Below are 108,372 nucleotides of genomic sequence, written 5' to 3' on the forward strand. Positions count from 1 at the left end.
CGAACCGCATCCCCCATGAATCGATGTGCACCACGCGATTCCCGCGTCTGCGGTCCAGCATCCCAGCATCCGGACGGCGGCGGGCCGGCCTGTGGATAACTCGCCGGCCGGTGGCCGTCGGGCAGGGATCCGGGTGGGATTCCGGGCGGGGATGGGGGAGGGGATGCGGCCCGGCCGCTGGGCCGGGGTGCGGGTGGCGGGCGGAGGCGCCGGGGGTCAGCCCCGCCAGGGCAGCTCGGCGGTTATCGACGTCGGGCCGCCTTCCGGAGAACGCACGGCGAGGATGCCGTCCACCGCGTCCAGCCGCTCGGTCAGCCCGGCCAGGCCGCCGCCCCTGGTGATGTCCGCGCCGCCACGGCCGTCGTCCGTCACCTGCAGCATCAGCCTGTCGTCCACTCGCCATACGTCGACCGTCGCACGGGTCGCTCGGGAGTGCCTCGAGACGTTCTGGAGCAGCTCCGAGACGGTGAAGTAGGCGATGCCCTCGATCGCCGGAGCCGGCCGAGCCGGCAGATCCACCTCCACTCTGACGGGCACGGTGCAGCGGGAGGCGACCGCGGACAGGGCGGCGTCCAGGCCCCGGTCGGTGAGGACGGCGGGGTGGATGCCGCGCGCCAGGTCCCGCAGCTCCTGGAGGGCGAGTTTCACTTCGCCGTGGGCCTCGTCGACCATGGCTGCGGCCGCCTCCGGGTCCTCCAGCAGCTTCTCCTTCGCCAGCCCCAGGTCCATGGCGAGGGCGACCAGCCGGGCCTGGGCGCCGTCGTGCAGGTCGCGTTCGATGCGGCGCAGGTCGGCGGCGGCGGTGTCGACGACCACGCCGCGGTCCGACTCCAGCTCCGAGACGCGGCTCGCCAGCCGTGACGGGCTGAGCAGGCCGGTTATCAGCAGCCGGTCCACCGTCGTCAGCGCCCGGATCACCCACGGGGTGACCAGCACGAAGAACAGGCCGAACAGGCTGGTGACGGCCATCTCCACCGGCGAGTCCAGGTAGAAGCTGTGCGTACCGTCCCCGTACAACTGCAGCCCGTCCACCCCCGCGTACACCGGGAAGACCCACCGCCACAGCGGGTACGTCAGCAGCCCCCAGCCGTACGTCCAGAAGACCACCGCGACGGTGAAGGCGAAGATCGCCCACGGCATGTGCACCAACGAGTAGAGGAAGTGCCGCCAGGACTCGCCGCTCTTGAGCACGCCGCCCACCCAGCCCATCAGCCCGCCCCCGGACCGGCTCCGCACCGGCGACGGATCGGCCACGTCCACCCCCAGCAGGCCCCGCGCCCGCACCCGCTCCACCGTGCCGAAACCGCGGCACATGGCGAGGGCGGCGGCGAGCACCGGAATGCCGAGGAAGGTCACGACCAGGCCGGCGCCGAGCGACACCATGGCTATGGACAGGCCGAAGTAGAGGATGCTCAGCGGCAGACCGATCAGCAGGTAGCCGAACTCGCGCCAGGTGCGGGCCTCGAACGGCGCCCGCAGCGCCACGGGAAGGCGGGGGTGCCGGATCTCCGGTCCATGAGCCAGGGCCATCGGTTCGTCCGTCCGTTTCTCGTCGTCGCTGCGAGGCGGCTGTCGGGTGCGTCACGACGTGGTCTGTCACGACGCGGTGCGTCACAACGCGGTCCGTCATGACTCGGTACGTCACGACGTCGTACATCAAGACTGCTGGTCCGGGCGGGCGCGCACCATGAGGCTCGTATCCGTCTTGAGCGGGGGGTTATCCCCACCCCAGGGGCTCTACCGGGAAGGGTCCCGGCGGCGCCAGGGCAGCTCGGCGGTGACCGTCGTCGGCCCGCCGGCCGGCGACTCCAGGAGGAACAGGCCGTCCACCGCCCCCAGCCGCTCGGCCAGGCCGGCCATGCCCGTGCCCCCGTCGAGCCGGGCGCCCCCGCAGCCGTCGTCGGTGACCTGGATCAGCATCCGGTCGTCCGCCCGCCACACCTCCACCGCCGCGTTGCGCGCCCGGGAGTGCTTCGAAACGTTCTGGAGCAGCTCCGAGACGGTGAAGTAGGCGATGCCCTCGATCGCCTCGGCCGGCCGCTCCGCCAGGTCGACGGTCACCTTGACCGGGACGGTGCACCGGGCGGCGACGGCGGACAGGGCGGCGTCCAGGCCCCGGTCGGTGAGGACGGCGGGGTGGATGCCGCGCGCCAGGTCCCGCAGCTCTTGCAGGGCGAGTTTCACTTCGCCGTGGGCCTCGTCGACCATGGCTGCGGCCGCCTCCGGGTCCTCCAGCAGCTTCTCCTTCGCCAGGCCGAGGCCCATGGCGAGGGCGACCAGCCGGGCCTGGGCGCCGTCGTGCAGGTCGCGTTCGATGCGGCGCAGGTCGGCGGCGGCGGTGTCGACGACCACGCCCCGGTCCGACTCCAGCTCCGCGATCCGCCGCTCCAGCTCGTCGGACGGCGGCAGCAGACCGCGCACCATCGCCCGGTCGGCGTTGGCCAGCCCCCGCACCAGGTACGGCAGCACCGGCCACAGCACGATCAGGCCCACCAGGGTCACGGTGAACGTCAGCACGCCCCACGGCAGCCGTATGAACCCGTACAGCGCCGTCCGCCAGGCCACCGGGTCCTTCAGCACCGCCCACAGCCAGGGGAGGAGACCGTCGCCCGGCCGCTGCGGCAGCGGGCTCGGCTCCTCGATGCGTATGCCGAGCAGCAGCCTCGCCCTTGCCCGCTCCGCCCGGCCCAGCAGCCGCGTCCCCACCAGGCCGGCCGCCAGCAGCGGAAGACCGACGACGGTCACCGACAGTCCCGCACCGACGGCCACCATGAACACCACGTAAACAAAGCTGATCAGGGCGATAGGAAGGTTTGCCAGAAGGTGGGCGATTTCCTTCCAGACGAGCCGGTCGAATGCGATGCGTGCGGTCATGCGGCCCAGCCTGCCGGGCCCGACCGGCGCACGCCATGGGGTTCGTGGGTGCAGGAGAAGTAGGGATAACCCCACCTGAAGTGCGGCACGGCTGATTACCGGCGCTATGCCAGGGCCTAGACTCCCGTGCGTACAGATCGCATAAGTATCGCCGCGAGGGCAGGGAGCGAGGGACACGGACGTGCCGGAACCGACCGTATGGACCGCACCGACCGTACTCGCCGTCGACTATTTCCAGAGCTATTCGGTCGTCGGCCTACTCGCCGTGATCGGCGTGCTGTTCGTCGCGGTCGCCTTCGCGGCCGGGCGGCTGCTGCGGCCCGTCGTGCCGACGCCGGAGAAGCTGCTGACGTACGAATGCGGCGTCGACCCGGTGGGGGAGGGCTGGGCCCACACCCAGGTCCGCTACTACGTCTACGCTTTTCTGTACGTCATCTTCGCGGTGGACTCGATCTTCCTGTTCCCCTGGGCGACCGTCTTCGCCGCACCCGGTTACGGCGCCACGACGCTGGTTGAGATGTTCATCTTCCTCGGCTTCCTGGCCGTAGGACTGCTCTACGCGTACAAGAAGGGCGTCCTGACATGGACGTGACCCCTGTCGATCTTCCCGAGCCGAAGCGGCTCGGAGCCCTCGCCCGGCTCGCGCCCGAGCCGATGAAGGTGGTCCTGAACTGGGGCCGCCGCTACAGCCTGTGGGTCTTCAACTTCGGGCTCGCCTGCTGTGCGATCGAGTTCATCGCCGCGTCGATGGCCCGCCACGACTTCATCCGGCTCGGCGTGATCCCGTTCGCGCCCGGGCCGCGCCAGGCGGACCTCATGGTCGTGTCCGGCACGGTCACGGACAAGATGGCGCCCGCGGTGAAGCGGCTGTACGAGCAGATGCCCGAGCCCAAGTACGTCATCTCCTTCGGCGCCTGCTCCAACTGCGGCGGCCCGTACTGGGACTCGTACTCCGTGACCAAGGGCGTCGACCAGATCATCCCGGTCGACGTGTACGTACCCGGCTGCCCGCCCCGTCCCGAAGCGCTTCTCCAGGGCATCCTCAAGCTTCAGGAGAAGATCGCCCGAGAGTCGCTGGGCGAGCGCTACGGCCACGGGCGCACGTCGTCGGTCGGCCAGCTCCGCAGCGGCCTGGTGCCCCCTCCGGGAGGTACGGCGTGAACGCATACGACCGACTCCCCGAAGCCGTCACCGAGATCTTCGGCGAGGGCGCCTCGGCCGACCAGGCGTACGAACTGCTCACGGTCGACGTCCCCGCCGAGTCCTGGATCACCGCACTGGAGACAGCCCGCGACGAGCTGGGCTGCACCTACTTCGACTGGCTGAGCGCGGTCGACGAGCCCGGCACCGGCTTCCGCGTCTGCGCCCACGTCGTCGCCCTGGACGGCGGCCGGGTGCGGCGGCTCCTGCTGCGCACGACCGTGCCGCACGACGCCCCCGTCCTGCCCAGCGCCGTCGGCGTCTACGCGGGCGCCGGCTGGCACGAGCGCGAGACGTACGAGATGTTCGGCGTCCGCTTCGAGGACCACCCGAACCTGGTCCACCTCCTGCTCCCCGAGAACTTCGAGGGCAACCCGCTGCGCAAGGACTTCGTGCTGGCCGCCCGCGTCGCCAAGGCGTGGCCGGGCGCCAAGGAGCCGGGCGAGTCCGAGCACGGCGGGCCCAAGCGGCGTCAGATGCTGCCTCCGGGCGTCCCCGACCCGAACGACTGGGGCCCGCTGAAGGGCCAGCTCCCGCCTGCCCCGGCCCGCCCGGCCCGCGCCGCGCGCCCCGCCGGCGACCGCCCGGTCCGCCGTACGCGCACGGCGGGCGAGGGCTCGGCCGGCCAGGCGGCACCGGAGGCGCCGGCGGCACCGGAAGCGCCGGAGCGCCGTACCCGCAGCGCCTCGGAGGGCTCGGCGAGCCAGCCGGCCGCCCCCGCGGGCCCCCGCCGCACGCGCAGCGCGAGCGCGGGCTCGGCCAGCCAGCGCACGGAACCCGCCACGGAGACGTCCCCGACGCCACCGCCCCGCACGCGCAGCACGGACGCCCCCTGGAACAACCCGCGCCCGGCCTTCGACGACGACTCCGCCCCGGCCCCCGAGGCGCCCCAGGCCCCGGCCCCCGAACCCCAGGCGGCTCCCGCACCCGGGCCGAAGGCGGTACCGGAACCGGACGCGGCCCCCGCACCCGGGCCGAAGGCCGTACCCGGACCCGAGGCCGCTCCCGCACCCGGGACGGAAGACGTACCCGAGCCGCAGGCGGCCCCCGGGCCGGCGCCCGAAGCCGTACCGGAACCGGACGCCGGCCCTCACGGGGGCGGAGGCGAAGGTGAAGACGGTGCCGCCGCCTCCGGGACCGACGACAGCGCAACACGACGAACGAATGAAGGAGACGCGTGAACGACGTACTCGACGTCGCCTTCCGGCTGCTCGTCGTCTTCGCGGTATTCATGGTCCTGCCCCTGGTGATCGGTCAGACCGAGCACAAGGTCATGGCGCACATGCAGGGCCGGCTCGGCCCCATGTACGCCGGTGGGTTCCACGGCTGGGCCCAGCTCGTCGCCGACGGCGTGAAGTTCGCGCAGAAGGAGGACGTGGTCCCGGCCAACGCCGACCGCCGCATCTTCCAGCTCGCCCCCGCCGTCGCCCTCCTGCCGTACCTCCTCGTCCTGGTCGCCATCCCGATCGGCCCCAGCGAAGGAGCCGTCGGCGAGGTCGTCGACGCGGGCATCTTCTTCGTGCTCGCCGTCATGGGCGTCGGCGTACTCGGCTCGCTCATGGCCGGCTGGGCGTCCGCCAACAAGTTCTCCCTCCTCGGCGGCCTGCGCACCGCCGCCCAGCTCCTCGCGTACGAACTGCCCATGCTGCTTACCGCCGCCTCCGTGGCGATGGCGGCGGGCACGGTCTCCCTCCCCGGCATCGTCAACGCCTTCGAGTGGTGGTGGGTGCCCTGGCAGATCGTCGGCGCGCTGGTCTTCTTCGTCGCCGGCCTCGCCGAGCTCCAGCGGCCGCCGTTCGACATGCCGGTCGCCGACTCCGAGATCATCTTCGGTGCGTACACCGAGTACACCGGGCTGCGCTTCGCACTGTTTCTGCTCGCCGAGTACGCCGGCATCGTCGTCCTGTGCGGTCTGACCACCGTCCTCTTCCTCGGCGGCTGGCACGGCCCGTTCGGGGCCGAGGGCCTCGGCTGGGTGTGGACCCTGCTCAAGACGGCCGTGCTCGCCTTCATCGTGATCTGGCTGCGCGTGAGCTACCCGCGGCTGCGCGAGGACCAGCTCCAGAAGCTCGCCTGGACCACGCTCGTCCCGCTCGCCCTCGCCCAGATCGCCCTCACCGGCATCGTCAAGGTGGTGATCCAGTAACCATGGGCTCCTTCCCCGGCTCCGGCCTTGCCAAGGGCCTGGCCGTCACCCTCCGCACGATGACCAAGAAGAGCCACACCGCGCAGTACCCCGACGCCCAGCCCGAACTCCCGCCCCGCACCCGTGGCGTGATCGGCCTGTTCGAGGAGAACTGCACGGTCTGCATGCTCTGCGCGCGCGAGTGCCCCGACTGGTGCATCTACATCGACTCCCACAAGGAGACGATCCCCGCGGCCACCCCCGGCGGCCGTGAGCGCAGCCGCAATGTCCTCGACCGGTTCGCCATCGACTTCGCCCTGTGCATGTACTGCGGTATCTGCATCGAGGTCTGTCCTTTCGACGCGCTGTTCTGGTCGCCGGAGTTCGAATACGCGGAGACGGACATCCACGACCTCACCCACGAGCGGGACAAGCTCCGCGAGTGGATGTGGACCGTCCCCGAACCGCCCGCCTTCGACCCCGGTGCCGAGGAGCCCAAGGAGATCTCCGCGGCCCGCAAGGCCGCCGAGAAGCTCGCCACCGCCCAAGCGACCGAAGCGGCCGAAGCTGGCCCGGCCACCGAGACGGGACCGCACACGCCGGACGCGGCCGGTACCGACCAGCCGCAGCGCCCGGCCGAGGGAGGCACGGCGTGAGCCTGGCCGCCGCCCACGGTTTCCTGTCACCCACCGGCGTCGAGATCGCCTTCCTCCTCGTCGGCATCGTCACGCTCGGCGCCGCCGTCATAACGGTCACCACCAAGCAGCTCGTGCACGCCGCCCTGTGGCTGGTCGTGGCGCTCGGCGGGCTGGCCGTCGAGTACCTCCTCCTCACCGCGGAGTTCGTCGCCTGGGTCCAGGTGCTGATCTACGTCGGTTCCGTCGTCGTCCTCCTCCTCTTCGGTCTGATGCTCACCAAGGCACCCATCGGCCGCTCGCCCGACGCGGACTCGGGCAACCGCCCGGCCGCCCTCGCGGTCGCCGTCGCCGCCGCGGCCGCCCTGATCTGGGTGGTCGTGGACGCGTTCCGCGCCACCTGGATCGACCTCGACGGACCCGCCCAGGGCTCCACCAAGGTGTCGGGCGCGATCCTCTTCCGGCACTGGGTGCTGCCCTTCGAGGCGCTCTCCGTCCTCCTCCTGGCCGCGCTCGTCGGCGCGATCGTCCTGTCCCGCCGCGACCGGGAGGGCGACAACTGATGCACCTCGCCTATCCGGCGGTCCTCGCCGTCCTGCTGTTCTGCACCGGCCTGTACGGGGTGCTCGCCCGCCGCAACGCGATCCTGGTCCTGATGTCCGTCGAGCTGATGCTCAACGCCGTCAACCTCAACCTCGTGGCCTTCGACGTCTGGCTCCGCGACACCCTGCACGCCGGCCAGGCGCTGACCCTCTTCACCATCGCCATCGCCGCCGCCGAGATCGGCATCGGCCTGGCGATCGTCCTGATGGTCTACCGCAACCGCGGCACCTCGGACATCGACAAGCTCCGCGACAACGCCGAGACCGCGGGCGCCGACGAAGCCGTCGGTGCCGACGAGACCGCGGGCCCCGACGAGAAGGCAGAGGCCACCGCGTGACCACCACGACCCTCGCCGTCCTCGTCCCCCTCCTTCCGTTCCTCGGCGCCGCCGCCGGGCTGCTGCTGGGCCGCACCGCTCCCGGGTTCGTGCGCCCCCTGGCCGTCCTGCCGACGCTCGCCGCCCTCGTACTCGCCGTCCTCGTCGCCGTACGCCAGGGGGGCGGCAAGGCCATCGACGCGGCGACGCAGCTCACCCCGACCGGCTCGGTGGCGATCGACCTCGCCCTGCACCTGGACGGCTTCGCCGTGCTGACCGCCGTCCTCGTGGGCGTGGTCGCCACCTGCGTGCAGCTCTATTCGACGGGCTACCTCCGCGACGATCCGCGCTACCCCTCCTACGCCGCGCTCGTCTCCCTGTTCACCTCCGCCATGCTGCTCGTCGTCTACTCAGGCGACCTGATGGTGCTGCTGGTCGGCTGGGAGATCATGGGCATCTGCTCGTACTTCCTCGTCGGCCACTACTGGGAGACGCCCGAGGCACGGGCCGCCTCCCTCAAGGCCTTCCTGGTCACCAAGCTCGGCGACGTCCCCTTCCTGATCGGTCTGTTCGCGCTGGCCGCCGACGCCGGCACGTTCCGGATCACCGGGATCCTCGGCGCCGTCACCGCCGGAGGCATCGACCACCCCACCCTGGTGGCGCTGCTCCTGCTCGCGGGCGTCGCGGGCAAGTCCGCGCAGTTCCCGCTGCACACCTGGCTCCCGGACGCCATGGCGGGCCCCACGCCGGTCTCCGCGCTGATCCACGCCGCGACGATGGTCGCCGCCGGTGTGTACTTCGTGGCCCGGCTCCTTCCCGTCTTCGCGGCGTCCGCCGCCGCCATGACCGTGCTCGCCGTGATGGCCGCGGTCACGATGGTCGGCTCCGGACTCGCCGCCCTCGCGCAGGACGACATCAAGCGCGTCCTCGCCTACTCGACCATCGGCCAGCTCGGCTACATGTCGGGCGCTCTGGCCGTCGGTGACCGTGGTGCCGCCGTCTTCCACCTCCTGTCGCACGGCGCCTTCAAGGCGCTGCTGTTCCTGGCCGCCGGCGTGATCATCCACGCCGCCGGAACGAACTCGCTGGCCGCCATGTCCCGCATGCGGGGCCTCACCGCCCGCATCCCCGACGCGTACTGGACGATGACGGTCGCCCTGCTCGCGCTGGCCGCGATCCCGCCGTTCGCCGGCTTCTTCTCCAAGGAAGCCGTCCTCGTGGCCGCCGAGCACACCGCCCTGGGCGACCGGGCGGTCGCCCCGGCCGGGGCGGGCTGGATCGTCCTGGTCTCGGGCCTGCTCACCGCCCTCCTCACCGCCGCCTACGCGATGCGTCTGTGGCTGCTGGCCTTCCGTGGCCGGGGCGCCGAAGCCCCCGCCCACGGACGACAGCCGATCGCCATGAACGCCGTCCTGTGGGTGCTCGCCGTCCCCTCCCTCGCTTTCGGCCTGACCGCCGGCGTACTCGGCGACTGGTTCGACGGCCCCGCGCTGACGCCGACCCTCACCACGGCGGTCCTCGGCACGGGCATCGCCCTCGTCGGCGGGCTCGTCACCTACGGCGCCTGGCGGCACACCACCGCCATCGCCGCCCGCCACCCGATCGGTGCGGTCGCCGCCCACCCCGAGGCCGAACCCGCCGTGTCCGAGGCGGAGGCGATCGCCACGCACACCCCCGCCTACGGCGACATCGCGGCGGCCCCGGACCCCGCCGACCCCGGACGCCTGCTGCTCGGCCCGCTGCACCGCCACGCCGCCGCCGGCTTCCACCTCGACGCCGTCTACTCAGCCCTCTTCGTACGCCCCGTCAGGGCGGCGGCCCAACTGGTCAGCTTCCTCGACCGCGAGGTCGTCGAGACGTACGTACGCGGAGCGGGCAGCGGCACGAACCTGCTCGGCTGGGCCGTCCGGCGCGCCCAGACGGGGAACGTGCAGACCTACCTCAGTGCCCTGCTCGCCGGCTCCGTCGTCCTGGCGATCGCCGCCGTCCTCGTCGCCGCCGGAGCGTGAGCCGTGATCGATATCAGCGAATCCGTGATGCAGTTCCTCCTCGCGTTCATCGTCGTCGGCCCGCTCATCGGTGCCGCGGCCGCCCTCCTCCCGGCCCCGCCCGGGCTGAAGGGGAAGTCCCGGGACCAGGCCGTGCTCCGCCACGGAGTGACCGTCACCGGCGCGATCCTCGCCGCCGCGATCGTCCTCGCGCTCGGCTTCGACCACGACCAGCCGTCGAAGATGCAGGCCGGCACGGACATCAGTTGGATCCCCGCACTCGACGTGCGGATCCACCTCGGCGTCGACGGCATTTCCCTCCCCCTCCTGGTCATGACCGCGCTGCTGACCTTCCTGTGCGCGCTCTACACCTACTTCAAGATGCCCGCGGGCCCGTCCCCCCGGGCGTTCGTCGCCCTGCTGCTCGTCCTCGAGTCCGGCATGCTGGCGACCTTCGCCGTCCTCGACCTGCTGCTGTTCTTCCTGGCCTTCGAGATGGTCCTCATCCCGATGTACTTCCTCATCGCCCGCTGGGGCGGCGAGGGACGCCAGCCGGCCGCCTGGCGGTTCATCCTCTACACGCTGCTCGGTTCGGTCGTCATGCTGCTCGGCCTGCTCCTCGTCGGGCTGAAGGCCGGCACCTTCGACATGGTGGCACTCGCCACTGACAACGGCCGCGACATCACCACATCCGTGCAGGTCATCGCCGTTCTGGCGATCGGGATCGGCCTCGCGGTGAAGACTCCGATGTGGCCGCTGCACAGTTGGCTGCCGGACGCCCACACCGCCGCGCCGACCGTCGGCTCGGTCCTCCTCGCCGGTGTCCTGCTGAAGATGGGTACGTACGGATTCGTCCGGATCGCCCTGCCGATCACCCCCGACGGCATGCACATCCTCGCGCCCTACCTCGCCGCGTTCGCCGCCGCCGGCATCATCTACGGATCGCTCGCCTGCCTCTCCCTCGCCCGCACCGGCGCCAAGGGCGACCTCAAGCGCCTGATCGCGTACTCCTCCGTGGGCCACATGGGCTTCGTCCTCCTCGGCATCGCGACCATGACGCCCACCGGCGTCAACGGCGCGCTCTTCGCCAACATCGCCCACGGCCTCATCACCGGCCTGCTGTTCTTCCTGGTCGGCGCCATCAAGGACCGTTACGGCACGGCCGACCTCGACACCCTCGCCGGGGCCACCGGTGCCGCGCTCTACGGCCGTGCGCCCCGCCTCGGCGGCCTGCTGGCGTTCGCCGCCGTCGCCTCGCTCGGACTGCCCGGCCTCGCCGGATTCTGGGGCGAGATGCTCGCGCTGTTCGGCGCGTTCCAGCCGGCCGAGGGCCTCAGCCGCCCCGCGTTCCTCACCTTCATGGCCATCGGCGCGTTCGGCACGCTGCTCACCGCCGCGTACCTCCTCGTCGTCGTCCGGCGCGTCTGCATGGGCGCCCGGCCCGCCGCCGAGCAGCCGCCGCTCGACGACATCCAGACGTACGAATTCGCCGCCTGGTCACCACTGGTCGTCCTCACCGTCGTCGCCGGCCTCTGGCCCGCGGTCCTCCTCGGCCTGACCGACCCGGCCGTGCAGAAGCTCCTCGCAGGAGGCAAGTCGTGACCCTCGCCGCCACGAGCGCTCCGAACGCTCCGAGCGCGGGCGACCTCGTCCAGTCCGTCGACTGGGCCGCCATCGCGCCGCCGACGATCGCCGCCGTGGTCGGCATGATCGTGCTCGTCGCCGACCTGTTCGTACCGAAGGAACGCAAGCAGCTCCTCGGCTGGGGCGCCATCGCCGGACTCGTCGCCGCGATCGTCACCCTCCTGCCGCTGCGCAAGGGCGACCGGACCACCTTCTGCCTGACCACCGACGCCGACGCGTGCAGCTACACCGCCGACCACTTCACGCTGGTCATCCAGTTCCTGGTGCTGGGAGGGGCCCTCCTGACGGCCCTGCTGTCGCTGCACGACACCAAGGAGAAGCTCCCGGCGGGAGAGTTCTGGTTCCTGCTGCTCTCCTCGGCCGCCGGTGCCGCTCTGCTGCCCGCCTCCCGGGACATGGCGACCCTCATCGTGGCCCTGGAGGTCGCCTCGCTGCCCGCCTTCGCGCTCGTCGGCCTCAAGCGCGGCGACCGCATGTCCGGCGAGGCGGCGCTGAAGTTCTTCCTCTCCTCCGTCACGGCCACCGCCGTGACGCTGCTCGGCGTCAGCTTCCTGTACGCCGCGACCGGCAGCCTCCACCTCACGGAGATCGCCCAGGGACTGGACGACGTCCCGGCGCAGATGGAGACCCTCGCCAAGGCGGGTGTCGCGCTCACCCTCGTCGGCTTCGCGTTCAAGACCGCCGCCGTGCCGTTCCACTTCTGGGTGCCCGACACCTACGTCGGGGCGCCGCTGCCCGTCGCCGCCTACCTCTCGGTCGTCGGCAAGGCGGTCGGCTTCACCGGCCTTGTCCTGGTGACCGTCATCGCCTTCCCGACCTACGCGGACGTCTGGGGCCCGGCCCTGTCGGTGCTCGCCGCGCTCACCATGACCGTCGGCAACGTGGCCGCCCTCCGGCAGGTCGCCACGCGCGCGTGGAGCGCGGTACGGCTGCTGGCCTGGTCCTCGGTGGCGCAGGCGGGCTACCTGCTGGTGCCGATCGCGGCGGCCGCTTACTCCGGCGACGACCAGATCGGCGCCACCGTCGCGTACGCCCTGATGTACGCCGTCGTGAACCTCGGCGCCTTCGCGGTCGCCGCCCTGGTCGCCCGTACGCATCCGCTGAACCGGATCTCGGACTACCGGGGCCTGTACGCGACCCGGCCCGGCGCCGCGCTCGTCATGGGGTTCTTCCTGCTGTGCCTGGCCGGTCTGCCGCCGGGCATCATCGGCCTCTTCGCCAAGGTCACGGTCTTCTCCGCGGCCGTCGACGCGGGCCTGGGCTGGCTCGCCGTCGTCATGGGCGTCAACGTCGTCATCGCCCTCTACTACTACCTGCAGTGGACGGCGGTACTGTTCCGCGCGCCCGAAGGTGCCCCCGTGAGGCACACCGCGCCCGCGCCCGTCACCGTGGCCATCGCCGTGACGGCCGTCGCCGGCGTGGTGCTGTCGGGCTATCCCGAGCTGGTGCTGCGCTTCGCCACGGACAGCCTCTTCTGACTCTTCTGATCCCCTCGCTCTTCTGACCCCCTTGCACACAGCCCCACGCACTACCTAGGAGCACGGCCGTGCTGAACGGTTTCAAGGACTTCCTCCTCCGTGGAAACGTCATCTCCATGGCGATCGGCCTGGCCGTCGGCGCGGCCTTCACCGCCGTCGTCACCGCGTTCAGCAATGCCTTCATCACCCCGCTCATCGGTCTGGCGACGGGCACCGTCGGAGACTTCAGCCACTCCTACTTCACGGTCAGGGACGCCAAGTTCCCCTACGGCCTGTTCATCAGCGCCGCCCTGGCTTTCATGATCACCGCTGCCGTGCTCTACTTCTGCGTCGTCCTGCCGATGATGAAGATCCAGACCCGCTTCAAGCGCGACGAGCCCTTCAACATCAAGGCGGCGGTGCGCGACTGCCCGCGCTGCTTCACCGAGATCCCCGCCGTCGCCAGCCGCTGCGCCCACTGCACCAGCGAGGTCGAGCCGGTGGCGGAGGCCCTCCAGAAGGCCGGGCTGCCCGCCCCGCGCTGAGTCACCCGGACGGCCCACACGCCGCCCCCGGCGCACAAGGGAACCCGCCATGCCCGCCTGGCGTTGACCAGTACGGGAGGGTCCACTGATGAGTGGACCAGCACCAGGCAAAGGGTTCCCCTGCCGCACCATTTGGAGGGCGTACCGTGCACCGCCGGCACAACGGGCTGAAGACCGCCGTACTCCTCGGGGGACTGTCCGCACTCATCATCCTGATCGGCAGCTTCTTCGGCCGTACAGGTCTCGTCGTCGCGCTCCTCGTAGCCCTCGGCACCAACGCGTACGCGTACTGGAACAGCGACAAGCTCGCGCTGCGCGCCATGCGGGCCCGCCCGGTGAGCGAATTCCAGGCGCCCCAGCTCTACCGGATGGTCCGGGAGCTCTCCACCCAGGCCCGTCAGCCGATGCCCCGCCTGTACATCTCGCCGACCCAGGCCCCCAACGCCTTCGCGACCGGCCGCAACCCGCGCAATGCGGCGGTCTGCTGTACCGAGGGGATCCTCCAGATCCTCGACGAGCGTGAGCTGCGCGGGGTCATCGGTCACGAGCTGAGCCACGTCTACAACCGGGACATCCTGATCTCGTCGGTCGCCGGCGCCCTCGCCTCGGTGATCATGTTCCTGGTGAACTTCGCCTGGCTGATCCCGATCGGCCGCTCCGATGACGACGAAGGTCCCGGGCTGGTCGGCATGCTGCTGATCATGCTGCTGGGTCCGCTCGCCGCGTCGGTGATCCAGCTCGCCATCAGCCGCTCCCGGGAGTACGAGGCTGACGCCTCCGGCGCCCAGCTCACCGGGGACCCGCTCGCCCTGGCCAGCGCCCTGCGGAAGCTGGAGGCGGGCACCAAGAGGCTCCCGCTGCCGCCGGAGCCCAGGATCGAGACCGCGAGCCACATGATGATCGCGAACCCGTTCCGTCCCGGTCAGGGGTTCGCCAAGATGTTCTCGACACACCCGCCGATGGCGGAACGCATCGCCCGACTCGAACAGATGGCAGGTCGCCGCCCATGAAGGCAATCCTCAACGTCATATGGCTGATCTTCGGCGGCTTCTGGCTGTTCGTCGGCTACATGGTCGCCGGCCTGCTGCTCTGCATCACGGTCATCGGCATCCCCTTCGGCCTGGCCGCCTTCCGCATCGGCCTCTACGCGCTGTGGCCCTTCGGCCAGACCGTCGTGGACCGCCGTGACGCGGGCGCCGCGTCCTGCATCGGCAACGTGCTGTGGCTGGTCCTCGCCGGCTGGTGGCTGGCGCTCGGACACGTGCTCACGGGCATCGCGCTGTGCGTCACCATCATCGGCATCCCGCTGGGCATCGCGAACTTCAAGCTCCTCCCCGTCTCCCTGCTGCCGCTGGGCAAGGAGATCGTCCCGAGCGACCGCCCCTTCGCCACCCGCTGAGGCAGGGCGCGAGGACCGGCACGTCGCCGACGCGGCGCGGCGAGGGCGTCCACGTCGTCCTCGCGTGATTGTCAGTGGCGTGGTGCACCATGAACACATGACCGAGGACGAGCAGTTGCCGGCCCGGGGCGTGGCCGAGGCGCGCGCCCGAATATGAGGCGTGCGGTGGGTCAGCTCCGCCGCACCGCGTACATCACCGCGCCCGCCGCCAGGACCGCCGTGCCCGCCAGGACGGATGACAGGGGCAGGGCGAACGCGAGCGCCAGGCAGCCCGCCAGCCCGGCGACCGCGAGGACGCGCCCCGAACCGAGCGTCCACGCCGAGGCGTTGGCGATCGCGTAGTACACCAGCACCCCGAACGACGAGAAGCCGATCGCCCCGCGCACGTCCGCCGTCGCCGCCACCACTGCGACGACCAGCCCCACCGCGAGTTCCGCGTGGTGCGGCACCTGGAAGCGAGGGTGCACGGCGGCGAGCGTGCGCGGCAGGTGACCGTCGCGCGCCATCGCCAGCGTCGTACGGGACACCCCGAGGATCAGCGCCAGCAGCGAACCCAGCGCGGCCACCGCGGCGCCCACGCTCACCACCGGTACCAGCCAGTCCGCACCCGCCGCCCGGGCCGCGTCCGCGAGCGGCGCCACCGAGTCGCCCAACTCCCGCGCGCCCAGCACCGACAGGACGGAGACCGCCACGCCCACGTACAGGACCAGCGCGATCCCCAGCGCCAGCGGGACCGCCCGCGGAATGGTCCGTGCCGGATCCCGCACCTCCTCGCCGAGCGTGGCGATCCGCGCGTACCCGGCGAACGCGAAGAACAGCAGGCCCGCCGCCTGGAGTACCCCGCCCGCCGACGCGTCCCCACCCGGCTCCAGTCGCCCGAAGTCCGCCTCACCCGACCCGAGACAGGAGACGACCACCGCCACCAGGACCGCCAGCACACCCGCCACGATGGCTCGCGTGAGGAGCGCCGACTTCTGAACGCCCCCGTAGTTCACGGCGGTCAGCGCCACGACCGCCGCCACCGCCACCGCGTGCGTCTGCTCAGGCCACACGTACGACCCGACCGCGAGCGCCATCGCCGCACACGAGGCGGTCTTGCCGACCACGAAGCCCCAGCCGGCTAGGTAACCCCAGAAAGGACCCAGCCGTTCACGCCCGTACACATACGTCCCGCCGGACGCCGGATAGCGGGCGGCCAGCCGCGCCGACGCCATCGCGTTGCAGTACGCGACGGCCCCCGCCAGCGCGAGCCCCAGCAACAGCCCGCTGCCCGCAGCCCCGGCCGCCGGACCGAGCGCCACGAAGATCCCGGCCCCGACCATCGAACCCAGCCCGATGACGACCGCGTCGAAGACGCCCAGCGACCGGCGTAGCTCCTGTGTCATGGGCCGCACCCTACTGATCTCCGCAACCACCCTCCGCACCCCCGGCGTCCTCCCGGACAACACCGCACGAAAGGCAGGTTCACGGCATGGACATCCTGAGCTGGATCATCCTGGGGCTGCTGGCCGGCGTCATAGCCAAGGTGCTCCTCCCCGGCCGTGACCCCGGCGGGCTGATCGGTACGACGCTCATCGGCATCGCGGGCGCCTTCGTGGGCGGCTGGATATCGGCACGCTTCCTGGACCGGCCGATCAGTAACCAGTTCTACGACGGGCCCACCTGGCTCGCGGCCATCGGCGGCTCGCTGGTGCTGCTGATCGCGTACCGGATCCTGTTCGGCCACTCGCGCTCGCGCTGACGGGGCCTAGCCGGTCAGCCCGGTCTCCCGCAGCGTGATGTTCAGCCGGCCCGAGTCCAGCCCTACGGCCGGGTCGGCCGTGCCGGGGCAGACCTTCGGCACCCCGTGGTACGCGAACCGCGACGGGCCGCCGAAGACGAACAGGTCGCCGGATTCCAGCTCCACGTCCGTGTACGGGCGGCCCCGCGTCTCGGTGTTCCCGAACCGGAAGACGCAGCGGTCGCCGATGCTCAGTGACACCACCGGGGCACCGGACCGCTCCTCCTTGTCCTGGTGCATGCCCATCCGGGCGCCGGGCCCGTAGAAGTTGATCAGCGCCGTGTCCGGGGCGTAAGCCGTGGCGTGCTCGTCGCCGTACGCCGCCGCCAGTGCCGCCCGGCCCAGGTCCGCCAGCCAGCCGGGGAAGGGGGCCACCCGGGCACCGTTCACGTCGCCGGCCGTCCGGGTGTACCGGTACGGCTGCCAGTGCCAGCCCAGGCACACCGTCCGCACCGACATCACGCCACCGCCCGGCAGCACCGTGTGGCGCATCGGCACCGGCCCCCGCGCCCACTCCCGGCACGCCGCGACCAGCTCCCGCTGCCGCTCCACCGGCAGCCACCCGGGGACGTGCACCGCGCCGGGGGCGATCTCCGCCCGCTCGCGCGGCAGCGCGAACAACCCGTCCCCGCCGGTCAACCCGTCTGTCACCGTACGAGCGCGCCTTCCAGCCCCAGCAGCCGCTCCTTGCGCTCCAGCCCGCCCGCGTACCCCCGCAGCGCCCCGTCGGCCCCGATCACCCGGTGGCAGGGCCGCACCACCAGCAGCGGGTTGCGCCCGATGGCGGTCCCCACCGCCCGTACCCCGGCACCCGGCGTGCCGACCCGTGCCGCGATCTCTCCGTACGTCACGGTCGTGCCGTACGGGATGTCCTCCAGCGCCCGCCACACCCGCCGCTGGAAGTCGGTGCCGCCGTCGGCGTACCCGATGTCGAAGCGCGTCAGCCGGCCCGCGAAGTAGGCCCGCAACTGTGCCGCGATGCCCTCGAACGCCTCCGGGGCGTGCCGCCACCCGTCCTGGACGACCGCCCCGCCCTTCTGGCCCGGCAGGGAGAGCGAGGCGAGCGCGGTGCGGCCGTCCGCGGACTCCTCGCCGACCAGCAGCATCTCGCCCAGCGGGCCGTCGACGTGCGCGTACACCGTCATGATCCGTTCCCTTCCTCGGTCCCCACCAGTCTGTGCCCGCCCCACCCCCGGGGCTGGCGGTTTTCGGACACGACGGTCACCGGGCGCAGGGCAGGGTGCAGGGCGCAGGGCCGGGGGCACAGGGCGGGGGCGGACCGGCCAAGCCGTGTCCGCCCCCGATCCGCCCGGTGCACCGGCGGGTGCCGGTGCGCGGTCTGCCGGCCTACCGGCCCACCGGTCTACCGGTAGTTCACGAACTGAAGGGCGAAGTCGAAGTCCTGCCCCTTCAGCAGCGCGATCACGGCCTGGAGGTCGTCGCGGCTCTTCGAGCTGACCCGCAGCTCGTCGCCCTGCACCTGCGCCTTGACGCCCTTGGGGCCCTGGTCGCGGATGATCTTCGCCACCTTCTTGGCGTTCTCCTGGGAGATGCCCTCCTCGATGGAGGCGAAGATCTTGTACTCCTTGCCGGAGAGCTGCGGCTCACCCGCGTCGAGCGACTTCAGCGAGATGCCGCGCTTGATCAGCTTGGACTCGAACACGTCGAGGATGGCCTTGACCCGTTCCTCGGAGTTCGCCTGCATCAGGATCTTCTCGCCGGACCAGGCGATGGAGGCCCCGACGTTCTTGAAGTCGTAGCGCTGCGAGATCTCCTTCGCCGCCTGGTTGAGGGCGTTGTCGACCTCCTGCCGCTCGACCTTCGAGACGATGTCGAAACTGGAGTCGGCCATGTCCTGTGGCTCCTTGGGTCGCGTGCGTAGAGGTTGCCTAGAGGTACGGCCGGGCTCCCCCGGCCGCCACGGCAAAGCCTAGCCATCCCACCCGCCACGAGCGCTGATCAATCCGGTGGCGAAGCACCCCCGGACATCAGGTATCGTTTACGTCGTTGCCGGGGAGCACCGCCGAAAAGCGGTCACCCTCTCGGCGACATCCCATGGCGGTGTGCCCGAGTGGCCAATGGGAGCGGACTGTAAATCCGTCGGCTTAGCCTACCCAGGTTCGAATCCTGGCGCCGCCACGCGATGAACGGCCCCTGATCTGCGGAAACGCGGATCAGGGGCCGTTTTCGTCGCGCCACGGACGCCACGGAAAGGGCCGCTCAGTCGGCCAGGCGGAAGGCCAGTTCCGTCTCCCACCGGGACGGGTCCGGCTCCACGCGGGGGTCCGTGCGGTACGACTCGATGCGGCAGCCCCACCGCTCGACACCGTCCACCTCCCGCATGTCCCACTCCAGGCCGCGCTCGTCCGCCCACTTCCGCAGCTCGGCGGCCGCCGCGAGCAGCCGGTCGGGGTGGCCGACATGGGTGAGCGTGGCGTAGCGGCCGGCCGGCAGCAGCGCCACACCGATGTCGCCCTCCGGCTCCGGGAGCGGCGAGGACGACGACGCGGACGACGCGGACGACGCGGACGGCCCGCGTGGCGAGGCGATCGGAACGCCCGCCTCCACCTCCGACTCGCCCTTCATGTCCACGGTGTTGAACCGGAAGAACGGCGCGTCCGCCATCTCGATGCCCCGCGCCGCCAGCCACCCCACCAGCTCGGGCAGCCGGTCGGCGATCTCCGCGAAACGGTCCATCGTCACGGAGCGGCGCATGAAGACGTAGGGCTGCTCCGCGCGTTCCACCACCACCGGTTCGGGGAAGGAGGGCATCACTCGCCCGCCACGGCCTTCACCGCGACCGCCACCGGCACAGAGCCGCTGATCAGCTCCAGCGTCAGCCCCGCCGTCGCCGGCGTCTCCACCAACTCGGCCAGCACCGCCGCCACGTCGTCGCGCGGCACCGGCCCGCGCCCGGTCGACACCTCCAGCCGTACGAGCCCGGTCCCGGCGTCGTTCGTCAGCATGCCGGGCTTGAGGATCGTCCAGTCCAGGCCGGGCTTGGCCCGTACGTAGTCGTCCGCCGCGCCCTTCGCCCGCAGGTACGCGTCGAACACCTCGTTCCCCGGGCGGTCCGCATCGGCGCCCATCGACGACACGACGATGTAGCGCCGCACACCCGCCCGCTCCGCCGCGTCCGCGCAGAGCACCGCCGCGCCCCGGTCCACGGTGGCCTTGCGCTCGGCGCCGCTGCCCGGGCCGGCGCCCGCCGCGAAGACCACCACGTCCGCCCCCGTCAGCGCGGCCGCGACCATCTCCACGGTCGCCGACTCCAGGTCCATCACGACCGGTTCGGCACCCGCCTCGCGCAGGGCGTCCGCCTGTTCCGGATTGCGGATGATGCCCGCGACCTCATGCCCGCCCGCCGAGAGCAGCCGCTCCAGCCGCAGGGCGATCTGACCGTGTCCTCCAGCGATGACAATGCGCATGCTCTCGACCGTACGGCCCAAACGGCGAAAGCGCTCACGGACGCGCGTCCGGCCGCCCCTGGCGCGGCAGTTCGAGCGCCGCCGCCGAGTCGCAGTACTCCCGCACCGCGCTCGTCCGCGCCACCACCCGACCGCGGTGCACCACGATTCTGCTGTACGCCAGTGACAACACGCCCGACAGCCGCTCCCCGCGCACCGCCAGCAGCTCCGCCGGGAACCCCGCCTCCACCCGCACGGCGGGCAGCCCCATCGCCTCCCGCGCCGCCCCGCTCACCGCCCCGTACGCCTCCACCGGCCGCAGCCCGCCCTGGGAGGCCAGCAGGTACGCCGCCTCCAGCGGATCGCCCCGCCCCACCGGGTTGGCCACGTCCCGCAGCGCCCCGCTCCCGGCCGCGACCCGCACCCCCGCCGCCCGCAGCAGCCGCACGGGCGCGACGTCCCGCACCTCCGTGCCGCCACAACTGCCCTGCGGCAGGCACACGACCGTCACCCCGGCCGCCGCGAGCTGGTCGGCCGCCCGCCCCGCCACGTCCTCCGGGAGCCGCCCCAGCGCCCCGCACGGCCCGATGGTGACCCCCGGCCGCAGCCCGCCCGCCATGGCCGCCAGCCGGGCGAGCCGCGCCGGGTCGTCACCGTCGGTGTGCAGGTCCACGGGGCAGCCGTGCTCGGCGGCCACCTCCAGCACGGCCTCGGCGTACCCGGCCGGGTCCGGGTCCAGGTCCGGGCAGCCGCCCACCACACCGGCGCCCATCTTGACCGCGTCGCGCAGCATCGCGAGGCCGTCCGCGCCGGCCACGCCGGTCAGGAGGCGCGGCACGGCGACCGTCGTCAGGTCGGCCAGCCCGCGCAGCGAGCGCCGGGCCTGGAGGACCGCCTCCAGGGGGCCCAGTCCTTGGACGTCGCCGATGCGGACGTGGGCGCGCAGCGCGGTGGCGCCGTGTCCGAGCTGGAGCAGGGCGGCCTCGGTGGCGCGGCGCTGGACCTCCTCGGTGGCGTACGAGACCGGGCCGGGGCAGTCGGAGCTGAGCGCGGTGTCGGCGTGGCCGTGCGGTTCGGCGGGGGCGGGCAGCAAAAGGTAGCCGGCGAGGTCGACGCGGGCGCCGTGGGTGGGCAGGCTGCCCGCGGTGCCCACGGCTTCGATGCGCCCGCCGCTGAGCCGTACGTCGACGGTCCGGCCGTCGGTGAGGCGGGCGCCGCACAGCAGCAGCGTCGTGGTGTCGGCGGTGGCGCCCTCGGGTGGCTGCGGCTGCTGGCTGTCGGAGGACATCGGGCTCCTGGCGGCTCGGGGGCTCGGTGGCTCGGGGCGTGGCGTGATCCGTGGCGGGGGTTGTCGTGCGTACGGGCGGCCATACGCACGGGCGGGCCGTGCGTCGGGCTGCCGCGCGTACGGACGTACGGACGTACGGGCAAGATCACGCAGCGTGAGGCGAGCCTAGGGGCCGTCCGACCGGCCTTCGAGGAGGTGCGCAATAGTCGTACTGGCGTGGGACACGAGTGGCCTACGGGGCGCGGGAGTCGGTGCCGGATCAGGGGTCCGGGGAGTGGCCGGCCCGTGGCGGGGTAGCCGCCGGGAATCGGATTTGGGCGAACGGCGGCCGACCGTGTAATGTCTTCATCGCTCGCCCCAATAGCTCAGTCGGCAGAGCGTCTCCATGGTAAGGAGAAGGTCTACGGTTCGATTCCGTATTGGGGCTCTGGTGTTCGGTGATCCTCGCCTTCGGGCGAGGGGATCCAGCATCGCAGCGGTGTAGCTCAGTCGGTAGAGCAAGCGGCTCATAATCGCTGTGTCACCGGTTCAAGTCCGGTCACCGCTACTTACTGACAGTAGCCGATTGCAGGGTCGGTCCTTCGATCGGCTACTCTTTCTTGCGTTCATCCGTCCATCCGTCCGTCATAGGAGCACTCACGTGGCTGCCACCGACGTCCGCCCGAAGATCACGCTGGCCTGCGTGGAGTGCAAGGAGCGGAACTACATCACCAAGAAGAACCGGCGTAACAACCCGGACCGTCTTGAGATGAAGAAGCACTGCCCGCGCTGCAACGCGCACACTGCGCACCGCGAAACGCGCTGAATCAGGCTCGTACACGAGGCCGTCCCCTGTCGGGGGCGGCCTCGTGTCGTTTGTTCGACGACAGACCCAGGAGGTAGCGAGTTCATGGCGCTCGATCAGTCCTTCGTGGGGCGGACCTATCCGCCCACCGCGCCGTACGAGGTCGGCCGGGAAAAGATCCGCGAATTCGCCGAGGCGGTCGGGGACACGAATCCGGCCTACACCGACACCGAGGCCGCCAAGGCGCTCGGCCACTCGGATGTGATCGCGCCGCCGACCTTCGTGTTCGCCATCACGTTCAAGGCCGCGGGTGACGTGATCGCCGATCCGCAGCTCGGGCTCGACTACAGCCGCGTGGTGCACGGTGACCAGAAATTCGCGTACACCCGGCCGGTACGGGCGGGGGACCGGCTGACGGTCACCTCGACCATCGAGGCGATCAAGTCGCTCGCCGGGAACGACATTCTCGACATCCGCGGTGAGGTCCACGACGAGGCCGGTGAGCACGTGGTGACGGCGTGGACGAAGCTCGTGGCCCGTGCGGCGGCAGAGGAGGCGTGAGGCGATGACCGCGAAGATCGCATTCGACGAGGTCGAGGTCGGCACCGAGCTGCCGGCGCAGAGCTTTCCCGTGACGCGCGCCACGCTGGTGCGGTACGCGGGCGCCTCGGGGGACTTCAACCCGATCCACTGGAACGAGAAGTTCGCCAAGGAGGTCGGACTGCCGGACGTCATCGCGCACGGCATGTTCACGATGGCCGAGGCGATCCGCGTGGTGACCGACTGGGCCGGCGACCCCGGCGCGGTCGTCGAGTACGGGGTGCGGTTCACCAAGCCTGTCGTCGTGCCGAACGACGAGACGGGCGCCCTGATCGAGGTCAGCGGCAAGGTCGCCGCGAAGCTGGACGACAACCGCGTACGCGTGGACCTGACCGCCATGAGCGGCGGCCAGAAGGTCCTGGGCATGTCCCGCGCCGTGGTGCGGCTCGCGTAACGCCGAGGGGGTGCCGTGGGGGCCGGGACCACCCGCTCTCGCGGCGCCCTGTTCGCGCCCCGCACGGGCGCGCTGCCCGGGCCGGGGCGCCGTCCCCGGGCCGCCACGTGAACCCCGTGGGTGGGGGGCGTGGCCCCTCCGGGCTCGACTCCTCGAGGCCGGCGGCCTTGGGTTTCCGGCAAGGGGAGCCCTTGCGTCGCCGCCAACCTCTGCGGGGACGACCCTGCACGGCCCCATCCCGGCCGTCGTTCCTCTGCGGGCGTTGGTCCTGACGGGGGCGTCAGAGCGGCACCGTAGTCTTGGGCGCGTGCAGGAAATCCATGACGCTCCCCTCGCCCCGCTGACCACCTTCCGGCTCGGTGGTCCCGCCACCCGGCTCGTCACGGCCACGACCGACGACGAGGTCGTCGCCGCCGTGCGGGAGGCGGACGAGACCGGGACGCCGCTGCTGGTCATCGGTGGTGGGTCCAACCTGGTGATCGGGGACAAGGGGTTCGACGGCACCGCCCTGCGCATCGCCACCCGGGGCTTCGCCCTGGAGGGCACCCGGCTGGAGCTGGCGGCGGGCGAGGTGTGGACGGACGCCGTGGCCCGCACGGTCGAGGCGGGCCTCGCGGGCATCGAGTGCCTGGCCGGTATCCCCGGTTCGGCGGGCGCCACGCCGATCCAGAACGTGGGGGCGTACGGCCAGGAGGTCTCGGCCACCATCACGGAGGTCGTGGCGTACGACCGCCGCGCGGGCGAGACGGTGACGATCCCGAACGCCGAGTGCGACTTCTCGTACCGCCACAGCCGCTTCAAGGCCGACCCCGACCGGTTCGTCGTGCTGCGCGTCCGCTTCGAGCTGGAGGACGCGGGGGGCCTGAGCGCGCCCATCAGGTACGCCGAGACGGCCCGCGTGCTCGGCGTCGAGCCCGGCGACCGGGTTCCGGCCGCCACCGCGCGCGAGACGGTGCTCAAGCTCAGGGCGGGCAAGGGCATGGTCCTGGACCCGGAGGACCACGACACCTGGTCGGCCGGCTCGTTCTTCACCAACCCGATCCTGGAGCGGGAGCAGTACGAGGAGTTCCTCGGCCGCGTCCGTGACCGCCTCGGGCCGGACGTCACCCCGCCCGCCTTCCCGGCCGGCGACGACGGCCGGGTGAAGACCTCGGCGGCCTGGCTGATCGACAAGGCGGGCTTCACCAAGGGGTACGGCACCGGCCCCGCCCGTATCTCCACCAAGCACACCCTCGCCCTCACCAACCGGGGCGAGGCCACCACCGAGGACCTCCTGGCCCTCGCCCGTGAGGTCGTCGCGGGCGTACGGGACGCCTTCGGCGTCACGCTGGTCAACGAGCCCGTGACGGTCGGCGTCAGCCTCTGACCCGGCCGGGCGGTCAGTACGCGACCGCCACCGGCTGCTTCACGGTCGCCGGGTCATCGATCATCGCCAGCATCGCGTGCGCCACGTCCGCCCGGGCGATCCTGGCGCCGCCCCGCAGCCCGGTGCCGACCGCCGTGCGGTACCGGCCGGTCACCGGCTTGTCGAGGAGCTGCGGCGGCCGCACCGACGTCCAGTCCGTCGCGCTGCGGCGCATCTCGTACTCCATGACCCGCAGGTCGTCGTAGTGGGCGCGCAGCACGCGCGAGACGATCGGGGTGGCGATGCGCAGGAAGAGCGTCTCGTTCGCCGGTACGGTGCCCAGCGGCGCCGCGCTCACCGCGAGGAACCGCCGCGTGCCCTCCGCCTCCAGCGCCCTCAGGATCGGGCGCGTCAGGGCCGAGGCGATACCGACGTGCTTGCGGGTGCGCGGGCCCAGGCCGGACAGCACCGCGTCCCGCCCCGAGACCGCCGGCCGCAGTGACTCCGGGTCGTCGAAGCGGGCAGCCGTGACCACCTCCAGGCGCTCGCCCGTCACCGCGAGCCGCGCCGGGTCGCGCACCACCGCCGTGACGTGATGACCCGCCGCCAGGCCCTGCCTGACGATCTCCTGTCCGATACCGCCGGTCGCCCCGAACACGGTCAGCTTCATGACGCCCCTCCAAGGTGGGTGAGTGCTCACTCACCACTAGAGTGGGTGGGTGACCACTCACCCGTCAAGCGCCAAGCCCGCCCGGGAACGCATCCTCGACGCCGCCCACGAGCTGTGGCTCAGCGTCGGCCTGGCCCGTACCACCACCAAGGAGATCGCCAAGGCGGCCCAGTGCTCCGAGGCGGCGCTGTACAAGTACTACGGCAGCAAGGAAGAGCTGTTCATCGGCGTCCTGCGCGAGCGCCTGCCCCGCCTCGCCCCGCTGCTGCACAGCCTCACCGCCGACCCCGGCGAGCACACCGTCGAGGAGAACCTCACCGAGATCGCCCGCCGGGCCGCGTACTTCTACGCCGAGAGCTTCCCGATCGCCGCCTCCCTGTACGCCGAGACCCGGCTCAAGGCCCGCCACGACGCCGCCATGCGCGACCTCGGCACCGGACCCCACATGCCCATCGAGGCCCTGGACGCCTACCTGCGGGCCGAACGCGACGCCGGCCGCATCCGCCCCGACGCCGACACCTTCGCGGCGGCCTCCCTGCTCCTCGGCGCCTGCGCACAGCGCGCCTTCGCCTACGACGCGGTGGTCGGCAAGAAGCCCCCGCAGGACGTGGACGCCTTCGCCGCCGCCCTCGCCCGCACGCTGCTCGCCGGGATCGGCCCGGCCTAACCGGCCAGCCAGTCGTCCACGCCCGCCAGGAGCTTCGCCCTGACGTCCTCGGGCGCCGCCGAGCCGCGTACCGACTGGCGGGCCAGCTCCGCCAGCTCCTCGTCGGTGAAACCGTGGTGCACGCGCGCGATCTCGTACTGGGCCGCCAGCCGCGACCCGAACAGCAGCGGGTCGTCCGCGCCGAGCGCCATCGGCACACCGGCCTCGTACAGCGTCCGCAGCGGAACGTCCTCCGGCTTCTCGTACACGCCCAGCGCCACGTTCGACGCCGGGCACACCTCGCACGTCACGCCCTTCTCGGCCAGCCGCCGCAGCAGCCGCGGGTCCTCCGCCGCCCGCACCCCGTGCCCGATGCGCGCCGCCCGCAGGTCGTCCAGGCAGTCCCGAACGGACGCGGGGCCGGTCAGCTCGCCCCCGTGCGGCGCCGCCAGCAGCCCGCCCTCCCGCGCGATCGCGAACGCCCGGTCGAAGTCACGCGCCATGCCGCGCCGCTCGTCGTTCGACAGCCCGAACCCCACCACGCCCCGGTCCGCGTACCGGACCGCGAGCCGGGCGAGCGTACGGGCGTCCAGGGGGTGCTTCATGCGGTTCGCCGCCACCAGCACCCGCATCCCGAGCCCGGTCTCCCGCGAGGCGCTCTCCACCGCGTCCAGGATGATCTCCAGCGCCGGGATCAGCCCGCCCAGCCGGGGCGCGTACGACGTCGGGTCGACCTGGATCTCCAGCCACCCCGACCCGTCGCGCACGTCCTCCTCCGCCGTCTCGCGCACCAGCCGCTGGATGTCCTCCGGCTCACGCAGACAGGACCGGGCGATGTCGTACAGCCGCTGGAAGCGGAACCAGCCCCGCTCGTCGGTCGCCCGCAGCTTCGGAGGCTCACCCCCGGTCAGCGCCTCGGGCAGATGGACGCCGTACTTGTCGGCGAGCTCCAGCAAGGTCGCGGGCCGCATCGACCCGGTGAAGTGCAGGTGCAGATGGGCCTTGGGCAGCAACCGCAGATCTCGTACGTGCTCCATCCCGGGATCTTGCCAAAACCCCCGGCCGCGCGGCAGCCCCTTTCACCGATCGGGTGTTTGCGGGAACGGAAAAGCGGGCCCCCAACCGGGGACCCGCTCACCTACGAAAACCGGCAGGAGCTCAGTCGCGCGCTTCCGCCAGCAGCTTCTGCATCCGCGACACGCCCTCGACCAGGTCCTCGTCGCCCAGCGCGTACGACAACCGCAGGTAGCCCGGCGTACCGAACGCCTCGCCCGGAACGACCGCCACCTCGGCCTCGTCCAGGATCAGCGCCGCAAGCTCCACGGAGGTCTGCGGGCGCTTGCCGCGGATCTCCTTGCCCAGCAGACCCTTCACCGACGGGTACGCGTAGAAGGCGCCCTCGGGCGTCGGGCAGTACACGCCCTCGATCTCGTTGAGCATCCGCACGATCGTCTGGCGGCGGCGGTCGAAGGCGCTGCGCATCTCCGCGACCGCGTCCAGACTGCCGGAGACGGCGGCCAGCGCCGCGACCTGTGCGACGTTCGACACGTTCGACGTGGCGTGCGACTGGAGGTTCGTCGCGGCCTTCACCACGTCCTTGGGGCCCACGATCCACCCCACGCGCCAGCCGGTCATGGCGTACGTCTTGGCCACGCCGTTGACGACGATGCACTTGTCGCGCAGCTCGGGCACGATCGCCGGGAGCGAGGTGAACTTCGCGTCGCCGTAGACGAGGTGCTCGTAGATCTCGTCCGTCAGCACCCACAGGCCGTGCTCGACGGCCCAGCGGCCGATCGCCTCGGCGTCGGCCTCGCTGTAGACGGCGCCGGTCGGGTTCGACGGGGAGACGAAGAGGACCACCTTGGTCCGCTCCGTCCGGGCCGCCTCGAGCTGCTCGACGGAGACCCGGTAGCCGGTGGTCTCGTCGGCGACGACCTCCACCGGCACACCGCCGGCGAGCCGGATCGACTCCGGGTACGTCGTCCAGTACGGGGCCGGGACGATGACCTCGTCGCCCGGGTCCAGGATCGCGGCGAACGCCTCGTAGATCGCCTGCTTGCCGCCGTTGGTCACCAGGACCTGGGAGGCGTCGACCTCGTAACCGGAGTCCCGCAGCGTCTTCGCGGCGATGGCGGCCTTCAGCTCGGGCAGGCCGCCGGCCGGCGTGTAGCGGTGGTACTTCGGGTTGCGGCAGGCCTCGATCGCGGCCTCGACGATGTAGTCGGGGGTCGGGAAGTCCGGCTCACCCGCGCCGAAGCCGATCACCGGACGCCCGGCGGCCTTGAGAGCCTTGGCCTTGGCGTCGACGGCGAGGGTCGCGGACTCGGAGATCGCGCCGATTCGGGCGGAGACCCGGCGCTCGGTGGGAGGGGTTGCAGCGCTCATGCGGCCCATCGTCCCAGACCCCGAAAGGGCGCGGCACACAGGTTTCGCTGTACGGACAGCGGGGCGGAGGGCGGAGGGACGGCGGACGGACGGCGGGGTGCGCGGGCCGTGTCAGGAGCTATCTGTTCGACGCGGCGCCGCTGACCACGTACACTCTCTGCTCGTTGGCCCTCACCGACCACCTCCATGGATGCGGTAGGTTGGGGGAGAACCACAAAGGGTCGTAGCTCAATTGGTAGAGCACCGGTCTCCAAAACCGGCGGTTGGGGGTTCAAGTCCCTCCGGCCCTGCTACACACACCGCCAGGTTGTGTGCGCAGGTATGTACTTCATTGCACCGCCGTGCGGCTCCACCCGGGCGCGGCACGGCCGACCCGGAATCAGGTGAGAGACGTGACGGACGCCGTAGGCTCCATCGACATGCCTGATGCCGAGGACGCGCAGGAGTCGAAGAAGAAGGGCCGTAAGGGCGGCAAGCGCGGAAAGAAGGGCCCGCTGGGCCGTCTCGCGCTCTTCTACCGTCAGATCGTCGCCGAGCTGCGCAAGGTCGTCTGGCCTACCCGCAGCCAGCTCACGACGTACACGACGGTCGTTATCGTCTTCGTCGTCATCATGATCGGTCTGGTGACCGTGATTGATCTCGGCTTCCAGGAAGCAGTCAAGTACGTCTTCGGCTGATTCCCGCGGAGGGCGCCCACCCCGGCGCCCCTTTTCGCATGTTCCACCCCATCTGTATCCAGGAAGAAGCAGCCACCGTGTCTGACCCGAACCTGAACGAGTCCGCCCAGGACGAGCTCGACGTCGTCGAGGCGGCCGACGAGGACCAGGCGGAAGCTGCGGACGCCGCTGTCGGCGAGGCCGCCGAAGAGGACGCGCTCCACGTCGAGGACGAGGCCGCGGACGACGAGGCCGCAGAGGCCGGGGCCGAGGTCGAGGGCGCCGACGAGGAGACCGTCGAGGCCGAGGCCGGCGCTGACGAGGCCGAGGCCGAGGCCGAGGAGGAGCCCGAGGCTCCGGTCGACCCGATCGCCGCGCTCCGTGACGAGCTGCGCGGTCTGCCCGGCGAGTGGTACGTCATCCACACCTACGCGGGCTACGAGAAGCGCGTGAAGGCCAACCTGGAGCAGCGTGCCGTCTCGCTGAACGTCGAGGACTTCATCTACCAGGCCGAGGTGCCCGAGGAAGAGATCGTCCAGATCAAGAACGGCGAGCGCAAGAACGTCCGGCAGAACAAGCTGCCCGGTTACGTTCTGGTCCGCATGGATCTGACGAACGAGTCCTGGGGCGTCGTCCGCAACACCCCCGGCGTCACCGGCTTCGTGGGCAACGCCTACGACCCGTACCCGCTGACCCTGGACGAGATCGTCAAGATGCTCGCCCCGGAGGCCGAAGAGAAGGCCGCCCGCGAGGCCGCCGAGGCCGAGGGCAAGCCGGCTCCGGCCCGCAAGGTCGAGGTCCAGGTGCTGGACTTCGAGGTCGGCGACTCGGTCACCGTCACCGACGGCCCGTTCGCCACGCTCCAGGCCACGATCAACGAGATCAACGCCGACTCGAAGAAGGTCAAGGGCCTCGTCGAGATCTTCGGCCGCGAGACCCCGGTCGAGCTGAGCTTCGACCAGATCCAGAAGAACTGATCGCATTCACGCTTCCGAACAGGTCAGACCGGGTTTCGCGCCCGTTCTGACCTGCTCGGTTTTTGGCCGCGCGGCGATACCCGTTATCGTTGTGCGGTATGCCTCCATCCGGATGATGTCGGATGGCGGCTGAAAACTCTCACTAGGACCCGGAGAGAGCAATGCCTCCCAAGAAGAAGAAGGTCACGGGGCTTATCAAGCTCCAGATCCAGGCCGGTGCGGCCAACCCGGCTCCGCCGGTCGGCCCCGCCCTGGGTCAGCACGGCGTCAACATCATGGAGTTCTGCAAGGCCTACAACGCCGCGACCGAGTCGCAGCGTGGCATGGTCGTGCCGGTGGAGATCACGGTCTACGAGGACCGTTCCTTCACCTTCATCACGAAGACTCCGCCGGCCGCCAAGCTGATCCTCAAGGCCGCGGGTGTGGACAAGGGCTCCGGCGAGCCGCACAAGACCAAGGTCGCCAAGCTCACGAGCGCCCAGGTCCGCGAGATCGCCTCGGTCAAGCTGCCCGACCTGAACGCCAACGACCTGGACGCCGCCGAGAAGATCATCGCCGGCACCGCCCGTTCCATGGGCATCACGGTCGAGGGCTGAGCAGCCCCGTCTGACCTGTGGGAGGGCCACGCGCTGGCCCGGACCACAACTCCACACCTGAACCACACCAGGAGAAGCAGTGAAGCGCAGCAAGGCACTCCGCGGCGCGGACGCCAAGGTCGACCGGGAGCGTAACTACGCCCCCCTCGAGGCCGTCCGTCTCGCCAAGGACACCGCCACCACCAAGTTCGACGGCACCGTCGAGGTCGCCTTCCGCCTGGGCGTTGACCCTCGCAAGGCCGACCAGATGGTCCGTGGCACCGTGAACCTTCCGCACGGCACCGGTAAGACCGCCCGGGTCCTGGTCTTCGCGACCGGTGACCGTGCTGCGGCCGCGGAAGCCGCGGGCGCCGACATCGTCGGCTCCGACGAACTGATCGACGAGATCTCCAAGGGCAACCGCCTGAACGAGTTCGACGCGGTCGTCGCCACCCCGGACCTCATGGGCAAGGTCGGCCGCCTCGGCCGCGTCCTCGGCCCGCGTGGTCTGATGCCGAACCCGAAGACCGGCACGGTCACCATGGATGTCGCCAAGGCTGTCAACGACATCAAGGGCGGCAAGATCGAGTTCCGCGTCGACAAGCACTCGAACCTCCACTTCATCATCGGCAAGGTTTCCTTCGACGAGACGAAGCTGGTCGAGAACTACGCGGCGGCGCTGGAGGAGATCCTCCGTCTGAAGCCGTCCGCCGCGAAGGGCCGCTACATCAAGAAGGCGACCCTCACCACCACGATGGGCCCCGGCATCCCGCTGGACGCCAACCGCACCCGCAACCTCCTCGTCGAGGAGGACCCGGCCGCCGTCTGAACCTGACGGCAGTCGCGGTCGCGTAGCGCGTACTGAAGCGGCCCTCGCAGCTCTCCGGAGCGGCGGGGGCCGCTTTTTCGCGTGCCCGGCCCGCTACTTCCCAGTAGGGTCACGTCGACTGGATCGTGTGTTCTTTTTGGGGGGAACGTGAAGGCGAAGTGTCGCGGTGCCGCCGGGGTCGTCCTGGCCGGTGCCCTGCTGTGCGGAACGACCGCCTGCCAGAGCGACGGGGGCGGCGACGGGCGGCCGGAGGCCCGCAGCACCCCGTCCCGCTCCGCGTCCGCGGACGCGGGGCCGGACCACGCGGCGCAGACGGCCGTCAACAAGGCCGTCGAGCGCAGCGAGGAGATCAACTCCGTCACGTACCGCATGACGGGGGAGATGCCCGGCCGGCAGCGCATCGAGATGGACGCGAAGTTCAGCAGGAAGCCGCTCGCCATGTCGATGATCCAGCGCTTCCCGGACCAGCCCGGTCAGCGGATGGAGGTGCGGCTCACCGGCGGCGTCATGTACATCGGTGGCGCGTTCGCCGAAGCCGCCGGCAAGGGCAAGAAGTGGATCAAGCTCGACATGTCGAAGCCGGCCGAAAAGGGTGGCGGCTTCGAGGGCCTGTCCGGCCAGGGCGGCGACAGCGACCCGTCGGACCAGATCAACTTCCTGAGCGGCTCCAAGGACCTGAAGCGGCTCGGCGAGGAGACGGTCGACGGCCGGCGGACCGCCCACTACGCCGGCACGATCACGCTGCGGCAGATGCGCGACAGCCTCAAGGGCAAGGACCCGGCGGTCAAGGCGCGCAAGCTGAAGAGCCTGGAGCGCTTCGAGAAGCTCGGTATCGACCGGATGACCATGGACATCTGGATCGGCGAGGACGACCGCACGACGCAGTTCCGGGCCCGGGCCGACACCGACTCCGGGAAGATGGACATGCTGACCAAGTTCCTGGAGGTCAACAAGGCCGTCACGGTCGAGGCGCCGCCCGCGTCCGACGTGTACGACCCGGCGACGGAGGCCGGCAGGGGCGCCTGAGGCCCCCCGCTTGGTCCCGATTTGCTTGACGTCGGGGCGGTCCCGTACTCTTCCACAGAAGCCAAAGACCGCTGGTCGTTGCTGCGCTCGTCAGAGTCGCGGCGGCCGAAGGATCCGCTAGCTGCGGACGACCCGCGTAGGTGACAGTGGATGTACTCCCGGATTCCGGTCCGGTTGAGTCACGCCCCGTGCGCCTGCGCCGGGGCGTTTCGTTTTGCCCAGTCTCCTTCCTTCAGCCCACGCGGTCCGAATCACCCGGAAGGAGGCCGAGGCTCATGGCGAGGCCCGACAAGTCTGCTGCGGTTGCCGAGCTGACGGACAAGTTCCGCAGCTCGAACGCCGCCGTGCTGACCGAGTACCGCGGTCTCACCGTGGCACAGCTCAAGACGCTGCGCCGTTCGCTCGGTGAGAACGCCCAGTACGCCGTGGTGAAGAACACGCTGACCAAGATTGCGGCCAACGAGGCCGGGATCACCTCGCTCGACGACCAGTTCGCTGGTCCGACGGCGGTTGCCTTCATCACCGGTGACCCGGTGGAGTCGGCGAAGGGTCTTCGTGACTTCGCCAAGGAGAACCCGAACCTGATCATCAAGGGCGGTGTCCTTGACGGCAAGGCGCTGTCCGCCGATGACATCAAGAAGCTTGCGGACCTCGAGTCCCGCGAGGTTCTGCTCGCCAAGCTGGCGGGCGCCATGAAGGGCAAGCAGTCCCAGGCTGCCGCGCTCTTCCAGGCGCTTCCCTCGAAGCTCGTCCGCACCGTGGACGCGCTTCGTGCCAAGCAGGCCGAGCAGGGCGGTGCCGAGTAATTCGGCTCGCGCATTGATCGTGGCCCCCTGGGGCGACGGTCGCAGCGGGCCCAACGTACGCCCGCCTCACATGTACACCCGGCACCAGCCGATTTAGTGGAAGGACCGCCATCATGGCGAAGCTGTCTCAGGAAGACCTGCTCGCGCAGTTCGAGGAGATGACCCTCATCGAGCTCGCCGCGTTCGTTTCGGCGTTCGAGGAGAAGTTCGACGTCACCGCCGCCGCCCCGGTCGCCGTTGCCGCCGCCGGTGGCGCCGGTGCCGCTGCCGCCGAGGCCGTCGAGGAGAAGGACGAGTTCGACGTCATCCTCACCGGCGCCGGTGACAAGAAGATCCAGGTCATCAAGGTCGTGCGCGAGCTGACCTCCCTGGGTCTGAAGGAGGCCAAGGACCTCGTCGACGGCACCCCGAAGCCGGTCCTCGAGAAGGTCGCCAAGGACGCCGCGGAGAAGGCCGCCGAGGCCCTCAAGGGCGCCGGCGCCTCCGTCGAGGTCAAGTAAGACCTTGCGAGTCTCCTGACTCACGTATGACGCCCTCACAGGGCGTTTCGAAGGGCGATCACCCATCCGGGTGGTCGCCCTTCGGCGTTGCCGTGACGCCTGCCTTGCGCTGAGCCCAGCGCGGAGTATGGTGATCTTCGCCGTGCGCCCCACATGGCCCCACACGGCTGGGGGCCTTGACGAACCGCACGCCGCGCGCAATTCTCAGGACGCGCCGTCACAACGATCCGGATCCGAGGCATGGATCGACGGCCGAACGGGCAGTATCGATGTGCGCCAACGGCGCGAGGTGCCGCGGAGTTGAGAACAACGAGGGTCGCGATTTACTCGCCCTGGACATCAGTGGGCCAAGTGGCTACACTGACCCTTTGCGCTGCCTGTTAGCTGCCCCCTGCCCGTCACCAGGGGCATCCCCTCGCAAGAGCACAGTTGACCGAATGCCCTGACCAGGCCTTTTGGCTGAAATCAGGAAGTCTGTCTCCGTGTCCGGCGTGGGACCGGTACGCGCGTAGTGAGTCCGAGCCCTCGGAAGGACCCCCTCTTGGCCGCCTCGCGCAACGCCTCGACCGCGAATACGAACAACGGCGCAAGCACCGCCCCGCTGCGCATCTCCTTTGCAAAGATCAAGGAGCCCCTCGAGGTTCCGAACCTCCTCGCGCTGCAGACCGAGAGCTTTGACTGGCTGCTCGGCAATGCCGCGTGGAAGGCTCGTGTCGAGGCGGCTCTGGAGTCCGGACAGGACGTCCCCACCAAGTCCGGTCTGGAGGAGATCTTCGAGGAGATCTCTCCGATCGAGGACTTCTCCGGGTCGATGTCGCTGACCTTCCGCGACCACCGCTTCGAGCCCCCGAAGAACTCGATCGACGAGTGCAAGGAGCGCGACTTCACGTACGCCGCGCCGCTCTTCGTCACGGCCGAGTTCACCAACAACGAGACCGGCGAGATCAAGTCCCAGACGGTCTTCATGGGCGACTTCCCGCTCATGACCAACAAGGGAACGTTCGTCATCAACGGCACCGAGCGTGTCGTGGTGTCGCAGCTCGTCCGCTCGCCGGGTGTGTACTTCGACTCCTCCATCGACAAGACGTCCGACAAGGACATCTTCTCCGCCAAGATCATCCCGTCCCGGGGTGCCTGGCTGGAGATGGAGATCGACAAGCGCGACATGGTCGGTGTCCGCATCGACCGCAAGCGCAAGCAGTCCGTGACCGTCCTCCTCAAGGCGCTCGGCTGGACCACCGAGCAGATCCTCCAGGAGTTCGGCGAGTACGAGTCCATGCGCGCCACCCTGGAGAAGGACCACACCCAGGGCCAGGACGACGCGCTGCTCGACATCTACCGCAAGCTGCGCCCGGGCGAGCCGCCGACGCGCGAGGCCGCTCAGACGCTGCTCGAGAACCTCTACTTCAACCCCAAGCGCTACGACCTCGCCAAGGTCGGCCGCTACAAGGTGAACAAGAAGCTCGGCGCCGACGAGCCGCTGGACGCCGGTGTGCTCACCACCGACGACATCATCGCCACGATCAAGTACCTGGTGAAGCTCCACGCGGGCGAGACCGAGACGATCGGCGAGAACGGCACGCAGATCGTCGTCGAGACCGACGACATCGACCACTTCGGCAACCGTCGTCTGCGCAACGTCGGCGAGCTCATCCAGAACCAGGTCCGTACGGGTCTGGCTCGTATGGAGCGCGTCGTGCGCGAGCGCATGACGACCCAGGACGTCGAGGCGATCACGCCGCAGACCCTGATCAACATCCGGCCGGTCGTCGCCTCCATCAAGGAGTTCTTCGGCACCAGCCAGCTCTCGCAGTTCATGGACCAGAACAACCCGCTGTCGGGTCTCACCCACAAGCGCCGTCTGTCGGCGCTTGGCCCGGGTGGTCTCTCCCGTGAGCGGGCCGGCTTCGAGGTCCGTGACGTGCACCCGTCTCACTACGGCCGTATGTGCCCGATCGAGACCCCCGAAGGCCCGAACATCGGTCTGATCGGTTCGCTCGCCTCGTACGGACGCGTCAACGCGTTCGGTTTCGTCGAGACGCCGTACCGCAAGGTCGTCGACGGCCAGGTCACCGACGAGGTCGACTACCTGACCGCCGACGAGGAGGACCGCTTCGTCATCGCCCAGGCCAACGCGCCGCTGACCGAGGAGCTCCGGTTCGCCGAGAACCGCGTCCTGGTCCGCCGCCGCGGTGGTGAGGTCGACTACGTCGCGCCCGACGACGTGGACTACATGGACGTCTCGCCGCGCCAGATGGTGTCGGTCGCGACCGCCATGATCCCGTTCCTCGAGCACGACGACGCCAACCGTGCCCTCATGGGCGCGAACATGATGCGCCAGGCCGTTCCGCTCATCAAGGCGGAGGCGCCGCTGGTCGGTACCGGCATGGAGTACCGCTGTGCCACCGACGCCGGCGACGTCATCAAGGCCGAGAAGGACGGTGTGATCCAGGAGGTTTCGGCCGACTACATCACCGTCGCCAACGACGACGGCACGTACACCACGTACCGCGTCGCCAAGTTCTCCCGCTCCAACCAGGGCACCTCGGTCAACCAGAAGGTCATCGTCTCCGAGGGTGACCGCGTGATCGAGGGCCAGGTCCTCGCCGACGGCCCCGCCACCGAGAACGGTGAGATGGCGCTCGGCAAGAACCTGCTGGTCGCGTTCATGCCGTGGGAGGGTCACAACTACGAGGACGCGATCATCCTGTCGCAGCGCCTCGTGCAGGACGACGTCCTCTCCTCGATCCACATCGAGGAGCACGAGGTCGACGCCCGTGACACCAAGCTCGGCCCCGAGGAGATCACCCGGGACATCCCGAACGTCTCCGAGGAGGTCCTCGCCGACCTCGACGAGCGCGGCATCATCCGGATCGGTGCCGAGGTCGTCGCCGGCGACATCCTCGTCGGCAAGGTCACGCCCAAGGGTGAGACCGAGCTGACCCCGGAGGAGCGCCTGCTCCGCGCGATCTTCGGTGAGAAGGCCCGTGAGGTCCGTGACACCTCGCTGAAGGTGCCGCACGGCGAGACCGGCAAGGTCATCGGCGTCCGCGTCTTCGACCGCGAGGAGGGCGACGAGCTTCCCCCCGGTGTGAACCAGCTCGTGCGCGTGTACGTCGCGCAGAAGCGCAAGATCACCGACGGTGACAAGCTCGCCGGCCGTCACGGCAACAAGGGTGTCATCTCCAAGATCCTGCCGATCGAGGACATGCCGTTCCTGGAGGACGGCACCCCGGTCGACATCATCCTCAACCCGCTGGGTGTCCCGTCCCGAATGAACCCGGGACAGGTCCTGGAGATCCACCTCGGCTGGCTCGCCAGCCGCGGCTGGGACGTCTCCGGCCTCGCGGACGAGTGGGCGCAGCGCCTCCAGGCCATCGGCGCCGACCAGGTCGAGCCCGGCACCAACGTCGCCACCCCCGTCTTCGACGGTGCGCGTGAGGACGAGCTGGCCGGTCTGCTGCAGCACACCATCCCGAACCGCGACGGCGAGCGCATGGTGCTCCCGTCCGGCAAGGCCCGGCTGTTCGACGGCCGCTCCGGCGAGCCGTTCCCGGACCCGATCTCGGTCGGGTACATGTACATCCTCAAGCTCCACCACCTGGTCGACGACAAGCTGCACGCCCGGTCGACCGGTCCGTACTCGATGATCACCCAGCAGCCGCTGGGTGGTAAGGCTCAGTTCGGTGGCCAGCGCTTCGGTGAGATGGAGGTGTGGGCGCTGGAGGCTTACGGCGCCGCGTACGCCCTCCAGGAGCTGCTGACCATCAAGTCCGACGACGTCACCGGCCGCGTGAAGGTCTACGAGGCCATCGTCAAGGGCGAGAACATCCCCGAGCCCGGCATCCCCGAGTCCTTCAAGGTGCTCATCAAGGAGATGCAGTCCCTGTGCCTCAACGTGGAGGTGCTGTCCTCGGACGGCATGTCCATCGAGATGCGCGACACCGACGAGGACGTCTTCCGCGCTGCGGAGGAGCTCGGCATCGACCTGTCCCGGCGCGAGCCGAGCAGCGTCGAAGAGGTCTGACGGGCTGGCCGGGGCTCGGTAACCCTGAGCCCCGGCCCCTCCCCGGACCCCGTACAGACCATGATTGAGACACGACCCTGAGAGGGATTGACGCATAGTGCTCGACGTCAACTTCTTCGACGAGCTGCGGATCGGCCTGGCCACCGCTGACGACATCCGTCAGTGGTCCCACGGCGAGGTCAAGAAGCCCGAGACCATCAACTACCGGACCCTCAAGCCCGAGAAGGACGGACTCTTCTGCGAGAAGATCTTCGGTCCGACCCGGGACTGGGAGTGCTACTGCGGCAAGTACAAGCGCGTCCGCTTCAAGGGCATCATCTGTGAGCGGTGTGGCGTCGAGGTCACCCGCGCCAAGGTGCGCCGTGAGCGGATGGGCCACATCGAGCTGGCCGCTCCCGTCACCCACATCTGGTACTTCAAGGGCGTCCCGTCCCGGCTGGGCTACCTGCTGGACCTCGCCCCGAAGGACCTGGAGAAGGTCATCTACTTCGCGGCGTACATGATCACGTACGTCGACGAGGAGCGCCGCACCCGCGACCTGCCGTCGCTGGAGGCCCACGTCTCCGTCGAGCGCCAGCAGATCGAGAACCGCCGCGACGCCGACCTCGAGGCCCGCGCCAAGAAGCTCGAGACCGACCTGGCCGAGCTCGAGGCCGAGGGCGCCAAGGCCGACGTGCGCCGCAAGGTGCGCGAGGGCGCCGAGCGCGAGATGAAGCAGCTCCGCGACCGCGCCCAGCGCGAGATCGACCGTCTCGACGAGGTGTGGAACCGCTTCAAGAACCTCAAGGTCCAGGACCTGGAGGGCGACGAGCTGCTCTACCGCGAGCTGCGTGACCGCTTCGGCACGTACTTCGACGGTTCGATGGGTGCCGCGGCGCTGCAGAAGCGCCTGGAGTCCTTCGACCTGGAGGAGGAGGCCGAGAAGCTCCGCGAGATCATCCGTACCGGCAAGGGCCAGAAGAAGACCCGTGCGCTCAAGCGCCTGAAGGTCGTCTCCGCGTTCCTCCAGACCAGCAACAGCCCCAAGGGCATGGTGCTGGACTGCGTCCCGGTGATCCCGCCGGACCTGCGTCCGATGGTGCAGCTCGACGGTGGCCGCTTCGCGACCTCCGACCTGAACGACCTGTACCGCCGTGTGATCAACCGCAACAACCGCCTCAAGCGTCTCCTTGACCTCGGTGCCCCCGAGATCATCGTGAACAACGAGAAGCGGATGCTCCAGGAGGCCGTCGACGCGCTGTTCGACAACGGCCGCCGCGGTCGCCCGGTCACCGGTCCCGGTAACCGCCCGCTGAAGTCCCTCAGCGACATGCTGAAGGGTAAGCAGGGCCGCTTCCGTCAGAACCTGCTCGGTAAGCGAGTCGACTACTCGGCGCGTTCCGTCATCGTCGTCGGCCCGCAGCTCAAGCTGCACCAGTGCGGTCTGCCCAAGGCCATGGCGCTGGAGCTCTTCAAGCCGTTCGTGATGAAGCGCCTGGTCGACCTGAACCACGCGCAGAACATCAAGTCGGCCAAGCGCATGGTCGAGCGTGGCCGCACCGTGGTGTACGACGTCCTCGAAGAGGTCATCGCCGAGCACCCGGTGCTGCTGAACCGTGCGCCCACGCTGCACCGCCTCGGCATCCAGGCCTTCGAGCCGCAGCTCGTCGAGGGCAAGGCCATCCAGATCCACCCGCTCGTCTGCACCGCGTTCAACGCGGACTTCGACGGTGACCAGATGGCCGTGCACCTGCCGCTGTCCGCGGAGGCGCAGGCCGAGGCCCGCATCCTGATGCTGTCCTCGAACAACATCCTCAAGCCGGCCGACGGCCGTCCCGTCACCATGCCCACCCAGGACATGGTGCTGGGCCTCTTCTTCCTCACCACGGACGAGGAGGAGCGCGAGGTGCGCGGCGAGGGCCGTGCGTTCAACTCCACCGCCGAGGCGATCATGGCCTTCGACGCCCGGGAGCTCTCGCTCCAGGCGAAGGTCGACATCCGCTTCCCGATCGGCACCGTCCCGCCGCGTGGCTGGACCCCGCCGGTCGCGGAGGAGGGCGAGCCGGAGTGGCAGCAGGGTGACTCGTTCCGTCTGCGGACGACCCTGGGCCGTGCGCTCTTCAACGAGCTGCTGCCCGAGGACTACCCGTTCGTCGACTACTCGGTCGGCAAGAAGCAGCTCTCCGAGATCGTCAACGACCTCGCCGAGCGCTACCCCAAGGTCATCGTGGCGGCGACGCTCGACAACCTGAAGGCGGCCGGCTTCTACTGGGCGACCCGTTCCGGTGTCACCGTCGCCATCTCCGACGTCGTCGTTCCCGAGGCGAAGAAGGAGATCGTCCGTTCGTACGAGGCTCAGGACGAGAAGGTCCAGAAGCAGTACGAGCGCGGTCTGATCACCAAGGACGAGCGCACGCAGGAGCTCATCGCGATCTGGACCAAGGCGACCAACGAGGTCGCCGAGGCGATGAACGACAACTTCCCGAAGACCAACCCCATCTTCATGATGGTGAACTCTGGTGCTCGAGGAAACATGATGCAGATGCGCCAGATCGCGGGTATGCGTGGTCTGGTGTCGAACGCCAAGAACGAGACGATCCCGCGTCCCATCAAGGCGTCCTTCCGTGAGGGCCTGTCCGTGCTGGAGTACTTCATCTCCACGCACGGTGCCCGTAAGGGTCTGGCGGACACCGCCCTGCGTACCGCCGACTCGGGTTACCTGACCCGTCGTCTGGTGGACGTCTCGCAGGACGTGATCATCCGCGAGGAGGACTGCGGCACCGAGCGCGGTCTGAAGCTGCGGATCGCGGTCAAGGACGAGGCGGGCGTGCTCCGCAAGGCGGACGACGTCGAGACGTCCGTGTACGCGCGGATGCTCGCCGAGGACGTCGTCGTCGACGGCAAGGTCATCGCGCCGGCCAACGTCGACCTGGGTGACGTGCTCATCGACGCCCTCGTCGCCGCGGGCGTCGAGGAGGTCAAGACCCGTTCGGTCCTGACCTGTGAGTCCGCGGTCGGCACGTGTGCGTACTGCTACGGCCGTTCGCTCGCCACCGGCAAGCTGGTCGACATCGGTGAGGCGGTCGGCATCATCGCCGCCCAGTCCATCGGTGAGCCCGGTACGCAGCTCACCATGCGTACCTTCCACACCGGTGGTGTGGCCGGTGACGACATCACCCAGGGTCTGCCCCGTGTCGTCGAGCTCTTCGAGGCTCGTACGCCGAAGGGTGTCGCCCCGATCTCCGAGGCCTCCGGCCGCGTGCGGATCGAGGAGACCGAGAAGACCAAGAAGATCGTCGTCACCCCGGACGACGGCAGCGACGAGACGGCCTACCCGATCTCGAAGCGCGCCAAGGTCCTGGTGCACGAGGGCGACCACGTCGAGGTGGGCCAGAAGCTCACCGCGGGTGCCACCAACCCGCACGACGTGCTGCGCATCCTCGGCCAGCGTGCCGTCCAGGTCCACCTGGTCGGCGAGGTCCAGAAGGTCTACAACTCGCAGGGCGTGTCGATCCACGACAAGCACATCGAGATCATCATCCGGCAGATGCTGCGCCGTGTGACGATCATCGAGTCCGGCGACGCGGAGCTCCTGCCGGGCGAGCTGGTCGAGCGGTCGAAGTTCGAGTCCGAGAACCGTCGTGTGGTCACCGAGGGCGGTCACCCCGCCTCCGGCCGTCCGCAGCTCATGGGTATCACCAAGGCGTCGCTGGCGACGGAGTCGTGGCTGTCCGCGGCCTCCTTCCAGGAGACGACCAGGGTCCTGACGGACGCGGCGATCAACGCCAAGTCCGACTCCCTGATCGGCCTCAAGGAGAACGTCATCATCGGTAAGCTCATCCCGGCCGGTACGGGCCTGTCCCGCTACCGCAACATCCGGGTCGAGCCGACCGAGGAGGCCAAGGCCGCGATGTACTCGGCCGTCGGCTACGACGACATCGACTACTCGCCGTTCGGCACCGGCTCCGGCCAGGCCGTTCCGCTGGAGGACTACGACTACGGTCCGTACAACCAGTAAGCGAGTCGCTTGATCGACCGGAGGGCGGCCACCCCGTTTCGTACGGGGTGGCCGCCCTCCGGCGTTTCACCGGCCGGCCGCCTGCCAGAGGGCGAGCGTGAAGGCCGCGCACGCGGTCAGCGCCGTGACGCTGGCGAGCGGCCAGCGGGTGCGCTCCAGCGCGTCGAGCCGGGTCTCATGGTCGGCGAGCTGTTTGTCGGTCTGGTCGCTGCGCTGGACGAGCAGGGCGAGGGAGCCGTCGACCCGGGCGAAGCCGGCCTCCAGGGTGCCCCGCAGCCGTTCCAGTTCAAGGGCGACCGCGACCGGGTCGTTCCGGTCAGTGTCGTTCATCGGCGGCTCCCGGCGATCCGCTGCTGAGCCAGGAGGGCAGCAGCCTCTGTACGGCGTCCAGGGCCATGATCCGCGTCAGGGCGCCGGCGACGGCCAGTGCCCCGGCGACCCAGGGGAGGGTCGCCGGGACACCGGACGCGTCGACGATCGCGGGGAGCACGACGGCGATACCCACGGCGGACTGGAGGACGGTGCGCGCGGTGCGCTTGGCGGCGTCGGACATGGGTGGGATCTCCTCATCCGGTGTGGGGCACTTATGGGGTGTACGGGACCTTCAGGGCGTTCCAGGATGTGCGGCCCGGTACGCCGTCCGCGTCGGCGCCGGAGAAGCCGAGCTTCCGCTGCCACCGCGCGTAGCTGCGCCGGTCGGCCTCCGACCAGCGGGGGCCCGGGCCGACCGCGTACTCCGAGCAGCCCTCGGCGACCAGGCGGCGGCCCATGGCGGTGATCACCGGGGAGCTGGTCTTCGCGGTGAAGAACGCCGAGCCGGGGAACGGCTGGTAGCGGGGGGTGGCGGGCCGGTCCGGCCGGGCCGGTGCCGTGGTGGTCTTCAGACGGGCGGCGACGCGGGCGCGCATCGTCCGCATCTCGAAGCCGCGCGGGTCGCTCTTGCTGGAGGTCCACTCCTTGTGGCCGATCACGGAGGCCGCCGACCAGCCGTGCGCCCGGCAGATCGCGGCGCTCGCCCGCTCGATGGCGTCCATCTGGGCGGCCGGCCACGGGTCCTTGCCGTCTCCGAGGTTGACGCACTCGAAGCCGTAGAAGTGGGCGTTGCCGTCGGTGTCCTGCTCGTTCGGCGAGGGCGGGGCGGTCTGCGCCCGGACCGCGCGCAGTACGTCTCCGTCGCCCGCCCCGGCGTGGTTGGCCCGGCCGTTGGCGATCAGGTGGACCGTGCCCTCCTTGTCGATGACGGCCTGGCACAGGGGGCCCGGCAGGGCGGCGTACCCGTCGCGGCACAGGGCGACGGAGGCGGCGGAGCCGCTGGAGACGGTGTGGTGGACGATCACACCGTGCACCGGACCCCAGGCACCCTTGTGGTTGCGGTTGCGTGTGCGCCAGCCGGGGTGTTCGACGACGCGCACGCCTTCGGCGCGCAGAGCGGCGAGGAGCCGGTCGGGGGAGAGGGGAGCTGCCATCGGTGAGTCTCCTCGTCTGGGGATGTCGGGGGCGGGGGGGCCGGAGGATGCCGGGGATGTCGGGGGACGGGAAAAGCCCGGCCCGCCGCGCGGCGGGGGTCGCGGGGCGGGCCGGGCCAGGGGCGTGCGGGGGGTCTCACATCGCGGGGGCGGGTCTCACATCACGGGGTCGATGCGGATGAACCGGGTGTCGAAGTTCCCGGTGCTGGTGGTCGCCGCGGTGCGGTACGCGGGCGTGGCGGTGTGCGTGGTCCCGACGGCGAGGCCGCTGACCAGGAACTGTGTCGACACGGACGACCGGTTCGGGGTGTTGACCAGCGCCGCCCGGTCGTCGGAGGCGCCGAGCACCACGGCCCCGGCGGAGTTGCGTACGTTCGCCGACATGTAGGTGCCGACGCCCGTGGCGGTGCTGTGCATGTAGCAGCCCACGGTGATGATGACCTGGCCGGAGGCGGGCACGGTGAACGAGGCGCTCATCGGGTCGCCCACGGCGTCGGTCAGGGTTTCCGACCATGCGGTGCTGGTGGTGCTGCCGCCGTCCAGGTTGACCCGGAAGACCGGCACCGGGCCGACCGGCGCCCAGGCCGAGCCGGTGTAGTACATCAGGCGTCCGGGAGAGGCGATCCACGCCACCATCCCGGCCACCGGTGCCGTGATCTTGGCGTCCCGCTCGGAGGCGGTGCCGAAGCGCATCACCGTGCGCCCGTCCAGGGACTGGGCGAGCGACTGGAGGTGCGAGGGCAGGTCGGCGGGGTCGCTCGGCTGCGGGTAGGGAAGGCCGCTGAGAGGCGTGTACTGGGTGGTCATGCGATCTCCTCCTGTCCTCCGCCGGAGACGGGGGCGACGGGGGCGGTCTCGGGGGCCGGTGTGTCGGGAGCCGGCGGTTCGGGGGCCGGCGCGTCGGGGACGGATGTGACGGGGTGCTCCTCCAGGAGCACCTCGACCGGTTGCGTCGGGTCGCCCGGGGCTTCGGTGATGTCCACGGGCGGCGGGTTCTCGGTCACAGGGCGCTCTCCTTGACCTGCCGCCAGGTCAGCCCGCTGCCCGAGAGGTCTCCGAGAGTCGGGTACGCGGCGGCGACGGCCGTGTAGGTGGTGCCGGCCGCGAGCGGGGTGCGGTCGGAGGGGGTGTCCGGGGTCAGACCGGCGTCCGCGGGGAGGCCGTTGGTCCTGGTCCCACGGAGGGCCAGGGTCTGCTGCACGGCCCCGGGCGCCGTCGAGGCCGTCTTGATCCCGACGACCCAGGCGTACGTGTCCAGCGCGGCGCCGCTGGAGTCGACGACCCGGACGACGTCGCCGAGCTGGATGCGGGGGTCGTACAGCACCTCCACCTCACCGAGGACCGGCACGGGGTACTGGCCGGCCGCCCGCATCGCGTCGGCGAGTTCCTGCGCGGCGCGGTAGTCCTGGACCCAGTCGCTCGCCTCGGCGCAGAACTCCTGGCGCCCGTAGTACTTCTCGCTGGTGCTGCCGGAGACCCACGAGGTCGCCTTCCGCTCGACCGCCTCGGTGGACGGCTTCAGCGTCTGGACCCGGATCGAGGGCTTGCCGTCCTCGGTGACCGTGTAGAGGCGCCGGGCGGTGCGGTTGGTGAGCCGCAGCACCAGGTGCCCCTCCTCCCGGCGCGCGAGGATGTCCACGGCGCCCTTGACGGCGTCCGCGCCCGCCGCGTTGGCGGCCGCGAAGCGCACCGAGAAGCCCGGTGCGACGCTCTGGTCGTCGTCGACGTTCGGCGGACCGATGTCGAACTCCTCTTCGGCGAGTACGTACTTGAGGGTCACCGAGCTGTTGCCCGGCACCTCCCGCACCACCGTGTCGTTGTACGTCGTTCCGCTCGACACCTGCACGGACGTCCAGTCCTTGTAGGGCTGGACGCAGTAGTTGCGGCAGGCGTCGATCTCCTCGGTGACGGTGAGCGCCGCGATGTCCCGTACCGACGTCAGGGTCAGGTCGGGAGCCGTCGGCGGCTTCGCGAAGCGCGTGTGGTTGCGCCAGTGGAAGACACCCCGTTCGTCGAACTCGGCCGTCGACATGCTCGCCTTGGCGATCTGGGTGATCACCTCCCACTGCGAGCCGGACACGCGCGGCACCGCGTACAGCGGCAGGACGGCGTCGTCGAGCTCCGCCTCCTTGGCCCAGGCTCCCGTCTGGGCGAACTCCGTGGCCGTGGGCGCGGCGGCCAGCCCGCTGGTGAGCTGGACGGCCTCGGCGGAGAGCTGGCTGACCAGCCGCAGTTGGTACAGCTCGGCGGCCGGCTGTTCGGCCGAGGGGTCGGTGAAGGTCGCCGGGCCGCACGGGTAGTGCTTCCCGTCGGGGCCGGTGAGGAAGGGCTGCACGGTCGGCAGGACGGAGGAACCGGTCGACGTGGTGTCGAACAGCCCCCCGATGTGCCAGACGCCGGGCTTGTCCTTGAGCGCCGAGACGCCCCACGAGAAGTACCAGCCGTTGCCCTCGCGGGTGCCGGAGTGCATGAACACCTTGCCCGCCGCGAAATCGACGGCCAGCCGCAGCCGCCCGGTCGCCGTGCCGGTGCGGTTGAGGTCCAGCTCCAGGGCGACGGTGCCGCCGAAGCCGACGGCGCTGTTCACCCACGCCTCGGCGAACAGCCGGCTGCCCGGCACGGTGACGCGGCTGCGCGGGAACCACGAGGCGGTCATCGCACCGCTGTCCGGTGCGCCGGCGTGCGGCACGAGCGCCATCTCGTGCGGGGCGCCCTCGCGGCTCCAACTGTAGTGGCGGGGGTCGGGAACGATCTCCGGCTGCCCGTAGGTGGCGGCGAACCCGCCGTGCAGCGAGGCGTACACCAGGGTGAGCGGCGAGGCCGGGTCGAACTCCGGATGCCGCGGTGGCGGGCAGGAGTGGACGCCCGCCTGCCGCAGCAGTTCGTCCACGCACCAGGTGGCGGTGGCCACCGGGCGCCTCCAGTAGAAACCGGCGTACGGCTTGGGCAGTTCCGCGGGGCCGTGCAGCCGCTCGGCCCCGTCCAGCGCGGTGAGCTGCACCGTGTCGGTGCCCGACGCGGCGGAACGGTTGCGGAGGGTGCCCCGGAAGGCCGGCAGGATGCCCGCGTCGGTGCCGTACCCGTGGACCACGGACTGGCCCGGGCGGGCGATGTCACCGCTGGAGCGCGGCGCCCACGGCGAGTAGAGAGCCGGTGCCGAGGTGCCGCCGGTGCCGGAGAGCTGGAGCTGCAACTGCGCCGACGAGCTGCCGGAGAAGGCGCGCATGGCGTCCGGCAGGTCGGTGCTGTAGCTGCGCTCCAGTTGCCAGGACTGGACCTGTTCGGAGACGTCCTGGCCGCCGAGGCGGGTGGTGTGGTCGGCGACGCGCGACCCGGACTGGAGTGTTCCGGTCAGCTCCTCGTCAGTTGCTCGCACTGGTCACCTCCGCCAGTTCGATCGAGACGTTGCGGTACGGCAGCGGCCGGGCGGGGGAGTCGGTGTAGGCCGTGACGGCCATGACCGGGCACCCGTCACCGGGCAACTGGGGCACCGTGGGGTCCAGGTGGAGCAGCTTCGCCGGGCCGATCCGCGACTGGAACGCGGTGGCGGCGGAGGCGAACGACACCGTGGCCGAGACCTGGGCGGCACCGGCCGGCACGGTCACCGGGGCCCACCCGGTGGTGGTGGTGAGCGTCGCGCCGGCGCCGTCGTAGAAGGTCAGCGTGCCGTTCTGGGCCCGCGTGCGGACGGCGGCGGGCAGCACGAGGCCGACCAGCCCGGCGCCGGGCGGCAGCGCGTGGCCCTTCTGCGTGCCGTTGACGAAGGTCAGCGTTCCGGCGGTGGACGCGGCCAGGGACGCGACCGCGTATCCCGACGCGTCCGTCGAGAGGGTGATGCCGGTCGCCGACCACTGGGTGAGCGCGCCCTTGCCGGCGGCCTGGTCGGCGAGGAGCAGGTTCGCCGGGGCGGTGGGCACGTGGTCGTCCTCGATGGTCAGCACGGCGCCGTCGAGACCGTACGTCCCGATCTCGCCGGTGACGCCCGAGGGGGTGACCAGAGCGGCGCCCGCGGGGACGGTCGCGACGAGGGTGTGCCCGGTGTCGGCCGCCGACGACAGGTAGGTGCCCGCCGCGTCGCGCCAGTGCAGGCGCGTCGCGCAGGGGCCGACCCGCCATGACTTCGGCAGCGTGAACCGCACCCGCATGCCGGGTGCGACGGGGAAGCCTGCCCGCGGCCGGCGGTGCCAACTGAGCTGGGCCGTGGTCGTTTCCGGCTTCCAGACGTACGTCTGGGGCAGCGCGCCGGCGGCTGTGGACTGCTCTAGCTTGCCGCTGCCGCTGACGGAGGTGTACCAGACGTTGTACGCCGTGCTGGACGCGATGCGGCCCTCGGCCTGGAGCGGATCGAGCAGGTTGCGGGCCACCGGGTCGATGACCTCGATCGGACCGGGGCCGTCGATGCGCCGGGCCAGCCGGTCCAGATGCGCCGCGTCGTCCTGCGAGAGCCGGTCGAAGCCGAGCTTGATCCGGCGGGGGGCGCGGCGGGGCGCGATGGTGGTGACCTGGCCGCTCAGCGAGGTGAACTGGGAGACGCCGAGGTCCGCGCCGCGTTCGAAGGCGGTGGCCGCCTGACTGATCTCCCGGAGCTGTCCGGGCAGGCCGACCCAGAGATTCCTTGGCATGGGACGTGCCTCCTTCCTTGGTCGTGGCTACCGGGGCCGTGGCCGTCGGCGCCGTGGCTACCGGGGCCCGGGCTACCGGCGGGCGAGCTGCCGGTGCCCGGCGATCACGGCGCGGGCGATGGTCTGGCCGTCGACCTGGACGTGGACGGGCCGGTCGGCGAGCCGCTCGACGGCCTCGGCGAGCCGGGCGATCTGGGCGCGGTTCGCTCCGGGGCCGATCATGCGCTCCAGCTTGCTGAGCGGGATGACGGCCTCGTGCTCGCCCGCCTCACCGATGAGCGCGAGCGTGCCGCCGTTGCGGGGCTGGACGATGCCGCCCTTGGCGAGGTGGGGGATGGGGATCTTCGGCAGGTTGATGGAGAAGCTCTTGCCGCCGAAGACCGGCACCCAGCCCGGGATCGAGACCTTGAAGCCGTTGAGGGCGCCGATGATGGTGTTGACGGCGGTGGCGAAGGCCCGGAAGGGCGCCAGCATGACGTTGCCGATGCCCTTGAGGATCGGGGTGATCACCCCGATCGCCGTCGACACGGCGCCCTGGATCGCCTTCATGCCGGACTTGAAGCCCTTGGTCACCACGGCGACGATCTTGTCGACGTTCACGAACTTGGCGATGAGGGGCGCGAGCAGCGTCATGATGAGGCCGAACGGGCTGGCCGCCATGGCCAGGTTGAGCCCCTTCTGCGCCAGGCTCGCCCCCTTGAGTCCCTTGGTGAGCCCGCCGCCCATGGTCTTGCCGGTCTTGTCGGCGTTCTTGCCGGCCTTCCCGACCGACTTCTCGACCGCGTCCGCCTGACGCTTGACGTCACGCAGGGCGTTCTTGGCCTTGTCGGCGGAGCCCTTGAGCTTGTCGAGGGAGGTCTTGAACTTGTCGGTGCCGCCCTTGGCCCTGCCGAGCGAGGTGTTGGCGTTGTTGAGGCCGGTGCGCAGCTTTCCGACGGCGCTGTTGCCGTTGTTGGCGGAGGTGCGCATCTTGCCGAGGGATGAGCCGGCCTTGTCGGCGCCGCCGCGCAGCTTCGTCATGGCAGCGGTGCCCTGGGTGGCCGCGGTCTTCATACCGGAGACGGCTCGGCCGCCCTGTGCCAGCACCTGGGACAACCGCTGGGTCGCCGAAGCCGCGCTTCGGAGCTTGGTCGTCAAAGACACTTTGGTGCCACCTTTCCTGATCAGAGGGAGCTGGACAAGTTGCGCAGCCCGTTCTGTACCGTGCGCATCTCGCGTACCAGGCCGTTCATTTCCGTCCGGGTCTTGCGGGCGTCCGCAGCCAGGTTCTTACGGGCCTTTTCCGCCTCCTTCTCCATTTCCTTGATCCGGTTGAGCTTCGTCTGCAGGGCATTTGTCTTGCTGAGCTCGGCCACCTTGTCGCGTATGCGCTTTTCGGTTCGTTCCGCGTCGCGCATCAGCTTGCTCAGCTCGGCTCGCGTCTCGTAGACGACGGACTTGTCCTTCGATGCCCGCGCCTCGGTGTTCTTCTCGTCCACGCGCTGGCGGATCGCCTTGAGCTTCTCCACCTCCTTGTTCAGGGCTTCGAGTTTTCTCTTTTCCGTTCTCTCCGCTTGCTCGATGCGGTTTTCGAGATGCTTTTTCTGGTCGGCCCAGGGGAAGGTGGCGATCTGCTTTCCGCGGAAGGTCATGCCCTTCTCGTCCACCTTGAAGAGCGTGAAATCCGCCTTCACCACGGTGAGCCCCAGAGCGATCGCCGTGACGTCGAATTTGAGGCCGGCCAGACTCGTGGCCACGGCGTTGACGCTGTGGCTGAGGTCGCGGTACATCTCCTTGTAGCGCAGCGCCTCTTTGGGATCGATCCACGGCGGGGCGCCGATCAAAGGTTCATTCGTTGCTGGTTGAGGCATTTTTCCTCTATTTCCGTTGCGAGAGTTTTATGCCCGCCCTTTTACTCCCTGGAGAGACCATGTCCGTCGGACCGTGGATCGCGTGGCTTCTACTGCTCTCGCCCGCCGCGGTCGTCATTCCCGTGGCCGCGGCTTCGCTCTATGTGCATCTGCGCTTGCGCCACAAGGGGGTGCCGGTGGAAGCGACGTGCGACCGCGCCCGCCGGAACAACGGGCTATGGGCGTGCGCGTACCGCTATGTCGACACTGCCGGGACGTCGCACTACGAGTACCGCCAGAAGCCCTATCCGCTGCCGGTCCCGGAGCCGGGCCGGCCGGTGTCCGTGGTCTACGACCCGAGACGCCCGAAGCGCTCGCGCACTCAGTACGAGTTGAGGCGCGCGGTCCCGTGGGCGGGAGTGAACATCGGCACCTACCTCTTCGTGCAACTCGTCCTGGGCATTCTCGGCGCCGCCTTCCTGGCCGTCGGGATGTTCGAGAGCTGACGCGCGCCGGATGTCCGGTAACTGAGGTCCGCATCGGGCCGGGGGTCAGGCGAAGAAGCGGCTGATCTCCTCCGGGGTCGGGCCGGCGACCTCCGGCGGGGCGGAGGCATCCGTGTCCCCGCCGTCGCCGTCGGGCCGCGGCACCGGCGTCGGGTACTCCAGCGCCTCCGCGTCCTCGTCCTGGTTGACCGTCGCGAACATCCAGTTGGACTCGGCGAGATGGTCCACCGCGGCGGCGAGCAGGTAGTCCGACACCGCCCACTCCGCCGCCTCACCGTGCACCGCGCGCGCGAGCGCGCTGTCGCGGGGCATGTGCCGGACGAGCACCGCGAGCCGGCGCGAGGAGAGCCGGCCGCGGTGCCAGTCGAGCAGGTCCACGCCGTAGTGGCGCAGCAGGTCGGCCTCCAGGGCCTCGGCGTGCTCCTCGACGAGCACGCCGAGGCTCAGCCTTCCCCCAGGCCGAGCCCCGTCTCCTTGCCGTAGGCCTCCAGGATCGCCGCGATGTCCTGCATCGTGACCTCCAGGCGGTCGAAGCGCGCGTACTGCTGCTCGCCCAGGAGCAGCCGCAGCAGCCCGTCGACGTCGTTGTCGTCGAGGTCGCGCAGTTGGCGGGCGGTGGCGCGGGTCAGCTCGGTCGGGAGCTGGAAGGTCTGGTCGTCGAGCTCGAACGACCAGGCGCGGCCGAGCGCTTCGAGGCGCTGGGCACGGGCCGCGTTGACGTTGAAGGAGGACATGCGTGGGCTCCTTTGCGGAGGAGGGGGAAAGGGGGAAAAGCGCCGGTGCCCGGCGCGTGGCCACAGGGGACCGCGCGCCGGGCACCGGCGTGGAGGGGCGGGCGCCGGGGGAGCGCCGTGCCCTTACGCGTACGACTTGTCCTTCATGATCCAGGTCGCCAGCGTGGAGCTGCCCTCGGCGGCGAGCGCGGTGAAGGTGACACCCAGCTTCAGCGCCCCGGTGCGGGTCAGGGAGATCTCCTCCGTCTCCGTCACCTGGCCGCGCGGGATGATGAAGCGGTACGTGATGTCCGAGCCGTCCTTGAACTCGATGCCGAGCTGACGCTCGTCCTTCTGCGGCTCGGCGCCCATCGCGTACGTGTAGGTGTCGGTGACACCGGTGGCGGTCACCGGGGCGACCGCGCCGCCGCCCATGAAGAACGGCAGCGTGTCCTTGTTGAACTGCAGGAGCTGGAACTTCACGGTCAGGTCGCGGTCGGAGTAGATGAACCGGGCCGGGCTCACCGACTGCCAGGTGTCGACCGGGTCGATCTTGTCCTTCTTGTTGAACTTGATGCCGTCGGTGCTGGTGTAGCCGAGCTCGGTCCAGCCGGTCGCCCACTCCTCGGTGGTGTTCTTCGGTGCGGCGGGGGCGGTGGCGCCGGTGGCGGCGACCAGGATGCGACCGGTACCGGCGACGCGGATCTGGTTTCCGTTGTTGGGCATGGGTGACTCCTCTGGTGAAGGGTGCTGCGGATATGGCGAAGGCCCTGTCGCGGGCGCGGCAGGGCCTGTTCATGGGGCGCGCTGGGTGCGCGGCCGGGGTGGTGCGGCTCGTGGCGTGTTACGCGGGCCGGATGGAGAGCCGGACGGTCGAGAGGTAGCGGTTGCCGTTCGGCCGGTTGTAGTCGGGCAGCCAGCGCGGTCCGTCCGCCTCGGCCACCTCGGTGACGGCAGCGCCGCCGTACACCGTGCCGGTGGCGTCGAGCAGCGCGGCGCGCGCGGTCAGCGCGACCGTATGGGCGGCGGTCTTGTCCGGCCCGAAGACCTCCAGGTCGATCAGAGGCTGGTCGAGGTGGAGGTCGTCCACCCAGGCGCCGCCGACGCGGGAGACCAGGACGGCCTTCTGGGTGCCGTCGAATCCGGCGGGTGGCCGGTTGTCGACCACGACCCCGGCCAGCTCCGCCCGGTTCTTGAGGTGGTCGACCACGAGTCGTTCCGCGTCGGGGAAGGCGAGAGGGCTCACATGGACGCTCCCTTCGGGAGAGGTGCGGGAGAGGTGCGAGAGGCATGCGGAAAACACGAAGCGGCAGGACCGCCGCCCTGGTGGAGGGCGCAGCTCTGCCGCTGCTCCAAGTGTGATCGACGCCGGAGCGGCCCGCAACCAACTTCCGCCACCGGCCGCCTCATCTGCGCTACGCTCGCTAGCCCGAACACTAGTTCGAGAAAGGGCTCGAACACTCAGCGGGCGTAAGGAGTGGTGGGCGTGGACACGAAGACGAGGAGCGGGCGGACCGCCGGCGGTGAGGGTCGATGACGATCAGCCCGCAGGAACGACTGGCCGACGTCGCGGCCGCCGCCGTCGAGGTCGCGGCGGAGAGCGCCGCGGCCGGCACGTACACGAAAGGCGTGGGGCGCGCCCTCAGCGCCGTGGTGGCCAAGGTCGGCGCGCGCATCACCGTCGACGCCGAGCTGCGCGGGTTCTCCAGCGGCTGGCAGGAGGCCGTGGCCGCGCTGACCGCCGAACCGCCCGCGCCGGCGGCGCACGCCCCGGTGTTCCGCATGCCCGCCCGGCCGGCAGCACGAACGCCGGGGCGGCCGCTCCCGTGAGGAAGCGGCCGCCCCGGCGTCCGTCATGAATGCGTGTGCTGTACGCGGGCCTCAGCCCCCGTTCGGCCGTGGCTTCCGGCGCGTCGAGCGCTCGGCGGCGAACACGTCCTCCAGCCGGTAGAGCTGGGCCCGGCCCTGCCGCCCCACGGGCGCCAGGTGCCCGAGCTGCACCCACTTGCGGATGGTGGTGGGCATGACGCCCGCCTCCTGTGCGGCCAGGTGCCCGGTGACGAGTGCCGGCCCGGCCGGGACCGTACGGCTCATCGGCCGGCTCCCTCGAACGTCGCGCCCTCGTCCATCCGCGCGGTGATCTGCGCCAGGCCGCCCTCCGCGGCGTCCGCCAGCTCCTGCCAGGCGTCCTCCGCCCACAGATGCCGGAACGCCGGGTCGCTCAGGCAGTCACAGTCCGGCACCCCGCACCGGCACCCGGGGTTGACGCACACCACGGCCCGGCTCGTCGGGAACGCCCGCAGGGACACCGAGTCGCACCACGGGCAGCGCCCGGGCACCCGCACCATCGGCTCCGCCTCGCCGAGTGCCCGCGCGCAGCGCCTCGCCATCCGGCGCACCTCGTCCCGTACGTGCGTGGCGAGCGTCGGGTCCTCGGCGACCCGGCCGAGCAGCGCGGTGATGCGCTCCAGCCGCTGCGGGACGTCGGCCCGGCGCGGCCGGCCGAGACCGAACCGGTCGTACACCGCCTCCTCCAGCTCGACCACGCCGTCGGTGATGTCCCGGATCGCGTCCGACACGTGCAGGCGGATGGGGGACGCGGTGTGACCCGGTACGGAGAGGCCGTGCCGCTGTTCGTTGAGCAGCGCCTCCTGCCGCTCGGCGCGCAGCCGCGCGGACCGGGCGGCGAGCTGGGCGGCCCCGGGCGCCGGCCGGTCGGCGGCCGCGCTGCCGCGCCCCGGGGCGGGGGCCAGCTCGGTGAGCAGTTCGGGGAACTGCCGGATCAGCATGGCGGTCCACAGAGCGGCGTCGCGTGCGACGCCGGCGTACGCGCTCGGGTGCGCGGGGGCGGTGGTCGGCTGGGTGGCGGACATGGAGTGCTCCCTCCTGTGCGATGGGCATGGGCGCCCGCCCTTCGACGGCGGGTGGTGCGCCGGCCCCTGGGTGCGGCCGGGGCGACGGGCCGGGCCAGGGGCCGGTTGGCGCGTGTTCTTTCGCGAACTCCGGGGCGGCGGCCGGGAGCCGGGGCGGGTTGGCCGGGCGGGTCGGGGCCGGATGCGAAGGCGGTGCGGGGTTGATGGCCTGGGAGTTGGGCGGGTTGGGAGCCGGATGGCCTGGGAGTTGGGCGGGTTGAGGGACCCCGACGGCCTGGAGCCGGGCTGGGCCCGGGAACTGGGCGGCTCTGGAGCCGGACGGTCCGGGTGGCCGGGCGGGCCGGGGGCTGGACGGGCCGGGTGGCCGTCGGCCTGGAGCCGGGCGGACTGAGAGCCGGACGGGACGGGACCTGGGCGGCTCGGGACGTCGGGTGGTCCGGGACCCGGGCGGCTCGGGACCCGGGTGGCCCCGGAGTTGGACGGTCCGGGAGTCGGGCGGGCCAAGGGCCGGGTGGCCGGGGGCCGGGCGCCCTGAGGAGCCTGGGAGTTGGGATGGGCTGGGGCGGACGGTTCGTCAGGCCGCCTGGTGGGGCACGGGTGGCCGGTGGGCGCCGGGCGGCTGAACGCCCGCGCCGCCGTCCTCTCCGCCGCGCGCGTGGGTCCGGCTCCGGCGGTTCAGGTCCACCGGCCGCCCGTTGTGCCACAGCCGCCCGGCGCTGACGCCGTCGAACCATGTGCGCGCGGGGTCCACGGTCTCCTCGCACTGCCGCGTCACCGGGCAGCGGGCGCACGCCCGCAGGGCGGGAGCGGCGTCGGCGGGCCGCCGCGCGAACACGACGTGAGGCGGCATTCCCGCGCAGGCGGCGTCCGCCCGCCACCCGAAGAACTCCCGCATCTCTGCGGCGGACGAGGATTGACCGGTGCGGACTGGCGGTACGGACATGACGGAACCCCCTGGTGCACGTACGAACGGACGAGCGAAAAGCGTGTTGCGAGCACGCACACTGGCATGTTGCGAGCGAGCACGCAACTGGAAACGGACTGCGGCATATCCGGTTCTCGACGCAACCTTCACAATTGCGCGCGCGAAAGCGCGCAATCCGTGCGTGCAAGCGCGATACTCTGGTCGCCGCCTCGAAGGGAGGTTGTTGCCCATGTCCGCCAGCGAACTGGAAGAGTTCACCGCCTGGATCGAAGGGGTGATCCGCCGGCAGGGGTATGACATCGACAGCCCGCGCGGCGGCGGCAAGTCGCGCCTGGCCGACGAGGCCGGGGTGCACCGGGCGGCCATCACCCGGCTCCTCCAGGGGCAGAGCATGCCGGACCTCGAAACCATGCGCCGGCTCGCCCACGTCCTGCGCATCCCGGTGCGCGACATGCTCATCAAGTCGGGCAGGCTCACCGAGGAAGACCTGCCCCTGCCGGGCCTGCCGGACGACGTGCCGCCCGCCGAGGAGGCCGCGCCCGCCGGTCTCACGCTGGAGCAGGCCGCGGCCGCGCTCGGCATCCCGCCCGACCAGCGCGACATGTTCATCCGGGTCGCGGGGCAGTTCCTGCCCGACTCCGCGGCGCCGAGGCCGGCGGACGCGAAGGGTGCCCGGCAGGCCTGACTCGGCCTTTCTCGTAAGCTGTTGGTGCCTGTCCCCACGATTTCGCAGGCTCAATGCCCCGGCGGCGCCTGTGTCCCCCGGGGACAGTGCCGTAGGCATGTGCGCCGGCGCGGATGTTCCGGCGTCAGCGGCGGAACCGGCGGCGACGGGTTGCGAAAGAGAGTGTCATGGTCGAGGGCGAGGGGTGCTCCCGGCCGACAGGCGATCCGCGCGACGACGAGACGGCGGGGACCAGGGCGCGAGGCCCCGTCCGCGGCCTTCCCGAACCGGCCGGCGATCTCCCGGCCCTGCTGGCCGCCCTGGGCCAGTACCTGGAGGGCCACGCGCCCGAGGACGTCGTCATCCTGCTGCGTGAGGAGCTGGCACGCCGTGAGTTCCAGGCGTACGTCAATGGCTGGCGTGACGCCGCCGACCAGTACGAACCCGTGCTGGAGGAGGCTCGGCGCATAGCCCAGACCCGCCGCCTGCGGCTGGTCGGCCGTACGCCGGGCCAGGCCGCGGTGATCCCGTTCCCCCAGGGCGACGGCGTCGCCGGCACGGACGAGCCGGGCACCGAAGCGGCCGAACGCCCTGCCCGCAGGGGGAGCACCCGTCCGGTGCCGCCGGGCGCCTCCGGCGGCGGCGAGCCCCGGGACCGCCCCGGGCCCGCCGAGCCCCCGGCCGCCCCTGGGACCCGCGGCGGCGCAGCCCCGCCGGACCGCCGGCCCGTGGACGTACCGGAGCCGAGGCGGTCCCAGGAGGAGCCGCCGCAGGACCGGCAGGCCGGCCAGGGCCACCGGCCGACCGGCGCGCCGCGCGGCGGAGAAGGCACCCCACACGGCCAAGCCGCCCCACACGGCCAACGACATCAGTCGGCAGGCGCCCCACACCGGCAGGACCAGACGCGCCAGGACCCGCCCCACCAGGACCAGACGCGCCGCGGCCCGAAGCACCAGGACCAGGCCCGAGAGGCACGCCAGGACCAGGGCCACCAGGGCCCGAAGCGGCAGGACTCCGAGGAGCAGCCCCCGGCAGGCGCCGTCAAGCCCGGACTGGTCGCCAAGTCGCCCCACTCCCGCGTCCCCACGATTCCGCGGCTCCCCGCCCGCCGCCGGCGCCCGGGTGATCAGTCCGGGTGACCAGTCCTGAGGCGGTGCACCGTGTCAGGAGGGGGCGTCCGGCGGGGCCGTCCGGTGGCGTGGTCATTTGTTTTGACCCAGCTCCGTACGGTAGGTACGCTCAGACCTTGTGCCTGGGGTGTGCCTGGGCTCCTGTGCGTGTCCTCAACCGCACGGCGAGTCGAGCATCGGCCACCGCAATCTGCGCCCACTTTCCGCCTCACGGCGGAAGATCGCAGTATTCGACACACCCGACCGCGTGGGTCGGCGACGTTCCAGGTTAGCTTTACTACACGGCACACAGAAACCGGAGAAGTAGTGCCTACGATCCAGCAGCTGGTCCGTAAGGGCCGGCAGGACAAGGTCGAGAAGAACAAGACGCCCGCACTCGAGGGTTCCCCTCAGCGCCGCGGCGTCTGCACGCGTGTGTTCACGACCACCCCGAAGAAGCCGAACTCGGCCCTCCGCAAGGTCGCGCGTGTGCGTCTGACCAGCGGGATCGAGGTCACGGCTTACATCCCGGGTGAGGGACACAACCTGCAGGAGCACTCCATCGTGCTCGTGCGTGGTGGCCGTGTGAAGGACCTGCCGGGTGTTCGCTACAAGATCATCCGCGGCTCGCTCGACACCCAGGGTGTCAAGAACCGCAAGCAGGCCCGCAGCCGCTACGGCGCCAAGAAGGAGAAGTAAGAATGCCTCGTAAGGGCCCCGCCCCGAAGCGCCCGGTCATCATCGACCCGGTTTACGGTTCTCCTCTGGTGACCTCGCTCATCAATAAGATCCTGCTGAACGGCAAGCGTTCCACCGCCGAGCGGATCGTCTACGGCGCCATGGAAGGCCTCCGCGAGAAGACCGGCAACGACCCGGTCATCACGCTGAAGCGCGCCCTCGAGAACGTCAAGCCGTCTCTCGAGGTCAAGTCCCGCCGCGTCGGTGGCGCCACCTACCAGGTGCCGATCGAGGTCAAGCCCGGTCGCGCCTCCACGCTCGCGCTGCGCTGGCTCGTGGGTTACTCCCGCGCCCGTCGCGAGAAGACCATGACCGAGCGCCTCATGAACGAGCTCCTCGACGCCTCCAACGGCCTCGGTGCTTCGGTCAAGAAGCGTGAGGACACGCACAAGATGGCCGAGTCCAACAAGGCCTTCGCGCACTACCGCTGGTAGTCGCACCCACATCGAGACCGAGAGAAGACTGAAGCCTTATGGCTACCACTTCGCTTGACCTGGCCAAGGTCCGCAACATCGGGATCATGGCCCACATCGACGCGGGCAAGACGACCACCACCGAGCGGATCCTGTTCTACACCGGTGTTTCTTACAAGATCGGTGAGGTCCACGACGGCGCTGCCACGATGGACTGGATGGAGCAGGAGCAGGAGCGCGGCATCACGATCACGTCTGCCGCGACGACCTGCCACTGGCCGCTGGAAGACGTTGACCACACCATCAACATCATCGACACCCCGGGCCACGTCGACTTCACCGTCGAGGTGGAGCGTTCGCTCCGCGTGCTCGACGGTGCGGTGACGGTGTTCGACGGCGTCGCCGGCGTTGAGCCGCAGTCCGAGACCGTGTGGCGTCAGGCGGACCGCTACGGCGTTCCGCGTATCTGCTTCGTCAACAAGCTCGACCGCACCGGCGCCGAGTTCCACCGCTGCGTCGACATGATCAGCGACCGCCTGGGCGCGCAGCCGATCGTCATGCAGCTCCCGATCGGTGCCGAGGCCGACTTCAAGGGCGTCATCGACCTGGTCCGCATGAAGGCCCTGGTCTGGTCCGCCGAGGCGGCCAAGGGCGAGATGTACGACGTCGTCGACATCCCGGACACCCACACCGAGGCTGCCGAGGAGTACCGCGGCAAGCTGCTCGAGGCCGTGGCCGAGAACGACGAAGAGATCATGGAGCTGTACCTGGAGGGCCAGGAGCCGTCCGAGGAGCAGCTTTACGCCGCGATCCGTCGTATCACCATCGCCTCCGGCAAGGGCAAGGGCACCACGGTCACCCCGGTGTTCTGTGGTACCGCGTTCAAGAACAAGGGCGTCCAGCCCCTGCTCGACGCGGTCGTGCGCTACCTGCCGTCGCCCGTCGACATCGAGGCCATTGAGGGCCACGACGTCAAGGACGCGGAGACGGTCGTCAAGCGCAAGCCGTCCGACGACGAGCCGCTGTCGGCGCTGGCGTTCAAGATCATGAGCGACCCGCACCTCGGTAAGCTCACCTTCGTCCGGATCTACTCCGGTCGCCTGGAGTCCGGCACCTCGGTGCTGAACTCGGTCAAGGGCAAGAAGGAGCGCATCGGCAAGATCTACCGCATGCACGCGAACAAGCGTGAGGAGATCGAGTCGGTGGGCGCGGGCGACATCATCGCCGTCATGGGTCTGAAGCAGACCACGACCGGTGAGACGCTGTGCGACGAGAAGAACCCGGTGATCCTGGAGTCCATGGACTTCCCGGCGCCGGTCATCGAGGTCGCCATCGAGCCCAAGTCCAAGGGTGACCAGGAGAAGCTGGGTGTCGCCATCCAGCGTCTCGCGGAGGAGGACCCCTCCTTCCAGGTGCACACCAACGAGGAGACCGGCCAGACCGTCATCGGCGGTATGGGTGAGCTTCACCTCGAGGTGCTCGTCGACCGCATGAAGCGCGAGTTCAAGGTCGAGGCCAACGTCGGTAAGCCGCAGGTCGCGTACCGTGAGACGATCCGCAAGGCCGTCGAGCGCGTGGACTACACCCACAAGAAGCAGACCGGTGGTACCGGTCAGTTCGCCAAGGTGCAGATCGCGGTCGAGCCGATCGAGGGCGGCGACGCCTCGTACGAGTTCGTCAACAAGGTCACCGGTGGCCGCATCCCGAAGGAATACATTCCTTCGGTGGACGCCGGCTGCCAGGAGGCCATGCAGTTCGGCATCCTCGCGGGCTACGAGATGACGGGCGTCCGCGTCACGCTTCTCGACGGCGCCTACCACGAGGTCGACTCCTCCGAGCTCGCCTTCAAGATCGCCGGTTCGCAGGCCTTCAAGGAGGCCGCGCGCAAGGCGTCCCCGGTGCTCCTTGAGCCGATGATGGCCGTCGAGGTCACCACGCCCGAGGACTACATGGGCGATGTCATCGGTGACATCAACTCCCGCCGTGGCCAGATCCAGGCCATGGAGGAGCGGGCTGGCGCCCGGGTCGTCAAGGGCCTGGTGCCGCTCTCGGAGATGTTCGGCTACGTCGGCGACCTCCGCAGCAAGACCTCGGGTCGCGCAAGCTACTCGATGCAGTTCGACTCCTACGCCGAGGTTCCGCGGAACGTCGCCGAGGAGATCATCGCGAAGGCCAAGGGCGAGTAACTCTTCGCAGTTCACGCTTTAGGCTTGACACCATCCGCCGGGGCTCCGCCCCGAACCCGAGACGGGGCCCCGGCGGGTGGCCACCCAGCAAAGATCACCTGGCGCCGATGAGTAAGGCGTACAGAACCACTCCACAGGAGGACCCCAGTGGCGAAGGCGAAGTTCGAGCGGACTAAGCCGCACGTCAACATCGGCACCATCGGTCACATTGACCACGGTAAGACGACCCTCACGGCCGCCATTACCAAGGTGCTGCACGACGCGTTCCCGGACCTCAACGAGGCTTCGGCGTTCGACCAGATCGACAAGGCTCCTGAGGAGCGCCAGCGCGGTATCACCATCTCCATCGCGCACGTCGAGTACCAGACCGAGTCGCGTCACTACGCCCACGTCGACTGCCCCGGTCACGCGGACTACATCAAGAACATGATCACCGGTGCTGCCCAGATGGACGGCGCCATCCTCGTGGTCGCCGCCACCGACGGCCCGATGCCGCAGACCAAGGAGCACGTGCTCCTGGCCCGCCAGGTCGGCGTTCCGTACATCGTCGTCGCCCTGAACAAGGCCGACATGGTGGACGACGAGGAGATCCTGGAGCTCGTCGAGCTCGAGGTTCGTGAGCTGCTCACCGAGTACGAGTTCCCGGGCGACGACGTTCCGGTCGTCAAGGTCTCGGCGCTCAAGGCGCTCGAGGGCGACAAGGAGTGGGGTGAGTCCGTCCTCAACCTGATGAAGGCCGTGGACGAGTCCATCCCGCAGCCCGAGCGTGACGTCGACAAGCCGTTCCTGATGCCGATCGAGGACGTCTTCACGATCACCGGTCGCGGTACGGTCGTCACCGGCCGTATCGAGCGTGGTGTCCTCAAGGTCAACGAGACCGTCGACATCATCGGCATCAAGCCGGAGAAGACCACCACCACGGTCACCGGCATCGAGATGTTCCGCAAGCTGCTCGACGAGGGCCAGGCCGGTGAGAACGTCGGTCTGCTCCTCCGTGGCATCAAGCGCGAGGACGTCGAGCGCGGCCAGTGCATCATCAAGCCGGGCTCGGTCACCCCGCACACCGAGTTCGAGGCGCAGGCCTACATCCTCTCCAAGGACGAGGGTGGCCGCCACACGCCGTTCTTCAACAACTACCGCCCGCAGTTCTACTTCCGTACCACGGACGTGACCGGCGTCGTGACCCTCCCCGAGGGTACCGAGATGGTCATGCCGGGCGACAACACCACCATGTCCGTCCAGCTCATCCAGCCGGTCGCCATGGAGGAGGGCCTCAAGTTCGCCATCCGTGAGGGTGGCCGGACCGTCGGCGCCGGCCAGGTCACCAAGATCACGAAGTAAGTTCCTGATCTGACCTGGTGGCTCGTCGCTGAGCTGCAAGAAGGGCCCCGCACCGTGAGGTGCGGGGCCCTTCGCGTTGCCTTCGGCCTTCGGCCTTCAGCCTTCGGTACGGGGTTCCGCCGTCCAGGTCCATGGATGGGCGTCCGCGCCCATGCCTATGGCGAGGGTTCCGTGCCGTCCGCTCGTGTGGAGGGTGGCCGACTCCAGCGCGACGGCTCCCTGCGTCCGGGTGGCCAGGCGGCCTTCCGGGGTGCGGATCTGGACGCGGCCGCGGAGGTCCTTGCCGAGGAGGGCCGGGCCCTTGGGGGTGGCGGTCGCGGCGACCGGGCCGTACCCGTCGAGGGCGGCCCTGGGGAGCGGGGTGCCGTCGGGGCGTACCGCCGTGAGGTCCTTGCGGGTGGGCGCGCGGTAGTAGAGCGCCAGGCCGCCGTCGGGTGCGCGGGTGACCGCCACCGGGTCGCCCGAGACGGGGAGGGCGGTACCGGCGCGGGAGGTGACCGGGCCGCCCGGGGCGTCCTGCGCCCAGTGGTGGACGCTGTCGCGGCCCGCCGCGAAGAGGTGGACGCGGCCGGTGCCGTCCACCGCCGCCGACAGCCCGTCCTGCACCTCGGCCCCGCCCAGGTCCCGCCAGGGCCCCCACGTGCCGTCCGGCTCCCGGAGCCGGGTGCTCACGCCCTTGTCCGCGTTGCGCACGAAGAGGTGGACCCGGCCGTCGGGCGCCGCCACCGCCACCGGAACTCCCAGCCGGCGTCCCCGGTCGTCACCGCGCTCCGGGTTGCCCAGGCCGGTCCAGGCGAGGAACGGTCCGCCCGCCTGCCGCTGCTCCAGCAGCACGATCTCGCGCTTGTTGGGGCCGCCGTGCCCGCCGAGCGCCGCGAACCGGAGCCCGAACAGCAGTTGCCGGCCGTCCTTCAGGGTCACCCCGCCGAGCCCGGGCGCCAGCGGCCCGCCGCCCAGGTCGCCCGGCTCGCCCCACTGCCCGCTGCCGGGTTCCGTCTCGCGCCAGCGCACGGCGCGGAGCCCCAGCACCCCGTACACGGCGAGCCGCCCGTCCGGCTCGGTGGCCACGACGGGCCCCGGAGCCGGGTAGCGGTAGTGGGTGGCCCGTACCCAGCCCTTCTTGTTGGTGAGCGGACGGACGCCGCCGACGTTGTAGTCGCCGCAGCCGCCGCTGTTGCCGCAGTCCCAGGACGGGTCGCCGCCGTACGGGACGAGGTGCGCGGCCTTCTCCTTGAGCACCGGCCCGGGGAGGTTCTTGGGCCAGTGCCGGTTGTAGTAGCCGCGGAAGGAGGTGGTGACGAACGCGGGTATCGCGCCGCCGTCCTTCGTCGCGTCGGCCACCCAGCGGACCATGGCGGCCCAGGAGAAGGACGCCACGGCGGTGTGGTCGGCGTGGTCCGAGTAGCCGCGCTGCTCCGAGTCCTTCTTCCGGGTCTGCTCGTCGCTGTGCTGGATGTCGGGGTCGGGGTCCAGCGTGTGGATCACGGTCGGCTGGTAGCGCTCCATGAGCCCGACGAGGACCTCGACGAGCGAGTCGTAGTCGTACGTGTCGGCCTTGCGGACGGGGGAGTCGTCGGCCACCACGGTGCGGAGCCCCAGCGCCCGGTCCTTCCACAGGCTCGGCAGGGCCATCCAGCGGCGCGGGGCGTGCATGGAGAGGTTGAGGAAGATCAGCTCGACCCGGCGGCTGCCGTGGGTGAGGGTGTTGATCTCGGCGCGGCGGTCACCCCGGAGGGTGATGACGCCCTTCTGCCAGGCGGCGAACTTGTCGAGCCCGAGCATCGTCGCGTACGCCTGGCGGAGGCCCTGGTGGCGGGCGGAGGAGTAGGCCGCCTTGTCGGCGGGGACGTTCTTGCGGCCGGGTATGTGGTTCTTGCCGTCGTGCTCGCCGGCGGTGACGTAGACGGAGACCAGCGGGACGCCGGCGTCCACCATCCGCTGGCTGTCCGGGTTCATGAAGTACAGGTCGTCGTCCGGGTGGGCCGCGATCTGCATCAACTGGGCCCGCCGCGAGCTGGTGATCGGTATCCCCGGCGCCGGATCCGCCGTCGGCCCTCCGCGCCGGGGCGCCGGCACCGAACACCCGGCGACGGCCGCCAGCGCCACGCCCGCGGCCGAGGCGAGGACCCCCCGCCGCCGAAAAACGGCAGGGCGCGGCCCTGCCCCCCGTATGTCGACCACGTCTCGCTTCCCCCGTTTGCGTAACCACCCGCGTTCTGCGGTCGGTTAGACGGAAAATCAGGGTTACGGGTTGCCCGGGGGCCACGCGACGTTCAGCGGCCGGCTACTTCAGCGCGTACTTGCACATGGTGGACGCGGGGTCCTTGTCGTTGGCGCTCTTGTTGTCGGCGACCTTCTTGCCGTCGACGGTGATCACACAGGGCGCTGCCTTGAGGGTGCCGTCGGCAGCCTGTACCGACCCGGGCACCACGGACACCACGGTGCCGACCTTCTTCTCGGCCTCCGTCGTGAACGTGATGGTGGCCGTCTTCTTCCAGGGCAGGGTCACCTGCTCGCCCTTGTTGGTGTCCAGGTTGTAGTACACGAGCGCCGACCCGGCGCCCTGCACTTCGAGGGTGACCTGGTGGCTCACGGGGCCGTCGCCCTTGGCGCTGTCCGACGGCTTCGACGACGGCTTCGCGGCGGGCTTCGGATCGTCCGGGTTACCTCCACACCCTGTGAGCAGGGCGGCGGTGAGGACGAGGGCGGTGGTGGTGATGGTCTTGCGCATGCGGTTTCCCCCTCATGGATGAACCCGAAGATCATATTGGCGAGTGCGACTGCTGGGAGCCCACTGGGTGCGGCCCGGCACGAGTGAGGGCCGGCCACAGAACGTGGCCGGCCCTGGGTTGCGTCCTGCGGGTCGGGCTACTTCTCGACGAAGATCTCCTCGGCGGACGGGGCAGTGACGGCACGGGCGAGCCATTGACGCAGGAGCTCCGGGTCGCCGCAGCCGGTGATGCGGTCGCGGGCCTCGCCGGGGACGTCGATGCCGCGCTGCTCCAGGACGATCAGGATGTCCTCGGCGCGACCCTGGGCGCGGCCTTCGTCCCGGATCTCTTCTGACATCGGCGACTTGTAAAACGACACGTCCACGGCCATCAGGTGCCTCCACAGATGTGCGGCTGGGCGCTTGCCCAAGCCTTGTGCGATGAGTTCGGCGAGGGGGTGGGACAGCTCTTCAGGTGTTTCGCGCAGGGCGCTGGAGACTGCCTTCAGTATGGCAGCAACATCCGGATTGTCGGCGTGCGTGATCGCGGCCAGCGTCGTCAGGGCGAGGTCTTTGCGGGCCTCGACGGTGGTGCGGATCACGGGCATGTTGTGCGGCCCCGCCACCAGTGGGCGAAGGGTGAGGGAGGCCCACTGCCTGGGGCCGATATGGACCGGCCGGGCAGCCCATTCGGCCGTGGAGCGGTCCTGGCAGATGACCAGCAACATGGGCGGCTGCTGGTACTTCGCGTAGAGGTATGACAAGTAGTACGCCCAGCTCGCGGGCTTGGAGAGGTCCTTCTTGCCTTGAGCCTCGACGGCCAGGAGGAACGAACCCTCCTCCTGGGTGTCGAAGAGCAGCAGCGTGTCTACGCGGCGTTCGAGGGGGCGGGCCTCCGTGAGGTCGGTCGGCAGGATCTGGACCGAGATGGGCGGGGGGAATGGGACGCCCAGCACCTCCGAAACGCCGGAGAAGAGCTCCGGGTACTCCTGGAAGATGCGGTGCATCGCCTCGTGCGAGGAACTGACCATGCCTTGGACGGTAGGGAGCGAGCAGGATTGGCATATGCCGAAAGCACCTGCACCACCCGAAGGGGCTATCTGAAGGTGGTCAGTTGACAGTCCCCGCACTCGCCCGGTTCCGCCGCGCGGAACGCCCGGTCGCAGCGGTCGCAGTTCTGGAGCGGGATCCGCTGGATGGCGCCCGGAACGGGGGTGGGGGAGGGACCTGGGCCGTCAGGCGGTGGGCGAGGAGGGCGGCGGGGCGGAGCTGGCCTTTGAAGACCAGCCCAGCGCCTCGCTCCGGCCCCCGCCGACCTTGATCGAGTTTTGATTATCCTGCTCAAGCAAGCATGCAAGGACCAAGGGGGAACAGGGTGAGCGACGAAACTCTGCCCAAGCCGGACAAGTTGCTGCTGACACCGGACGAGCTGAAGAAGCGCAACCTGGAGTTCGCGAGCCCTTACTACGAGGCGCCGCCCGCCGACAGCTACGCCGATCCCACGGCGCCGAAGTTGCTCGAACCGGAGTCGCCTCTCAAGCCGCGGTCCCCGTTTCCCTCGCCTCCCGCCCCCGCAGGACCCCAAGGCCAGAAGCCGGGCTAGCGACTCAAGATCGAGCCCAGCATCCTCAACAAGGCCGCTGGCAAGGCGGACGAGATATTCACCGCCTTCTCCAAGCCGGCGGCCTCGCTGGAGGGGCCGGCCCGCACGGCGATCTCGGCGCTCTCGGACTGGCAATCGGCCGCCGCCCTGCGCGAGGCCCACAGGCGCTGGGAGCAGCAAGCCGGCCTCGTGGCGGCCTGGCTCGGCCACATCGCGGAGAGCCTGCGGGCCGGCGCCGGCGACTACACCAAGACGGACGCCGCGATCGAGGAAGAGTTCCGCGGGGTGAAGGTCCGGTCCCGGATAGAGGGGCTGTGATGGTTTCCTTCTATCGGGAGATCCTGGATACCGATCTTGCCCCGCTGGAAAAGCTCGCGGATCAATGGCGTACGACGCACAAGGACATCAGCGGTCTCGGCAAACGAGTGCACGACGAGGTGCTCGTTCCGCTCCGGGACAAGGGCTATTGGGAAGGCGCTGCGGCGCCCTTCGCCTGGCGGATGATCGATGACATCCAGCGTCAGGTGGAGGCTGCCACCAAGGTGGCGGCAGCCGTGCCAGGAGTCATCGACGATGCCGTCGGCGAGCTCAAGGCTGTGAAGACCGCCCTCCGGGACGCCGTGCGGCGGGCCGGCGAGAAGGGGCTCCACATTTCTGCGAGCGGTGAGGTCTCGCCCGACATCATCGGCGGCCAGTGCAAGGTGATCGAGGAGGGTTCCCCGGACGCAAAGACCATCGAGGCCGCCACGCAGGAGATCGTCGATCTGGTCAAGCGCGGAATCGTCGCCGACCAGAACCTTGCCTTCGCTCTGATGGCGGACATCGGGTTGGGCTCGTGGTTCAACAGCAACCCCCAGCACAAGAACATCGATACGACCAACAAGATCAGTGACGGCGATTACAACGCCTTCACCCGGGTTCTGCAGGGGAAGAGCCCCTACCCCGGCTTCAAGAGTGAGGGGCCGTACGATCTCGGTCTGGACTGGGTGACGGGCAACGGCCCGCGCGAGCGGGAGTACGCGGCCGGCGACGAGATGACCGAGGCCATCCGATCCAGCGTGAGCATGCAGCAGTTGCGTCAGGACACCCTCACGGAGTGGCGCGAGCAGGGCAAGACCGATGGCACCGTCAGCCACTCGATCTCCGAGGACGGCAAGCTCGGAGCCCTGAAAAAGTTGGTCCTCACAGACATCCCTGCGATCGTCACGGCGGACGACGACCACCTGGGCGAGGCCTTCGTGGGCTCGTACTCCTTGGATTACAAGATCCAGGGCCAGGACCCCGACGGCACTCTGGTTGTCGAGTACGCCCTGGAGAACCACACCAGCAACGAATCGTTCCTCCACTACGTCGGCTACTACGACTGGCTGGAGAACTTCAATCGCGACGAGGGCGCCTTCTCCACTGTGAGCCAGACGATCAAATGGACCGAACGCATCCCGGCAGATGGGTAGCTCATGAACCGCCGGCACTCCCATGCCGTCGCCACCACGGCGGCACTCGCCGTCCTCACCGCAATGCTCAGCGCCTGTGGCTCCGACACCTTCGAACGCTGCGTCCCGAAGGAGTCGGCCGCAGCGAGCAGCGCCGATCTCTCCGGTACCTACGAAGGCCGACGGGACGCCGAGGGCGTACGCCTCACCCTGGCCACCGCCCCGAACCAGTCGGGCGGCACGCTCTCGGCGGAGAACTGGCCCACCGGGGACTACTACTGGGAGGAGCTGGGCGACACGTTCGACGGCTCCGGAACCTGGGAGATCGACCCCCCTTCGGGTCCGGACGAGTCACCCATGCTGAGGCTGCACTTCGACAAGCCGAAGGACATGCTCCGCGGCGACACCGTCGACCTTCTGACGATCGCCGCGGACTCCGAACGCACCGTCATCTACAAGAACGCCGATCCTGATACCTGCCCGTCCTTTCGATTGGACCTGAAGAAGCCATGAGGTGTAAGGGCACGGCACAGGCGGGTCTGCCATTCACACGTCCGGTGTGAGGTTGAACTCCGCCCACACCGTCTTGCGCGGCACCGGCCCCGGCGCCACGCCCCACCGGTCCGCGAGCGCCTCGACGATCACCGGTCCGAGTCCGGGCGGTCGGCTGCTCGGGAGCCGGTGGGCCCGTGTGTCGGTCACCTCCACGCGGAGCGTGCGGCCGTCGGCCGTGATCCGGAGCGCGAGGCGGAAATCCCGGCCCGGCACCCGGCCGTGAAGCAACCGAACGACTGCGTCGAGGTCGCCGCCACCCCCCGTACCGTCCACGTCCGCGACTCCAAGAACACCGCTGGCCCCCGCCTCGCCCTCACGCCCGCCGCGTGGACGGACTTCGTGGCGTACGCGTCCCGCGCCTAGGGGTGCATGCGGGCACCCTTGAACGTCTTGTCGACCGCGTTGCGCGGGCCGTACACCGCGAGGCCCACCAAGTCGAGCTGATCCCTCCGCACGGCGCGTACCGCCGCGCGGTTGTCGTGGTCGTTGCCCGTGGTGAAGAGGTCGGAGGTGAACACCGACCGGGGGAGCGAGCGGGCCAGGGCGCGCTCGTGAGCGGCGGTCAGGGTTTCCTTCGTCCCCTCGAAGACCAGTACGGGCTGGCGGAACATCGGCAGGTAGGCGGTGCCGTCGGCGTCGGCGTACGGTTCGCCGATGACCTCGGGGAGCTGGGAGCCGAGGCCGCTGACGAGGAAAGCCGTCACGTTCAGCCGCTGCCAGGACTCCAGGTCGTGGCGGAGCAGTACGGCGATCTTGGTGTCAAAACGCACGGGCGTGTTCTCGGTTGTCATGCCCCGAGGCTGCCGACCGCCGCGCGGGATCGTCTTGTACGTTCTTTGCATGGTGGCCCGGCAGGAGGTTTCCGCGTGGCGCCCGAGGGTCGCGGGCGTGGTGGAGGTCTTCCACGCCCACTTCACGGAGCACGCGTACCCGATGCACGTCCATGACTCCTGGACGCTGCTGGTCGTCGACGACGGCGCGGTCCGTTACGACTTGAACCGCCGTGAGCACGGCACCCCTCTCGACACGGTCTCCCTGCTGCCGCCGCAGGTGCCGCACAACGGCTCGCCGGCGACTTCGCGGGGCTTCCGCAAGCGGGTGCTGTACCTGGACCTGACCCAGTTGGGCGAGAGCTTCATCGGCCCCGCCGTGGACGGCCCCGACCTGGTTGACCCCGTACTGCGGCGCCGCGTCGGGCAGTTGCACACGGCCCTGGCGCACCCGGGCGACGAGTTGGAGGCGGAGAGCCGGCTCGCCCTGATCCGCGAACGTCTCCGCGGCCACCTGCGGCCCCGGCTCGTCGCCTGCCCGCCGAAGGCCGACCGCGGCGTGGCCCACCGGCTGCGGGAACTCCTCGACGACAGGCTGCACCAAGGGGTGACCCTGGAGGAGGCGGCGCGAGTGGTGCACGCCCATCCCACGCACCTTGTACGGGCGTTCGGCGCCGCCTTCGGCATCGCCCCGCACCAGTACCTGATGGCCCGCCGGGTCGACCGCGCCCGGCGGTTGCTGCTCGACGGGCGGGCACCTGCCGAGGTGGCGGCCGCGGCCGGCTTCTACGACCAGTCGCACCTCGCCCGGCACTTCAAGCGCCTCGTGGGCACCGCCCCCGGGCGTTACGCCCGCACCGCCGGGGCCCGGAGGCGCTGACCCGGGGCCCGGAGGCGGTGACTCACAGCCACCGCACCTTCCCCGTGCCCAGCGCGACCGTCGCCCGTACCCGCATCGGCTCGTCGCCCCGCCGGGAGAGGGTCACCACCTCGGTCACCCGGGCGGTCAGCGGGCCCCAGGGGGCCAGCCGCTCGGCGCACTCGGCGACGACCTCGCGGGGGTGCCGGGTCCGGCCCAGGCTCAGGTGCGGGGTGAAGCCCGGGCGGTCGCCCCGGCAGGCGGGGAAGCGGCGCACCAGGGCCTGACGCAGCTCCGCCCACGGCCGGGCGTCCGCCGCGGCCGGGTCCAGCCACACGGTGGAGCCCGCCCGGTGGCGGAAGGTGCGGATTCCGGCGAGCCGCGCCTCGAAGGGCGCGATCCGGGCCGCCGCCGACGCCAGCAGGGGTACGGCACGCCCGAAGTCCTCCTCGGGTACGAAGCCGAAGAGCAGGTTCACGTGCGGCGGCCAGCGGTGGATCTGCGGGTCGTGGTCCCGGCGGATGGCCTGGACCGGCGGCCACAGCCCACCGGGCGGGAGCCAGGCCACCGCCGTACGGGGCGTGGGCGGTGTGTCCAGGGTGTCCACCCGCCCGGCATCGGTGGCGCCGAGGCGGTCCACGCCCGTGGTGCGGTCCCAGACCACCTCCCCGTCGGCCTCGAAGAACAGCACCCGGTGCCAGGGGATGTCACCGCCCGGCTCGAAGTCGTCCAGCGGCACCCGGCCGGGCCCGCCCTCGCGGAGGCGGACGCCCACCACGAACCGGTGGGGATCGAACCGGGGGTCCCACAGGACCTGGTGGTAGATCTCCTCGCTCGTGCGCACGTCCCCACTGTGCGCCCGGTCAGCCGTCCAGCGCGATCGCGTTCTTCGCCCGGGTGAGCGACTCCTCGGACGCCGGACCACCCGGGTTCTCCGTGGCCAGGGCCTGGTTCGCGGCGACGAAGGGCCGCATGCGCGTTTCGTACGCGGCGAACGCCGCCCCGTGGTCGCCCGCCGCCCCCGCCAGCGCGTCCGCCAGGACGTACGCGCCCACCAGGGCGAGGCTGGTGCCCTGGCCGGAGAGGGGGGAGGGGCAGTAGCCGGCGTCGCCGAGCAGGACCGTACGGCCCCGGGACCAGTGGTCCATGCGGATCTGGGCCATCGCGTCGCAGTAGAAGTCCGGCGCCTCCTCGGCCGCCTTGGCCAGGCGCGGGCCCTCCCAGCGCAGCGCGGCGAGCCGCTCGACGATCAGCGACTTCAGATCGGCATCGCCGTTCAACGGCGCCGACTCGAAACCGAACGCGACCCGCAGCTCCCGGTTGTCGCGTACGGGCATGATGCCGAACCCCGCCTCGCCGTCCCGCATCCACACCTGCCAGTTGTCCAGGTCCAGGAAGTTGTCGGCGCTGAAGACCGACAGGTAGCTGCCCAGGTGCCGGGCGAACTCCTCCTCAGGGCCGAAGACGAGGCGCCGCACCGTCGAGTGCAGGCCGTCGGCGCCGACCACCAGGTCGAAGCGGCGCGACGGGGCATGGGTGAAGTCCGCCCGTATGCCGTCGGCGCTCACGGTGAGCGCGGTGACGCCGTCCCCGAAGACGTACTCGACGTCCCCGTCCTCGCGCGCCCGGTCGTACAGCAGCCGCGCCAGGTCCTCGCGGAGCACCTCGATGTCGTCCCCGTCGAGCCGGCCGCTGCTCAGCGCGTACTCCGTCGAGCGGCCGATCTCCCTGCCGTCCGCGTCCAGGACGGACATGCCCCGTATCCGCGTGCGGAGCTCGCGGGCCCGCTCCAGCACCCCGATGCGGTCGACCACGTCCAGGGCGCCCCCCCGGACGTCGATCGCCTGCCCGCCCGGCCGCAGGCAGGGTGCCCGCTCCACGACCGTCGGTGAGAAGCCCCGCCGGCGGAGCAGGTGCGCGAGCGCGGATCCGGCGATCCCGGCACCGGAGATGAGTACGGACTGCATGGCCCAACTCCCTTCAATACGGTGTACGCGCCTGAATGTACGACGTACATGCACGCCTGCCAATTGGTGTTTCGCCCCTGCTGTACTAGGTCAGAGTGCCATGGCGAACCATCGCCGCTGCTAGGATCTGCCCTAGTACAGCGACCTCATTCGGCGAAAAAGATTCGAGGCGGCCCATGGGCGACCAGCCCCCCTACCTCCGCATCGCCGCCGACATCCGGCAGCGCATCGCCGACGGCGACCTCCGCCCCGGCGACCGCGTCCCCTCCACCCGGCAGATCGCCCAGCAGTGGGGAGTCGCCCTGGCGACCGCCACCAAGGCGCTCACCACCCTGCGCTTGGAAGGCACCGTCCAGGCCCGGCCCCGCGTCGGCACCGTCGTCGCCGGCACGGAGACCCCGGCCCCGGCACCGGCTCCCAGGCGGTCCGCCGAGCCCGAGCTCACCCAGGCCCGGATCGTCCGCGCCGCCATAGAGATCGCCGACGCCGAAGGGCTCGCCGCCCTGTCCATGCGCGGGGTCGCCGCCCGCCTCGGGGTCGCGGCCATGTCCCCGTACCGGTACGTCGGCAGCAAGGACGAGCTGGTCGCGCTGATGGCGGACGCCGCCTACGGCGAGGTCACCGGCCCCGCCGTACCGGAGCACGGCTGGCGGGCCCGGATGGAGGGGGCGGCGCGCGCCATGTGGGAGGTGTGCCGCAGGCACCCGTGGGTCGCCCAGATCGGCCCGCTCAGCCGCCCGCTCGTCCTGCCGAACCTGATGGCGCACGGTGAGCGGGTGCTCGGCGCGCTGGAGGGCAGCGGCCTGGACGCGAAGACGCGGTTCGACATCCACCTGTTGATCTACAGCTACGTCCAGGGACTCGCCGTCAACTTGGAGCGCGAGGTGCAGGCCCAGGCCACCACCGGCCTCACCGAGGACGAGTGGATGAACACCCAGGCGAGGTCGATGGCCGAGGTCGTCGGCTCCGGCCGCTACCCGGCCCTCGCCCGCACCCTCGCCGGCTTCGAGGACGGGTACGACCTCGACCTCGACGCGCTGTTCGAGTTCGGCCTGGGGCCCCTCCTGGCCGGTATCGAACGCCTCGTCGAAGGGGTCGCACGTCCGACGTGATCAAATGTGGGCTCAGAGTCACGACAGGGGTGGGGATCGTGGGGACGAGCACGCCGGAAGGGCGGCCGGGGGACGGACCGTCGGTGTCCGACGAGGAATGGGCGCGGTTCCTCCGCGCGGCCGAGCAGGACGGCGGGGCGGCCGCCCCCAAGGAGCCGTCGGCCGACGAACGCGCCGCGCGTGCGGCACGGGTCGCCCGCTCGGCGCAGCCCGAGGGGTGGCGCACCGGACCGGCCTGGCGGGAGATCGACGGACGCGCCGCCCGTCGGCGGCGCCTGGCCGCAGCGCTCGGGCTGCTGCTGGCGGCGGGGCTCGTGGTGGTCGCCGTACGCCCCGGGCTGGTCACCGACCGGTTCGCCGGGGGAGGGGACACGCGCGCGGCCCAGGCCCCGGCGACGCAGTCCGCCGACGACCTTCCCACCCTCAAGGAGCCCTTCCGGGGCTCGCCCGCGGCCGGCTGGGCGGACGGTGCCGCCGGGATCCAGGTGCCCGAGGCGAAACCCGTCGGCGGAATGAGCGAGAAGGACGTCCAGCACGCCCTCACCAGCGCCAAGGCGCTGCTCGTCGCCGCCAATCTGGACCCCGCCACCCTGAGGGGCGAGCGGCCCCGGGCCGCGCTGGACCTCCTGGACCCGCTCCAGGCCGACGGTCGCGTCATGCTGGAGAAGGCCCTGACCGACCCCGGCACGGACCGCGATCCGCTGTGGGTCTTCAGCCGCTTCGACGCGTCCGAGGTCAGGCCGGCGGGGAATGTGGTCAAGGTCCGGGGCCGGCTGACCTACGAGCGGGGCGAGCGGGACGGCCAGGTGCTGGTGCACGCCGACTACACGTTCGTCTACCCGGTCGTGAAGGCGGACCCGGGCGGTGCCACCGAGGTCGCCCGGACCGTCGTACGCCGACAGATGACCCTGGCCCTGTACGACCCCGCGAAGATCCGTACGACGCCGGGAAAGCTGTACGTATTGCGCATGGAGGCGAGCGCCGGCAACGACGACTGCTCGCGCGACGGCGACGGCTTCCTGCACCCCCAGTTCCACTCGGAGCTGGTGGCCGGAGAGGACGGCGGAGGCACCGGCAGGCTGGTCGACCCCTACGACCGCAGCAAGCCCCTGGACGAGCTGTCCCAGGAATGCGGCACCGTGACCCGCACCTGACGAACAGGGGCGGACCAGGACGTTCCGCTGGCGGTGGGGGTGTGCCGCGGTTTGACAGGGACACCCCGCGGGGTAATCTCTTCGGCTCGATTGGCGTGGGCTCTGCCCCGTATGGCAGACTGTCGGGGTTGCTCGGTTGAGTGCCGATGCTGCGCGCCTCCCGCCGGGAGGACCGGAAGCGAGTCCCACAGTACTCGTCGCCCCTGATCAGGGGCGGACGTACGGGAATCTTCCGGGAAGCGTCAGCGGGGCGCCGACCAGGCACCCGGTGGGTGTTCCGCCCCCGACGCTCTTCATTGAGCACAGCGTGGTCCCAGGGCCCGCACCCCCTCGGTTGGGAAATCCTTCGGGAGATCTGCGTAGAGGGGATGCGACACGCCCGACCGCGTGGGTCGGAGGAGGGGCTGCAAAACCAAGGCCGAGAGGCCCAGGGGAACGCGGCCCACCAGGTTCCAGAGCGTTACGAGAGACAGGACTACTGAGTAGCCATGGCGGGACAGAAGATCCGCATCCGGCTCAAGGCCTACGACCACGAGGTCATCGACTCCTCGGCGAAGAAGATCGTCGAGACGGTGACGCGCACTGGTGCGTCGGTCGCGGGCCCGGTGCCGCTGCCCACTGAGAAGAACGTGTACTGCGTCATCAAGTCGCCGCACAAGTACAAGGACTCGCGCGAGCACTTCGAGATGCGCACGCACAAGCGCCTCATCGACATCCTCGACCCCACGCCGAAGACGGTTGACTCGCTCATGCGTCTCGACCTGCCGGCCGGCGTCGACATCGAGATCAAGCTCTGAGGTGACGCGCGAGATGGCTAAGAACATTAAGGGCGTCCTGGGCGAGAAGCTCGGCATGACCCAGGTCTGGGACGAGAACAACCGGGTCGTCCCGGTGACCGTCGTCAAGGCCGGGCCCTGCGTCGTCACCCAGGTCCGCACGAACGACACTGACGGCTACGAGTCGGTCCAGATCGCCTTCGGCGAGATCGACCCGCGCAAGGTGAACAAGCCCCTCAAGGGCCACTTCGCCAAGGCCGACGTCACCCCGCGCCGCCACCTGGTGGAGATCCGCACCGCTGACGCCTCCGAGTACACGCTCGGCCAGGAGATCACCGCTGAGGTCTTCGAGGCGGGCGTCAAGGTCGACGTCACCGGCAAGAGCAAGGGCAAGGGCTTCGCCGGTGTCATGAAGCGCCACAACTTCCGTGGCCTGGGCGCCGGACACGGTACCCAGCGCAAGCACCGCTCGCCCGGTTCCATCGGTGGCTGCGCCACCCCGGGCCGTGTGTTCAAGGGCCTCCGCATGGCGGGCCGCATGGGCAACGAGCGGGTCACCACCCAGAACCTGACCGTCCACGCCGTTGACGCGGAGAAGGGCCTGCTCCTGATCAAGGGCGCGGTTCCTGGTCCGAACGGCGGCCTCGTCCTGGTCCGTACCGCGGCCAAGGGGGCCTGAGGTAACCGATGAGCACCATTGACATCCTTTCGCCGGCAGGCGACAAGGCCGGGACCGTCGAGCTCCCCGCGGAGATCTTCGACGCGAAGACCAGCGTTCCGCTGATCCACCAGGTCGTCGTCGCCCAGCTCGCGGCTGCCCGTCAGGGCACGCACAAGACCAAGACCCGTGGCGAAGTCCGCGGTGGCGGCAAGAAGCCGTACCGCCAGAAGGGCACCGGCCGCGCCCGTCAGGGTTCGACCCGCGCTCCGCAGTTCGCCGGCGGTGGCGTCGTCCACGGCCCCGTGCCGCGTGACTACTCGCAGCGCACCCCGAAGAAGATGAAGGCCGCCGCCCTCCGCGGTGCCCTCTCGGACCGGGCGCGTCACTCCCGTATCCACGTCATCACCGACGTGGTGGACGGCGCGGTGTCCACCAAGGCCGCCAAGACGCTGTTCGGCAAGATCTCGGAGCGCAAGAACCTGCTCCTGGTCGCCGAGCGCTCCGACGAGGCCGCGTGGCTGTCCGCCCGCAACCTGCCCCAGGTGCACATCCTGGAGCCGGGCCAGCTGAACACGTACGACGTGCTCGTCTCCGACGACGTGGTCTTCACCAAGGCCGCCTTCGAGTCCTTCGTGTCTGGCCCCAAGGCCGCTGACAACGAGGGGAGCGAGGCCTGATGGCCGAGATCACCAGCAAGACCTTCTCCGACCCGCGCGACGTTCTCGTCAAGCCGGTTGTCTCCGAGAAGAGCTACGCGCTGCTCGACGAGAACAAGTACACGTTCATCGTGGCCCCCACCGCGAACAAGACCCAGATCAAGCAGGCCGTCGAGGCGGTCTTCTCGGTCAAGGTCGCGTCGGTGAACACGATCAACCGCCAGGGCAAGCGCAAGCGCACCCGCACCGGTTTCGGTAAGCGCGCGAACACCAAGCGCGCCATCGTGACCCTTGCTGAGGGCAACCGTATCGACATCTTCGGCCAGGCCTCCTAACGGAGCGCCCTGGTCCGAATATCGGACGAGGACTGAGAAATGGGTATCCGCAAGTACAAGCCGACGACTCCGGGCCGTCGTGGCTCCAGCGTCGCCGACTTTGTCGAGATCACGCGGTCCACGCCGGAGAAGTCGCTGGTCCGCCCCCTGCACAGCAAGGGCGGCCGTAACAACACCGGTCGTGTGACCGTCCGTCACCAGGGCGGTGGCCACAAGCGCGCCTACCGCGTGATCGACTTCCGTCGTCACGACAAGGACGGCGTGCCGGCCAAGGTCGCTCACATCGAGTACGACCCCAACCGCACCGCGCGCATCGCGCTCCTCCACTACGTGGACGGCGAGAAGCGCTACATCATCGCCCCGCGTGGCCTGAACCAGGGCGACCGGGTCGAGAACGGCCCCGGCGCCGACATCAAGCCCGGCAACAACCTGGCGCTGCGCAACATCCCGGTCGGTACCACGATCCACGCGATCGAGCTCCGTCCCGGTGGCGGCGCCAAGTTCGCCCGCTCCGCGGGTGCCTCCGTGCAGCTGCTCGCGAAGGAGGGCCAGATGGCCCACCTGCGCATGCCGTCCGGTGAGATCCGCCTGGTCGACGTCCGCTGCCGCGCCACCATCGGCGAGGTCGGCAACGCCGAGCAGTCGAACATCAACTGGGGCAAGGCCGGCCGCAAGCGCTGGCTGGGCGTTCGCCCGACCGTTCGTGGTGTCGCCATGAACCCGGTTGACCACCCGCACGGTGGTGGTGAGGGCAAGACCTCCGGTGGTCGCCACCCGGTCTCCCCCTGGGGTCAGAAGGAGGGTCGTACTCGTTCTCCCAAGAAGGCGAGCAACAAGTACATCGTCCGCCGCCGCAAGACGAACAAGAAGCGCTAGGAGCGGGTTTAGATGCCGCGCAGTCTCAAGAAGGGGCCCTTCGTCGACGACCACCTGATCAAGAAGGTGGACGCCCAGAACGAAGCAGGCACCAAGAACGTCATCAAGACCTGGTCCCGTCGCTCGATGATCGTCCCGGCCATGCTCGGCCACACGATCGCGGTGCACAACGGCAAGACCCACATCCCGGTGTTCGTCACCGAGTCGATGGTCGGCCACAAGCTCGGCGAGTTCTCGCCGACGCGCACCTTCCGGGGTCACGTCAAGGAAGACCGGAAGTCGAAGCGCCGCTAGTAGCGGGGTGAAAGACCATGACGAACGTGTCAGACACTGAAGGGACAACCATGGAAGCCAGGGCCCAGGCGCGGTACATCCGCGTCACGCCCATGAAGGCCCGCCGCGTGGTGGACCTCATCCGTGGCATGGACGCCACGGAGGCTCAGGCGGTCCTGCGTTTCGCCCCGCAGGCCGCGAGCGTGCCGGTGGGCAAGGTGCTGGACAGCGCCATTGCCAACGCCGCGCACAACTACGACCACACGGACGCCTCTTCGCTGTACATCAGCGAGGCGTACGTCGACGAGGGCCCGACCCTGAAGCGGTTCCGTCCGCGTGCCCAGGGCCGTGCCTACCGGATCCGCAAGCGGACCAGCCACATCACCGTGGTCGTCGCCAGCAAGGAAGGAACCCGGTAATGGGCCAGAAGGTAAACCCGCACGGGTTCCGGCTCGGCATCACCACCGACTTCAAGTCGCGCTGGTACGCCGACAAGCTGTACAAGGACTACGTCAAGGAAGACGTCGCCATCCGTCGGATGATGACGTCCGGCATGGAGCGCGCCGGCATCTCGAAGGTTGAGATCGAGCGCACCCGTGACCGTGTCCGCGTGGACATCCACACCGCGCGTCCGGGCATCGTCATCGGCCGCCGTGGCGCCGAGGCCGACCGCATCCGCGGTGACCTCGAGAAGCTCACGGGCAAGCAGGTCCAGCTCAACATCCTCGAGGTCAAGAACCCCGAGGTCGACGCTCAGCTCGTGGCCCAGGCCGTTGCCGAGCAGCTGTCCTCCCGCGTCTCCTTCCGCCGCGCCATGCGTAAGAGCATGCAGTCGGCCATGAAGGCGGGCGCCAAGGGCATCAAGATCCAGTGTGGTGGCCGTCTCGGCGGCGCCGAGATGTCCCGCTCGGAGTTCTACCGCGAGGGTCGTGTGCCGCTGCACACGCTGCGCGCGAACGTCGAGTACGGCTTCTTCGAGGCCAAGACCACCTTCGGCCGCATCGGCGTGAAGGTCTGGATCTACAAGGGCGACGTCAAGAACATCGCCGAGGTCCGCGCCGAGAACGCCGCTGCCCGCGCCGGCAACCGCCCGGCCCGTGGTGGCGCTGACCGCCCGGCCCGTGGTGGCCGCGGTGGCGAGCGTGGCGGTCGCGGTCGCAAGCCGCAGCAGACCGGTTCCGCTGCCGAGGCCCCCAAGGCCGAGGCCGCTGCCGCTGCTCCGGCTGAGAGCACCGGAACGGAGGCCTGACCGAAATGCTGATCCCCCGTAGGGTCAAGCACCGCAAGCAGCACCACCCGAAGCGCAACGGTATGGCCAAGGGTGGCACGCAGGTTGCGTTCGGCGAGTACGGCATTCAGGCCCTCACCCCGGCCTATGTGACCAACCGCCAGATCGAGGCCGCGCGTATCGCCATGACCCGCCACATCAAGCGTGGCGGCAAGGTCTGGATCAACATCTACCCGGACCGTCCGCTCACGAAGAAGCCGGCCGAGACCCGCATGGGTTCCGGTAAGGGTTCTCCGGAGTGGTGGATCGCGAACGTCAAGCCCGGTCGGGTGATGTTCGAGCTGTCCTACCCGAACGAGAAGATCGCGCGTGAGGCTCTGACTCGTGCCGCCCACAAGCTGCCGATGAAGTGCAAGATCGTCAAGCGCGAGGCAGGTGAGCTGTGATGTCGGCCGGTACCAAGGCGTCCGAGCTGCGCGAGCTGGGCAACGAGGAGCTTGTCGCCAAGCTCCGCGAGGCCAAGGAAGAGCTGTTCAACCTCCGCTTCCAGGCGGCGACGGGCCAGCTCGAGAACCACGGCCGGCTGAAGGCCGTCCGCAAGGACATCGCCCGGATCTACACCCTGATGCGTGAGCGCGAGCTCGGCATCGAGACGGTGGAGAACGCCTGATGAGCGAGAGCAACGTGACTGAGAACAAGGAAGCGCGCGGTTTCCGCAAGACCCGTGAGGGTCTGGTCGTCAGCGACAAGATGGACAAGACCGTCGTCGTCGCCGTCGAGGACCGCGTCAAGCACGCGCTGTACGGCAAGGTCATCCGCCGTACGAACAAGCTCAAGGCGCACGACGAGCAGAACGCCGCGGGTGTCGGCGACCGCGTCCTCCTCATGGAGACCCGGCCGCTGTCCGCGACCAAGCGCTGGCGCGTCGTCGAGATCCTCGAGAAGGCCAAGTAATCGCTCGGGGGGTTTCCCCCGAGTTCGTTCCGCCAGGCTCGGCAGGGGCTGACCTCGTCAGAGGCGCCCCTGCCGGGAACCGGCAGACAATCAGGAGATAGACGTGATCCAGCAGGAGTCGCGACTGCGTGTCGCCGACAACACTGGTGCCAAGGAAATCCTTTGCATCCGTGTTCTCGGTGGTTCCGGTCGCCGCTACGCGGGCATCGGTGACGTCATCGTCGCCACCGTCAAGGATGCGATCCCCGGTGGCAACGTGAAGAAGGGTGACGTCGTCAAGGCGGTCATCGTTCGCACCGTCAAGGAGCGCCGCCGCCAGGACGGCTCGTACATCCGCTTCGACGAGAACGCCGCCGTCATTCTGAAGAACGACGGCGACCCTCGCGGCACCCGTATCTTCGGCCCCGTGGGCCGTGAGCTGCGCGAGAAGAAGTTCATGAAGATCATCTCGCTCGCGCCGGAGGTGCTGTAAGCATGAAGATCAAGAAGGGCGACCTGGTTCAGGTCATCACCGGCAAGGACAAGGGCAAGCAGGGCAAGGTCATCGCGGCCTTCCCCCGTGAGGACCGCGTCCTGGTCGAGGGTGTCAACCGGGTCAAGAAGCACACCAAGGCCGGTCAGACCGCTCGCGGTTCGCAGACCGGCGGCATCGTCACCACCGAGGCCCCGATCCACGTGAGCAACGTTCAGCTCGTCGTGGAGAAGGACGGCAAGAAGGTCGTGACCCGCGTCGGTTACCGCTTCGACGACGAGGGCAACAAGATCCGCGTTGCCAAGCGGACGGGTGAGGACATCTGATGGCTACCACCACCACTCCGCGTCTCAAGACGAAGTACCGCGAGGAGATCGCGGGCAAGCTGCGTGAGGAGTTCTCGTACGAGAACGTCATGCAGGTTCCCGGCCTCGTGAAGATCGTGGTCAACATGGGTGTGGGCGACGCCGCCCGCGACTCCAAGCTGATCGAGGGTGCCATCAAGGACCTCACCACGATCACCGGTCAGAAGCCGGCCGTCACCAAGGCCCGCAAGTCCATCGCGCAGTTCAAGCTGCGTGAGGGCCAGCCGATCGGTGCCCACGTCACGCTCCGTGGCGACCGCATGTGGGAGTTCCTGGACCGCACCCTGTCGCTCGCGCTCCCGCGCATCCGCGACTTCCGCGGCCTGTCCCCCAAGCAGTTCGACGGCCGTGGCAACTACACCTTCGGTCTCACGGAGCAGGTCATGTTCCACGAGATCGACCAGGACAAGATCGACCGTGTCCGGGGTATGGACATCACCGTGGTGACCACGGCGACCAACGACGAAGAGGGCCGTGCGCTCCTCCGTCACCTCGGCTTCCCGTTCAAGGAGGCGTAAGCGAGATGGCGAAGAAGGCTCTCATCGCGAAGGCTGCCCGCAAGCCCAAGTTCGGCGTGCGCGCGTACACCCGCTGCCAGCGCTGCGGTCGTCCGCACTCCGTCTACCGCAAGTTCGGCCTGTGCCGCGTGTGCCTCCGTGAGATGGCTCACCGTGGCGAGCTGCCGGGCGTGACCAAGAGCTCCTGGTAATCCCTCAATTGGGATGACCGGAGTCTCTCGGTAAGCATCTGGTCGGCAGGAGCCCTTCTCCACATGTCGTAGGCTTGTGGGGTTGGGCGCCTGCCGCCCGTACGACTTACTACGCCGTAGGTCCCCGCACCGCACCCGTCCCGCCCATGAGCGGGGAGAGGGATGGCGCATACAGGAAACCCCGGCGAGAGAGGCCGAAGGCCAATTCATGACCATGACTGATCCGATCGCAGACATGCTTACGCGTCTGCGGAACGCGAACTCGGCGTACCACGACACCGTGACGATGCCGCACAGCAAGATCAAGTCTCACATCGCGGAAATCCTCCAGCAGGAGGGCTTCATCACGGGCTGGCGCGTCGAGGACGCCGAGGTTGGCAAGAACCTCGTCCTCGAGCTCAAGTTCGGTCCGAACCGTGAGCGCTCCATCGCGGGCATCAAGCGGATCTCGAAGCCCGGTCTGCGGGTTTACGCGAAGTCCACCAACCTGCCGAAGGTCCTCGGCGGTCTGGGCGTGGCGATCATCTCCACGTCCCACGGCCTCCTGACCGGCCAGCAGGCGCAGAAGAAGGGCGTGGGTGGGGAAGTCCTCGCCTACGTCTGGTAGTCGGGAACGGAGGAAAAGCCAATGTCGCGTATCGGCAAGCTCCCCATCACGGTTCCCGCCGGCGTGGACGTCACCATCGAGGGCCGCACGGTCACGGTGAAGGGTTCCAAGGGCACCCTGAGCCACACCGTCGCCGCGCCGATCGAGATCGTCAAGGGCGAGGACGGCGTTCTGAACGTCACCCGCCCGAACGACGAGCGTCAGAACAAGGCCCTGCACGGCCTGTCCCGCACGCTGGTGGCCAACATGATCACCGGTGTGACCCAGGGGTACACCAAGGCGCTCGAGATCAGCGGTGTCGGTTACCGCGTGGCCGCGAAGGGCTCCAGCCTGGAGTTCCAGCTCGGCTACAGCCACCCGATCCTGGTGGAGGCCCCCGAGGGCATCTCCTTCAAGGTCGAGTCGCCGACCAAGTTCTCGGTCGAGGGCATCGACAAGCAGAAGGTCGGCGAGGTCGCCGCGAACATCCGCAAGCTTCGCAAGCCCGACCCCTACAAGGCCAAGGGCGTGAAGTACGCGGGTGAGGTCATCCGCCGCAAGGTCGGAAAGGCTGGTAAGTAAGCCATGGCATACGGCGTGAAGATTGCCAAGGGCAAGGCCTACAAGGGCGCTGCTCTGAAGCGTCGCCACATCCGCATCCGCAAGAAGATCGCGGGTACGGCGGAGCGTCCGCGCCTCGTCGTGACCCGGTCCAACCGCGGCATCACCGCTCAGGTCATCGACGACCTCAAGGGTCACACCCTGGCGTCGGCGTCCACCCTGGACGCGTCCATCCGCGGCGGCGAAGGCGACAAGTCGGCGAAGGCGAAGCAGGTCGGCCAGCTCGTGGCCGAGCGTGCGAAGGCCGCCGGCGTCGAGGCTGTCGTGTTCGACCGTGGCGGCAACCAGTACGCCGGGCGCATCGCCGCCCTGGCGGACGCCGCCCGTGAAGCCGGCCTGAAGTTCTGAGCCGGTTCCGCAAGGAAGACTAGGAAGGGAAAGTCCAATGGCTGGACCCCAGCGCCGCGGAAGCGGTGCCGGTGGCGGCGAGCGGCGGGACCGGAAGGGCCGTGACGGCGGCGCTGCTGCCGCCGAGAAGACCGCGTACGTTGAGCGCGTTGTCGCGATCAACCGCGTCGCCAAGGTTGTGAAGGGTGGTCGTCGCTTCAGCTTCACCGCGCTGGTCGTGGTGGGCGACGGTGACGGCACCGTGGGTGTCGGTTACGGCAAGGCCAAGGAGGTGCCGGCCGCCATCGCCAAGGGTGTGGAGGAGGCCAAGAAGCACTTCTTCAAGGTCCCCCGTATCCAGGGCACCATCCCGCACCCGATCCAGGGTGAGAAGGCCGCGGGCGTCGTCCTGCTCAAGCCGGCTTCCCCCGGTACCGGTGTTATCGCCGGTGGCCCGGTGCGTGCCGTGCTCGAGTGCGCCGGCGTTCACGACATCCTGTCGAAGTCGCTCGGCTCCGACAACGCGATCAACATCGTGCACGCGACCGTGGAGGCCCTCAAGGGCCTGCAGCGTCCCGAGGAGATCGCGGCTCGCCGTGGTCTGCCCCTCGAGGACGTCGCTCCCGCGGCTCTTCTCCGTGCGCGTGCGGGGGCGGGTGCGTAATGGCTCGCCTCAAGGTCACGCAGACGAAGTCGTACATCGGCAGCAAGCAGAACCACCGCGACACCCTTCGTTCCCTGGGCCTCAAGCGCCTGGGTGACGTGGTCGTCAAGGAGGACCGCCCCGAGTTCCGCGGAATGGTGCACACCGTCCGCCACCTCGTGACGGTCGAGGAGGTCGACTGACATGGCGGAGCAGAACCCGCTGAAGGTCCACAACCTCCGTCCCGCCCCGGGCGCCAAGACCGCCAAGACCCGTGTGGGTCGTGGTGAGGCGTCGAAGGGTAAGACGGCCGGTCGTGGTACCAAGGGCACGAAGGCCCGCTACCAGGTTCCGGAGCGCTTCGAGGGTGGGCAGATGCCCCTCCACATGCGTCTCCCGAAGCTGAAGGGCTTCAAGAACCCGTTCCGCACCGAGTACCAGGTCGTGAACCTGGACAAGCTCGCGGCCCTGTACCCGCAGGGTGGCGAGGTCACCGTTGCCGACCTGGTCGACAAGGGTGCCGTGCGCAAGAACAGCCTCGTCAAGGTCCTGGGCCAGGGCGAGATCTCCGTGGCGCTGCAGGTTTCGGTTGACGCCGTCTCCGGCTCCGCCAAGGAGAAGATCACCGCCGCGGGCGGCACCGTCACCGAGCTCGTCTGAGCCTCGTCCTGACGGACCCCGTCGCACCGACGGAAAAGAGCCTGGCCGGCGCCCCTCGTGGGCGTCGGCCAGGCTCTTTTGGCACCGGTGATGCGTGCTGGTGCGCGCCGCGCCGGGTCACCGGTGCGTGCCACGCCGGTCACCCGGCTTCACGGGGCGTCCTTCACGCGGCTTCACGCCGGTTCACGCCGGTTCACATCGACTTTCGGACATCTTCACCATGGCTGCCCCGACTCGGACGCCAAACGCGTCGCTGGGCCGTTGTCCTGGTGGGGGGCCGCGGCGACCGGTCGCCCGAGGATGATTCGGGTTACCCGCAGTTGACGTGCCTGAGTGACGTTTCACGCGGGCGTGGCGGCCGGGTATGGTAGCCGCTGTTAGTGTCCCGGCAGTCTGCCCCCGTGGCGTAAGGCTGCCGTGTTTGTATCTACTCACTTACCAAACCGTCACCCTCACGCGCGTAACGCGGGGGTCGCAGGAGGCACCGTGCTCACCGCGTTCGCCCGGGCGTTCAAGACGCCCGACCTGCGCAAGAAGCTGCTCTTCACGCTGGGCATCATCGTGATCTACCGGCTCGGGGCGCACATTCCCGTTCCCGGTGTCGACTACCAGTCCGTCCAGCAGTGTGTGGACGAGGCCAGCAAGGGCGGCAACAGCCTGCTCGGCCTGGTGAACCTGTTCAGCGGCGGGGCGCTTCTGCAGATCACCATCTTCGCGCTCGGCATCATGCCGTACATCACGGCGAGCATCATCCTGCAGCTACTGACCGTGGTCATCCCGCGCCTCGAGGCCCTCAAGAAGGAGGGACAGGCCGGTACCGCCAAGATCACGCAGTACACGCGTTACCTGACGATCGCGCTCGCGATCCTCCAGGGCACCGGCCTGGTGGCGACCGCCCGCACCGGCGCGCTCTTCAGCGGCTGCACGGTGGCGAGCCAGGTGGTTCCGGACCGGTCGATCTTCGCCACCATCCTCATGGTCATCACCATGACCGCGGGCACCGCCGTCGTGATGTGGCTCGGTGAGCTGATCACCGACCGCGGCATCGGCAACGGCATGTCGATCCTGATGTTCATCTCGATCGCCGCCGGCTTCCCGGGCGCCCTGTGGGCCATCAAGGTGAGCGGCAAGCTCGCCCAGGGCTGGATCGAGTTCGGCACCGTCATCCTGATCGGCTTCGTGATGGTGGCCCTGGTCGTCTTCGTCGAGCAGGCCCAGCGCCGCATCCCGGTCCAGTACGCGAAGCGCATGATCGGCCGCAGGTCCTACGGCGGTACGTCCACTTACATCCCGCTCAAGGTGAACCAGGCAGGTGTGATTCCTGTCATCTTCGCCTCGTCGCTGCTCTACATCCCGGCCTTGATCGCCCAGTTCTCGAACTCCACCTCCGGGTGGAAGACCTGGATCGAAGCCCACTTCGTCAAGGGTGACCACCCCTACTACATCACCGTCTACTTCCTGTTGATCGTGTTCTTCGCCTTCTTCTATGTGGCGATCTCGTTCAACCCCGAGGAAGTCGCGGACAACATGAAGAAGTATGGTGGCTTCATCCCGGGCATCCGGGCTGGTCGACCTACTGCCGAGTACCTGAGCTACGTGCTCAACAGGATCACCTGGCCGGGCTCGCTGTATCTGGGTCTGATCGCTCTTGTGCCGACGATGGCGTTGGCAGGCTTCGGTGGCGCCAATGCCAACTTCCCGTTCGGCGGGACGAGCATCCTCATCATCGTGGGTGTGGGGCTGGAGACCGTGAAGCAGATCGAGAGCCAGCTCCAGCAGCGCAATTACGAAGGGTTCCTCCGCTGATGCGTATCGTCCTCGTCGGACCGCCCGGTGCGGGCAAGGGAACGCAGGCCGCGTTCCTTGCCAAGAACCTGTCGATTCCGCACATCTCCACGGGCGACCTGTTCCGCGCCAACATCAGTCAGGGCACGGAGCTGGGCAAGCAGGCCAAGGCGTACATGGACGCCGGCAACCTCGTACCCGACGAGGTCACCATCGGGATGGCCAAGGACCGCATGGAGCAGCCGGACGCCGTGAACGGCTTCCTGCTGGACGGCTTCCCGCGCAACGTGGCCCAGGCCGAGGCGCTCGACACCACGCTGGACGCCGAGGGCATGAAGCTGGACGCGGTCCTCGACCTGGAGGTCGAGGAGGACGAGGTCGTCAAGCGGATCGCGGGCCGCCGCATCTGCCGCAACGACAGCGCGCACGTGTTCCACGTGACGTACGCGCCGCCGAAGACCGAGGGCGTCTGCGACGTTTGCGGCGGTGAGCTGTACCAGCGCGACGACGACTCCGAGGAGACCGTCCGCAAGCGGCTGGAGGTCTACCACACGCAGACCGAGCCGATCATCGACTACTACCGGGCCCAGGGCCTGGTGGTCACCATCTCCGCGCTCGGCAAGGTCGACGAGGTGACCGAGCGCGCGATGGAGGCGCTGAAGGGGCGCGGCGAGCAGGCCGCCTAGTTCTTCCCCGTGTTTGTGTTTCGGCCGCGGTGCCCCCTGGTGGGCACCGCGGCCGAGGCGTTTCCCGCCTCCCTTCCGGGACGTGACGGGGTCACGACGGCCGTATCGTGGTGGGGGTTACTCCGTACTCCTGGAACATGGGTTCCATCCCTCTGGAAAGGCGTCAGCCGTCATGGTGCAGCTCAAGACTCCCGAGCAGATCGCGAAGATGCGCGAGGCGGGGCTGGTCGTCGCCGCCATCCACGCGGCGACGCGTGAGGCGGCGGTGCCCGGCGCGACGACGAAGGACCTGGACGAGGTCGCGCGGAAGGTGATCGCCGACCACGGTGCGAAGTCGAACTTCCTGGGGTACGGCGGGTTCCCCGCGACGATCTGCACGTCCGTGAACGAGGTCGTCGTCCACGGCATCCCGAGCGACGACGTCGTCCTGAAGGACGGCGACATCATCTCCATCGACTGCGGCGCGATCGTCGACGGCTGGCACGGCGACGCGGCCTACACGGCCTTTGTGGGCTCCGGTCATGCCCCGGAGCTGATCGAGCTCTCCCGGGTGACCGAGGAGTCGATGTGGCACGGCATCGCCGCCATGAAGAACGGCAACCGGCTGGTGGACATCTCCCGGGCGATCGAGACCTACATTCGCCGCCAGCCGCGCCCGGCCACGGGCGAGCACAGCCTGGGCAAGTTCGGGATCATCGAGGACTACGGCGGCCACGGCATCGGCACCGAGATGCACATGGACCCGCACCTGCTGAACTACGTCTCCCGCAAGCGCGGCAAGGGACCGAAGCTGGTGCCCGGCTTCTGCCTGGCGATCGAGCCGATGGTGTCGCTCGGCACGCCGCGCACGGAGGTCCTGGAGGACGACTGGACCGTCATCACGACGGACGGCACCTGGTCATCCCACTGGGAGCACTCCGTGGCCCTCACCGACCAGGGCCCCCTGGTCCTCACGGCCCCGGACGGCGGCAAGGCCAAGCTCGCCGAGCTGGGCGTCACGGCGGCCCCGGACCCGCTGGCGTGACGGCCGTCCGGCGCCGGTCGCCCCGGCCGCCGACGGAGGCCGGCGCAGCGGCGTGCGCGGTCCCGGGTGCGGGTGCGCGGGGCGGGTGCGTCGGGGCGGGGGTAACGATCTACGAGCGTGGGCAAGCTCTCCGGATTCGTCTTTTCCAGAGGGCTGACGTAGACTGATGCGTCGGCTCTCGTGTACCCGTGTGTCCGCACACGGTGACGGGAGTCGATCAAGGTAGCCGATTCGAAGGGCGAAGCGTGGCCAAGAAGCAAGGTGCCATCGAAATTGAGGGCACCGTGATCGAGTCCCTGCCGAACGCCATGTTCAAGGTGGAGCTCCAGAACGGTCACAAGGTCCTCGCGCACATCTCCGGCAAGATGCGGATGCACTACATCCGTATCCTCCCGGACGACCGGGTCGTCGTGGAGCTGTCTCCGTACGACCTGACGCGTGGGCGGATCGTCTACCGATACAAGTAGATCTTGTCGCGCCCCACGCGTGGGGTGGTGGCACTGACCCGGAGAACCTCACATCCCATGAAGGTCAAGCCGAGCGTCAAGAAGATCTGCGACAAGTGCAAGGTGATCCGCCGTCACGGCCGGGTCATGGTCATCTGCGACAACCTGCGCCACAAGCAGCGCCAGGGCTGACGCACGCCGACCTGCACCTCCGCAGTTCTTCGCGCGACGCGAGCAATTTCGTACATACGCAGTGCCCGCCAAACCCTGACAGGGTCGGCGATACCTCCGGTGGGGGCCGGGGACCTGGTCCGTACCTCGTACGGCGGCCACGGAGCGGCACTGCGGAAGACCCCCGAAACACACAGGAGCCATTGAATGGCACGCGTTTCCGGTGTTGACATCCCGCGCGACAAGCGCGTGGAGGTCGCACTCACCTACGTCTTCGGTATCGGCCGCACCCTGGCGAAGGAGACCCTCGCCTCCACCGGTGTGAACCCGAACACCCGCGTTCGTGACCTGTCCGAAGAGGACCTGGTCAAGATCCGCGAGTACGTGGACAACAACATCAAGACCGAGGGTGACCTCCGTCGCGAGATCCAGGCCGACATCCGCCGCAAGGTCGAGATCGGCTGCTACCAGGGTCTCCGCCACCGTCGCGGTCTGCCGGTCCACGGCCAGCGCACCAGCACGAACGCTCGTACCCGCAAGGGCCCGCGTCGCGCCATCGCCGGCAAGAAGAAGCCGGGCAAGAAGTAGTCCGCAGCGGACGACTGTCCACGGTCTTCGCTGTAGGACCGACCACCTCCCGTAGGAGTTAAGACATGCCCCCCAAGGGTCGTCAGGGCGCTGCCAAGAAGGTGCGCCGCAAGGAAAAGAAGAACGTCGCTCACGGGCACGCCCACATCAAGAGCACGTTCAACAACACCATCGTTTCGATCACCGACCCCTCGGGCAACGTGATCTCCTGGGCCTCCGCCGGCCACGTCGGCTTCAAGGGCTCGCGCAAGTCCACCCCCTTCGCCGCGCAGATGGCCGCCGAGTCGGCCGCCCGCCGCGCGCAGGAGCACGGCATGCGCAAGGTCGACGTCTTCGTCAAGGGTCCGGGCTCCGGCCGTGAGACCGCGATCCGTTCCCTCCAGGCCACCGGCCTCGAGGTCGGCTCGATCCAGGACGTCACCCCCACGCCGCACAACGGCTGCCGTCCGCCCAAGCGCCGCCGCGTCTGACGCACGGCTGCGGACGGGGCGGCGGTCTGCTGGGGGTCCGGGGGTTATCCCCCGGGAATTCGCAGCACGGCTGCCGTCCGCCCAAGCGCCGCCGCGTCTGACGCACGGCTGCTGCTTGTTCTGTGAGGTTCCGGGCGGTACGGCTCTTCGGGGTCGTGCCGCCCGTATCCTTGCTGTATCCGAGGACGTCAAATAGCGGGCGTCCACGACTGAAGGAAACACACCATGCTTATCGCTCAGCGTCCCTCGCTGACCGAAGAGGTTGTTGACGAGTACCGCTCGCGGTTCGTCATCGAGCCGCTGGAGCCGGGCTTCGGCTACACGCTCGGCAACTCGCTTCGCCGTACGCTCCTCTCCTCGATCCCGGGTGCGGCCGTCACGTCCATCCGCATCGACGGTGTCCTGCACGAGTTCACCACCGTGCCGGGCGTCAAGGAGGACGTCACCGACCTCATCCTCAACATCAAGCAGCTGGTCGTGTCCAGCGAGCACGACGAGCCGGTCGTGATGTACCTGCGCAAGCAGGGCCCGGGCCTCGTGACCGCGGCCGACATCGCCCCGCCGGCCGGTGTCGAGGTGCACAACCCCGACCTGGTGCTCGCCACGCTGAACGGCAAGGGCAAGCTCGAGATGGAGCTGACCGTCGAGCGCGGTCGCGGCTACGTCTCCGCCGTTCAGAACAAGCAGGTGGGCCAGGAGATCGGCCGTATCCCGGTCGACTCGATCTACAGCCCCGTCCTCAAGGTCACCTACAAGGTCGAGGCGACCCGAGTCGAGCAGCGCACCGACTTCGACAAGCTGATCGTCGACGTCGAGACCAAGCAGGCCATGCGGCCGCGCGACGCCATGGCGTCCGCCGGTAAGACGCTGGTCGAGCTGTTCGGTCTGGCCCGCGAGCTCAACATCGACGCCGAGGGCATCGACATGGGCCCGTCCCCCACGGACGCCGCCCTCGCCGCCGACCTGGCGCTGCCGATCGAGGAGCTCGAGCTCACCGTTCGTTCGTACAACTGCCTCAAGCGCGAGGGCATCCACTCCGTGGGTGAGCTCGTGGCGCGCTCCGAGGCCGACCTGCTCGACATCCGCAACTTCGGTGCGAAGTCGATCGACGAGGTCAAGGCGAAGCTGGCCGGCATGGGCCTGGCCCTGAAGGACAGCCCGCCCGGATTCGACCCGACCGCCGCCGCCGACGCCTTCGGCGCCGACGACGACGCGGACGCGGGCTTCGTCGAGACCGAGCAGTACTGATTGCTGCCCGCAGGCGACCGCCTGCGGGGCCCTGACCCCGGTACCTGATACGGCCGGGGCAGATCACAAGGAGAAACACCATGCCGAAGCCCGCCAAGGGTGCCCGTCTGGGCGGCAGCGCCGCGCACGAGAAGCTGCTCCTCGCGAACCTCGCGAAGTCGCTCTTCGAGCACGGCCGCATCACCACGACCGAGGCCAAGGCCCGCCGCCTGCGTCCGGTCGCCGAGCGCCTGATCACCAAGGCGAAGAAGGGCGACATCCACAACCGTCGCCTGGTGCTGCAGACGATCACGGACAAGGGCGTCGTCCACACGCTCTTCACCGAGATCGCCCCGCGCTACGCCGAGCGCCCGGGTGGCTACACCCGCATCACCAAGATCGGCAACCGTCGTGGCGACAACGCCCCGATGGCGGTCATCGAGCTGGTCGAGGGCGAGATCGCCAAGAAGGCGACCGTCGCCGAGGCCGAGGCCGCGACCAAGCGCGCGGTGAAGGAGGCCGAGGAGGCCAAGGTCGAGGAGACCAAGGCCGACGAGGCCGCCGAGGCTCCGGCCGAGGAGTCCAAGGACGCCTGAGCGTTCTGACGGCTGACGGACGGGCCCGCCCCTCTCGGGGGGCGGGCCCGTTCGGCTTGAGAGGATTGACGCGTGAGCGATGACGTGAAGCCCGGTTTCGTACGGGTACGGCTGGACCTGTCCTACGACGGCAAGGACTTCCACGGCTGGGCCAAGCAGGCCGGCGGGCAGCGGACCGTGCAGGGCGACATCGAGGACGCGCTGCGCACGGTGACGCGGTCGTCCGAGACGTACGAGCTGACCGTGGCCGGGCGGACCGACGCGGGCGTCCACGCGCGCGGGCAGGTCGCCCACGTCGATCTGCCGGAGGCCCTGTGGGCCGAGCACAGGGACAAACTCCTGCGGCGGCTGGCCGGGCGGCTGGCGCACGACGTGCGGGTGTGGAAGGTCGAGGAGGCGCCGGCCGGGTTCAACGCGCGGTTCTCGGCGATATGGCGGCGGTATGCGTACCGGGTGACCGACCAGCCGGGCGGGGTCGACCCCCTGCTGCGCGGGCACATCCTGTGGCACGACTGGCCGCTGGACGTCGACGCCATGAACGCGGCCGCCGAGCCGCTGCTGGGCGAGCACGACTTCGCCGCGTACTGCAAGAAGCGGGACGGCGCGACGACCATCCGTACGCTCCAGGAGCTGCGGTGGGAGCGGCTGCCGTCCGGTGTCCTGGAGGCCACGGTCAAGGCGGACGCCTTCTGCCACAACATGGTCCGCTCGCTGGTCGGCGCGCTGCTGTTCGTCGGGGACGGGCACCGGCCGGTGGACTGGCCGGGCAAGGTGCTGGCGGCGGGCGTGCGGGACTCGGCCGTCCACGTCGTACGGCCGCACGGGCTCACGCTGGAGGAGGTCGGCTACCCGGCCGACGAGCTGCTGGCCGCCAGGAACCTGGAGGCCCGCAACAAGCGGTCACTGGCCGCCCGTGGCGGGAGCGGTGGCTGCTGCTGACGCCTGGGTGCGGCCGCGGGCGTAGATCTGGTTGAAGGCGAAGGTCCCGAGGTCGTCGCTGGTCTTGAAGACCGCCTCGTCGCTCTTGGTGACCTTCTTGCCGCTGGTGAAGCCCGCCTGCGTGAAGTAGGCGTACCGGCCGATCGCGTTCGCGCGGCGCAGGCAGACCGTCTGGGCCTGGCAGAAGCCGTTGACGCCGGACCCGGCGAGCGGGGTGACGCCGCCCCGGGCGTCGTCCTTGGCCTTGAGGGCGGCCGCCTTGGTGTCGAACAGCGCGACGCCGACCGTGATGGCGACGCCGTCCCTCTCGTACGTGGCACGGATGACGCGTGTGCAGCCGTGCTTGTCCAGGACCGCGCCGAGGCCGTCCTCGGCGGCAGCCGCGCAGTTGGTGGTGGAGGCGGTGGCGCCCTTGGCGTAGACGCGGTCGCCCATCGTGAGCTTCTTGCCGGGGAAGAGGGACTCCGCGCTGAGCGGTGCCTTGTCCTTCTGGGCGCTGGAGATGAAGTCCATCGGGTTCGGCGGGGGCGGGGGAGCGACCGAGGAGAAGGACGGCTGGGGCTTGGCGGTGTCGGTGGGCAGCTCGGGGGCGCCGCTGGTGGTGTCCGCGAGGTTGGCGCCGTCGTCGTCCTTCGTGTTCGTGGAGACGATGGCCATCGCGATCATGGTGCCCACGAGCCCGGTGGCGAGCACGGCACCGCCGGCGAGCAGCAGGCGCCTACGGCGCGTGCGCTTCTCCGACGCCTCGGCGAGGGCGCTCCAGTCCGGCGTGTCGGCCGTGTACGGCTGGTTCTGCTGGTACGCGCCCTGCTGGTACGGGTCCTGCCGGTACGGATCCTGCTGGTACGGATCTTGCGGCTGCTGCGGCCACTGCGGTCCCCCAAAGCTCATGCCGCGCATCCTAAACCGGTTGGGGCGGGGGTCCGCCCCCGGCGACAATGCGGGGCATGGGACATGTAGAGGTCGCGCATCTGGAGTACTACCTGCCGGACGGACGGGTGCTGCTCGGCGACGTCTCGTTCCGGGTGGGCGAGGGCGCGGTGGTGGCGCTCGTCGGCGCGAACGGGGCCGGTAAGACGACGCTGCTCCGGCTGATCTCGGGGGAGCTCCAGCCGCACGGGGGGACGGTGACCGTCGGCGGCGGGCTGGGCGTGATGCCGCAGTTCGTCGGGTCGGTACGGGACGAGCGGAGCGTGCGGGACCTGCTGGTGTCGGTCGCGCCGGCGCGGATCAGGGAGGCGGCGGCCGCGGTGGACGCCGCCGAGCACCGGATCCTGACCGTGGACGACGAGGCCGCGCAGATGGCGTACGCGCAGGCGCTGAGCGACTGGGCGGAGGCGCGGGGGTACGAGGCCGAGACCGTCTGGGACATGTGCACCATGGCGGCGCTGGGCGTGCCGTACGAGAAGGCGCAGTTCCGGGACGTGCGGACGCTCAGCGGGGGCGAGCAGAAGCGGCTCGTGCTGGAGGCGCTGCTGCGCGGCCCGGAAGAGGTGCTGCTGCTCGACGAGCCGGACAACTACCTGGACGTCCCCGGCAAGCGGTGGCTGGAGGAGCGGCTGGCCGAGACCCGCAAGACGGTGCTGTTCGTGTCGCACGACCGGGAGCTGCTGGCCCGGGCGGCCGAGAAGATCGTGGCGGTGGAGCCGGGACCGGCGGGGTCGGACGTGTGGGTGCACGGTGGCGGCTTCGGGACGTTCCACGAGGCGCGGCGGGAGCGGTTCGCGCGGTTCGAGGAGTTGCTGCGGCGCTGGGAGGAGAAGCACGCCCAGCTCAAGCAACTGGTCAACACCCTGAAGAACAAGGCCGCGTTCAACGACGGGCTGGCCTCCCGCTACCAGGCCGCCCAGACCCGGCTGCGGAAGTTCGAGGAGGCCGGTCCGCCGCCGGAGCCGCCGCGTGAGCAGGACATCCGGATGCGGCTGCGTGGCGGGCGCACCGGGGTGCGGGCGGTGACGTGCGCGGGGCTGGAGCTCGTGGGGCTGATGAAGCCCTTCGATCTGGAGGTCTTCTACGGGGAGCGGGTCGCGGTTCTCGGGTCGAACGGCTCGGGCAAGTCGCACTTCCTGCGGCTGCTGGCGGGGGAGGAGATCGCTCACACGGGGTCGTGGAAGCTGGGCGCGCGGGTGGTGCCCGGGCACTTCGCCCAGACGCACGCCCACCCGGAGCTGATGGGCCGCACGCTTGTCGACATCCTGTGGACCGAGCACGCGAAGGACCGTGGCGGTGCGATGTCCGTGCTGCGGCGCTACGAGCTGGAGCGCCAGGGCGACCAGGTCTTCGACCGGCTCTCGGGCGGCCAGCAGGCCCGGTTCCAGATCCTGCTGCTGGAGCTGTCGGGCACCACGGCGCTGCTCCTGGACGAGCCGACGGACAACCTGGACCTGGAGTCGGCGGAGGCCCTCCAGGCGGGGCTGGAGGCGTACGAGGGGACGGTGCTGGCCGTCACGCACGACCGCTGGTTCGCGCACTCGTTCGACCGGTACCTGGTCTTCGGCGCGGACGGCGTGGTCCGGGAAGTGCCGGAGCCGGTGTGGGACGAGCGGCGGGTGGAGCGAGCGCGGTAGGAGCGGGCTTCGGGGCCGCGCCCCGGGAGCCGGTGCCGGGGCGCTCGTGGCGGGTGGGGTGGGCCGCCACGCGGGGGGCCGGAGGCCCCGTGCGCCAAGGGGTGGGCGGGGCTGTTTTGACCCGTACGGGGCACGCGGCGTATCCTTCTGGTTCGTTATGCGTATTGGCTTGCTCGTTCTCACGTGAGAGGCCGTTACGCCGGTCCACCGGGCCGATGACCAGCGACACGCACTCGGGTTGCGTCCCCGATGTGCGGTCAAGGCTGTCGTGATCGTCCGGGTGGCCTTGTCAGGACCCACTCACTGAAGAAGCGAAGGCTACGACCGTGCGTACGTACAGCCCCAAGCCCGGCGATGTGACGCGCCAGTGGCACATCATCGACGCGCAGGACATCGTCCTGGGCCGTCTGGCGACCACCGCCGCCACCCTTCTGCGGGGCAAGCACAAGCCGATCTATGCGCCGCACGTTGACGCTGGTGACTTCGTCATCATCATCAACGCCGACAAGGTGCACCTGTCCGGCAACAAGCGGACCCAGAAGATGGCGTACCGCCACTCCGGTTACCCGGGTGGTCTGCGCTCCGTCCGCTACGACGAGCTGCTTGAGAAGAACCCCGAGAAGGCCGTTGAGAAGGCCGTCAAGGGCATGCTCCCCAAGAACACCCTTGGCCGTCAGATGCTCTCGAAGCTGAAGGTCTACGCGGGCGAGAACCACCCGCACGCTGCCCAGCAGCCGGTCCCGTTCGAGATCACCCAGGTCGCGCAGTAAGTCCGGCCACCCCCTAAGACGAAAAGAATCTGAGGAGCATCGTGGCCGAGACCACTGTTGAGAACCCCATCGAGGGCGAGGAGACCTACGCCGAGGTCACCACCTTCGAGTCCGAGGTCCCCGTCGAGGGTGAGTACACCTCCGAGTCGCTGGCGTCCCGCTTCGGCGAGCCGCAGCCGGCCGCCGGCCTGGGCCGCCGCAAGAACGCCATCGCCCGCGTCCGGATCGTCCCGGGCACCGGCAAGTGGAAGATCAACGGTCGCACCCTCGAGGACTACTTCCCGAACAAGGTGCACCAGCAGGAAGTCAACGAGCCCTTCAAGGTGCTCGAGCTCGACAACCGCTACGACGTCATCGCCCGCATCTCGGGTGGCGGCGTCTCCGGCCAGGCCGGCGCCCTGCGCCTCGGTGTGGCCCGCGCGCTGAACGAGGCGGACGTGGACAACAACCGCGGCCCGCTGAAGAAGGCCGGCTTCCTGAGCCGCGACGACCGTGCCGTCGAGCGCAAGAAGGCCGGTCTCAAGAAGGCCCGTAAGGCCCCGCAGTACAGCAAGCGCTAATCACGCCTGCTCGGTCTGCTCAACGTACGCCCCGGCGGCACCTCCGTGCTGCCGGGGCGTACGTCTATACGCTTCACCTTGCTTTTTCGGAGTAACTCGGAGGATGGCTGTGGGACGACTCTTCGGCACGGACGGTGTGCGCGGTGTCGCCAACGCGGATCTGACGGCGGAGCTCGCGCTCGGCCTGTCGGTCGCGGCGGCGCACGTGCTCGCCGAAGCGGGGACCTTTGAAGGACACCGGCCGACCGCCGTGGTCGGGCGTGACCCGCGTGCGTCGGGAGAGTTTCTGGAGGCCGCCGTCGTGGCCGGCCTCGCGAGCGCGGGCGTGGACGTCATGCGGGTCGGCGTGCTGCCGACGCCGGCCGTCGCGTACCTGACGGGCGCGCTCGGTGCCGACCTGGGCGTGATGCTCTCCGCCAGCCACAACGCCATGCCGGACAACGGCATCAAGTTCTTCGCGCGCGGCGGCCACAAGCTGGCCGACGAGCTGGAGGACCGGATCGAGGCGGTGTACGAGCAGCACCGCACCGGTGAGCCGTGGGACCGGCCCACCGGCGCCGGGGTCGGCCGGGTCGCCGACTACAAGGAGGGCTTCGACCAGTACGTCGCCCACCTGCTGTCCGTGCTGCCGAACCGGCTCGACGGGCTCAAGATCGTGCTGGACGAGGCGCACGGCGCCGCGTCGGGTGTGTCGCCCGCCGCGTTCCAGCAGGCCGGGGCCGAGGTCATCACGATCGGCGCCACCCCTGACGGGCTCAACATCAACGACGGCTGCGGCTCCACCCACCTGGAGATGCTGAAGGCCGCCGTCGTCGAGCACGGCGCCGACCTCGGCATCGCGCACGACGGCGACGCCGACCGCTGCCTGGCCGTGGACCACACGGGCGCCGAGGTGGACGGGGACCAGATCCTCGCCGTCCTCGCGCTCGCCATGCGCGAGGCGGGGACGCTGCGCGGTGACACCGTCGTCGCGACCGTGATGTCGAACCTGGGCTTCAAGCTCGCCATGGAGCGCGAGGGCCTCCAGCTCGTCCAGACGGCGGTCGGCGACCGTTACGTACTGGAGTCGATGAAGGAGCACGGGTACGCGCTCGGTGGCGAGCAGTCCGGGCACGTCATCGTGCTCGACCACGCCACCACCGGCGACGGCACCCTGACCGGTCTGCTGCTGGCGGCGCGCGTGGCGGCGACCGGGCGGTCGCTGGCCGAGCTGGCCGGAGTCATGGAGCGGCTGCCGCAGGTCCTGATCAACGTCAAGGACGTCGACAAGACGCGCGTGAAGACCTCCCCCGAGCTGGGCACCGCCGTCGCGGACGCCGAGCGCCGCCTCGGCAGCACCGGGCGGGTCCTGCTGCGTCCCTCGGGCACCGAGCCGCTCGTCCGCGTCATGGTCGAGGCCGCCGACATCGAGCAGGCCCGGTCGGTCGCCGGGGAGCTCGCCGACGTGGTGAAGTCCGCGCTGGGCTGACCGCCGGCGTGAAGGGGCGCCCCGCCGTTGCCGGTGGGGCGCCCCTTTCGCGTACGTACCGCTAGGCCCGCTGCGTACGGCGGCGCTGCCGCGCCCAGAAGTACTTCTGCGTCAGCAGCGTCACCGTGCCGGCGAGCACGATCGCGAGCAGGTTCAGCAGGAGCTGCTCGACGGAGCCCTTGGTCTGGCCGAGGTCGCCGTACCCCAGGGCCACGGCCGCGTTGGCCGCCGCGGGGACGGTGGTGACCGAGATGGCCACCCCCACCAGCGCGCCGGACTTCGCGGACGTCAGCGACAGCGTGCCGGCTGCCCCCGCCAGGAGGCCGACGACGAACGAGAACCAGTCGGGCGCGTAGATGAAGCCGGTGTTGGGGCGGTCGCCGTTCAGCCTGGTCTCGGTGAACAGCCCCAGCGCGTCCATGGCCAGGCTGAACAGCACCGTCAGCGCCATGGCCGCCGCGAAGCCCACGATCAGGGCGGCCAGCGACCGCACGGCCAGGCGAGGCCGGCGCTGCACCAGCGCCGTACAGATCCCGGCCAGCGGGCCGAACTCCGGGCCCACGGCCATCGCGCCCACGATCAGGATGGCGTTGTCCAGGACCACGCCGCAGGCCGCGATCATCGTGGCGAGCGTCAGGAACGCCACGTACGTCACGCTGAGCGTCGACTCCTCGTGCGTGGCGTCCTGGAGCTGCTCCCACAGCACCGCGTCCGCGCCCTCGCCGGGCGCGTCGTCCTCGGCCTTCTCCGCGTGCTTCGAGAGCGACAGGCCGATGTCCTCGACGGCGATCGAGCCCGACTTGTCGATGCCCAGGGCGCACAGGTCGGAGATCAGCCCGTCGCCCGCCTCGCGCGCCACGTCGCACAGCACGAGGTCGCCGGCCGGGTCACGGGCGGCGCCGGGGATGACGGCGAGGTGCGTCGTGCCGACCGTCTTCTCGATGGTGCCGACCACCTCGTCGGTACGGTCGGCCGGGACGATCAGGCGCAGGTGCAGCACGGCCGGGAGACCCCTTCAGAGCTTGCGGAGGGAGAGGCGCTGGACCTTGTGGTCCGGGCCCTTGCGTACGACGAGGGTGGCACGCCCGCGCGTCGGTGCCACGTTCTCCAGCAGATTCACCTTGTTGATCGTCCGCCACATGGTGCGGGCGTAGTCCAGCGCCTCCTCCTCGCTGACCTGCGTGTACTTGCGGAAGTACGAGGAGGGGTCCTGGAAGGCGGTCGCGCGCAACTTGCGGAAACGATTCAGGTACCAGGCCTCGATGTCCTCGGGGCGGGCGTCGACGTACACCGAGAAGTCGAAGTAGTCGGCCAGGCCGACCCGCGTGCGGCCGTCCTTGCCGGGCAGCGCGGGCTGGAGGACGTTCAGGCCCTCGACGATCAGGATGTCCGGGCGCCGGACCGTGAGGCGCTCCCCGGGGACGATGTCGTAGATCAGGTGCGAGTAGACGGGGGCGGTGACCTCGTCCTTGCCCGCCTTGATGTCGGCGACGAACCGGGTCAGGGCGCGCCGGTCGTACGACTCGGGGAAGCCCTTCCTGGACATCAGGCCGCGCTCCTGGAGCTCCTTCATCGGGAGCAGGAACCCGTCGGTGGTGACCCGCTCCACGCGCGGGTGCTCGGGCCAGCGGGCGAGCAGCGCCTGGAGGAGACGGGCGACGGTCGACTTGCCCACCGCGACGGAGCCGGCGACCCCTATGACGAACGGCGTGCCGCGCTGGGCGCTCTTCTCGCCGAGGAACGTGTTGAGCGCGCCGCGCAGGTTGGCCGTGGCGCCGACGTACAGGTTGAGGAGGCGGGAGAGCGGGAGGTAGATGTCGCGGACCTCGTCGAGGTCGATGACGTCGCCGAGACCGCGCAACCGCTCGACCTCCTCGGCGGTGAGGGGCAGCGGCGTCTTGTCGCGCAGCGCGCTCCACTCCTCGCGGGTGAGGTCGACGTACGGAGTGGTCTCCGCACGGCGGTGGGCGGCGGCGCTTCGTGGCGGCGAAGTGATCACACAGGCCATTGTCGTCCTTGCGGCGGTGTTGTGGGCCGTGTGCTCGGTCACCCCGGCCATCCTTCGTCCGACTGGAATGTCAGTGGCGTGCGTCACAGTTGTGGGGAAGGTGGGCGTCGGGGCTCCGGCGCTCGCGGCACGACGACCCGAGCCGAGGGGACGGTCCCATGACGTACGCGATCCAGGCGGAAGGCCTGGCCAAACGGTTCAAGGAGACCCAGGCGCTGGACGGCGTGGACCTGGCCGCCCGCACCGGGACGGTGCTGGGGCTGCTGGGGCCCAATGGGGCGGGGAAGACCACGGCGGTACGGATCTTCGCCACGTTGATCCAGCCCGATGCCGGCCGGGCGCTGGTCGCCGGGCACGACGTGGTGCGGGAGGCGGGGCTCGTGCGCTCGCTCGTCGGCCTGACCGGGCAGTACGCCGCGGTCGACGAGAACCTCACGGGCACGGAGAACCTGCTGCTGATCGGTCGGCTGCTGGGGATACCGCGCCGGGAGGCCAGAGCGCGGGCGGCGGAGCTGCTGGACCGCTTCGGGCTGGCCGACGCGGCGGGGCGCGCGGTGAAGACGTACTCGGGCGGCATGCGGCGCAGGCTGGACCTGGCGGCGAGCCTGGTGGGGCGGCCGCGGATCCTGTTCCTCGACGAGCCGACCACGGGCCTGGACCCGCGCAGCCGCGGCGAGCTGTGGGACATGCTGCGCGGCCTGGTCGCAGAGGGGGTGACCGCCCTGCTGACCACGCAGTATCTGAACGAGGCGGACATGCTCGCCGACGACATCGTGGTGATCGACAAGGGCCGGGTCATCGCCGAGGGCACGCCCGACGAGCTGAAGTCCCAGGTGGGCGGCCAGGTGCTCCAGGTGCGGCCGGTGCGGCCCCATGACCTGTCGACCGCCCACGCCCTGGTGGCCGAGGCGGCCGGGCGGCAGACGCAGATCGAGGGCGACGTGATCATCGCCCCGGTGAACGGCCCGGAGCTGATGCCCGCCGTCGTACGGCGGTTGGACGGGGCGGGGATCGCGGTGGGCGAGCTGACGCTGCGCCGCTCCTCCCTGGACGAGGTGTTCCTGGCGCTGACCGGGCACCGCGCGGAGCCGGAGCCGGGCCAGGAGACGCCGGAGCCCGACGACAGCGACATCGAGAAGGTGGTGAGTTCGGCATGACCGCCACGACGGCCGGTGCGCCCCTGACCGCGAGCGGCCGGGTGCGGCCGGGCGCGGGCCTGCGGCAGACGGCCACGATGGCCTGGCGGAGCCTGGTGGCCGTCAAGCACAACCCGCTGGAGCTGGTCGACTACAGCATCACGCCGATCATGTTCGTGTTCCTCTTCACGTATGTGATGGGCGGGCAGATGGCGGGGTCGCCGGACGCGTACCTGAAGTACGCGCTGCCGGGGATCATCGTCCAGAACACGCTCTTCATGACCATCTACACGGCGATGGCCCTCAACACCGACCTGACGAAAGGGGTGTTCGACCGGCTGCGGAGCCTGCCGATAGCCCGGTCCGCGCCACTTATCGGCCGGATCACCGCCGACCTGGCCAAGCACCTGTGGGCGATGCTGCTGATGCTCGGCCTGGGCCTGGCGCTCGGCTTCCGCATCACCGGCGGGCTGTTCGGGTTCCTGGCGGGCGCCCTGCTGCTGATCGCCTTCGCGGCGGCCGTGTCGTGGTGCGCGGTGCTCATCGGGATGCTCGCGGGCGACGCGGAGAAGGTGCAGGCGTTCGGCTTCACGCTGATCTTCCCGATCACGTTCACCAGCAGCGCGTTCGTCGTGGTCGACACCATGCCGGGCTGGCTCCAGGCCTGGGTCCACGTCAACCCGGTGACGCACCTGTCGGACGCGTTCCGCGGGCTGCTGCTGGGCGGTGAGGTGGGCCGGCCCGTGCTGTGGTCGCTGGTCTGGGCGGCGGGCATAGCCGTCGTCTTCTACCCGCTGGCCATGCGGGCGTACCGGGCGAAGGCGTGACCCGGGGCGGCACGGTGCCGTGACGGGACGTCGGTCGTAGGCTGCTCGGCATGTGCGGAATCGTGGGTTACGTCGGCGGGCAGTCGGCGCTTGATGTGGTGATCGCGGGCCTCAAGCGGCTCGAGTACCGGGGCTACGACTCGGCCGGTGTCGCGGTGCTCGCCGACGGCTCCCTGGCCGCGGCGAAGAAGGCGGGCAAGCTCGTCAACCTGGAGAAGGAGCTGGACAGCCGGCCGCTGCCCACCGGCGGCGCGGGGATCGGGCACACCCGGTGGGCGACGCACGGCGGGCCGACCGACGCCAACGCGCACCCGCACCTCGACAACGCCGGGCGGGTCGCCGTCGTCCACAACGGCATCATCGAGAACTTCGCGCCGCTGCGGACCGAACTGGCCGAGCGGGGGCACACCCTGGAGTCCGAGACGGACACCGAGGTCGTCTCGCACCTGCTCGCCGAGGAGTTCTCGTCGTGCGGCGACCTGGCGGAGGCGATGCGGCTGGTGTGCCGGCGGCTGGAGGGCGCCTTCACGCTCGTCGCCGTGCACGCCGACCAGCCCGACGTGGTCGTCGGGGCGCGGCGCAACTCGCCGCTGGTGGTCGGGGTCGGCCAGGGCGAGGCGTTCCTCGCCTCGGACGTGGCCGCGTTCATCGCCCACACCCGCTCGGCGATCGAGCTGGGGCAGGACCAGGTGGTGGAGCTGCGCCGGGAGGGCGTGACGGTCACCGACTTCGACGGGGCGCCCGCCGACGTGCGCGCGTACCACGTGGACTGGGACGCCTCGGCGGCCGAGAAGGGGGGATACGACTACTTCATGCTCAAGGAGATCGCCGAGCAGCCGAAGGCGGTCGCCGACACGCTCCTGGGCCGTATCGACGCGAGCGGTTCGCTGCGGCTGGACGAGCTGCGGATCGACGACGAGGTGCTGCGCGAGGCGCACAAGGTGGTCGTGGTGGCGTGCGGGACGGCGTTCCACGCCGGGCTGATCGCCAAGTACGCCATCGAGCACTGGACCCGCATCCCGTGCGAGGTGGAGCTGGCGAGCGAGTTCCGCTACCGGGACCCGATCCTGGACCACCGGACGCTGGTGATCGCGATCTCGCAGTCCGGCGAGACCATGGACACCCTCATGGCGCTGCGGCACGCCCGCGCGCAGGGTGCCCGGGTGCTGGCGATCTGCAACACCAACGGCTCGACGATCCCCCGCGAGTCGGACGGCGTGCTGTACACGCACGCCGGCCCGGAGGTGGCGGTGGCGTCCACCAAGGCGTTCCTGACGCAGCTCGTCGCCGTGTACCTGCTGGCCCTGTACCTGGGGCAGTTGCGCGGCACGAAGTGGGGCGACGAGATCCGGGCGGTCGTCAAGGACCTGGCGCGGATCGCCGACGACGTCGACCGGGTGCTGGAGACGATGGAGCCGGTGCGGGAGCTGGCCCGGTCGCTGGCGGACAAGAACACGGTGCTGTTCCTGGGGCGGCACGTGGGCTATCCGGTGGCCCTGGAGGGCGCGTTGAAGCTCAAGGAGCTCGCCTACATGCACGCGGAGGGCTTCGCCGCCGGTGAGCTCAAGCACGGGCCGATCGCGCTGATCGAGAAGGACCTGCCCGTCGTCGTCGTGGTCCCGTCGCCGCGCGGCCGCTCGGTCCTGCACGACAAGATCGTGTCGAACATCCAGGAGATCCGGGCCCGCGGCGCCCGCACGATCGTGATCGCCGAGGAGGGCGACGAGGCGGTGAGCCCTTACGCGGACCACCTGATCCGCATCCCGGCCACCCCGACGCTGCTCCAGCCGATGGTGTCGACGGTGCCGTTGCAGGTCTTCGCCTGCGAGCTGGCGACGGCCCGGGGCAACGAGGTCGACCAGCCGCGCAACCTGGCGAAGTCGGTCACCGTCGAATGATCATCGGGGTGGGCATCGACGTGGCGGAGATCGACCGGTTCGCGGCGGCGATGGAGCGTACGCCGCACATGGCGGAGCGGCTGTTCCTGGAGCGGGAGTTGCTGCTGCCGAGCGGGGAGCGGCGCGGCATCGCCTCGCTCGCGGCGCGGTTCGCCGCCAAGGAGGCGATCGCGAAGGCGCTCGGCGCACCGGCCGGGCTCCAGTGGACGGACGCGGAGGTGTACGTCGAGGACAGCGGGCAACCCCGGCTGCGGGTGCGCGGCACGGTCGCCGCACGCGCGGCGGAGCTGGGCGTACGGAACTGGCACGTGTCGCTCAGCCATGACGCGGGGGTGGCGTCGGCGGTGGTGATCGCGGAGGGTTGACCCCATGCGTACCGCTTACCGCGTGGAGACAGTACGGGCCGCCGAGGCCGAGTTGATGGCGAGGCTGCCGGAGGGCGCGCTGATGCAGCGGGCAGCGGCGGGGCTGGCCGCCGCGTGCGCCGGGCTGCTCGGGCGCGTCTACGGCTCCCGGGTGGTGCTGCTCGTCGGCAGCGGCGACAACGGGGGCGACGCGCTGTACGCGGGCGTCCGGCTGGCGCGCCGGGGCGCGGGCGTGTCGGCGGTGCTGCTGGGCTCGCGGGCGCACGCCGGCGGGCTGGCGGCGCTGCGGGGCGCCGGGGGCCGGGTCGTGGACGACGCCTTCGGGGCGCTGGGGGGCGCCGACCTCGTCGTGGACGGCATCACCGGGATCGGCGGGCGAGGCGGGCTTCGCCCGGAAGCCGTGGACGTGGTCCGGGCGGCCCGCGACTCGGGTGCCGTGCTGGTCGCCGTCGACCTGCCGAGCGGCGTGGACGCCGACACCGGGGAGGTGCACGGGGAGGCGGTACGGGCGGACGCGACGGTGACGTTCGGGGCGTACAAGCCGGGGCTGCTGATCGACCCGGCACGGGAGTACGCGGGGGCGGTCCGGCTCGTCGGCATCGGGCTCGCCCTGCCGCCGGAGCCGGACGTGGAGGCCCTCCAGCACGCGGACGTGGCGCGGCTCCTGCCCGTGCCGGTGGGCGAGAGCGACAAGTACCGGCGGGGCGTCGTCGGCGTCGTGGCCGGGTCGGCGCGCTACCCCGGCGCGGCCGTCCTCGCGGTGTCGGGCGCGCTGCGGGGCGGCGCCGGGGCGGTGCGGTACGTCGGGCCGGCCGGTGAAGCGGTGCTCGCCCGCCACCCGGAGACCCTGGTGCACGCGGGGCCGCCCGGCAAGGCGGGGCGCGTCCAGGCGTGGGTGATCGGCCCGGGCCTGGGCGACACGCCGGGCGTGGCCGACGTCCTGGGCTCCGACGTCCCGGTCCTGGTGGACGCCGACGGGCTGCGGAACCTGGACCCGTCCGTCGTGCGGTCCCGCCCGGCGCCCACGGTGCTGACCCCGCACGCGGGCGAGGCGGCCGCCCTGCTGGGCACCGCGCGGGAGGACGTGGAGTCCCGGCGCCTGGAGGCGGTACGGGAGCTGGCGGGCCGGTACGGCGCGACGGTGCTGCTCAAGGGCTCGACGACCCTGGTCGCCTCGGCCGACGGGCCGGTCCGGGTCAACCCGACGGGCACGCCCTGGCTCGCCACCGCCGGCAGCGGCGACGTCCTGTCGGGCCTGGCGGGTTCGCTGCTGGCGGCGGGCCTCGCCGCGCGCGACGCCGCGTCGGTCGCGGCCTACCTGCACGGCCTGGCGGCCCGCCGCGTCTCCCGGGACGCCCCCATCGCGGCGTACGACGTCGCGGAGGCGCTGCCGGGGGCGTGGCGGGACGTGCTTTTTTAAGGGCTCGGTTCGCCTCCGGGGCGCTGGAGCCGGTGTCGACGGTCGATCGTGCTCGGTTCCTCGTTCTTCGGAACCTCCGCGCGTTCTCCCTTTCGGCACCGTCGCGCCCCTTCACCTCTCCCCCAGAGGGGGCACCCCCACGCCATAGGTGCCGGGCGCGACGCCGGAGGTCCGACGGCGGCGAGCGTGACCTGGGTGACACGCGGGCGCGGCCGAGTGGCGGGCCGCACCTGAGAGACTGGGCGCGATGAGTGAGACACCGCAGACCCTTCGCGCCCGCGCCGAGATCGACCTCGGGGCGCTGCGCGCCAACGTGCGTGCCCTGCGGGGCCGTGTGGGGCCGGACGTCCAGGTCATGGGCGTCGTGAAGGCCGACGCGTACGGGCACGGGGCCGTGCCCTGCGCGCGGGCCGCGCTGGAGGCCGGGGCCACCTGGCTCGGGACCGCCACGCCGCACGAGGCGCTCGCCCTGCGGGCGGCCGGGATCGACGCGCCCGTCCTGTGCTGGCTGTGGACGCCCGGGGACCCCTGGGACGAGGGCATCCGGGCCGGCCTGGACATGTCCGTGAGCGGAATGTGGGCCCTGGACGAGGTCAGGGAGGCGGCGCGCCGGACCGCACAGCCGGCGCGCGTGCAGCTCAAGGCCGACACCGGGCTCGGGCGCAACGGCTGCCAGCCCGCCGACTGGGCCCGGCTCGTCGGCGAGGCGCTCACGGCCCAGGCCGAGGGCCTGCTGAAGGTCACCGGCGTCTGGTCGCACTTCGCGTGCGCCGACGAGCCCGGGCACCCCTCCATCCGCGCCCAGTTGGAGACGTTCCACGAGATGCTGGCGTACGCCGAGAAGGCGGGCGTCGAGCCGGAGGTGCGGCACATGGCCAACTCCCCGGCCACGCTCACCCTCCCGGAGACGCACTTCGACCTCGTACGGCCCGGCATCGCGATGTACGGCGTCTCGCCGAGCCCCGAGGTCGGCACGCCCGCCGACTTCGGGCTGCGGCCCGTGATGCGGCTGGTCGGCAGTGTCGCGCTCGTCAAGGACGTGCCGGGCGGGCACGGCGTCAGCTACGGGCACCACTACGTCACCGAGCGGGCCACGACCCTCGGTCTCGTCCCGCTCGGGTACGCCGACGGCATCCCGCGCCACGCGTCGGGCCGAGGCCCGGTGCTGGTCGGCGGCAAGGTGCGGACGGTGGCCGGGCGGGTCGCGATGGACCAGTTCGTCGTCGACCTCCACGGGGACGCCGTCGAGCCGGGTGCGCAAGCCGTGCTGTTCGGGGCAGGCGATGACGGTGAGCCGACCGCCGAGGACTGGGCGCGCGCCGCGGACACGATCGCGTACGAGATCGTGACGCGCATCGGTTCGCGGGTACCACGCGTCTACCTGAACGAGTAGCGGCAGCGGTAGCTGTAGCGGGAGCTAGGGAGCAGCCGTAGTGAGTGAGACCAGTTCGGTGGACGCGGCGGCGGGAGCGGTCTCCGCCGCCGCGGCCGGCAATTGGCGCCGCGCCGGTTTCGCCGGTGCCGCGATAGGGGTGATCGCGGCCGGCGCGGCGGCCGGTGTGGCCATCGAGCGGCTCACCGTCGGGCGCGGTATGCGCCGCAAGGCCCGCCTGGCGCTGGACGCCGCAGGTCCCTACGGCTCGCTGCGCGGTACGCCGGGCCGGGCCGAGGCCGACGACGGTACGGAGCTGTACTACGAGGTCGACGAGGTGGAGGCGGAGGCCGGCGCCCCGCGTCGCCGCCGGCTGTTCGGGCGCAAGGCGCCCGCCCCCGTCACGGTCGTCTTCAGCCACGGCTACTGCCTCAACCAGGACTCCTGGCACTTCCAGCGCGCCGCGCTGCGGGGCCTGGTCCGCACGGTCCACTGGGACCAGCGCAGCCACGGCCGCTCGGGGCGCGGCGCCGCGCAGCGCGGCCCCGACCGGGTGCCGGTCTCGATCGACCAGCTCGGCCGCGACCTGAAGGCCGTCATCGACGCGGCCGCCCCCGAGGGGCCGCTGGTGCTGGTCGGGCACTCGATGGGCGGCATGACGGTGATGGCGCTGGCCGATCAGTACCCGGAGCTGATCCGCGAGCGGGTCGTCGGCGTCGCCTTCGTCGGCACCTCGTGCGGCAACCTCGGCGAGGTCAACTACGGGCTGCCGGTCGCGGGCGTGAACGCCGTACGCCGGGTGCTGCCGGGCATACTGCGGGCGCTGGGCTCGCAGGCGGAGCTGGTGGAGCGCGGCCGCCGGGCCACGGCGGACCTGTTCGCGGGGCTCATCAAGCGGTACTCGTTCTCGTCGAAGGACGTGGACCCGGCGGTCGCCCGGTTCGCCGAGCGGATGATCGAGGGGACGCCCATCGACGTGGTCGCCGAGTTCTACCCGGCGTTCACCGAGCACGACAAGGCGGACGCGCTGGGCATCTTCGCCGAGGTGCCGGTGCTGGCGCTGGCCGGCGACCAGGACCTGGTTACGCCCAGCTCCCACACGGAGGCGATCGCGGGCCTCCTGCCGGACGCCGAGCTGGTCATCGTGCCCGACGGCGGGCACCTGGTGATGCTGGAGCACCCGGACGCGGTCACGGACCGGCTCGCGGACCTCTTGGTACGGGTGGGCGCCGTACCGGCAGCGACTAACGTTGGCACGTATGGAAGCACCGCACAGCCCGGCCCCTGAGGGGGCCACGGCCACCTCCGCCCGTTTCACCCTCCACGCACCCGAGCAGACACAGGAGCTGGGCCGTACGCTCGCCAAGCTCCTGCGCCCCGGCGACCTGGTCATGCTCACCGGCGAGCTCGGCGCCGGCAAGACGACGCTGACCCGCGGGCTCGGCGAGGGGCTCGGAGTGCGCGGCGCGGTGACGTCCCCGACGTTCGTCATCGCGCGCGTCCACCCGTCCCTGGTGGGCGGCCCCGCGCTGGTCCACGTCGACGCCTACCGCCTGGGCGGCGGGCTCGACGAGATGGAGGACCTCGACCTCGACGTCTCGCTGCCCGACTCGGTGGTGGTCGTGGAGTGGGGCGAGGGCAAGGTCGAGGACCTGACCGAGGACCGGCTGCACGTCGTCATCCACCGGGTCGTCGGCTCCACGGACGACGAGCGGCGGGTCGTGACGCTCACCGGGTACGGGGAGCGCTGGGCGGGCGTGGACCTGGCGCTGGGGTGACGGGGCGGGCGCGTGGCGCCGTACTTTCCGACAAGACGTCGGCATGATGTTGCGCCGTACCTCCGAGGCGTGGTCACATGGATACCAGGACCTGGTTAGGTCTACCTAACTATGCCTGCCCCGCAGCCCGAGGAGGCGACCATGCCGACGTCGAAGCAGGATGTGTCCATGCGCGATCTGCTGGCGTCGTGCGCGGCGGCCAGCGCCGTCTCCACGCCGCCGAAGGCAGCGGAAGCCGACGCCGAAGCGGACACCGCCGCGTCCCCGGCGCCCGGCCAGGACGCCACCCCCGAGGCCGGGGCCCCCGAAGCGACTCCGGAACGGCGCAGGGCGGCGTAGACGGGCGCGCGCACCGAGGCGGTACGCCCCGGCGCGCGAGCCGTGCGAGTCGGTGCCGGCGCATCCGTTACGGGACGACGACGACCTTCGAGTTGACCGTCGCGAACGTCCACATCGCGTCGCCGTCCGCCCGCTTCATGCGGATACCGCCCGTCCGGCGCGTCGGGTCCGGAGTGGACAGGGAGCCGTCGACCGCCGCGCTGAAGCCGATCGTCACGCCGTCCACGCTCGTGAACCGCACGACGTGCTCGATCTGGACGCCGTCGGAGCCCGGCACGGTGCCCGAGCGGGACGTCACGGAGTAGGTGCCCGGGGCCGGGTGGACCGTGCTCGGCATCACCGGGAACGTACGCGTCACCCTGTTCTTCTCGCCCACCAGCCACACCCGCCGCTCGCCGAGCGAGTACACCACCCGCACGCCCGTGCCCGACTGCTTCGGCAGGGCGAGCGCGGTGCCGGCCGGGTTCTTCGGCGCGCCGCCCGGCGCGGGGGCCGACGGCGAGGCGGCCGGGGCGGGTGACCCGGCCGACAGGTCGGCGGGGGCATTGGCCGACGCCTGGTAGGCGAGGAAGGCGACCGCGGCCAGAGCCGCCGCGGTGAGCCCGGCCACGAATCCCGAGCTGCTCCTTGCCACGCTGCTGCCCACCTCTCCCACGTACGTATGCGGTGTGACCGTAGCAGGATCACGCGCGTGTACCGGGGGCGCCGTGCCCGCCGCCACGGAGCCGTAGGCTGTTTGTGTGCTCTTGCTCGCCATGGATACC

The 108,372-nt window shown here is 70.2% G+C and carries 125 protein-coding genes, 4 tRNA genes and 4 pseudogenes (1 of these 133 running past the window's edge); 93 read left to right on the forward strand and 40 right to left on the reverse strand.

Annotation, left to right across the window (positions count from 1 at the left end; all coding sequences use genetic code 11):
- Nucleotides 1–216: 216 nt before the first annotated feature.
- A complete protein-coding gene (locus AB0J57_RS24085; RefSeq protein ID WP_366130366.1) occupies nt 217–1,530 on the reverse strand; it encodes a sensor domain-containing protein in 1,314 nt (437 codons plus the stop codon).
- 207 nt (nt 1,531–1,737) lie between these two features.
- Complete coding sequence (locus AB0J57_RS24090; RefSeq protein WP_366130367.1) at nt 1,738–2,874, reverse strand: sensor domain-containing protein; 1,137 nt, start codon at nt 2,872–2,874, stop codon at nt 1,738–1,740.
- 181 nt (nt 2,875–3,055) lie between these two features.
- Between AB0J57_RS24090 and AB0J57_RS24095 the strand changes: the two genes are divergently transcribed.
- The 13 genes from AB0J57_RS24095 to AB0J57_RS24155 all read left to right on the forward strand — a co-directional run bounded on the left by AB0J57_RS24095 (nt 3,056) and on the right by AB0J57_RS24155 (nt 14,786).
- Nucleotides 3,056–3,466 (forward strand): NADH-quinone oxidoreductase subunit A, encoded by a 411-nt coding sequence (locus AB0J57_RS24095; protein WP_366130368.1) that lies wholly within the window; start codon nt 3,056–3,058, stop codon nt 3,464–3,466.
- Nucleotides 3,457–4,035 (forward strand): NADH-quinone oxidoreductase subunit B family protein, encoded by a 579-nt coding sequence (locus tag AB0J57_RS24100; protein WP_366130369.1) that lies wholly within the window; start codon nt 3,457–3,459, stop codon nt 4,033–4,035. Before AB0J57_RS24095 ends, AB0J57_RS24100 begins: the two co-directional genes overlap by 10 nt.
- The gene (locus AB0J57_RS24105; protein WP_366130370.1) at nt 4,032–5,255 is read left to right on the forward strand and encodes an NADH-quinone oxidoreductase subunit C; all 1,224 of its coding nucleotides are present in this window, start codon (nt 4,032–4,034) and stop codon (nt 5,253–5,255) included. The genes AB0J57_RS24100 and AB0J57_RS24105 overlap by 4 nt, the downstream gene beginning before the upstream one ends.
- Nucleotides 5,252–6,220, forward strand: a complete 969-nt coding sequence (locus AB0J57_RS24110; protein ID WP_366130371.1) for a complex I subunit 1 family protein — start codon at nt 5,252–5,254, stop codon at nt 6,218–6,220. Before AB0J57_RS24105 ends, AB0J57_RS24110 begins: the two co-directional genes overlap by 4 nt.
- 2 nt (nt 6,221–6,222) lie before the next feature.
- Nucleotides 6,223–6,855, forward strand: coding sequence for an NADH-quinone oxidoreductase subunit I (locus tag AB0J57_RS24115; RefSeq protein ID WP_366130372.1), 633 nt, complete (start codon nt 6,223–6,225; stop codon nt 6,853–6,855).
- Nucleotides 6,852–7,397, forward strand: a complete 546-nt coding sequence (locus tag AB0J57_RS24120; protein ID WP_366130373.1) for an NADH-quinone oxidoreductase subunit J — start codon at nt 6,852–6,854, stop codon at nt 7,395–7,397. The genes AB0J57_RS24115 and AB0J57_RS24120 overlap by 4 nt, the downstream gene beginning before the upstream one ends.
- Nucleotides 7,397–7,774 carry an NADH-quinone oxidoreductase subunit NuoK gene (gene nuoK / locus AB0J57_RS24125; protein ID WP_366130374.1) on the forward strand — a complete coding sequence of 126 codons (378 nt, stop codon included), beginning with the start codon at nt 7,397–7,399 and terminating at the stop codon, nt 7,772–7,774. The genes AB0J57_RS24120 and nuoK overlap by 1 nt, the downstream gene beginning before the upstream one ends.
- Nucleotides 7,771–9,762 carry an NADH-quinone oxidoreductase subunit L gene (locus AB0J57_RS24130; protein ID WP_366130375.1) on the forward strand — a complete coding sequence of 664 codons (1,992 nt, stop codon included), beginning with the start codon at nt 7,771–7,773 and terminating at the stop codon, nt 9,760–9,762. Before nuoK ends, AB0J57_RS24130 begins: the two co-directional genes overlap by 4 nt.
- A 3-nt stretch (nt 9,763–9,765) precedes the next feature.
- Entirely contained in the window at nt 9,766–11,343 is a 1,578-nt protein-coding gene (locus AB0J57_RS24135; protein WP_366130376.1) for an NADH-quinone oxidoreductase subunit M, read from the forward strand.
- Nucleotides 11,340–12,863, forward strand: coding sequence for an NADH-quinone oxidoreductase subunit N (locus AB0J57_RS24140; protein WP_366130377.1), 1,524 nt, complete (start codon nt 11,340–11,342; stop codon nt 12,861–12,863). The genes AB0J57_RS24135 and AB0J57_RS24140 overlap by 4 nt, the downstream gene beginning before the upstream one ends.
- A gap of 68 nt (nt 12,864–12,931) precedes the next feature.
- Nucleotides 12,932–13,387: a large conductance mechanosensitive channel protein MscL gene (mscL, locus tag AB0J57_RS24145; RefSeq protein WP_366130378.1), complete on the forward strand. Its 456-nt coding sequence runs from the start codon at nt 12,932–12,934 to the stop codon at nt 13,385–13,387.
- Between the two features lie 146 nt (nt 13,388–13,533).
- A complete protein-coding gene (gene htpX / locus AB0J57_RS24150; protein WP_366130379.1) occupies nt 13,534–14,397 on the forward strand; it encodes a zinc metalloprotease HtpX in 864 nt (287 codons plus the stop codon).
- Nucleotides 14,394–14,786 carry a YccF domain-containing protein gene (locus tag AB0J57_RS24155; RefSeq protein ID WP_366130380.1) on the forward strand — a complete coding sequence of 131 codons (393 nt, stop codon included), beginning with the start codon at nt 14,394–14,396 and terminating at the stop codon, nt 14,784–14,786. Before htpX ends, AB0J57_RS24155 begins: the two co-directional genes overlap by 4 nt.
- A gap of 170 nt (nt 14,787–14,956) precedes the next feature.
- Here the strand turns inward: AB0J57_RS24155 and AB0J57_RS24160 are convergent, their stop codons facing one another.
- Nucleotides 14,957–16,171, reverse strand: a complete 1,215-nt coding sequence (locus tag AB0J57_RS24160) for an amino acid permease (RefSeq protein WP_366130381.1) — start codon at nt 16,169–16,171, stop codon at nt 14,957–14,959.
- Nucleotides 16,172–16,257: 86 nt separating this feature from the next.
- On the opposite strand from AB0J57_RS24160, the gene AB0J57_RS24165 reads away from it, so the two are divergent.
- The gene (locus AB0J57_RS24165) at nt 16,258–16,527 is read left to right on the forward strand and encodes a GlsB/YeaQ/YmgE family stress response membrane protein (RefSeq protein ID WP_366130382.1); all 270 of its coding nucleotides are present in this window, start codon (nt 16,258–16,260) and stop codon (nt 16,525–16,527) included.
- Nucleotides 16,528–16,533: 6 nt separating this feature from the next.
- Here AB0J57_RS24165 and AB0J57_RS24170 read toward each other — a convergent pair whose 3' ends face one another.
- The 3 genes from AB0J57_RS24170 to AB0J57_RS24180 form a co-directional block, all read right to left on the reverse strand.
- Nucleotides 16,534–17,217: an alpha-ketoglutarate-dependent dioxygenase AlkB gene (locus AB0J57_RS24170; RefSeq protein ID WP_366130383.1), complete on the reverse strand. Its 684-nt coding sequence runs from the start codon at nt 17,215–17,217 to the stop codon at nt 16,534–16,536.
- On the reverse strand, nt 17,214–17,711 hold the full coding sequence (locus tag AB0J57_RS24175) for a methylated-DNA--[protein]-cysteine S-methyltransferase (protein WP_366130384.1): 498 nt from the start codon (nt 17,709–17,711) through the stop codon (nt 17,214–17,216). The genes AB0J57_RS24170 and AB0J57_RS24175 overlap by 4 nt, the downstream gene beginning before the upstream one ends.
- Before the next feature lie 218 nt (nt 17,712–17,929).
- The gene (locus AB0J57_RS24180) at nt 17,930–18,418 is read right to left on the reverse strand and encodes a YajQ family cyclic di-GMP-binding protein (RefSeq protein ID WP_351809017.1); all 489 of its coding nucleotides are present in this window, start codon (nt 18,416–18,418) and stop codon (nt 17,930–17,932) included.
- Between the two features lie 205 nt (nt 18,419–18,623).
- On the opposite strand from AB0J57_RS24180, the gene AB0J57_RS24185 reads away from it, so the two are divergent.
- A tRNA-Tyr gene (locus tag AB0J57_RS24185) sits at nt 18,624–18,705 on the forward strand.
- 81 nt (nt 18,706–18,786) lie between these two features.
- Here the strand turns inward: AB0J57_RS24185 and AB0J57_RS24190 are convergent.
- Genes AB0J57_RS24190 through AB0J57_RS24200 form a run of 3 tightly spaced genes read right to left on the reverse strand, consistent with a single transcriptional unit; the run spans nt 18,787 to nt 21,261 of the window.
- Nucleotides 18,787–19,338 carry a GyrI-like domain-containing protein gene (locus tag AB0J57_RS24190; RefSeq protein WP_366130385.1) on the reverse strand — a complete coding sequence of 184 codons (552 nt, stop codon included), beginning with the start codon at nt 19,336–19,338 and terminating at the stop codon, nt 18,787–18,789.
- Entirely contained in the window at nt 19,338–19,994 is a 657-nt protein-coding gene (locus AB0J57_RS24195) for an SDR family oxidoreductase (RefSeq protein ID WP_366130386.1), read from the reverse strand. The genes AB0J57_RS24190 and AB0J57_RS24195 overlap by 1 nt, the downstream gene beginning before the upstream one ends.
- Nucleotides 19,995–20,028: 34 nt before the next feature.
- A complete protein-coding gene (locus AB0J57_RS24200) occupies nt 20,029–21,261 on the reverse strand; it encodes an amidohydrolase family protein (protein WP_366130387.1) in 1,233 nt (410 codons plus the stop codon).
- Between the two features lie 354 nt (nt 21,262–21,615).
- Here AB0J57_RS24200 and AB0J57_RS24205 point away from each other — a divergent pair.
- From AB0J57_RS24205 to AB0J57_RS24230, 6 genes are all read left to right on the forward strand, one after another.
- Nucleotides 21,616–21,688, forward strand: a tRNA-Thr gene (locus tag AB0J57_RS24205).
- 47 nt (nt 21,689–21,735) lie between these two features.
- A tRNA-Met gene (locus tag AB0J57_RS24210) sits at nt 21,736–21,808 on the forward strand.
- 93 nt (nt 21,809–21,901) lie between these two features.
- A complete protein-coding gene (gene rpmG, locus AB0J57_RS24215) occupies nt 21,902–22,066 on the forward strand; it encodes a 50S ribosomal protein L33 (RefSeq protein ID WP_003948671.1) in 165 nt (54 codons plus the stop codon).
- Nucleotides 22,067–22,150: 84 nt separating this feature from the next.
- Nucleotides 22,151–22,606, forward strand: a complete 456-nt coding sequence (locus tag AB0J57_RS24220; RefSeq protein ID WP_366130388.1) for a MaoC family dehydratase N-terminal domain-containing protein — start codon at nt 22,151–22,153, stop codon at nt 22,604–22,606.
- A gap of 4 nt (nt 22,607–22,610) precedes the next feature.
- Nucleotides 22,611–23,039, forward strand: coding sequence for a MaoC family dehydratase (locus AB0J57_RS24225; RefSeq protein WP_366130389.1), 429 nt, complete (start codon nt 22,611–22,613; stop codon nt 23,037–23,039).
- 307 nt (nt 23,040–23,346) lie between these two features.
- Entirely contained in the window at nt 23,347–24,405 is a 1,059-nt protein-coding gene (locus AB0J57_RS24230; RefSeq protein ID WP_366130390.1) for a UDP-N-acetylmuramate dehydrogenase, read from the forward strand.
- A gap of 13 nt (nt 24,406–24,418) precedes the next feature.
- On the opposite strand, the gene AB0J57_RS24235 is transcribed toward AB0J57_RS24230, so the two are convergent.
- Nucleotides 24,419–25,054: an NAD(P)H-binding protein gene (locus AB0J57_RS24235; RefSeq protein ID WP_366130391.1), complete on the reverse strand. Its 636-nt coding sequence runs from the start codon at nt 25,052–25,054 to the stop codon at nt 24,419–24,421.
- Between the two features lie 49 nt (nt 25,055–25,103).
- Here AB0J57_RS24235 and AB0J57_RS24240 point away from each other — a divergent pair, with 49 nt between their 5' ends.
- Entirely contained in the window at nt 25,104–25,721 is a 618-nt protein-coding gene (locus AB0J57_RS24240; protein ID WP_366130392.1) for a TetR/AcrR family transcriptional regulator, read from the forward strand.
- On the opposite strand, the gene AB0J57_RS24245 is transcribed toward AB0J57_RS24240, so the two are convergent.
- A complete protein-coding gene (locus tag AB0J57_RS24245; protein WP_366130393.1) occupies nt 25,718–26,737 on the reverse strand; it encodes an adenosine deaminase in 1,020 nt (339 codons plus the stop codon). The two genes, AB0J57_RS24240 and AB0J57_RS24245, sit on opposite strands and share 4 nt — an antisense overlap.
- Before the next feature lie 121 nt (nt 26,738–26,858).
- Nucleotides 26,859–28,085, reverse strand: a complete 1,227-nt coding sequence (locus AB0J57_RS24250; protein ID WP_366130394.1) for a pyridoxal phosphate-dependent aminotransferase — start codon at nt 28,083–28,085, stop codon at nt 26,859–26,861.
- Nucleotides 28,086–28,302: 217 nt separating this feature from the next.
- On the opposite strand from AB0J57_RS24250, the gene AB0J57_RS24255 reads away from it, so the two are divergent.
- From AB0J57_RS24255 to AB0J57_RS24300, 10 genes are all read left to right on the forward strand, one after another.
- Nucleotides 28,303–28,375: transfer RNA gene (locus AB0J57_RS24255), tRNA-Trp, on the forward strand.
- Nucleotides 28,376–28,477: 102 nt separating this feature from the next.
- Entirely contained in the window at nt 28,478–28,762 is a 285-nt protein-coding gene (gene secE, locus AB0J57_RS24260) for a preprotein translocase subunit SecE (protein ID WP_126885176.1), read from the forward strand.
- A 38-nt stretch (nt 28,763–28,800) separates the two neighbouring features.
- Nucleotides 28,801–29,718, forward strand: coding sequence for a transcription termination/antitermination protein NusG (gene nusG / locus AB0J57_RS24265; RefSeq protein ID WP_366130395.1), 918 nt, complete (start codon nt 28,801–28,803; stop codon nt 29,716–29,718).
- A 161-nt stretch (nt 29,719–29,879) separates the two neighbouring features.
- Entirely contained in the window at nt 29,880–30,314 is a 435-nt protein-coding gene (rplK, locus tag AB0J57_RS24270) for a 50S ribosomal protein L11 (RefSeq protein WP_064069966.1), read from the forward strand.
- Nucleotides 30,315–30,393: 79 nt separating this feature from the next.
- Nucleotides 30,394–31,122, forward strand: a complete 729-nt coding sequence (gene rplA / locus AB0J57_RS24275) for a 50S ribosomal protein L1 (protein ID WP_126885178.1) — start codon at nt 30,394–30,396, stop codon at nt 31,120–31,122.
- Nucleotides 31,123–31,269: 147 nt separating this feature from the next.
- The gene (locus AB0J57_RS24280) at nt 31,270–32,148 is read left to right on the forward strand and encodes a DUF1396 domain-containing protein (RefSeq protein ID WP_366130396.1); all 879 of its coding nucleotides are present in this window, start codon (nt 31,270–31,272) and stop codon (nt 32,146–32,148) included.
- 275 nt (nt 32,149–32,423) lie between these two features.
- Complete coding sequence (gene rplJ / locus AB0J57_RS24285; RefSeq protein WP_366130397.1) at nt 32,424–32,954, forward strand: 50S ribosomal protein L10; 531 nt, start codon at nt 32,424–32,426, stop codon at nt 32,952–32,954.
- A gap of 113 nt (nt 32,955–33,067) precedes the next feature.
- Nucleotides 33,068–33,454, forward strand: coding sequence for a 50S ribosomal protein L7/L12 (gene rplL, locus AB0J57_RS24290; RefSeq protein ID WP_366130398.1), 387 nt, complete (start codon nt 33,068–33,070; stop codon nt 33,452–33,454).
- Nucleotides 33,455–33,995: 541 nt separating this feature from the next.
- Nucleotides 33,996–37,481 (forward strand): DNA-directed RNA polymerase subunit beta, encoded by a 3,486-nt coding sequence (gene rpoB / locus AB0J57_RS24295; protein ID WP_366130399.1) that lies wholly within the window; start codon nt 33,996–33,998, stop codon nt 37,479–37,481.
- Between the two features lie 97 nt (nt 37,482–37,578).
- Entirely contained in the window at nt 37,579–41,478 is a 3,900-nt protein-coding gene (locus AB0J57_RS24300) for a DNA-directed RNA polymerase subunit beta' (protein WP_366130400.1), read from the forward strand.
- A 66-nt stretch (nt 41,479–41,544) separates the two neighbouring features.
- On the opposite strand, the gene AB0J57_RS24305 is transcribed toward AB0J57_RS24300, so the two are convergent.
- The 9 genes from AB0J57_RS24305 to AB0J57_RS24345 form a co-directional block, all read right to left on the reverse strand.
- Nucleotides 41,545–41,808 carry a hypothetical protein gene (locus tag AB0J57_RS24305; protein ID WP_366130401.1) on the reverse strand — a complete coding sequence of 88 codons (264 nt, stop codon included), beginning with the start codon at nt 41,806–41,808 and terminating at the stop codon, nt 41,545–41,547.
- Nucleotides 41,795–42,031, reverse strand: a complete 237-nt coding sequence (locus tag AB0J57_RS24310; RefSeq protein WP_366130402.1) for a hypothetical protein — start codon at nt 42,029–42,031, stop codon at nt 41,795–41,797. The genes AB0J57_RS24305 and AB0J57_RS24310 overlap by 14 nt, the downstream gene beginning before the upstream one ends.
- Nucleotides 42,032–42,062: 31 nt before the next feature.
- Nucleotides 42,063–42,944: a peptidoglycan-binding protein gene (locus tag AB0J57_RS24315; RefSeq protein ID WP_366130403.1), complete on the reverse strand. Its 882-nt coding sequence runs from the start codon at nt 42,942–42,944 to the stop codon at nt 42,063–42,065.
- Nucleotides 42,945–43,100: 156 nt separating this feature from the next.
- Nucleotides 43,101–43,751: a hypothetical protein gene (locus AB0J57_RS24320; protein WP_366130404.1), complete on the reverse strand. Its 651-nt coding sequence runs from the start codon at nt 43,749–43,751 to the stop codon at nt 43,101–43,103.
- Nucleotides 43,748–43,948, reverse strand: a complete 201-nt coding sequence (locus tag AB0J57_RS24325) for a hypothetical protein (protein WP_366130405.1) — start codon at nt 43,946–43,948, stop codon at nt 43,748–43,750. Before AB0J57_RS24325 ends, AB0J57_RS24320 begins: the two co-directional genes overlap by 4 nt.
- Nucleotides 43,945–46,320 carry a hypothetical protein gene (locus AB0J57_RS24330; RefSeq protein WP_366130406.1) on the reverse strand — a complete coding sequence of 792 codons (2,376 nt, stop codon included), beginning with the start codon at nt 46,318–46,320 and terminating at the stop codon, nt 43,945–43,947. The genes AB0J57_RS24325 and AB0J57_RS24330 overlap by 4 nt, the downstream gene beginning before the upstream one ends.
- A complete protein-coding gene (locus AB0J57_RS24335; RefSeq protein ID WP_366130407.1) occupies nt 46,307–47,566 on the reverse strand; it encodes a hypothetical protein in 1,260 nt (419 codons plus the stop codon). The genes AB0J57_RS24330 and AB0J57_RS24335 overlap by 14 nt, the downstream gene beginning before the upstream one ends.
- Nucleotides 47,567–47,638: 72 nt before the next feature.
- Nucleotides 47,639–48,709 carry a hypothetical protein gene (locus AB0J57_RS24340; protein ID WP_366130408.1) on the reverse strand — a complete coding sequence of 357 codons (1,071 nt, stop codon included), beginning with the start codon at nt 48,707–48,709 and terminating at the stop codon, nt 47,639–47,641.
- Nucleotides 48,710–48,729: 20 nt separating this feature from the next.
- Entirely contained in the window at nt 48,730–49,389 is a 660-nt protein-coding gene (locus tag AB0J57_RS24345; RefSeq protein ID WP_366130409.1) for a hypothetical protein, read from the reverse strand.
- A gap of 86 nt (nt 49,390–49,475) precedes the next feature.
- Between AB0J57_RS24345 and AB0J57_RS24350 the strand changes: the two genes are divergently transcribed.
- Nucleotides 49,476–49,901: a DUF3592 domain-containing protein gene (locus AB0J57_RS24350; protein WP_366130410.1), complete on the forward strand. Its 426-nt coding sequence runs from the start codon at nt 49,476–49,478 to the stop codon at nt 49,899–49,901.
- A 45-nt stretch (nt 49,902–49,946) separates the two neighbouring features.
- Here the strand turns inward: AB0J57_RS24350 and AB0J57_RS24355 are convergent, their stop codons facing one another.
- The 4 genes from AB0J57_RS24355 to AB0J57_RS24370 all read right to left on the reverse strand — a co-directional run bounded on the left by AB0J57_RS24355 (nt 49,947) and on the right by AB0J57_RS24370 (nt 51,860).
- Nucleotides 49,947–50,279, reverse strand: a complete 333-nt coding sequence (locus tag AB0J57_RS24355) for a hypothetical protein (RefSeq protein WP_366130583.1) — start codon at nt 50,277–50,279, stop codon at nt 49,947–49,949.
- Nucleotides 50,280–50,344: 65 nt separating this feature from the next.
- Nucleotides 50,345–50,635, reverse strand: coding sequence for a hypothetical protein (locus AB0J57_RS24360; RefSeq protein ID WP_366130411.1), 291 nt, complete (start codon nt 50,633–50,635; stop codon nt 50,345–50,347).
- Between the two features lie 123 nt (nt 50,636–50,758).
- Nucleotides 50,759–51,340, reverse strand: coding sequence for a phage tail protein (locus tag AB0J57_RS24365; RefSeq protein ID WP_366130412.1), 582 nt, complete (start codon nt 51,338–51,340; stop codon nt 50,759–50,761).
- A gap of 118 nt (nt 51,341–51,458) precedes the next feature.
- On the reverse strand, nt 51,459–51,860 hold the full coding sequence (locus AB0J57_RS24370) for a hypothetical protein (RefSeq protein ID WP_366130413.1): 402 nt from the start codon (nt 51,858–51,860) through the stop codon (nt 51,459–51,461).
- Between the two features lie 287 nt (nt 51,861–52,147).
- Here AB0J57_RS24370 and AB0J57_RS24375 point away from each other — a divergent pair, with 287 nt between their 5' ends.
- Nucleotides 52,148–52,444, forward strand: a complete 297-nt coding sequence (locus tag AB0J57_RS24375; RefSeq protein ID WP_366130414.1) for a hypothetical protein — start codon at nt 52,148–52,150, stop codon at nt 52,442–52,444.
- 51 nt (nt 52,445–52,495) lie between these two features.
- Here the strand turns inward: AB0J57_RS24375 and AB0J57_RS24380 are convergent, their stop codons facing one another.
- From AB0J57_RS24380 to AB0J57_RS24390, 3 genes are all read right to left on the reverse strand, one after another.
- On the reverse strand, nt 52,496–52,708 hold the full coding sequence (locus tag AB0J57_RS24380; protein WP_366130415.1) for a hypothetical protein: 213 nt from the start codon (nt 52,706–52,708) through the stop codon (nt 52,496–52,498).
- Nucleotides 52,705–53,487: a hypothetical protein gene (locus tag AB0J57_RS24385; RefSeq protein ID WP_366130416.1), complete on the reverse strand. Its 783-nt coding sequence runs from the start codon at nt 53,485–53,487 to the stop codon at nt 52,705–52,707. Before AB0J57_RS24385 ends, AB0J57_RS24380 begins: the two co-directional genes overlap by 4 nt.
- Nucleotides 53,488–54,061: 574 nt before the next feature.
- Nucleotides 54,062–54,430, reverse strand: coding sequence for a WhiB family transcriptional regulator (locus tag AB0J57_RS24390; protein ID WP_366130417.1), 369 nt, complete (start codon nt 54,428–54,430; stop codon nt 54,062–54,064).
- 211 nt (nt 54,431–54,641) lie between these two features.
- Between AB0J57_RS24390 and AB0J57_RS24395 the strand changes: the two genes are divergently transcribed.
- From AB0J57_RS24395 to tuf, 6 genes are all read left to right on the forward strand, one after another.
- Complete coding sequence (locus AB0J57_RS24395) at nt 54,642–55,097, forward strand: helix-turn-helix domain-containing protein (protein WP_366130418.1); 456 nt, start codon at nt 54,642–54,644, stop codon at nt 55,095–55,097.
- Nucleotides 55,098–55,264: 167 nt separating this feature from the next.
- Nucleotides 55,265–56,215: a hypothetical protein gene (locus AB0J57_RS24400; protein ID WP_366130419.1), complete on the forward strand. Its 951-nt coding sequence runs from the start codon at nt 55,265–55,267 to the stop codon at nt 56,213–56,215.
- 297 nt (nt 56,216–56,512) lie between these two features.
- Entirely contained in the window at nt 56,513–56,884 is a 372-nt protein-coding gene (gene rpsL, locus AB0J57_RS24405) for a 30S ribosomal protein S12 (RefSeq protein WP_003948652.1), read from the forward strand.
- A 2-nt stretch (nt 56,885–56,886) separates the two neighbouring features.
- The gene (gene rpsG / locus AB0J57_RS24410) at nt 56,887–57,357 is read left to right on the forward strand and encodes a 30S ribosomal protein S7 (protein ID WP_031076642.1); all 471 of its coding nucleotides are present in this window, start codon (nt 56,887–56,889) and stop codon (nt 57,355–57,357) included.
- Nucleotides 57,358–57,395: 38 nt separating this feature from the next.
- Entirely contained in the window at nt 57,396–59,522 is a 2,127-nt protein-coding gene (gene fusA / locus AB0J57_RS24415; protein ID WP_366130420.1) for an elongation factor G, read from the forward strand.
- A 147-nt stretch (nt 59,523–59,669) separates the two neighbouring features.
- Nucleotides 59,670–60,863, forward strand: coding sequence for an elongation factor Tu (gene tuf, locus AB0J57_RS24420; RefSeq protein ID WP_366130421.1), 1,194 nt, complete (start codon nt 59,670–59,672; stop codon nt 60,861–60,863).
- A 96-nt stretch (nt 60,864–60,959) separates the two neighbouring features.
- Here tuf and AB0J57_RS24425 read toward each other — a convergent pair whose 3' ends face one another.
- The 4 genes and pseudogenes from AB0J57_RS24425 to AB0J57_RS24440 form a co-directional block, all read right to left on the reverse strand.
- A complete protein-coding gene (locus AB0J57_RS24425; protein ID WP_366130584.1) occupies nt 60,960–62,969 on the reverse strand; it encodes a PIG-L family deacetylase in 2,010 nt (669 codons plus the stop codon).
- 178 nt (nt 62,970–63,147) lie between these two features.
- Nucleotides 63,148–63,594: a hypothetical protein gene (locus AB0J57_RS24430; protein WP_366130422.1), complete on the reverse strand. Its 447-nt coding sequence runs from the start codon at nt 63,592–63,594 to the stop codon at nt 63,148–63,150.
- A gap of 137 nt (nt 63,595–63,731) precedes the next feature.
- Nucleotides 63,732–64,604 (reverse strand): hypothetical protein, encoded by an 873-nt coding sequence (locus AB0J57_RS24435; RefSeq protein WP_366130423.1) that lies wholly within the window; start codon nt 64,602–64,604, stop codon nt 63,732–63,734.
- 65 nt (nt 64,605–64,669) lie between these two features.
- Nucleotides 64,670–64,839, reverse strand: a pseudogene (locus AB0J57_RS24440) (helix-turn-helix domain-containing protein); the annotation flags it as partial.
- 109 nt (nt 64,840–64,948) lie between these two features.
- On the opposite strand from AB0J57_RS24440, the gene AB0J57_RS24445 reads away from it, so the two are divergent.
- The 4 genes from AB0J57_RS24445 (at nt 64,949) to AB0J57_RS24460 (ending at nt 67,122) form a co-directional block, all read left to right on the forward strand.
- Nucleotides 64,949–65,176, forward strand: coding sequence for a hypothetical protein (locus tag AB0J57_RS24445; protein WP_366130424.1), 228 nt, complete (start codon nt 64,949–64,951; stop codon nt 65,174–65,176).
- Between the two features lie 189 nt (nt 65,177–65,365).
- Nucleotides 65,366–65,494 carry a hypothetical protein gene (locus AB0J57_RS24450; RefSeq protein ID WP_366130425.1) on the forward strand — a complete coding sequence of 43 codons (129 nt, stop codon included), beginning with the start codon at nt 65,366–65,368 and terminating at the stop codon, nt 65,492–65,494.
- Complete coding sequence (locus tag AB0J57_RS24455) at nt 65,494–66,630, forward strand: hypothetical protein (RefSeq protein ID WP_366130426.1); 1,137 nt, start codon at nt 65,494–65,496, stop codon at nt 66,628–66,630. The genes AB0J57_RS24450 and AB0J57_RS24455 overlap by 1 nt, the downstream gene beginning before the upstream one ends.
- 3 nt (nt 66,631–66,633) lie before the next feature.
- Nucleotides 66,634–67,122, forward strand: a complete 489-nt coding sequence (locus AB0J57_RS24460) for a hypothetical protein (RefSeq protein WP_366130427.1) — start codon at nt 66,634–66,636, stop codon at nt 67,120–67,122.
- Between the two features lie 33 nt (nt 67,123–67,155).
- On the opposite strand, the pseudogene AB0J57_RS24465 reads toward AB0J57_RS24460, so the two are convergent.
- Nucleotides 67,156–67,386, reverse strand: a pseudogene (locus AB0J57_RS24465) (ATP-binding protein); the annotation flags it as partial.
- 9 nt (nt 67,387–67,395) lie between these two features.
- Here AB0J57_RS24465 and AB0J57_RS24470 point away from each other — a divergent pair.
- Nucleotides 67,396–67,527: pseudogene (locus AB0J57_RS24470) on the forward strand (DUF397 domain-containing protein); the annotation flags it as partial.
- Here the strand turns inward: AB0J57_RS24470 and AB0J57_RS24475 are convergent.
- Nucleotides 67,524–67,955, reverse strand: a complete 432-nt coding sequence (locus tag AB0J57_RS24475) for a DUF2000 domain-containing protein (RefSeq protein WP_366130428.1) — start codon at nt 67,953–67,955, stop codon at nt 67,524–67,526. The pseudogene AB0J57_RS24470 and the gene AB0J57_RS24475 sit on opposite strands and share 4 nt — an antisense overlap.
- 49 nt (nt 67,956–68,004) lie before the next feature.
- Here AB0J57_RS24475 and AB0J57_RS24480 point away from each other — a divergent pair, with 49 nt between their 5' ends.
- Nucleotides 68,005–68,814, forward strand: coding sequence for an AraC family transcriptional regulator (locus AB0J57_RS24480; protein WP_366130429.1), 810 nt, complete (start codon nt 68,005–68,007; stop codon nt 68,812–68,814).
- Between the two features lie 28 nt (nt 68,815–68,842).
- On the opposite strand, the pseudogene AB0J57_RS24485 reads toward AB0J57_RS24480, so the two are convergent.
- Together AB0J57_RS24485 and AB0J57_RS24490 are read right to left on the reverse strand one after the other, a co-directional pair.
- Nucleotides 68,843–69,637, reverse strand: a pseudogene (locus AB0J57_RS24485) (RNA repair domain-containing protein); the annotation flags it as partial.
- Between the two features lie 19 nt (nt 69,638–69,656).
- Nucleotides 69,657–70,760 carry an FAD-dependent monooxygenase gene (locus tag AB0J57_RS24490; RefSeq protein ID WP_366130430.1) on the reverse strand — a complete coding sequence of 368 codons (1,104 nt, stop codon included), beginning with the start codon at nt 70,758–70,760 and terminating at the stop codon, nt 69,657–69,659.
- A 176-nt stretch (nt 70,761–70,936) separates the two neighbouring features.
- Between AB0J57_RS24490 and AB0J57_RS24495 the strand changes: the two genes are divergently transcribed.
- The 33 genes from AB0J57_RS24495 to truA all read left to right on the forward strand — a co-directional run bounded on the left by AB0J57_RS24495 (nt 70,937) and on the right by truA (nt 91,100).
- Nucleotides 70,937–71,872 carry a TetR/AcrR family transcriptional regulator C-terminal domain-containing protein gene (locus AB0J57_RS24495; RefSeq protein WP_366130431.1) on the forward strand — a complete coding sequence of 312 codons (936 nt, stop codon included), beginning with the start codon at nt 70,937–70,939 and terminating at the stop codon, nt 71,870–71,872.
- Between the two features lie 83 nt (nt 71,873–71,955).
- A complete protein-coding gene (locus AB0J57_RS24500; protein WP_366130432.1) occupies nt 71,956–73,026 on the forward strand; it encodes a hypothetical protein in 1,071 nt (356 codons plus the stop codon).
- Between the two features lie 488 nt (nt 73,027–73,514).
- Complete coding sequence (rpsJ, locus tag AB0J57_RS24505) at nt 73,515–73,823, forward strand: 30S ribosomal protein S10 (RefSeq protein ID WP_003948644.1); 309 nt, start codon at nt 73,515–73,517, stop codon at nt 73,821–73,823.
- Nucleotides 73,824–73,836: 13 nt separating this feature from the next.
- Nucleotides 73,837–74,481 (forward strand): 50S ribosomal protein L3, encoded by a 645-nt coding sequence (gene rplC / locus AB0J57_RS24510; protein WP_315876824.1) that lies wholly within the window; start codon nt 73,837–73,839, stop codon nt 74,479–74,481.
- Between the two features lie 8 nt (nt 74,482–74,489).
- Complete coding sequence (gene rplD, locus AB0J57_RS24515) at nt 74,490–75,140, forward strand: 50S ribosomal protein L4 (RefSeq protein ID WP_366130433.1); 651 nt, start codon at nt 74,490–74,492, stop codon at nt 75,138–75,140.
- Nucleotides 75,140–75,454, forward strand: coding sequence for a 50S ribosomal protein L23 (gene rplW, locus AB0J57_RS24520; RefSeq protein WP_073753477.1), 315 nt, complete (start codon nt 75,140–75,142; stop codon nt 75,452–75,454). Before rplD ends, rplW begins: the two co-directional genes overlap by 1 nt.
- A gap of 39 nt (nt 75,455–75,493) precedes the next feature.
- Nucleotides 75,494–76,330 carry a 50S ribosomal protein L2 gene (gene rplB / locus AB0J57_RS24525; protein WP_018847502.1) on the forward strand — a complete coding sequence of 279 codons (837 nt, stop codon included), beginning with the start codon at nt 75,494–75,496 and terminating at the stop codon, nt 76,328–76,330.
- 12 nt (nt 76,331–76,342) lie between these two features.
- On the forward strand, nt 76,343–76,624 hold the full coding sequence (rpsS, locus tag AB0J57_RS24530; RefSeq protein WP_004984529.1) for a 30S ribosomal protein S19: 282 nt from the start codon (nt 76,343–76,345) through the stop codon (nt 76,622–76,624).
- Between the two features lie 50 nt (nt 76,625–76,674).
- Complete coding sequence (gene rplV, locus AB0J57_RS24535) at nt 76,675–77,022, forward strand: 50S ribosomal protein L22 (RefSeq protein WP_366130434.1); 348 nt, start codon at nt 76,675–76,677, stop codon at nt 77,020–77,022.
- Complete coding sequence (rpsC, locus tag AB0J57_RS24540; protein WP_366130435.1) at nt 77,022–77,852, forward strand: 30S ribosomal protein S3; 831 nt, start codon at nt 77,022–77,024, stop codon at nt 77,850–77,852. Before rplV ends, rpsC begins: the two co-directional genes overlap by 1 nt.
- 5 nt (nt 77,853–77,857) lie before the next feature.
- Nucleotides 77,858–78,277, forward strand: a complete 420-nt coding sequence (gene rplP, locus AB0J57_RS24545) for a 50S ribosomal protein L16 (RefSeq protein WP_126886729.1) — start codon at nt 77,858–77,860, stop codon at nt 78,275–78,277.
- Nucleotides 78,277–78,501, forward strand: a complete 225-nt coding sequence (gene rpmC, locus AB0J57_RS24550) for a 50S ribosomal protein L29 (RefSeq protein WP_030759371.1) — start codon at nt 78,277–78,279, stop codon at nt 78,499–78,501. The genes rplP and rpmC overlap by 1 nt, the downstream gene beginning before the upstream one ends.
- Nucleotides 78,501–78,785, forward strand: a complete 285-nt coding sequence (gene rpsQ, locus AB0J57_RS24555; RefSeq protein WP_039656223.1) for a 30S ribosomal protein S17 — start codon at nt 78,501–78,503, stop codon at nt 78,783–78,785. The genes rpmC and rpsQ overlap by 1 nt, the downstream gene beginning before the upstream one ends.
- A 103-nt stretch (nt 78,786–78,888) precedes the next feature.
- Nucleotides 78,889–79,257, forward strand: a complete 369-nt coding sequence (gene rplN / locus AB0J57_RS24560; protein WP_003956455.1) for a 50S ribosomal protein L14 — start codon at nt 78,889–78,891, stop codon at nt 79,255–79,257.
- 2 nt (nt 79,258–79,259) lie between these two features.
- Nucleotides 79,260–79,583: a 50S ribosomal protein L24 gene (rplX, locus tag AB0J57_RS24565; RefSeq protein WP_073753485.1), complete on the forward strand. Its 324-nt coding sequence runs from the start codon at nt 79,260–79,262 to the stop codon at nt 79,581–79,583.
- Nucleotides 79,583–80,140, forward strand: coding sequence for a 50S ribosomal protein L5 (rplE, locus tag AB0J57_RS24570; protein WP_073753487.1), 558 nt, complete (start codon nt 79,583–79,585; stop codon nt 80,138–80,140). The genes rplX and rplE overlap by 1 nt, the downstream gene beginning before the upstream one ends.
- A gap of 5 nt (nt 80,141–80,145) precedes the next feature.
- Nucleotides 80,146–80,331, forward strand: coding sequence for a type Z 30S ribosomal protein S14 (locus AB0J57_RS24575; protein WP_003956452.1), 186 nt, complete (start codon nt 80,146–80,148; stop codon nt 80,329–80,331).
- A gap of 208 nt (nt 80,332–80,539) precedes the next feature.
- Nucleotides 80,540–80,938 carry a 30S ribosomal protein S8 gene (gene rpsH / locus AB0J57_RS24580; protein WP_073753488.1) on the forward strand — a complete coding sequence of 133 codons (399 nt, stop codon included), beginning with the start codon at nt 80,540–80,542 and terminating at the stop codon, nt 80,936–80,938.
- A gap of 21 nt (nt 80,939–80,959) precedes the next feature.
- On the forward strand, nt 80,960–81,499 hold the full coding sequence (rplF, locus tag AB0J57_RS24585; RefSeq protein ID WP_126886730.1) for a 50S ribosomal protein L6: 540 nt from the start codon (nt 80,960–80,962) through the stop codon (nt 81,497–81,499).
- A gap of 3 nt (nt 81,500–81,502) precedes the next feature.
- Nucleotides 81,503–81,886: a 50S ribosomal protein L18 gene (rplR, locus tag AB0J57_RS24590; RefSeq protein ID WP_126886731.1), complete on the forward strand. Its 384-nt coding sequence runs from the start codon at nt 81,503–81,505 to the stop codon at nt 81,884–81,886.
- Nucleotides 81,887–81,923: 37 nt separating this feature from the next.
- Nucleotides 81,924–82,529 (forward strand): 30S ribosomal protein S5, encoded by a 606-nt coding sequence (rpsE, locus tag AB0J57_RS24595; RefSeq protein WP_030201551.1) that lies wholly within the window; start codon nt 81,924–81,926, stop codon nt 82,527–82,529.
- Complete coding sequence (rpmD, locus tag AB0J57_RS24600) at nt 82,529–82,711, forward strand: 50S ribosomal protein L30 (protein WP_041130781.1); 183 nt, start codon at nt 82,529–82,531, stop codon at nt 82,709–82,711. The genes rpsE and rpmD overlap by 1 nt, the downstream gene beginning before the upstream one ends.
- Before the next feature lies 1 nt (nt 82,712).
- The gene (gene rplO, locus AB0J57_RS24605) at nt 82,713–83,168 is read left to right on the forward strand and encodes a 50S ribosomal protein L15 (RefSeq protein WP_366130437.1); all 456 of its coding nucleotides are present in this window, start codon (nt 82,713–82,715) and stop codon (nt 83,166–83,168) included.
- A gap of 486 nt (nt 83,169–83,654) precedes the next feature.
- Complete coding sequence (secY, locus tag AB0J57_RS24610) at nt 83,655–84,974, forward strand: preprotein translocase subunit SecY (RefSeq protein ID WP_366130438.1); 1,320 nt, start codon at nt 83,655–83,657, stop codon at nt 84,972–84,974.
- On the forward strand, nt 84,974–85,639 hold the full coding sequence (locus AB0J57_RS24615; RefSeq protein ID WP_366130439.1) for an adenylate kinase: 666 nt from the start codon (nt 84,974–84,976) through the stop codon (nt 85,637–85,639). Before secY ends, AB0J57_RS24615 begins: the two co-directional genes overlap by 1 nt.
- Nucleotides 85,640–85,811: 172 nt before the next feature.
- A complete protein-coding gene (map, locus tag AB0J57_RS24620; protein ID WP_366130440.1) occupies nt 85,812–86,663 on the forward strand; it encodes a type I methionyl aminopeptidase in 852 nt (283 codons plus the stop codon).
- Between the two features lie 245 nt (nt 86,664–86,908).
- Complete coding sequence (gene infA, locus AB0J57_RS24625) at nt 86,909–87,130, forward strand: translation initiation factor IF-1 (protein ID WP_003956442.1); 222 nt, start codon at nt 86,909–86,911, stop codon at nt 87,128–87,130.
- A gap of 57 nt (nt 87,131–87,187) precedes the next feature.
- The gene (gene rpmJ / locus AB0J57_RS24630) at nt 87,188–87,301 is read left to right on the forward strand and encodes a 50S ribosomal protein L36 (protein ID WP_003956441.1); all 114 of its coding nucleotides are present in this window, start codon (nt 87,188–87,190) and stop codon (nt 87,299–87,301) included.
- A 186-nt stretch (nt 87,302–87,487) separates the two neighbouring features.
- Nucleotides 87,488–87,868: a 30S ribosomal protein S13 gene (rpsM, locus tag AB0J57_RS24635; RefSeq protein ID WP_366130441.1), complete on the forward strand. Its 381-nt coding sequence runs from the start codon at nt 87,488–87,490 to the stop codon at nt 87,866–87,868.
- A 65-nt stretch (nt 87,869–87,933) separates the two neighbouring features.
- A complete protein-coding gene (gene rpsK / locus AB0J57_RS24640; protein ID WP_003956432.1) occupies nt 87,934–88,338 on the forward strand; it encodes a 30S ribosomal protein S11 in 405 nt (134 codons plus the stop codon).
- A gap of 225 nt (nt 88,339–88,563) precedes the next feature.
- Nucleotides 88,564–89,586 (forward strand): DNA-directed RNA polymerase subunit alpha, encoded by a 1,023-nt coding sequence (locus AB0J57_RS24645; RefSeq protein ID WP_003956430.1) that lies wholly within the window; start codon nt 88,564–88,566, stop codon nt 89,584–89,586.
- An 80-nt stretch (nt 89,587–89,666) separates the two neighbouring features.
- Complete coding sequence (gene rplQ / locus AB0J57_RS24650) at nt 89,667–90,161, forward strand: 50S ribosomal protein L17 (RefSeq protein WP_366130442.1); 495 nt, start codon at nt 89,667–89,669, stop codon at nt 90,159–90,161.
- A gap of 72 nt (nt 90,162–90,233) precedes the next feature.
- Nucleotides 90,234–91,100 (forward strand): tRNA pseudouridine(38-40) synthase TruA, encoded by an 867-nt coding sequence (truA, locus tag AB0J57_RS24655; RefSeq protein ID WP_366130443.1) that lies wholly within the window; start codon nt 90,234–90,236, stop codon nt 91,098–91,100.
- Here the strand turns inward: truA and AB0J57_RS24660 are convergent.
- The gene (locus AB0J57_RS24660) at nt 91,062–91,991 is read right to left on the reverse strand and encodes a hypothetical protein (protein WP_366130444.1); all 930 of its coding nucleotides are present in this window, start codon (nt 91,989–91,991) and stop codon (nt 91,062–91,064) included. The two genes, truA and AB0J57_RS24660, sit on opposite strands and share 39 nt — an antisense overlap.
- Nucleotides 91,992–92,047: 56 nt before the next feature.
- On the opposite strand from AB0J57_RS24660, the gene AB0J57_RS24665 reads away from it, so the two are divergent.
- The 4 genes from AB0J57_RS24665 (at nt 92,048) to glmM (ending at nt 96,465) form a co-directional block, all read left to right on the forward strand.
- A complete protein-coding gene (locus AB0J57_RS24665; protein ID WP_366130445.1) occupies nt 92,048–93,667 on the forward strand; it encodes an ATP-binding cassette domain-containing protein in 1,620 nt (539 codons plus the stop codon).
- Between the two features lie 326 nt (nt 93,668–93,993).
- Entirely contained in the window at nt 93,994–94,437 is a 444-nt protein-coding gene (rplM, locus tag AB0J57_RS24670; protein ID WP_105868316.1) for a 50S ribosomal protein L13, read from the forward strand.
- Between the two features lie 41 nt (nt 94,438–94,478).
- Complete coding sequence (rpsI, locus tag AB0J57_RS24675; protein WP_031076704.1) at nt 94,479–94,997, forward strand: 30S ribosomal protein S9; 519 nt, start codon at nt 94,479–94,481, stop codon at nt 94,995–94,997.
- A gap of 109 nt (nt 94,998–95,106) precedes the next feature.
- Nucleotides 95,107–96,465, forward strand: a complete 1,359-nt coding sequence (glmM, locus tag AB0J57_RS24680) for a phosphoglucosamine mutase (RefSeq protein ID WP_366130585.1) — start codon at nt 95,107–95,109, stop codon at nt 96,463–96,465.
- 61 nt (nt 96,466–96,526) lie between these two features.
- Here the strand turns inward: glmM and AB0J57_RS24685 are convergent, their stop codons facing one another.
- Together AB0J57_RS24685 and coaA are read right to left on the reverse strand one after the other, a co-directional pair.
- Nucleotides 96,527–97,465, reverse strand: a complete 939-nt coding sequence (locus AB0J57_RS24685; RefSeq protein WP_366130446.1) for a DUF389 domain-containing protein — start codon at nt 97,463–97,465, stop codon at nt 96,527–96,529.
- Nucleotides 97,466–97,480: 15 nt separating this feature from the next.
- Nucleotides 97,481–98,473 carry a type I pantothenate kinase gene (coaA, locus tag AB0J57_RS24690; RefSeq protein WP_366130586.1) on the reverse strand — a complete coding sequence of 331 codons (993 nt, stop codon included), beginning with the start codon at nt 98,471–98,473 and terminating at the stop codon, nt 97,481–97,483.
- 158 nt (nt 98,474–98,631) lie between these two features.
- Here coaA and AB0J57_RS24695 point away from each other — a divergent pair, with 158 nt between their 5' ends.
- The 9 genes from AB0J57_RS24695 to AB0J57_RS24735 all read left to right on the forward strand — a co-directional run bounded on the left by AB0J57_RS24695 (nt 98,632) and on the right by AB0J57_RS24735 (nt 107,608).
- Nucleotides 98,632–99,630 carry an ATP-binding cassette domain-containing protein gene (locus AB0J57_RS24695; protein ID WP_366130447.1) on the forward strand — a complete coding sequence of 333 codons (999 nt, stop codon included), beginning with the start codon at nt 98,632–98,634 and terminating at the stop codon, nt 99,628–99,630.
- Nucleotides 99,627–100,436, forward strand: a complete 810-nt coding sequence (locus AB0J57_RS24700) for an ABC transporter permease (protein ID WP_366130448.1) — start codon at nt 99,627–99,629, stop codon at nt 100,434–100,436. The genes AB0J57_RS24695 and AB0J57_RS24700 overlap by 4 nt, the downstream gene beginning before the upstream one ends.
- A 50-nt stretch (nt 100,437–100,486) precedes the next feature.
- On the forward strand, nt 100,487–102,334 hold the full coding sequence (gene glmS, locus AB0J57_RS24705; RefSeq protein ID WP_366130449.1) for a glutamine--fructose-6-phosphate transaminase (isomerizing): 1,848 nt from the start codon (nt 100,487–100,489) through the stop codon (nt 102,332–102,334).
- Nucleotides 102,331–102,699 carry a holo-ACP synthase gene (locus AB0J57_RS24710; protein ID WP_366130451.1) on the forward strand — a complete coding sequence of 123 codons (369 nt, stop codon included), beginning with the start codon at nt 102,331–102,333 and terminating at the stop codon, nt 102,697–102,699. Before glmS ends, AB0J57_RS24710 begins: the two co-directional genes overlap by 4 nt.
- Before the next feature lie 4 nt (nt 102,700–102,703).
- Complete coding sequence (locus AB0J57_RS24715; protein WP_366130452.1) at nt 102,704–104,119, forward strand: NAD(P)H-hydrate dehydratase; 1,416 nt, start codon at nt 102,704–102,706, stop codon at nt 104,117–104,119.
- Nucleotides 104,120–104,366: 247 nt separating this feature from the next.
- Nucleotides 104,367–105,512 (forward strand): alanine racemase, encoded by a 1,146-nt coding sequence (alr, locus tag AB0J57_RS24720; protein ID WP_366130453.1) that lies wholly within the window; start codon nt 104,367–104,369, stop codon nt 105,510–105,512.
- Nucleotides 105,513–105,552: 40 nt separating this feature from the next.
- On the forward strand, nt 105,553–106,779 hold the full coding sequence (locus AB0J57_RS24725; protein ID WP_366130454.1) for an alpha/beta hydrolase: 1,227 nt from the start codon (nt 105,553–105,555) through the stop codon (nt 106,777–106,779).
- The gene (gene tsaE, locus AB0J57_RS24730; protein ID WP_366130455.1) at nt 106,751–107,269 is read left to right on the forward strand and encodes a tRNA (adenosine(37)-N6)-threonylcarbamoyltransferase complex ATPase subunit type 1 TsaE; all 519 of its coding nucleotides are present in this window, start codon (nt 106,751–106,753) and stop codon (nt 107,267–107,269) included. The genes AB0J57_RS24725 and tsaE overlap by 29 nt, the downstream gene beginning before the upstream one ends.
- 141 nt (nt 107,270–107,410) lie before the next feature.
- Nucleotides 107,411–107,608, forward strand: coding sequence for a hypothetical protein (locus AB0J57_RS24735; RefSeq protein WP_366130456.1), 198 nt, complete (start codon nt 107,411–107,413; stop codon nt 107,606–107,608).
- A 67-nt stretch (nt 107,609–107,675) separates the two neighbouring features.
- Here AB0J57_RS24735 and AB0J57_RS24740 read toward each other — a convergent pair whose 3' ends face one another.
- On the reverse strand, nt 107,676–108,242 hold the full coding sequence (locus AB0J57_RS24740) for a L,D-transpeptidase (protein WP_366130457.1): 567 nt from the start codon (nt 108,240–108,242) through the stop codon (nt 107,676–107,678).
- Between the two features lie 106 nt (nt 108,243–108,348).
- On the opposite strand from AB0J57_RS24740, the gene tsaB reads away from it, so the two are divergent.
- Nucleotides 108,349–108,372: the beginning of a tRNA (adenosine(37)-N6)-threonylcarbamoyltransferase complex dimerization subunit type 1 TsaB gene (gene tsaB / locus AB0J57_RS24745; RefSeq protein WP_366130458.1), read on the forward strand. It continues 633 nt past the right edge of the window; 24 of the gene's 657 nt are visible here — the first part of the coding sequence; it begins with the start codon at nt 108,349–108,351; the stop codon falls past the right edge of the window.

The organism is Streptomyces sp. NPDC049837 (assembly GCF_040674455.1).
Taxonomy (GTDB): Bacteria; Actinomycetota; Actinomycetes; order Streptomycetales; family Streptomycetaceae; genus Streptomyces.

Excerpts from the sequence above, each read along its gene's own strand:
- AB0J57_RS24085 (WP_366130366.1), bottom strand. The coding sequence starts at position 1,530 with ATGGCCCTGGCTCATGGACCGGAGATCCGGCACCCCCGCCTTCCCGTG.
- AB0J57_RS24090 (WP_366130367.1), bottom strand. The coding sequence starts at position 2,874 with ATGACCGCACGCATCGCATTCGACCGGCTCGTCTGGAAGGAAATCGCC.
- AB0J57_RS24100 (WP_366130369.1), top strand. The coding sequence starts at position 3,457 with ATGGACGTGACCCCTGTCGATCTTCCCGAGCCGAAGCGGCTCGGAGCC.
- AB0J57_RS24115 (WP_366130372.1), top strand. The coding sequence starts at position 6,223 with ATGGGCTCCTTCCCCGGCTCCGGCCTTGCCAAGGGCCTGGCCGTCACC.
- nuoK (WP_366130374.1), top strand. The coding sequence starts at position 7,397 with ATGCACCTCGCCTATCCGGCGGTCCTCGCCGTCCTGCTGTTCTGCACC.
- AB0J57_RS24155 (WP_366130380.1), top strand. The coding sequence starts at position 14,394 with ATGAAGGCAATCCTCAACGTCATATGGCTGATCTTCGGCGGCTTCTGG.
- AB0J57_RS24160 (WP_366130381.1), bottom strand. The coding sequence starts at position 16,171 with ATGACACAGGAGCTACGCCGGTCGCTGGGCGTCTTCGACGCGGTCGTC.
- AB0J57_RS24165 (WP_366130382.1), top strand. The coding sequence starts at position 16,258 with ATGGACATCCTGAGCTGGATCATCCTGGGGCTGCTGGCCGGCGTCATA.
- AB0J57_RS24175 (WP_366130384.1), bottom strand. The coding sequence starts at position 17,711 with ATGACGGTGTACGCGCACGTCGACGGCCCGCTGGGCGAGATGCTGCTG.
- AB0J57_RS24180 (WP_351809017.1), bottom strand. The coding sequence starts at position 18,418 with ATGGCCGACTCCAGTTTCGACATCGTCTCGAAGGTCGAGCGGCAGGAG.
- AB0J57_RS24190 (WP_366130385.1), bottom strand. The coding sequence starts at position 19,338 with ATGCCCTCCTTCCCCGAACCGGTGGTGGTGGAACGCGCGGAGCAGCCC.
- AB0J57_RS24195 (WP_366130386.1), bottom strand. The coding sequence starts at position 19,994 with ATGCGCATTGTCATCGCTGGAGGACACGGTCAGATCGCCCTGCGGCTG.
- AB0J57_RS24200 (WP_366130387.1), bottom strand. The coding sequence starts at position 21,261 with ATGTCCTCCGACAGCCAGCAGCCGCAGCCACCCGAGGGCGCCACCGCC.
- AB0J57_RS24220 (WP_366130388.1), top strand. The coding sequence starts at position 22,151 with ATGGCGCTCGATCAGTCCTTCGTGGGGCGGACCTATCCGCCCACCGCG.
- AB0J57_RS24225 (WP_366130389.1), top strand. The coding sequence starts at position 22,611 with ATGACCGCGAAGATCGCATTCGACGAGGTCGAGGTCGGCACCGAGCTG.
- AB0J57_RS24235 (WP_366130391.1), bottom strand. The coding sequence starts at position 25,054 with ATGAAGCTGACCGTGTTCGGGGCGACCGGCGGTATCGGACAGGAGATC.
- AB0J57_RS24245 (WP_366130393.1), bottom strand. The coding sequence starts at position 26,737 with ATGGAGCACGTACGAGATCTGCGGTTGCTGCCCAAGGCCCATCTGCAC.
- AB0J57_RS24250 (WP_366130394.1), bottom strand. The coding sequence starts at position 28,085 with ATGAGCGCTGCAACCCCTCCCACCGAGCGCCGGGTCTCCGCCCGAATC.
- nusG (WP_366130395.1), top strand. The coding sequence starts at position 28,801 with ATGTTCCACCCCATCTGTATCCAGGAAGAAGCAGCCACCGTGTCTGAC.
- rplK (WP_064069966.1), top strand. The coding sequence starts at position 29,880 with ATGCCTCCCAAGAAGAAGAAGGTCACGGGGCTTATCAAGCTCCAGATC.
- rplJ (WP_366130397.1), top strand. The coding sequence starts at position 32,424 with ATGGCGAGGCCCGACAAGTCTGCTGCGGTTGCCGAGCTGACGGACAAG.
- rplL (WP_366130398.1), top strand. The coding sequence starts at position 33,068 with ATGGCGAAGCTGTCTCAGGAAGACCTGCTCGCGCAGTTCGAGGAGATG.
- AB0J57_RS24305 (WP_366130401.1), bottom strand. The coding sequence starts at position 41,808 with ATGAACGACACTGACCGGAACGACCCGGTCGCGGTCGCCCTTGAACTG.
- AB0J57_RS24310 (WP_366130402.1), bottom strand. The coding sequence starts at position 42,031 with ATGTCCGACGCCGCCAAGCGCACCGCGCGCACCGTCCTCCAGTCCGCC.
- AB0J57_RS24315 (WP_366130403.1), bottom strand. The coding sequence starts at position 42,944 with ATGGCAGCTCCCCTCTCCCCCGACCGGCTCCTCGCCGCTCTGCGCGCC.
- AB0J57_RS24320 (WP_366130404.1), bottom strand. The coding sequence starts at position 43,751 with ATGACCACCCAGTACACGCCTCTCAGCGGCCTTCCCTACCCGCAGCCG.
- AB0J57_RS24335 (WP_366130407.1), bottom strand. The coding sequence starts at position 47,566 with ATGCCAAGGAATCTCTGGGTCGGCCTGCCCGGACAGCTCCGGGAGATC.
- AB0J57_RS24350 (WP_366130410.1), top strand. The coding sequence starts at position 49,476 with ATGTCCGTCGGACCGTGGATCGCGTGGCTTCTACTGCTCTCGCCCGCC.
- AB0J57_RS24360 (WP_366130411.1), bottom strand. The coding sequence starts at position 50,635 with ATGTCCTCCTTCAACGTCAACGCGGCCCGTGCCCAGCGCCTCGAAGCG.
- AB0J57_RS24365 (WP_366130412.1), bottom strand. The coding sequence starts at position 51,340 with ATGCCCAACAACGGAAACCAGATCCGCGTCGCCGGTACCGGTCGCATC.
- AB0J57_RS24375 (WP_366130414.1), top strand. The coding sequence starts at position 52,148 with ATGACGATCAGCCCGCAGGAACGACTGGCCGACGTCGCGGCCGCCGCC.
- AB0J57_RS24380 (WP_366130415.1), bottom strand. The coding sequence starts at position 52,708 with ATGAGCCGTACGGTCCCGGCCGGGCCGGCACTCGTCACCGGGCACCTG.
- AB0J57_RS24385 (WP_366130416.1), bottom strand. The coding sequence starts at position 53,487 with ATGTCCGCCACCCAGCCGACCACCGCCCCCGCGCACCCGAGCGCGTAC.
- AB0J57_RS24390 (WP_366130417.1), bottom strand. The coding sequence starts at position 54,430 with ATGTCCGTACCGCCAGTCCGCACCGGTCAATCCTCGTCCGCCGCAGAG.
- AB0J57_RS24395 (WP_366130418.1), top strand. The coding sequence starts at position 54,642 with ATGTCCGCCAGCGAACTGGAAGAGTTCACCGCCTGGATCGAAGGGGTG.
- AB0J57_RS24400 (WP_366130419.1), top strand. The coding sequence starts at position 55,265 with ATGGTCGAGGGCGAGGGGTGCTCCCGGCCGACAGGCGATCCGCGCGAC.
- rpsG (WP_031076642.1), top strand. The coding sequence starts at position 56,887 with ATGCCTCGTAAGGGCCCCGCCCCGAAGCGCCCGGTCATCATCGACCCG.
- fusA (WP_366130420.1), top strand. The coding sequence starts at position 57,396 with ATGGCTACCACTTCGCTTGACCTGGCCAAGGTCCGCAACATCGGGATC.
- AB0J57_RS24430 (WP_366130422.1), bottom strand. The coding sequence starts at position 63,594 with ATGCGCAAGACCATCACCACCACCGCCCTCGTCCTCACCGCCGCCCTG.
- AB0J57_RS24435 (WP_366130423.1), bottom strand. The coding sequence starts at position 64,604 with ATGGTCAGTTCCTCGCACGAGGCGATGCACCGCATCTTCCAGGAGTAC.
- AB0J57_RS24455 (WP_366130426.1), top strand. The coding sequence starts at position 65,494 with ATGGTTTCCTTCTATCGGGAGATCCTGGATACCGATCTTGCCCCGCTG.
- AB0J57_RS24460 (WP_366130427.1), top strand. The coding sequence starts at position 66,634 with ATGAACCGCCGGCACTCCCATGCCGTCGCCACCACGGCGGCACTCGCC.
- AB0J57_RS24475 (WP_366130428.1), bottom strand. The coding sequence starts at position 67,955 with ATGACAACCGAGAACACGCCCGTGCGTTTTGACACCAAGATCGCCGTA.
- AB0J57_RS24480 (WP_366130429.1), top strand. The coding sequence starts at position 68,005 with ATGGTGGCCCGGCAGGAGGTTTCCGCGTGGCGCCCGAGGGTCGCGGGC.
- AB0J57_RS24490 (WP_366130430.1), bottom strand. The coding sequence starts at position 70,760 with ATGCAGTCCGTACTCATCTCCGGTGCCGGGATCGCCGGATCCGCGCTC.
- AB0J57_RS24495 (WP_366130431.1), top strand. The coding sequence starts at position 70,937 with ATGGGCGACCAGCCCCCCTACCTCCGCATCGCCGCCGACATCCGGCAG.
- rpsJ (WP_003948644.1), top strand. The coding sequence starts at position 73,515 with ATGGCGGGACAGAAGATCCGCATCCGGCTCAAGGCCTACGACCACGAG.
- rplC (WP_315876824.1), top strand. The coding sequence starts at position 73,837 with ATGGCTAAGAACATTAAGGGCGTCCTGGGCGAGAAGCTCGGCATGACC.
- rplD (WP_366130433.1), top strand. The coding sequence starts at position 74,490 with ATGAGCACCATTGACATCCTTTCGCCGGCAGGCGACAAGGCCGGGACC.
- rplW (WP_073753477.1), top strand. The coding sequence starts at position 75,140 with ATGGCCGAGATCACCAGCAAGACCTTCTCCGACCCGCGCGACGTTCTC.
- rplB (WP_018847502.1), top strand. The coding sequence starts at position 75,494 with ATGGGTATCCGCAAGTACAAGCCGACGACTCCGGGCCGTCGTGGCTCC.
- rpsS (WP_004984529.1), top strand. The coding sequence starts at position 76,343 with ATGCCGCGCAGTCTCAAGAAGGGGCCCTTCGTCGACGACCACCTGATC.
- rplV (WP_366130434.1), top strand. The coding sequence starts at position 76,675 with ATGGAAGCCAGGGCCCAGGCGCGGTACATCCGCGTCACGCCCATGAAG.
- rpsC (WP_366130435.1), top strand. The coding sequence starts at position 77,022 with ATGGGCCAGAAGGTAAACCCGCACGGGTTCCGGCTCGGCATCACCACC.
- rplP (WP_126886729.1), top strand. The coding sequence starts at position 77,858 with ATGCTGATCCCCCGTAGGGTCAAGCACCGCAAGCAGCACCACCCGAAG.
- rpmC (WP_030759371.1), top strand. The coding sequence starts at position 78,277 with ATGTCGGCCGGTACCAAGGCGTCCGAGCTGCGCGAGCTGGGCAACGAG.
- rpsQ (WP_039656223.1), top strand. The coding sequence starts at position 78,501 with ATGAGCGAGAGCAACGTGACTGAGAACAAGGAAGCGCGCGGTTTCCGC.
- rplX (WP_073753485.1), top strand. The coding sequence starts at position 79,260 with ATGAAGATCAAGAAGGGCGACCTGGTTCAGGTCATCACCGGCAAGGAC.
- rplE (WP_073753487.1), top strand. The coding sequence starts at position 79,583 with ATGGCTACCACCACCACTCCGCGTCTCAAGACGAAGTACCGCGAGGAG.
- AB0J57_RS24575 (WP_003956452.1), top strand. The coding sequence starts at position 80,146 with ATGGCGAAGAAGGCTCTCATCGCGAAGGCTGCCCGCAAGCCCAAGTTC.
- rpsH (WP_073753488.1), top strand. The coding sequence starts at position 80,540 with ATGACCATGACTGATCCGATCGCAGACATGCTTACGCGTCTGCGGAAC.
- rplF (WP_126886730.1), top strand. The coding sequence starts at position 80,960 with ATGTCGCGTATCGGCAAGCTCCCCATCACGGTTCCCGCCGGCGTGGAC.
- rplR (WP_126886731.1), top strand. The coding sequence starts at position 81,503 with ATGGCATACGGCGTGAAGATTGCCAAGGGCAAGGCCTACAAGGGCGCT.
- rpsE (WP_030201551.1), top strand. The coding sequence starts at position 81,924 with ATGGCTGGACCCCAGCGCCGCGGAAGCGGTGCCGGTGGCGGCGAGCGG.
- rpmD (WP_041130781.1), top strand. The coding sequence starts at position 82,529 with ATGGCTCGCCTCAAGGTCACGCAGACGAAGTCGTACATCGGCAGCAAG.
- rplO (WP_366130437.1), top strand. The coding sequence starts at position 82,713 with ATGGCGGAGCAGAACCCGCTGAAGGTCCACAACCTCCGTCCCGCCCCG.
- AB0J57_RS24615 (WP_366130439.1), top strand. The coding sequence starts at position 84,974 with ATGCGTATCGTCCTCGTCGGACCGCCCGGTGCGGGCAAGGGAACGCAG.
- map (WP_366130440.1), top strand. The coding sequence starts at position 85,812 with ATGGTGCAGCTCAAGACTCCCGAGCAGATCGCGAAGATGCGCGAGGCG.
- rpmJ (WP_003956441.1), top strand. The coding sequence starts at position 87,188 with ATGAAGGTCAAGCCGAGCGTCAAGAAGATCTGCGACAAGTGCAAGGTG.
- rpsM (WP_366130441.1), top strand. The coding sequence starts at position 87,488 with ATGGCACGCGTTTCCGGTGTTGACATCCCGCGCGACAAGCGCGTGGAG.
- rpsK (WP_003956432.1), top strand. The coding sequence starts at position 87,934 with ATGCCCCCCAAGGGTCGTCAGGGCGCTGCCAAGAAGGTGCGCCGCAAG.
- AB0J57_RS24645 (WP_003956430.1), top strand. The coding sequence starts at position 88,564 with ATGCTTATCGCTCAGCGTCCCTCGCTGACCGAAGAGGTTGTTGACGAG.
- rplQ (WP_366130442.1), top strand. The coding sequence starts at position 89,667 with ATGCCGAAGCCCGCCAAGGGTGCCCGTCTGGGCGGCAGCGCCGCGCAC.
- AB0J57_RS24660 (WP_366130444.1), bottom strand. The coding sequence starts at position 91,991 with ATGAGCTTTGGGGGACCGCAGTGGCCGCAGCAGCCGCAAGATCCGTAC.
- AB0J57_RS24665 (WP_366130445.1), top strand. The coding sequence starts at position 92,048 with ATGGGACATGTAGAGGTCGCGCATCTGGAGTACTACCTGCCGGACGGA.
- coaA (WP_366130586.1), bottom strand. The coding sequence starts at position 98,473 with ATGGCCTGTGTGATCACTTCGCCGCCACGAAGCGCCGCCGCCCACCGC.
- AB0J57_RS24695 (WP_366130447.1), top strand. The coding sequence starts at position 98,632 with ATGACGTACGCGATCCAGGCGGAAGGCCTGGCCAAACGGTTCAAGGAG.
- AB0J57_RS24700 (WP_366130448.1), top strand. The coding sequence starts at position 99,627 with ATGACCGCCACGACGGCCGGTGCGCCCCTGACCGCGAGCGGCCGGGTG.
- glmS (WP_366130449.1), top strand. The coding sequence starts at position 100,487 with ATGTGCGGAATCGTGGGTTACGTCGGCGGGCAGTCGGCGCTTGATGTG.
- AB0J57_RS24710 (WP_366130451.1), top strand. The coding sequence starts at position 102,331 with ATGATCATCGGGGTGGGCATCGACGTGGCGGAGATCGACCGGTTCGCG.
- AB0J57_RS24715 (WP_366130452.1), top strand. The coding sequence starts at position 102,704 with ATGCGTACCGCTTACCGCGTGGAGACAGTACGGGCCGCCGAGGCCGAG.
- alr (WP_366130453.1), top strand. The coding sequence starts at position 104,367 with ATGAGTGAGACACCGCAGACCCTTCGCGCCCGCGCCGAGATCGACCTC.
- tsaE (WP_366130455.1), top strand. The coding sequence starts at position 106,751 with ATGGAAGCACCGCACAGCCCGGCCCCTGAGGGGGCCACGGCCACCTCC.
- AB0J57_RS24735 (WP_366130456.1), top strand. The coding sequence starts at position 107,411 with ATGCCGACGTCGAAGCAGGATGTGTCCATGCGCGATCTGCTGGCGTCG.